Annotated in this window: 106 protein-coding genes, 7 tRNA genes and 2 pseudogenes (2 of these 115 cut by a window edge); 37 read left to right on the top strand and 78 right to left on the bottom strand. The window is 73.4% G+C overall.

The features are described from left to right. The 3 genes from thrS to AQJ66_RS14745 all read right to left on the bottom strand — a co-directional run. Positions 1–1,301 carry the 5' portion of a threonine--tRNA ligase gene (thrS, locus tag AQJ66_RS14735; RefSeq protein ID WP_061921016.1) on the bottom strand. The gene continues 676 nt to the left of window position 1, outside the view, so the window shows 1,301 of its 1,977 coding nt (coding positions 1–1,301); its start codon is at positions 1,299–1,301; the stop codon falls past the left edge of the window. A gap of 98 nt (positions 1,302–1,399) precedes the next feature. Continuing rightward, complete coding sequence (locus tag AQJ66_RS14740) at positions 1,400–2,620, bottom strand: hypothetical protein (protein ID WP_061921018.1); 1,221 nt, start codon at positions 2,618–2,620, stop codon at positions 1,400–1,402. Beyond that, positions 2,617–3,183 carry a DUF4365 domain-containing protein gene (locus AQJ66_RS14745; RefSeq protein WP_061921020.1) on the bottom strand — a complete coding sequence of 189 codons (567 nt, stop codon included), beginning with the start codon at positions 3,181–3,183 and terminating at the stop codon, positions 2,617–2,619. Before AQJ66_RS14745 ends, AQJ66_RS14740 begins: the two co-directional genes overlap by 4 nt. A 167-nt stretch (positions 3,184–3,350) precedes the next feature. Here AQJ66_RS14745 and AQJ66_RS14750 point away from each other — a divergent pair, with 167 nt between their 5' ends. Then, entirely contained in the window at positions 3,351–4,079 is a 729-nt protein-coding gene (locus AQJ66_RS14750) for a 3'-5' exonuclease (protein WP_061921022.1), read from the top strand. A 385-nt stretch (positions 4,080–4,464) separates the two neighbouring features. Here the strand turns inward: AQJ66_RS14750 and AQJ66_RS14755 are convergent. The 9 genes from AQJ66_RS14755 to AQJ66_RS14795 all read right to left on the bottom strand — a co-directional run bounded on the left by AQJ66_RS14755 (position 4,465) and on the right by AQJ66_RS14795 (position 12,739). Then, a tRNA-Val gene (locus AQJ66_RS14755) sits at positions 4,465–4,539 on the bottom strand. A gap of 39 nt (positions 4,540–4,578) precedes the next feature. Next, complete coding sequence (locus tag AQJ66_RS14760) at positions 4,579–5,025, bottom strand: SRPBCC family protein (RefSeq protein WP_061921024.1); 447 nt, start codon at positions 5,023–5,025, stop codon at positions 4,579–4,581. 120 nt (positions 5,026–5,145) lie between these two features. Beyond that, entirely contained in the window at positions 5,146–7,890 is a 2,745-nt protein-coding gene (locus AQJ66_RS14765) for an exo-rhamnogalacturonan lyase family protein (RefSeq protein ID WP_061921026.1), read from the bottom strand. 110 nt (positions 7,891–8,000) lie between these two features. Next, complete coding sequence (locus AQJ66_RS14770; RefSeq protein ID WP_061921028.1) at positions 8,001–8,591, bottom strand: hypothetical protein; 591 nt, start codon at positions 8,589–8,591, stop codon at positions 8,001–8,003. Between the two features lie 9 nt (positions 8,592–8,600). Next, complete coding sequence (locus AQJ66_RS14775) at positions 8,601–9,476, bottom strand: carbohydrate ABC transporter permease (protein ID WP_061921030.1); 876 nt, start codon at positions 9,474–9,476, stop codon at positions 8,601–8,603. Further along, a complete protein-coding gene (locus tag AQJ66_RS14780) occupies positions 9,473–10,432 on the bottom strand; it encodes a carbohydrate ABC transporter permease (RefSeq protein WP_061921032.1) in 960 nt (319 codons plus the stop codon). The genes AQJ66_RS14775 and AQJ66_RS14780 overlap by 4 nt, the downstream gene beginning before the upstream one ends. 12 nt (positions 10,433–10,444) lie before the next feature. Then, positions 10,445–11,731 (bottom strand): ABC transporter substrate-binding protein, encoded by a 1,287-nt coding sequence (locus AQJ66_RS14785; protein ID WP_061921034.1) that lies wholly within the window; start codon positions 11,729–11,731, stop codon positions 10,445–10,447. Positions 11,732–12,118: 387 nt separating this feature from the next. Beyond that, positions 12,119–12,190 (bottom strand) — tRNA-Val (locus AQJ66_RS14790). A gap of 78 nt (positions 12,191–12,268) precedes the next feature. Then, positions 12,269–12,739, bottom strand: coding sequence for a TIGR02611 family protein (locus AQJ66_RS14795; RefSeq protein WP_061921036.1), 471 nt, complete (start codon positions 12,737–12,739; stop codon positions 12,269–12,271). A gap of 191 nt (positions 12,740–12,930) precedes the next feature. On the opposite strand from AQJ66_RS14795, the gene AQJ66_RS14800 reads away from it, so the two are divergent. Further along, the gene (locus AQJ66_RS14800) at positions 12,931–13,344 is read left to right on the top strand and encodes an SsgA family sporulation/cell division regulator (RefSeq protein ID WP_004002642.1); all 414 of its coding nucleotides are present in this window, start codon (positions 12,931–12,933) and stop codon (positions 13,342–13,344) included. Positions 13,345–13,611: 267 nt separating this feature from the next. After that, complete coding sequence (locus AQJ66_RS14805; RefSeq protein WP_061921038.1) at positions 13,612–14,172, top strand: CGNR zinc finger domain-containing protein; 561 nt, start codon at positions 13,612–13,614, stop codon at positions 14,170–14,172. A gap of 64 nt (positions 14,173–14,236) precedes the next feature. Here AQJ66_RS14805 and AQJ66_RS39380 read toward each other — a convergent pair whose 3' ends face one another. Together AQJ66_RS39380 and AQJ66_RS14810 are read right to left on the bottom strand one after the other, a co-directional pair. After that, a complete protein-coding gene (locus AQJ66_RS39380; protein WP_167359162.1) occupies positions 14,237–14,389 on the bottom strand; it encodes a hypothetical protein in 153 nt (50 codons plus the stop codon). Between the two features lie 120 nt (positions 14,390–14,509). After that, positions 14,510–14,950, bottom strand: coding sequence for a hypothetical protein (locus AQJ66_RS14810; RefSeq protein WP_061921040.1), 441 nt, complete (start codon positions 14,948–14,950; stop codon positions 14,510–14,512). Between the two features lie 230 nt (positions 14,951–15,180). On the opposite strand from AQJ66_RS14810, the gene AQJ66_RS14815 reads away from it, so the two are divergent. Then, positions 15,181–15,705: a DsbA family protein gene (locus tag AQJ66_RS14815; protein ID WP_061921042.1), complete on the top strand. Its 525-nt coding sequence runs from the start codon at positions 15,181–15,183 to the stop codon at positions 15,703–15,705. A 267-nt stretch (positions 15,706–15,972) separates the two neighbouring features. Here the strand turns inward: AQJ66_RS14815 and AQJ66_RS14820 are convergent, their stop codons facing one another. The 3 genes from AQJ66_RS14820 to AQJ66_RS14830 all read right to left on the bottom strand — a co-directional run bounded on the left by AQJ66_RS14820 (position 15,973) and on the right by AQJ66_RS14830 (position 18,744). Beyond that, positions 15,973–16,797: a GNAT family N-acetyltransferase gene (locus AQJ66_RS14820; RefSeq protein WP_061921044.1), complete on the bottom strand. Its 825-nt coding sequence runs from the start codon at positions 16,795–16,797 to the stop codon at positions 15,973–15,975. A 73-nt stretch (positions 16,798–16,870) separates the two neighbouring features. Beyond that, positions 16,871–17,692: an aminotransferase class IV gene (locus AQJ66_RS14825; protein ID WP_061921046.1), complete on the bottom strand. Its 822-nt coding sequence runs from the start codon at positions 17,690–17,692 to the stop codon at positions 16,871–16,873. Continuing rightward, a complete protein-coding gene (locus AQJ66_RS14830; RefSeq protein WP_061921048.1) occupies positions 17,689–18,744 on the bottom strand; it encodes a chorismate-binding protein in 1,056 nt (351 codons plus the stop codon). Before AQJ66_RS14830 ends, AQJ66_RS14825 begins: the two co-directional genes overlap by 4 nt. A 176-nt stretch (positions 18,745–18,920) precedes the next feature. On the opposite strand from AQJ66_RS14830, the gene AQJ66_RS14835 reads away from it, so the two are divergent. The 5 genes from AQJ66_RS14835 to AQJ66_RS14855 all read left to right on the top strand — a co-directional run bounded on the left by AQJ66_RS14835 (position 18,921) and on the right by AQJ66_RS14855 (position 19,383). Next, positions 18,921–18,993 (top strand) — tRNA-Gly (locus AQJ66_RS14835). 38 nt (positions 18,994–19,031) lie between these two features. Further along, positions 19,032–19,105 (top strand) — tRNA-Cys (locus AQJ66_RS14840). Position 19,106: 1 nt separating this feature from the next. After that, positions 19,107–19,178 (top strand) — tRNA-Val (locus tag AQJ66_RS14845). Positions 19,179–19,206: 28 nt separating this feature from the next. Beyond that, positions 19,207–19,278: transfer RNA gene (locus AQJ66_RS14850), tRNA-Val, on the top strand. Between the two features lie 33 nt (positions 19,279–19,311). Next, positions 19,312–19,383: transfer RNA gene (locus tag AQJ66_RS14855), tRNA-Val, on the top strand. Positions 19,384–19,457: 74 nt separating this feature from the next. On the opposite strand, the gene AQJ66_RS14860 is transcribed toward AQJ66_RS14855, so the two are convergent. From AQJ66_RS14860 to AQJ66_RS39385, 3 genes are all read right to left on the bottom strand, one after another. After that, positions 19,458–19,757: a TFIIB-type zinc ribbon-containing protein gene (locus AQJ66_RS14860; protein WP_061921050.1), complete on the bottom strand. Its 300-nt coding sequence runs from the start codon at positions 19,755–19,757 to the stop codon at positions 19,458–19,460. A gap of 80 nt (positions 19,758–19,837) precedes the next feature. Beyond that, positions 19,838–20,806 (bottom strand): aminoglycoside phosphotransferase family protein, encoded by a 969-nt coding sequence (locus tag AQJ66_RS14865; protein ID WP_061921693.1) that lies wholly within the window; start codon positions 20,804–20,806, stop codon positions 19,838–19,840. Positions 20,807–21,254: 448 nt separating this feature from the next. Continuing rightward, on the bottom strand, positions 21,255–21,431 hold the full coding sequence (locus tag AQJ66_RS39385; protein WP_167359163.1) for a hypothetical protein: 177 nt from the start codon (positions 21,429–21,431) through the stop codon (positions 21,255–21,257). Between the two features lie 603 nt (positions 21,432–22,034). On the opposite strand from AQJ66_RS39385, the gene AQJ66_RS14870 reads away from it, so the two are divergent. Beyond that, positions 22,035–23,429 (top strand): serine/threonine-protein kinase, encoded by a 1,395-nt coding sequence (locus AQJ66_RS14870; protein ID WP_079060227.1) that lies wholly within the window; start codon positions 22,035–22,037, stop codon positions 23,427–23,429. 59 nt (positions 23,430–23,488) lie between these two features. On the opposite strand, the gene AQJ66_RS14875 is transcribed toward AQJ66_RS14870, so the two are convergent. The 9 genes from AQJ66_RS14875 to AQJ66_RS14915 all read right to left on the bottom strand — a co-directional run bounded on the left by AQJ66_RS14875 (position 23,489) and on the right by AQJ66_RS14915 (position 36,185). Next, positions 23,489–24,307 carry a TrmH family RNA methyltransferase gene (locus AQJ66_RS14875; RefSeq protein ID WP_061921052.1) on the bottom strand — a complete coding sequence of 273 codons (819 nt, stop codon included), beginning with the start codon at positions 24,305–24,307 and terminating at the stop codon, positions 23,489–23,491. Between the two features lie 83 nt (positions 24,308–24,390). Next, the gene (gene cobA / locus AQJ66_RS14880; RefSeq protein ID WP_061921054.1) at positions 24,391–25,623 is read right to left on the bottom strand and encodes a uroporphyrinogen-III C-methyltransferase; all 1,233 of its coding nucleotides are present in this window, start codon (positions 25,621–25,623) and stop codon (positions 24,391–24,393) included. 141 nt (positions 25,624–25,764) lie between these two features. Beyond that, positions 25,765–29,817, bottom strand: coding sequence for a nicotinate-nucleotide--dimethylbenzimidazole phosphoribosyltransferase (gene cobT, locus AQJ66_RS14885; protein WP_061921056.1), 4,053 nt, complete (start codon positions 29,815–29,817; stop codon positions 25,765–25,767). A gap of 347 nt (positions 29,818–30,164) precedes the next feature. Next, positions 30,165–31,445: a precorrin-6y C5,15-methyltransferase (decarboxylating) subunit CbiE gene (cbiE, locus tag AQJ66_RS14890; RefSeq protein ID WP_061921058.1), complete on the bottom strand. Its 1,281-nt coding sequence runs from the start codon at positions 31,443–31,445 to the stop codon at positions 30,165–30,167. A 124-nt stretch (positions 31,446–31,569) separates the two neighbouring features. Beyond that, complete coding sequence (locus AQJ66_RS14895; protein ID WP_061921060.1) at positions 31,570–32,208, bottom strand: GNAT family N-acetyltransferase; 639 nt, start codon at positions 32,206–32,208, stop codon at positions 31,570–31,572. A gap of 198 nt (positions 32,209–32,406) precedes the next feature. Beyond that, positions 32,407–33,237 (bottom strand): MetQ/NlpA family ABC transporter substrate-binding protein, encoded by an 831-nt coding sequence (locus tag AQJ66_RS14900; protein WP_061921062.1) that lies wholly within the window; start codon positions 33,235–33,237, stop codon positions 32,407–32,409. Positions 33,238–33,365: 128 nt separating this feature from the next. Then, the gene (locus AQJ66_RS14905; protein WP_061921063.1) at positions 33,366–34,103 is read right to left on the bottom strand and encodes a methionine ABC transporter permease; all 738 of its coding nucleotides are present in this window, start codon (positions 34,101–34,103) and stop codon (positions 33,366–33,368) included. After that, positions 34,100–35,143, bottom strand: a complete 1,044-nt coding sequence (locus AQJ66_RS14910; RefSeq protein ID WP_061921065.1) for a methionine ABC transporter ATP-binding protein — start codon at positions 35,141–35,143, stop codon at positions 34,100–34,102. Before AQJ66_RS14910 ends, AQJ66_RS14905 begins: the two co-directional genes overlap by 4 nt. Positions 35,144–35,534: 391 nt before the next feature. Next, the gene (locus tag AQJ66_RS14915) at positions 35,535–36,185 is read right to left on the bottom strand and encodes an HAD family hydrolase (protein WP_061921067.1); all 651 of its coding nucleotides are present in this window, start codon (positions 36,183–36,185) and stop codon (positions 35,535–35,537) included. 69 nt (positions 36,186–36,254) lie between these two features. On the opposite strand from AQJ66_RS14915, the gene AQJ66_RS14920 reads away from it, so the two are divergent. Both AQJ66_RS14920 and AQJ66_RS14925 read left to right on the top strand, forming a co-directional pair. Continuing rightward, positions 36,255–36,614, top strand: coding sequence for a hypothetical protein (locus AQJ66_RS14920; protein ID WP_061921069.1), 360 nt, complete (start codon positions 36,255–36,257; stop codon positions 36,612–36,614). A gap of 1 nt (position 36,615) precedes the next feature. Continuing rightward, positions 36,616–37,044, top strand: coding sequence for a hypothetical protein (locus AQJ66_RS14925; RefSeq protein ID WP_061921071.1), 429 nt, complete (start codon positions 36,616–36,618; stop codon positions 37,042–37,044). Between the two features lie 33 nt (positions 37,045–37,077). On the opposite strand, the gene AQJ66_RS14930 is transcribed toward AQJ66_RS14925, so the two are convergent. The 3 genes from AQJ66_RS14930 to AQJ66_RS14940 form a co-directional block, all read right to left on the bottom strand. Next, positions 37,078–37,581 (bottom strand): GNAT family N-acetyltransferase, encoded by a 504-nt coding sequence (locus AQJ66_RS14930; protein ID WP_061921073.1) that lies wholly within the window; start codon positions 37,579–37,581, stop codon positions 37,078–37,080. 45 nt (positions 37,582–37,626) lie between these two features. Further along, positions 37,627–38,133 (bottom strand): sigma-70 family RNA polymerase sigma factor, encoded by a 507-nt coding sequence (locus AQJ66_RS14935; protein WP_061921076.1) that lies wholly within the window; start codon positions 38,131–38,133, stop codon positions 37,627–37,629. Positions 38,134–38,227: 94 nt separating this feature from the next. After that, positions 38,228–39,403: a glycerophosphodiester phosphodiesterase gene (locus AQJ66_RS14940; protein ID WP_061921078.1), complete on the bottom strand. Its 1,176-nt coding sequence runs from the start codon at positions 39,401–39,403 to the stop codon at positions 38,228–38,230. Between the two features lie 379 nt (positions 39,404–39,782). Here AQJ66_RS14940 and AQJ66_RS14945 point away from each other — a divergent pair, with 379 nt between their 5' ends. Further along, entirely contained in the window at positions 39,783–40,412 is a 630-nt protein-coding gene (locus AQJ66_RS14945) for a lysophospholipid acyltransferase family protein (RefSeq protein WP_079060243.1), read from the top strand. A 31-nt stretch (positions 40,413–40,443) separates the two neighbouring features. Here AQJ66_RS14945 and AQJ66_RS14950 read toward each other — a convergent pair whose 3' ends face one another. The 5 genes from AQJ66_RS14950 to AQJ66_RS14970 all read right to left on the bottom strand — a co-directional run bounded on the left by AQJ66_RS14950 (position 40,444) and on the right by AQJ66_RS14970 (position 46,392). Beyond that, positions 40,444–41,967, bottom strand: a complete 1,524-nt coding sequence (locus AQJ66_RS14950; RefSeq protein ID WP_061921082.1) for an MFS transporter — start codon at positions 41,965–41,967, stop codon at positions 40,444–40,446. A 39-nt stretch (positions 41,968–42,006) separates the two neighbouring features. Then, the gene (locus tag AQJ66_RS14955) at positions 42,007–42,555 is read right to left on the bottom strand and encodes a TetR/AcrR family transcriptional regulator (protein ID WP_061921083.1); all 549 of its coding nucleotides are present in this window, start codon (positions 42,553–42,555) and stop codon (positions 42,007–42,009) included. Positions 42,556–42,639: 84 nt separating this feature from the next. Then, entirely contained in the window at positions 42,640–43,611 is a 972-nt protein-coding gene (locus AQJ66_RS14960; RefSeq protein ID WP_061921085.1) for an aldo/keto reductase, read from the bottom strand. Between the two features lie 56 nt (positions 43,612–43,667). Next, positions 43,668–45,098 (bottom strand): argininosuccinate lyase, encoded by a 1,431-nt coding sequence (gene argH / locus AQJ66_RS14965; RefSeq protein WP_061921087.1) that lies wholly within the window; start codon positions 45,096–45,098, stop codon positions 43,668–43,670. A 100-nt stretch (positions 45,099–45,198) separates the two neighbouring features. Continuing rightward, positions 45,199–46,392: an argininosuccinate synthase gene (locus AQJ66_RS14970; RefSeq protein WP_208611364.1), complete on the bottom strand. Its 1,194-nt coding sequence runs from the start codon at positions 46,390–46,392 to the stop codon at positions 45,199–45,201. A gap of 213 nt (positions 46,393–46,605) precedes the next feature. Here AQJ66_RS14970 and AQJ66_RS14975 point away from each other — a divergent pair, with 213 nt between their 5' ends. From AQJ66_RS14975 to AQJ66_RS14985, 3 genes are all read left to right on the top strand, one after another. Continuing rightward, a complete protein-coding gene (locus tag AQJ66_RS14975) occupies positions 46,606–47,481 on the top strand; it encodes a hypothetical protein (RefSeq protein ID WP_061921091.1) in 876 nt (291 codons plus the stop codon). 124 nt (positions 47,482–47,605) lie between these two features. After that, the gene (locus tag AQJ66_RS14980) at positions 47,606–48,193 is read left to right on the top strand and encodes a pyridoxamine 5'-phosphate oxidase family protein (protein ID WP_061921093.1); all 588 of its coding nucleotides are present in this window, start codon (positions 47,606–47,608) and stop codon (positions 48,191–48,193) included. Between the two features lie 3 nt (positions 48,194–48,196). Next, positions 48,197–48,898: a L,D-transpeptidase family protein gene (locus AQJ66_RS14985; protein WP_061921095.1), complete on the top strand. Its 702-nt coding sequence runs from the start codon at positions 48,197–48,199 to the stop codon at positions 48,896–48,898. Here the strand turns inward: AQJ66_RS14985 and AQJ66_RS14990 are convergent. Continuing rightward, positions 48,885–50,363: a sensor histidine kinase gene (locus tag AQJ66_RS14990; protein WP_061921096.1), complete on the bottom strand. Its 1,479-nt coding sequence runs from the start codon at positions 50,361–50,363 to the stop codon at positions 48,885–48,887. The genes AQJ66_RS14985 and AQJ66_RS14990 overlap by 14 nt on opposite strands. After that, the gene (locus AQJ66_RS14995) at positions 50,360–51,100 is read right to left on the bottom strand and encodes a response regulator transcription factor (RefSeq protein ID WP_061921098.1); all 741 of its coding nucleotides are present in this window, start codon (positions 51,098–51,100) and stop codon (positions 50,360–50,362) included. The genes AQJ66_RS14990 and AQJ66_RS14995 overlap by 4 nt, the downstream gene beginning before the upstream one ends. 148 nt (positions 51,101–51,248) lie before the next feature. On the opposite strand from AQJ66_RS14995, the gene AQJ66_RS15000 reads away from it, so the two are divergent. The 8 genes from AQJ66_RS15000 (at position 51,249) to AQJ66_RS15035 (ending at position 59,278) form a co-directional block, all read left to right on the top strand. Further along, the gene (locus AQJ66_RS15000) at positions 51,249–52,601 is read left to right on the top strand and encodes a ferredoxin reductase family protein (RefSeq protein ID WP_061921100.1); all 1,353 of its coding nucleotides are present in this window, start codon (positions 51,249–51,251) and stop codon (positions 52,599–52,601) included. A gap of 18 nt (positions 52,602–52,619) precedes the next feature. Next, complete coding sequence (locus tag AQJ66_RS15005; RefSeq protein WP_061921102.1) at positions 52,620–53,102, top strand: FMN-binding protein; 483 nt, start codon at positions 52,620–52,622, stop codon at positions 53,100–53,102. A 59-nt stretch (positions 53,103–53,161) separates the two neighbouring features. Beyond that, a complete protein-coding gene (locus AQJ66_RS15010) occupies positions 53,162–54,544 on the top strand; it encodes a ferredoxin reductase family protein (protein ID WP_061921104.1) in 1,383 nt (460 codons plus the stop codon). Between the two features lie 16 nt (positions 54,545–54,560). Beyond that, on the top strand, positions 54,561–55,433 hold the full coding sequence (locus AQJ66_RS15015; protein WP_061921106.1) for an FMN-binding protein: 873 nt from the start codon (positions 54,561–54,563) through the stop codon (positions 55,431–55,433). Positions 55,434–55,437: 4 nt separating this feature from the next. Then, the gene (locus tag AQJ66_RS15020) at positions 55,438–56,229 is read left to right on the top strand and encodes an FAD:protein FMN transferase (protein ID WP_061921696.1); all 792 of its coding nucleotides are present in this window, start codon (positions 55,438–55,440) and stop codon (positions 56,227–56,229) included. Positions 56,230–56,316: 87 nt separating this feature from the next. Beyond that, the gene (locus AQJ66_RS15025) at positions 56,317–56,496 is read left to right on the top strand and encodes a hypothetical protein (protein WP_061921108.1); all 180 of its coding nucleotides are present in this window, start codon (positions 56,317–56,319) and stop codon (positions 56,494–56,496) included. Positions 56,497–56,570: 74 nt separating this feature from the next. Beyond that, positions 56,571–58,406: an ABC transporter ATP-binding protein gene (locus AQJ66_RS15030; RefSeq protein ID WP_061921110.1), complete on the top strand. Its 1,836-nt coding sequence runs from the start codon at positions 56,571–56,573 to the stop codon at positions 58,404–58,406. Next, positions 58,403–59,278 (top strand): serine/threonine-protein kinase, encoded by an 876-nt coding sequence (locus tag AQJ66_RS15035; RefSeq protein WP_061921112.1) that lies wholly within the window; start codon positions 58,403–58,405, stop codon positions 59,276–59,278. Before AQJ66_RS15030 ends, AQJ66_RS15035 begins: the two co-directional genes overlap by 4 nt. 6 nt (positions 59,279–59,284) lie before the next feature. Here the strand turns inward: AQJ66_RS15035 and AQJ66_RS15040 are convergent, their stop codons facing one another. The 10 genes and pseudogenes from AQJ66_RS15040 to AQJ66_RS15080 form a co-directional block, all read right to left on the bottom strand. Beyond that, complete coding sequence (locus AQJ66_RS15040) at positions 59,285–60,049, bottom strand: zf-HC2 domain-containing protein (RefSeq protein ID WP_061921114.1); 765 nt, start codon at positions 60,047–60,049, stop codon at positions 59,285–59,287. Further along, positions 60,039–60,626, bottom strand: coding sequence for an RNA polymerase sigma factor (locus AQJ66_RS15045; protein ID WP_061921115.1), 588 nt, complete (start codon positions 60,624–60,626; stop codon positions 60,039–60,041). Before AQJ66_RS15045 ends, AQJ66_RS15040 begins: the two co-directional genes overlap by 11 nt. A 97-nt stretch (positions 60,627–60,723) precedes the next feature. Next, on the bottom strand, positions 60,724–61,269 hold the full coding sequence (locus tag AQJ66_RS15050; protein WP_061921117.1) for an arginine repressor: 546 nt from the start codon (positions 61,267–61,269) through the stop codon (positions 60,724–60,726). Positions 61,270–61,276: 7 nt separating this feature from the next. Continuing rightward, entirely contained in the window at positions 61,277–62,485 is a 1,209-nt protein-coding gene (locus tag AQJ66_RS15055; protein WP_061921118.1) for an acetylornithine transaminase, read from the bottom strand. After that, positions 62,482–63,417 carry an acetylglutamate kinase gene (argB, locus tag AQJ66_RS15060; protein WP_061921120.1) on the bottom strand — a complete coding sequence of 312 codons (936 nt, stop codon included), beginning with the start codon at positions 63,415–63,417 and terminating at the stop codon, positions 62,482–62,484. Before argB ends, AQJ66_RS15055 begins: the two co-directional genes overlap by 4 nt. 161 nt (positions 63,418–63,578) lie before the next feature. Continuing rightward, positions 63,579–64,730 (bottom strand): bifunctional glutamate N-acetyltransferase/amino-acid acetyltransferase ArgJ, encoded by a 1,152-nt coding sequence (gene argJ, locus AQJ66_RS15065; protein ID WP_061921122.1) that lies wholly within the window; start codon positions 64,728–64,730, stop codon positions 63,579–63,581. Beyond that, complete coding sequence (argC, locus tag AQJ66_RS15070) at positions 64,727–65,755, bottom strand: N-acetyl-gamma-glutamyl-phosphate reductase (RefSeq protein ID WP_061921124.1); 1,029 nt, start codon at positions 65,753–65,755, stop codon at positions 64,727–64,729. Before argC ends, argJ begins: the two co-directional genes overlap by 4 nt. A gap of 45 nt (positions 65,756–65,800) precedes the next feature. Next, positions 65,801–66,205, bottom strand: a complete 405-nt coding sequence (locus tag AQJ66_RS15075) for a GtrA family protein (RefSeq protein ID WP_061921126.1) — start codon at positions 66,203–66,205, stop codon at positions 65,801–65,803. Continuing rightward, the gene (locus tag AQJ66_RS37265) at positions 66,205–67,155 is read right to left on the bottom strand and encodes a glycosyltransferase family 2 protein (RefSeq protein ID WP_079060244.1); all 951 of its coding nucleotides are present in this window, start codon (positions 67,153–67,155) and stop codon (positions 66,205–66,207) included. The genes AQJ66_RS15075 and AQJ66_RS37265 overlap by 1 nt, the downstream gene beginning before the upstream one ends. A gap of 18 nt (positions 67,156–67,173) precedes the next feature. Further along, a pseudogene (locus AQJ66_RS15080) lies at positions 67,174–69,762 on the bottom strand (YfhO family protein); the annotation flags it as partial. Positions 69,763–70,038: 276 nt separating this feature from the next. Here AQJ66_RS15080 and AQJ66_RS15085 point away from each other — a divergent pair. Next, complete coding sequence (locus AQJ66_RS15085; RefSeq protein ID WP_061921128.1) at positions 70,039–70,461, top strand: carboxymuconolactone decarboxylase family protein; 423 nt, start codon at positions 70,039–70,041, stop codon at positions 70,459–70,461. A 56-nt stretch (positions 70,462–70,517) separates the two neighbouring features. Then, entirely contained in the window at positions 70,518–70,961 is a 444-nt protein-coding gene (locus AQJ66_RS15090; RefSeq protein ID WP_061921130.1) for a DUF6314 family protein, read from the top strand. Here the strand turns inward: AQJ66_RS15090 and AQJ66_RS15095 are convergent. Both AQJ66_RS15095 and AQJ66_RS15100 read right to left on the bottom strand, forming a co-directional pair. Continuing rightward, positions 70,943–71,536, bottom strand: a complete 594-nt coding sequence (locus tag AQJ66_RS15095; protein WP_061921132.1) for a histidine phosphatase family protein — start codon at positions 71,534–71,536, stop codon at positions 70,943–70,945. The genes AQJ66_RS15090 and AQJ66_RS15095 overlap by 19 nt on opposite strands. A gap of 135 nt (positions 71,537–71,671) precedes the next feature. Continuing rightward, positions 71,672–73,105 (bottom strand): aminotransferase-like domain-containing protein, encoded by a 1,434-nt coding sequence (locus AQJ66_RS15100; RefSeq protein WP_061921134.1) that lies wholly within the window; start codon positions 73,103–73,105, stop codon positions 71,672–71,674. Between AQJ66_RS15100 and AQJ66_RS15105 the strand changes: the two genes are divergently transcribed. Together AQJ66_RS15105 and AQJ66_RS15110 are read left to right on the top strand one after the other, a co-directional pair. Beyond that, on the top strand, positions 73,104–74,018 hold the full coding sequence (locus AQJ66_RS15105; RefSeq protein ID WP_079060229.1) for a DMT family transporter: 915 nt from the start codon (positions 73,104–73,106) through the stop codon (positions 74,016–74,018). The two genes, AQJ66_RS15100 and AQJ66_RS15105, sit on opposite strands and share 2 nt — an antisense overlap. Positions 74,019–74,037: 19 nt before the next feature. Next, positions 74,038–74,238 (top strand): DUF1918 domain-containing protein, encoded by a 201-nt coding sequence (locus AQJ66_RS15110; RefSeq protein WP_061921136.1) that lies wholly within the window; start codon positions 74,038–74,040, stop codon positions 74,236–74,238. Here the strand turns inward: AQJ66_RS15110 and AQJ66_RS15115 are convergent. Continuing rightward, positions 74,235–75,473, bottom strand: coding sequence for a glycoside hydrolase family 10-like protein (locus AQJ66_RS15115; protein WP_208611370.1), 1,239 nt, complete (start codon positions 75,471–75,473; stop codon positions 74,235–74,237). The genes AQJ66_RS15110 and AQJ66_RS15115 overlap by 4 nt on opposite strands. A 190-nt stretch (positions 75,474–75,663) precedes the next feature. On the opposite strand from AQJ66_RS15115, the gene AQJ66_RS15120 reads away from it, so the two are divergent. Continuing rightward, positions 75,664–76,539 carry a 3-hydroxybutyryl-CoA dehydrogenase gene (locus AQJ66_RS15120; RefSeq protein WP_079060230.1) on the top strand — a complete coding sequence of 292 codons (876 nt, stop codon included), beginning with the start codon at positions 75,664–75,666 and terminating at the stop codon, positions 76,537–76,539. 72 nt (positions 76,540–76,611) lie between these two features. Here AQJ66_RS15120 and AQJ66_RS15125 read toward each other — a convergent pair whose 3' ends face one another. The 9 genes from AQJ66_RS15125 to infC form a co-directional block, all read right to left on the bottom strand. Further along, entirely contained in the window at positions 76,612–77,148 is a 537-nt protein-coding gene (locus AQJ66_RS15125; protein ID WP_079060231.1) for an NUDIX hydrolase, read from the bottom strand. Between the two features lie 65 nt (positions 77,149–77,213). Continuing rightward, positions 77,214–78,554, bottom strand: a complete 1,341-nt coding sequence (locus tag AQJ66_RS15130; RefSeq protein WP_061921142.1) for an NsdA family TPR-like regulatory protein — start codon at positions 78,552–78,554, stop codon at positions 77,214–77,216. A 259-nt stretch (positions 78,555–78,813) separates the two neighbouring features. Then, complete coding sequence (pheT, locus tag AQJ66_RS15135; RefSeq protein WP_061921144.1) at positions 78,814–81,327, bottom strand: phenylalanine--tRNA ligase subunit beta; 2,514 nt, start codon at positions 81,325–81,327, stop codon at positions 78,814–78,816. Beyond that, entirely contained in the window at positions 81,327–82,448 is a 1,122-nt protein-coding gene (gene pheS, locus AQJ66_RS15140) for a phenylalanine--tRNA ligase subunit alpha (protein WP_061921146.1), read from the bottom strand. Before pheS ends, pheT begins: the two co-directional genes overlap by 1 nt. Positions 82,449–82,615: 167 nt before the next feature. Beyond that, on the bottom strand, positions 82,616–83,749 hold the full coding sequence (locus AQJ66_RS15145) for a sensor histidine kinase (protein ID WP_061921147.1): 1,134 nt from the start codon (positions 83,747–83,749) through the stop codon (positions 82,616–82,618). Positions 83,750–83,799: 50 nt separating this feature from the next. Continuing rightward, positions 83,800–84,654: a TrmH family RNA methyltransferase gene (locus AQJ66_RS15150; RefSeq protein ID WP_061921149.1), complete on the bottom strand. Its 855-nt coding sequence runs from the start codon at positions 84,652–84,654 to the stop codon at positions 83,800–83,802. A 120-nt stretch (positions 84,655–84,774) separates the two neighbouring features. Further along, positions 84,775–85,158, bottom strand: a complete 384-nt coding sequence (rplT, locus tag AQJ66_RS15155) for a 50S ribosomal protein L20 (RefSeq protein WP_061921151.1) — start codon at positions 85,156–85,158, stop codon at positions 84,775–84,777. 95 nt (positions 85,159–85,253) lie between these two features. Then, complete coding sequence (gene rpmI, locus AQJ66_RS15160; RefSeq protein ID WP_004933563.1) at positions 85,254–85,448, bottom strand: 50S ribosomal protein L35; 195 nt, start codon at positions 85,446–85,448, stop codon at positions 85,254–85,256. Between the two features lie 109 nt (positions 85,449–85,557). Then, positions 85,558–86,220, bottom strand: a complete 663-nt coding sequence (infC, locus tag AQJ66_RS15165) for a translation initiation factor IF-3 (RefSeq protein ID WP_079060232.1) — start codon at positions 86,218–86,220, stop codon at positions 85,558–85,560. 364 nt (positions 86,221–86,584) lie between these two features. On the opposite strand from infC, the gene AQJ66_RS15170 reads away from it, so the two are divergent. Continuing rightward, the gene (locus AQJ66_RS15170; protein ID WP_061921155.1) at positions 86,585–86,941 is read left to right on the top strand and encodes a DUF1844 domain-containing protein; all 357 of its coding nucleotides are present in this window, start codon (positions 86,585–86,587) and stop codon (positions 86,939–86,941) included. An 87-nt stretch (positions 86,942–87,028) separates the two neighbouring features. On the opposite strand, the gene AQJ66_RS15175 is transcribed toward AQJ66_RS15170, so the two are convergent. Beyond that, positions 87,029–87,409, bottom strand: a complete 381-nt coding sequence (locus AQJ66_RS15175; protein ID WP_159052571.1) for a hypothetical protein — start codon at positions 87,407–87,409, stop codon at positions 87,029–87,031. 269 nt (positions 87,410–87,678) lie between these two features. Continuing rightward, positions 87,679–88,410, bottom strand: a complete 732-nt coding sequence (locus AQJ66_RS15180; protein ID WP_061921705.1) for an SseB family protein — start codon at positions 88,408–88,410, stop codon at positions 87,679–87,681. A gap of 165 nt (positions 88,411–88,575) precedes the next feature. Here AQJ66_RS15180 and AQJ66_RS15185 point away from each other — a divergent pair, with 165 nt between their 5' ends. After that, positions 88,576–89,565, top strand: coding sequence for a serine hydrolase (locus AQJ66_RS15185; RefSeq protein ID WP_061921161.1), 990 nt, complete (start codon positions 88,576–88,578; stop codon positions 89,563–89,565). Between the two features lie 30 nt (positions 89,566–89,595). Here the strand turns inward: AQJ66_RS15185 and mycP are convergent, their stop codons facing one another. After that, positions 89,596–90,786 (bottom strand): type VII secretion-associated serine protease mycosin, encoded by a 1,191-nt coding sequence (gene mycP, locus AQJ66_RS15190; RefSeq protein WP_061921165.1) that lies wholly within the window; start codon positions 90,784–90,786, stop codon positions 89,596–89,598. Next, the gene (locus AQJ66_RS15195; RefSeq protein ID WP_244162839.1) at positions 90,783–91,829 is read right to left on the bottom strand and encodes a hypothetical protein; all 1,047 of its coding nucleotides are present in this window, start codon (positions 91,827–91,829) and stop codon (positions 90,783–90,785) included. The genes mycP and AQJ66_RS15195 overlap by 4 nt, the downstream gene beginning before the upstream one ends. A gap of 1,401 nt (positions 91,830–93,230) precedes the next feature. Between AQJ66_RS15195 and AQJ66_RS15200 the strand changes: the two genes are divergently transcribed. Continuing rightward, positions 93,231–94,433: an amino acid deaminase/aldolase gene (locus AQJ66_RS15200; protein ID WP_061921167.1), complete on the top strand. Its 1,203-nt coding sequence runs from the start codon at positions 93,231–93,233 to the stop codon at positions 94,431–94,433. 23 nt (positions 94,434–94,456) lie between these two features. Here AQJ66_RS15200 and AQJ66_RS15205 read toward each other — a convergent pair whose 3' ends face one another. From AQJ66_RS15205 to AQJ66_RS15215, 3 genes are read right to left on the bottom strand one after another with little or no spacing between them, the layout of a single operon-like run. Beyond that, the gene (locus AQJ66_RS15205; RefSeq protein ID WP_061921170.1) at positions 94,457–95,239 is read right to left on the bottom strand and encodes a 3-oxoacyl-ACP reductase; all 783 of its coding nucleotides are present in this window, start codon (positions 95,237–95,239) and stop codon (positions 94,457–94,459) included. Continuing rightward, positions 95,236–96,609 carry an aldehyde dehydrogenase family protein gene (locus AQJ66_RS15210; RefSeq protein ID WP_061921173.1) on the bottom strand — a complete coding sequence of 458 codons (1,374 nt, stop codon included), beginning with the start codon at positions 96,607–96,609 and terminating at the stop codon, positions 95,236–95,238. Before AQJ66_RS15210 ends, AQJ66_RS15205 begins: the two co-directional genes overlap by 4 nt. Before the next feature lie 11 nt (positions 96,610–96,620). Next, on the bottom strand, positions 96,621–97,979 hold the full coding sequence (locus AQJ66_RS15215) for a glutamine synthetase family protein (protein WP_061921176.1): 1,359 nt from the start codon (positions 97,977–97,979) through the stop codon (positions 96,621–96,623). Positions 97,980–98,073: 94 nt separating this feature from the next. Between AQJ66_RS15215 and AQJ66_RS15220 the strand changes: the two genes are divergently transcribed. Together AQJ66_RS15220 and AQJ66_RS15225 are read left to right on the top strand one after the other, a co-directional pair. Then, entirely contained in the window at positions 98,074–98,811 is a 738-nt protein-coding gene (locus AQJ66_RS15220; protein WP_061921179.1) for a FadR/GntR family transcriptional regulator, read from the top strand. Between the two features lie 49 nt (positions 98,812–98,860). After that, the gene (locus AQJ66_RS15225; RefSeq protein ID WP_244162831.1) at positions 98,861–99,550 is read left to right on the top strand and encodes a gamma-glutamyl-gamma-aminobutyrate hydrolase family protein; all 690 of its coding nucleotides are present in this window, start codon (positions 98,861–98,863) and stop codon (positions 99,548–99,550) included. Positions 99,551–99,583: 33 nt separating this feature from the next. On the opposite strand, the gene AQJ66_RS15230 is transcribed toward AQJ66_RS15225, so the two are convergent. The 4 genes and pseudogenes from AQJ66_RS15230 to AQJ66_RS40050 all read right to left on the bottom strand — a co-directional run. After that, a complete protein-coding gene (locus AQJ66_RS15230; RefSeq protein WP_061921183.1) occupies positions 99,584–100,525 on the bottom strand; it encodes a LysR family transcriptional regulator in 942 nt (313 codons plus the stop codon). A gap of 46 nt (positions 100,526–100,571) precedes the next feature. Beyond that, entirely contained in the window at positions 100,572–101,291 is a 720-nt protein-coding gene (locus AQJ66_RS15235; protein ID WP_061921185.1) for a helical backbone metal receptor, read from the bottom strand. Then, positions 101,291–101,863 carry a helix-turn-helix domain-containing protein gene (locus tag AQJ66_RS15240; protein WP_061921188.1) on the bottom strand — a complete coding sequence of 191 codons (573 nt, stop codon included), beginning with the start codon at positions 101,861–101,863 and terminating at the stop codon, positions 101,291–101,293. Before AQJ66_RS15240 ends, AQJ66_RS15235 begins: the two co-directional genes overlap by 1 nt. 355 nt (positions 101,864–102,218) lie before the next feature. Next, positions 102,219–102,386 (bottom strand): annotated as a pseudogene (locus AQJ66_RS40050) (glycine betaine ABC transporter substrate-binding protein); the annotation flags it as partial. Between the two features lie 88 nt (positions 102,387–102,474). Here AQJ66_RS40050 and AQJ66_RS15245 point away from each other — a divergent pair. The 3 genes from AQJ66_RS15245 (at position 102,475) to AQJ66_RS15255 (ending at position 105,341) form a co-directional block, all read left to right on the top strand. Then, positions 102,475–103,395, top strand: a complete 921-nt coding sequence (locus tag AQJ66_RS15245; RefSeq protein ID WP_061921191.1) for a 5'-3' exonuclease — start codon at positions 102,475–102,477, stop codon at positions 103,393–103,395. A 77-nt stretch (positions 103,396–103,472) separates the two neighbouring features. Further along, the gene (locus tag AQJ66_RS15250) at positions 103,473–104,321 is read left to right on the top strand and encodes a siderophore-interacting protein (protein WP_061921711.1); all 849 of its coding nucleotides are present in this window, start codon (positions 103,473–103,475) and stop codon (positions 104,319–104,321) included. A gap of 60 nt (positions 104,322–104,381) precedes the next feature. After that, positions 104,382–105,341 carry an RluA family pseudouridine synthase gene (locus tag AQJ66_RS15255; RefSeq protein ID WP_061921196.1) on the top strand — a complete coding sequence of 320 codons (960 nt, stop codon included), beginning with the start codon at positions 104,382–104,384 and terminating at the stop codon, positions 105,339–105,341. Between the two features lie 26 nt (positions 105,342–105,367). On the opposite strand, the gene AQJ66_RS15260 is transcribed toward AQJ66_RS15255, so the two are convergent. From AQJ66_RS15260 to AQJ66_RS15285, 6 genes are all read right to left on the bottom strand, one after another. Then, a complete protein-coding gene (locus AQJ66_RS15260) occupies positions 105,368–106,897 on the bottom strand; it encodes a cytochrome P450 (protein WP_425264279.1) in 1,530 nt (509 codons plus the stop codon). A gap of 54 nt (positions 106,898–106,951) precedes the next feature. Continuing rightward, complete coding sequence (locus AQJ66_RS15265) at positions 106,952–107,572, bottom strand: GTP-binding protein (RefSeq protein ID WP_061921199.1); 621 nt, start codon at positions 107,570–107,572, stop codon at positions 106,952–106,954. Next, entirely contained in the window at positions 107,553–107,975 is a 423-nt protein-coding gene (locus tag AQJ66_RS15270; protein WP_061921201.1) for a DUF742 domain-containing protein, read from the bottom strand. Before AQJ66_RS15270 ends, AQJ66_RS15265 begins: the two co-directional genes overlap by 20 nt. Further along, positions 107,972–108,376: a roadblock/LC7 domain-containing protein gene (locus AQJ66_RS15275; RefSeq protein WP_061921206.1), complete on the bottom strand. Its 405-nt coding sequence runs from the start codon at positions 108,374–108,376 to the stop codon at positions 107,972–107,974. The genes AQJ66_RS15270 and AQJ66_RS15275 overlap by 4 nt, the downstream gene beginning before the upstream one ends. Next, complete coding sequence (locus AQJ66_RS15280; RefSeq protein WP_208611365.1) at positions 108,373–110,028, bottom strand: ATP-binding protein; 1,656 nt, start codon at positions 110,026–110,028, stop codon at positions 108,373–108,375. The genes AQJ66_RS15275 and AQJ66_RS15280 overlap by 4 nt, the downstream gene beginning before the upstream one ends. A 379-nt stretch (positions 110,029–110,407) precedes the next feature. Further along, on the bottom strand, positions 110,408–111,207 hold the final stretch of the coding sequence (locus AQJ66_RS15285) for a DEAD/DEAH box helicase (protein ID WP_061921213.1). 2,053 nt of this gene lie beyond the right edge of the window; 800 of the gene's 2,853 nt are visible here — the last part of the coding sequence; the start codon falls outside the window, past its right edge; the stop codon is at positions 110,408–110,410.

The following is a 111,207-nucleotide window of genomic DNA, read 5'->3' on the forward strand; positions in this document are numbered from 1 at the left end:
TCGGTCAGACCGTAGTCGCGCAGCAGGTTCAGCACGAAGGTGAGCGTCTTGTCGAGCTCCTCGGCCATCTGCTCGCGGGTGCAGTAGATGTGCGCGTCGTCCTGGGTGAAGCCCCGGGCGCGGGTCAGGCCGTGCACGACGCCCGACTTCTCGTACCGGTACACGGTCCCGAACTCGAACAGGCGCAGCGGCAGTTCGCGGTAGGAGCGGCCGCGCGCGTCGAAGATCAGGTTGTGCATCGGGCAGTTCATGGGCTTGAGGTAGTAGTCCACGCCCTCGTCGAGCTGCATGGGCGGGTACATGCCGTCGGCGTACCAGTCCAGGTGGCCCGAGGTCTCGAAGAGCTTCCCCTTCGTCGCGTGCGGGGTGTAGACGAACTCGTAGCCCTCCTCCTCGTGGCGGCGGCGCGAGTAGTCCTCCATCACCCGGCGGACGATGCCGCCCCGGGGGTGGAAGACGGCCAGGCCGGAGCCGATCTGCTCGGGGATGGAGAACAGGTCCAGCTCGTTGCCCAGCTTGCGGTGGTCGCGCTTCTCCGCCTCGGCGAGGAAGTCCAGGTGCTGCTTCAGCTCGTCCTTGGTCGGCCAGGCGGTGCCGTAGATGCGCTGGAGCATCGGGTTCTTCTCGCTGCCGCGCCAGTAGGCGGCCGCGTTGCGCATCAGCTTGAACGCCGGGATGTTCCGGGTGGAGGGCAGGTGGGGACCGCGGCAGAGGTCCTTCCAGCACAGCTCGCCGGTCTTGGCGTCCAGGTTGTCGTAGATCGTCAGCTCGCCGGCGCCGACCTCGACGTCCGCGCCGTCGTCGCTGGACGCCGCGCCCTTGAGGCCGATCAGCTCCAGCTTGTACGGCTCGTCGGCGAGCTCCTCGCGGGCCTGCTCGTCGGTGACCACGCGGCGGGAGAACTTCTGGCCCCGCTTCTGGATCTCCTGCATCTTCTTCTCGATGGCCTTGAGGTCATCGGGGTGGAAGGGCTTCTCGACGTCGAAGTCGTAGTAGAAGCCGTCCTTGACGGGCGGGCCGATGCCCAGCTTGGCCTCGGGGAACAGCTCCTGCACGGCCTGCGCCATGACGTGCGCGGTGGAGTGGCGCAGGATGTTCAGGCCGTCCTCGGAGGAGATCTCGACGCCCTCGACCTCGTCGCCGTCGGACAGCTCGTACGCGAGGTCCTTCAGCTCGCCGGCCACCCGCGCGGCGATGATCGAGCGCTCGCCCGCGAAGAGGTCGGCGGCCGTAGTGCCCGTCGTCACCACGCGTTCTTCCCGCTCGGAATCGCGTTGGATGATCACACGGACGTCTGACACCGGTCTCTCCTGACTGAAGGTGGGTGCGGCGCCATACCAGGAGCGCGCGCACAACGGATCGTACCGACCCGACCCCGCCGACCGCGAAACGGTTACCGTCAGTCGCCGGTCCCGTACGCCTCCTCGACGTAGTCCGGGTTCTCCTGCAGGGACTTCAGCAGCCGGTCCCGCTCGGCCTCGTCCACCTGCACGGGGACGACCCCGCGGGCGCCGGTCAGCCGCCGGAACCCGCCCCGGCGCTCCAGCCGGCCGTCGACGCGCACCGGGAGGCCGACGAGGTGGGCGTGGCCGGCGACGCGGTAGTCCTCCTCGCCCAGGGTGACGCGGACGTGCGGGACCTCGGCGCCGGTGAGCACCCGCAGCCGTACCGTGCCCTCGCCGCGCGGGCCGGAGCGGCGCATGCGGACGACGGTGCCGGTGACGCGGACCGGGACGGAGGGCTCCTGGCTCAGGTAGCGGGCGCCGGCCGCGTGCAGCGCGGGCAGGTCGCCCGGGGAGAACTCGACGGGCTCGGCCGGGGCCGCGCAGCCGGCCGGCACTCCGGAGGCGGGGGCCCAGGAGACGGCGACGCGGGCGCCCTCGGTGCCGCGCACGAGCGCGGTCAGCGCCTCGGTGAGCTCGCGGCTGACACCGGCCTCGACGGCGCCGTCGAAGGCGTCCGTGGCGCCGGTGGCCCGCTGGTAGTCGATGGCCTCGCGGGCCGCGTAGAGGGCCTGGTGGAGCCGGACGGCGAGCGGGCGGGCGGCGGCCACCGGCACGAAGGCGGTCAGTCTGCGGTCCTCGGCGGCGGGGCCGACGAGGACGTTCTCCAGGAGGGCGGCCGCGGGCCGCCGGTGCCGGGCGCCGAAGTAGCCGGCCCGCGCGTGGGTGGCGAGCGCGGCGGCGAGGAGCATCTGCCGGGCGGCCCCGCGCAGGCGTTCGTCGGCCGTCCAGGGCGCGGCGCCCGCGGGGCCGCCCGGGGTGTCGCGCCACCAGCGGATCTCGTCGCTGGGCACGGCGAGGGCGATCAGCACCTCGCGCGCGGAGGGGGTGTCGCTGCGGGCCAGGGCGTCGAGGGCCTCGCCGAGCAGGTCGTCGCTGTCGGGGAAGGCCCGGCTCTCGGGCACCAGCAGGCTGGTCGCGTCGCCGCCGGGGCCCGGCGGGGTCCAGCGGCCGTAGCGCCCGGGCGCTCCCCCGCGCCGCCGCCAGCCGTGCCGGTGCAGCAGGGCGCCGAGCACGGCGGGGTCGACCTCGGCGGGGTCGGGCGGCCGGTTCCGGACGAGGTCGTCGGGGTGCGGCCGGACCTGGCGCGGCAGTTCCCCGTACGGACGGCTTCTCACGGCCTGCCTCCCGTTCCGACCCGGGTCATGATCTCGCACAGCGCCCGGTCGTCGAAGATGCGCGAGGTCGGGATCCGCACGGTGGTCCGGTGCCGGCCGGTGACCGGGTGGCCGGCGAGGTTGGTCCAGTAGCAGCAGTGCCTCAGGTCGAGCCGGTCGTGGCTGGCGCGCAGCCAGTCGTCCTGGGAGCGCGGGACGAGCATGACGACCAGGATCTTGTGCACCGAGACCGGGGTGCGGGCGAGCTTGCGCAGATGGTCGTTGTCGAGGGTGAAGGAGAAGAAGCGGCCCGGGGGGTTGGGGGCGACCTGGTAGGTGCACTTCAGCTGCACCTTGATGGTGACCTCGTCGTCCACGGTGTGGCCGGGCGCGCTGTGACTGACGTGCCAGTCGATGCCGTTGTCCGGGAACGGCTGGGACAGCGAGCAGCCCGCCGCGGCGGCGACCGCGTGCAGATAACCGACCTGCAGTGTCTCCATGCAGGCGGTGGTGGCGAGCGTGCCGCGAAAGGGGCCCGTGCGTTCGGGCAGCAGCCCGCCCCGCTCGGGCTGCGCCATGGCCATGACCAACAGCCTTCCACCCGTGAGTATCCCCGCTGCGGGTCGCTGAACTGCAAAGACCCGTACTCCTGTTGTCTCCTTCCGGCGTACGGCGCAAACGGCCCGGGTATCACCAAACGGGCAGAAGACGGAACGTCACCTGCCGTGCGTGAGCGAGGAGTTGGATTGGCATGACGACGTGCTGGTACGAGGGGCCGCTGGCCGCCTTCGACACGGAGACGACGGGCGTGGACGTCGAGACCGACCGGATCGTGTCGGCCGCCGTCGTGGTCCAGGACGCGCCGGGGACCCGTCCCCGGATCACCCGCTGGCTGGTGAACCCGGGCGTGCCGGTGCCCGAGGCGGCGACGGCGGTGCACGGTCTGACGGAGGATCACCTGCAGCACAACGGCCGGTGGCCGGCGCCGGTGATGTACGAGATAGCCGAGCAGCTGGCCGAGCACGCGGCGATGGGGCGCCCGCTGGTGGTGATGAACGCCCCGTTCGATCTGACGCTGCTGGACCGCGAGTTGCGCCGGCACCGCGCGTCCGCGCTGGACCGCTGGTTCGACGCGCGCCCGCTGCTGGTGCTGGACCCCCGGGTCCTGGACAAGCACCTGGACCGGTACCGCAAGGGCCGCCGCACGCTGACCGACCTGTGCGCGCACTACGGCGTGCCGCTGGAGGGAGCGCACGACGCGGCGGCGGACGCGGTGGCCGCGCTGGAGGTCGTCCGGGCGGTGGGCCGCCGTTTCGCGACCCGCCTCGAGCGCCTGTCCCCCGGCGAGCTGCACACCCTCCAGGCCGGCTGGCACGCGGCGCAGGCACGCGGGCTGCAGGCGTGGTTCGCGCGCAGCGGCTCGGACGAGATCGTCAGCACGGAGTGGCCCCTGAGGCCGGAGCTGCCGGCGGCGGCGTGACGGAGCGGGGCGCCGCGGCCGGCGCCCCGGGCCTCACCAGGAGCCGCCACCTCCGCCCCCGGCGCCTCCGCCGCCACCGCCACCTACCGGTGCTGGAGAGGACCACGGCGGCGAGCAGGACGTCGGTGAGGTCGAGGGAGAACCGCCGTCCTGTTGGAGACGGCCTGGGCGGCTGCGGCGAGGGTGCCGAACACCGCCAGGACGAGGACGACGAGGACCAGCGACCGCACCCGGCGCCGCCGGATCGACGTCACCCTTCCCCGTCTTCCGCTGCTCCTGGGCTGCTCTGCCGCTCACGAGACCTCCCTCGACGACGCACCGCGGACGCGTGACCTCCCGCCGCATACGACGAGACCGGTCTGCGTGTGCAGACCGGTCTCGTCGGTGGTGGGCGATACTGGGTTCGAACCAGTGACCTCTTCGGTGTGAACGAAGCGCTCTCCCACTGAGCTAATCGCCCGGGAACGCACTGAACAATACAGGTCCCCTCGGGGTTCGTTCAAACCGCTTCGAGCCGGCGCAGCAGTCCGCGCCGGCCCGCTCGCATCATCAGCCGGTGGTTGGCGCGGAAGAGCGGCCGGCCGGGCACGGCGAGCCGCCTGAGCAGGGGCTTGGTGACGTCGACCGCCTGGTCGTAGCGGGCCAGGGTGCCGGCGCCGTCGGCGGTGACCGTCCAGCGGGCCCGGCCCTCGAGGTCACCGGACAGGGCGATCTCCAGCATGCCGGTGGCCGGGTCGTGGCACGTCTCGCGGGCGGTGCAGGTCAGGTCGTACGGCAGGGCGGAGCGCATGGTGAGGACGGCGGTGGCGCCGCCGGTCCGGGTCACCGAGCGCACCTGCGGCCACCAGCGCGGATAGTCCTCGAGCCGCTCCAGCACCGCATATACGGCCCCCGGTGGGAAGGGCAGGGACCACCGGGTACGGAAGTCGTAGTGGGTCCAGTCCATGGGGGGAGTCTGCCCGGGTGGCACGGGTCTGAGTACGCGTACTCATGCGCCGCGCCACGGCGCGCACCACACTGTCCGGACGAGCGCCGCCGCCCGTGCGACGGCGCTCCCCGATCCCCGCTAGCCGGGCATCCTGTCCCCGAGCAGGGCCAGGTTCTCGATGGCCGCGAGGCCGTACAGGGCGGTGTCGTTGGTCGACACCCAGCTCGCCTCGCCGCCCTCGACCAGGGCGGCCGGCCCGGTCAGCTTCTCCGTCCTCCACGGGGAGGACTCGGTGTAGCCGTCGGAGTGGTAGAACTTGGTCCAGGCGCGCCGGGCGAGCGCCGCGTCACCGGTCTGTACGGCGGCGTAGGCGTCGAGGCGCGAGTGGCCCTGGAAGAGCAGCAGCGTGCCGAAGTCGGAGCCGTAGCGGGCCGCCTGCTCGGCCTTGGTGGCGTTGAAGTAGCGGCAGTAGTCCAGGTACGCCTCCTTGAACTTCGGCATGTCGACGAGGTGGATCAGCTCGGCGCACAGCTCGTTGAGGCCGAAGACGGCCGACAGGTGGGAGACCGACACCACCGGCCGACCGGCGACGGCGAACTTCCCGGTGTCGAGGTCGTACAGGCCGCCGCCCTGGACGAATCCGTTGGGCTGGGCGGCGATGCCCTCCATCGTGGACAGCACGCGCGCCCTGGCCTTCTCCCACTTCGGCCCCTTGCGTTCCCACTCCGTGAGCCAGGCCGACACCAGGCCGCTCCAGTCAGTGCCGAAGCCGATGGACAGGGCGTGCCGGTCGGGGGTGTAGGGGTCGGTGCGGACCTTGCGCAGGGGGTCGAGGACGAGGAAGGTCTCGTCGGAGTCGACGTTGGCGTGCATGAGGTCTCCGACGCGTTCGTCGGCGGTGAGGAAGTAGTAGAAACGGCGGTAGGTGGTGTTGGCGATGCGCTGCTGCTTGGCGCTGTCGGCGAAGTGCTGCACGCCGTGCCGGGTGCCGAGCCCCGCCCACTTGCCGAGGTGGTACACGTCGACCTCGCCGGTGTGCCGGGTCATCGCCTCGGCGAAGCGGAAGATGTCCGGGCGGCCGCTGCGCAGGTACGCGTACCAGAGCCACAGGTCGGTGGAGAGCTCGGAGTTGTCCCAGGCGTAGCCGCCGATGTCGTAGCGCCAGACGTGCCGCGCGGAGTCGTAGGTGTGCATGACGTCGCCGTAGTCCCAGAAGCCGTACCAGCGGCGCTGCTCCACCTGGTCCCGGTAGTAGGTGAAGAGGAAGTCGAGGTGGTCCTCGATCTTCGCCTTGGCGGCGGTGGAGCGGTCCGGCTCGGAGAACAGGCCGGGTCCGAACACCTTGGCCTTGACCAGCTGCCGGGGCGGGGCGGCGAGCTGCGGCGGCGTCCGTACGGCCCGGACCTGGTCGGCGAGGGTGCCGGCCGCGGGCGTGGAGTCGTTGGCCCAGAACATCAGCTCGGAGGTGCGGGCGATGCCGTACGGGGTGCCGAAGCCGGGCTCGTAGTCCTCGTAGGTGATGTTGAGGCCTTCGAGCTGTTCGGCGTAGGTGTCCTGGCCCATGCCGTCGTGGTAGAAGCGCAGGTCCATCGGCTGCGCCTCGGGCGACCAGAGCCAGAGGGTGACGGTGGCCTCGCCGGTGTGGGCGTCGCGGATGTCGAGCTGGGCGGGGAACTTCTCCCAGAAGTCGCGCAGCCCGAAGGAGAGTCCGCCGCTCGCGCCGCCCACGTAGCCGAAGCCGGAGGCCCGCCTGCCGCCGCCGGCGCCGATCCAGCCGTAGCCCTGCTTGGTGCGTTTGCGCAGGGTGAAGCCGTCGGCGGAGAGCTGGGAGAGGGTGTAGTCGCCCCAGTGCGGGATGTACTGCAGGCGGGTGGTGACGCGCTGGTCCCAGGTGGACGGGTCGGGCAGCCTCCTGCCCTCGTACTGGGCGGCCTGGACCGCGGCGCCGGGGTCGCGGCGCAGCCCGGTGACGCCCTGGACGGCCTCGCGGAGCAGGCCGGTGCCCTCGCCGCCGATGCGGATGTGCCGGTCGTAGGCCGCGTCCCGCATCGGCACGGAGAAGCGGACGCCCAGTCCGCGGACGAAGTCGCCGCTCGTCTTTCCGGGCTCCGGGGTGCCGTCGTAGGTGATGGTGTGCACCATGCGGAAGGAGTCGGCTCCGGCGTAGAAGTACAGCCGGACGGAGAAGGGCAGCCGGCTGCGGCTTCCCCTGCGGTGCCGGCCGTCCACGCGGACCACCGCGCGGACCGGGCCGTCCTGTTCGACGGTGACCTCGTCGATCGCGCCGTCGAAGCGTTCGGTCTTCACCGTGCCCTGGTCCCCGTCCTCGGCCTCGGCCTCGGGCTGCCGGATGAGGACGAGTCTGCCGTTCCGGGCGATCTCGGTGGTGCCCCGGGTGACGGATCTGATGATCGTCGAGCCGTTCTTGCCGATCTTCGCGGTGATGACGCCGGTCGAGACGTCGACGGTGCCGCCGCCGTGGTCGACGGTGACCTTCCGGGCGGGTGCCGCGGGTGGGCCGGCGGCGAGGGTGAGCCTGCCGGAGCCCGAAGCGACCGCGTGCGCCGTCCACTTGAGGGAGCCGTCGGGCCAGTAGGCGAGCGGCCAGGACTGGACGGGCACGTCCTTGCCGTCGGCGTCCGTGACGGCGAAGCCCTGGCCCTCCTCGTGGGCGCCCATCGGCCAGGGCACGCCGACGGTGGAACCGGGGGCGGCACCGAGGCCGCCGTCCTCCAGCCAGTCCAGGGTCACCGGGTCGGCGCCGCCGGCGGGGGCCGCGGGGGCCGCCTCGGCGCCCTTGGCCCCGAGGGCCCAGCTGAACTGGGCGGCGGCTCCGGCGACCGCGGCCGCCTTGAGAAGGGACCTGCGGGGGATGGGAGACATGGTTCAGCCGTTCCTCTCCGTGCGGGATGTCTGGTCCGTGCATCTGGTCAGGGGCATGACAGATCGAGGCGGCGCCGGGCAGGGGGCCGCGTGCGCCGGAACACCGCCGGTCAGCGGCGCCGGTACCGCTCCTCCACGGCGACGGCCGCCGCGGCGACGGCTCCCAGCACCGGGACCGCGAGCGGGGCGATGAACAGGGCGGAGCAGCAGACGAGGACCGCTCCGCCGACGAGCAGGAAGGACCCGGCCGGGTCGAGGACGGTACGGCGGCCGGCTGTCGCGAGCAGGACGCGCCAGCTCTCCCCCGGCGCCCAGACCGCCGCCGCGCGCAGCCCCGTCACGGCGAGCCCGATCAGCGCGAGCAGCCCCACGGCCCCGGCCGGCGGCCCGCCGGGCAGCCCGGCGCGCACGGCCTGGACGTCCACCCAGGCCAGCGCCGCCACGACCCACCCCACGGCCCCGACGGCCCAGCCGCCGCGCAGGGCGGCCCGGAAGTCGGCGGCGAACTCGCGCCCACCGCCGCCCTCGTGGGCCGTACGACGGCGCAGGTGCCGGGCGCCCGCGGCGAAGGCGGCCGGGTAGGTGACGACGCCGAGCGACGCCACGGCGATCCACACGCCGGTGAGCAGACACTCGGCGAAGAGACCGAACCGGTCGGCGAACCCGGACTCCCTGGGGGGCTTCACCCGCGCGTGCGCCATGGTCCCCCCTCAGCCCTTGAGTCCGGAGGTCGCCATGCCGTCGATGAGGTACCGCTGGAAGGCGAGGAAGAACAGCAGCACCGGCAGCAGCGCGACCAGCGACATCGCGATCATCCCACCGTAGTTGGCGGCCACGCCGTCGGAGTCGCGGAACATCATCAGGCCCAGGGAGACGGTGTACTTGCCGGGCTCGTTGAGGTAGATGAGCGGGCCCATGAAGTCGTTCCAGGCGTTGATGAAGGTGAAGATCGCGCTGGTGATCAGCGCGGGCCGGCACAGCGGCAGCACGATCGACCAGTACGTGCGCAGGTGCCCGCAGCCGTCGAGCCGCGCGGCCTCGTCCAGTTCGCGGGGCAGGTTGCGCATGAACTGCACCATGAGGAAGACGAAGAATGCCTCGGTGGCCAGGTACTTGCCGACCAGCAGCGGCACGTAGGTGTTGACCAGGCCGAGTTTCTGGAACATCACGTACTGCGGGATCAGCAGCACGTGGTACGGCAGCAGCAGCGTGCCGATCATCAGGGAGAACAGCAGGTTGCGGCCGGCGAACAGGATGCGGGCGAAGGCGTAGGCGGTCAGCGAGCAGGAGACCAGGACGCCGACGACGGCACCGCCCGCGTAGAGGAGGGAGTTCTGGAAGAACGTCCACACCCTGATGTCCGCTATGCCGTCGGCGAGGCCCTTGAAGTTGGCCAGGATCGGGTGGGACGGGAACAGCGTGAGGCTGTTGACGATGTCCTTGCTGGGCTTGAACGAGGCGCCGACGACCCAGACGACGGGATAGAGGATGATCGCGAGGACCAGCAGCGCGCCGAGGTGCCAGGCGAGCGAGCCGGTGCGCCGGCGGCCCAGGACGGGGGGCTTGGTGGTGGTGGTCGCACTCATCGGGCGCCCTCCTCGTAGTGCACCCACTTCTTCTGGGACCAGAAGAGGACGGCCGTCACCAGGGCCACGGCGAGCAGCAGCATCCACGCCATGGCGGAGGCGAAGCCCATCTGCGCGTTCCGGAAGCCCTGCTGGTACAGGTAGCAGGTGTAGACGAGCGTGGCGTCGGCCGGTCCGCAGTAGGTGTTGGAGACGACGTAGGCCGAGCCGAAGATCTGGAAGGAGTGGATGGTCTCCAGGAGGACGTTGAAGAACAGCACCGGGGAGATCATCGGCAGGGTGATGTTCCAGAACTTGCGGAAGGGTCCCGCGCCGTCCATCTCGGCCGCCTCGTACAGCTCCCTGGGCACCTGCTTCAGTCCGGCCAGGAAGATGACCATGGGTGCGCCGAACTGCCAGACGGTCAGCGCGACCAGGCAGTACAGCACCCAGTCGGCGTTGCCGACCCAGCCCCCGACGTGCCAGCCGAAGAAGGTCTGGGTGCGGTCCACGATCGCGCCGTCGGAGAAGAGCGATCGCCAGACGAAGCCGACCGAGACACTGGCGCCGATCAGCGAGGGCGCGTAGAAGGCGGCCCGGTAGAAGGCCTGGCCGCGCCGGCTCTGCGCCAGGAGCAGGGCGACCCCAAGCGCCAGCAACAGCTTCAGCGGGGTGCCGATGACCACGTACCTGACGGTCACCTCCACCGACTTCTGCCAGCGCGGGTCGTCGAACATCCTGGTGAAGTTGTCGAGACCGACCCACTTCGGGCTGTTGAAGAGGTTGTAGTCGGTGAAAGCGAAGTACAGCGACGCCACCATCGGGCCCGCGGTCAGCAGCAGGAAGCCCGCGATCCACGGGGACATGAAGAGGTAGCCGGCCAGGTTGTCCCGCCGGCGGCCCGGCCGCCCCGCGGTCGCGGTGGCGGCGGGGCGGGGCCGGCGGGCGGCGGACACGGTGTCCTTGACGAGCGTCACGGGACTCCCCCGTCAGCCCTGGAAGGCGGCCTCGGACTCGGTGAAGAACTGCTTCACCGCGTCCGCGACCTTCGTCTTGCCCTGTCCGAGGTCGCCGCCGATGCGCAGGAAGGCGGCCTCGATGGTGTCCGCACCCGAGGGGTGCGGGGTGATCGTGCCGAGGACGCCGGACTTGGCGGTGTCCTCCTCGTACTGAGCGATCTCCTTGTTCACCGCGTCGGCCGGCCGGTACGCCCCGTACTGCTCGGTGCTCGCGAGGATGCCCCGGTCGTAGCCCATGATCCTGCCGACCTCGGGGTCGTGGACCATGAAGTCGATGAACTGGGCCACTTCCCTGGGGTGCGCGGTGTGCGCGGAGGCGCTGAGCATCAGGGAGGCGAGGTACTGGCCGGTGTGCTTGCCGTCGGTGGTGGGGATCGGGGCGAGGCCGTAGGTGCTGTCACCCTCCGCCGAGTAGCGGACGGTGAAGTTGTCCCAGGTGAACTCCGAGGCACCGTGGCCGGCGGAGAGGGAGGACTTGGGCATGTCCTGCTGGACGACCTTCGGGTCGGTGACGATGCCGGCCTTCACCCGGTTGTAGCCGTCGGTCCACCACTCCGTCAGGTCGGCCTTGTCGAAACCGAGTCCGTCCTCGGTGTAGAACGCCTTGCCGTTCTGCCGGAGGTAGAGGTCGTACAGGTACATGATGGTGAAGTAGCCGGTGTCCCCCGCCACCTTCGTCCGGTCGTGGACGGTCTTCAGGGACTTGAAGTACTCGTCCCAGGTCCAGCCGGGACGAGGCTCGACCCCCGCCTTCCGGAAGACCTTCTTGTCGATGACGAGCGCCATGGTGTTGGAGCCGACGGGAATTCCGAGTTGCCTGCCGTCGACCTGGCCGACCTTGGTGACGCCGGCGCGGAAGTGATCGAGGCTCAGATTGCCCGCCTGGGCCTGTGACTTGAGGTCGAGGAGAATTCCTCGCTTGTCGTACTTCCGGAGAAAGGTGACGGCGTTCTGGAATACGTCCGGGGGATTTCCGCCGGCCGCCTGGGTCTGGAACTTCTCCCAGAACGACTGATACGTCTGGAAGTCGGTCTTGACCTTGATCTTCGGGTGCTTCTTCTCGAAGAGCGCGATCGTCTGGTTGATCTTCTTGGCGCGTTCCTCGGCACCCCACCAGGAGTAACGGATCGTGACCGTCCCGTCCCCGGAACCGCTGCCGCCGCCGCACCCGGCCGTCGTCGCGAGCCCGAGCGCGGCCGCCGACGCCCCGGCCGCCTTCAGGAGCGTACGCCTCTCAAGATTCCTGCTGGTCCCCATAGCCGGGCCCTCCGCAACTTCTGCCGCCACCGTCGTGAATCGTTTCAAGTAAGCGCTTGCTGGCACAAGGTACGGAGGGGCCGAGGGTGCGTCAATGATTCGGACAGGATTTCTTGGCAGTCGCGCCACGCGGGGGTGGGCGCCACCGGCCGTCCGCCGGCGCGATCCCCCAGGTGGGGTGACGTTCTCTCGGCCGCCGAGGCCGGCCGGGTGCCGACGGGCCGCCGCGACGGCCGCGCGGACGGATCCGGCCGGGGCCCGGGCGACCCGCCGGGTGGGCAGGGGCGGCCGTTGTGCGTGAGCGCCGGCGAAGTCGACGTGAAACGTCAGGTCCGGGCGTACGACGACGGCCCGCCTGCTTGTCGCAGGCGGGCCGTCGGTTCCGGGTGGGCGATACTGGGTTCGAACCAGTGACCTCTTCGGTGTGAACGAAGCGCTCTCCCACTGAGCTAATCGCCCGGGCGCAGGAAGAACATTACCCCATGTCAGGGAGTGCATCCGACCAGGGGCGGAAGCGGTGGGCGGACGGGCCCCGGCTCACTGGTTCCGGATCGTCCAGGGCATGACGGCGCCGAACTTCCACACGTAGAACCCGGCCAGCGCCCCCACGATCACCAGGCCGGTCACCGTCAGGGCGAGGTTGCGGCGGCGCACCCTGGGGTCGAGGGCACGCTGGGCCGCCTCGGTGACCTTCCGTTTCGTCCAGCGCAGCACGAGCTGCGCCCAGACGAACTCGGTGGCCCAGATCGCCATGCCGCCGAAGATCACCACCCAGCCGGGCCCGGGCAGCGGCAGCATGACGATGCCGGCCCCGACGACGGCCAGGCCCACCACGAAGACGCCGACCTGCCAGCTCACGTGCAGGGCCCGGCGGGACTTGATGAACCCGGGCGCCCGGGAACCGAGCCCCTGCGCAGCCCCCGAGGCCTGCTCCGGGCCCTGCTCCCGTGCCTTCGCGCTGTCCCCCGTCACGGCGACCTCGTCCAGTTCGTCACTCCCCGTATTCATACATCCAAACCCTACCCGAGTGAATCACGTCACCGGAATGGACGCAGCTCGCGTCCGGGATCTCGGCCGGAAGAGTTACGTAAACACACGCAAAACCCTCAGAGGGGTTTACAACGGCACCGTAGGTGGCATGTCGATTTCGCCGACGTGCGAATCCCCGAGCGCACACTGAGCGAAAGGCCCTGGCGCTTATGAACACCACGGTCAGCTGCGAGCTGCACCTGCGCCTCGTTGTGTCGAGCGAGTCCTCCCTGCCTGTCCCCGCAGGCCTGCGGTACGACACGGCCGACCCCTACGCCGTGCACGCCACCTTCCACACCGGAGCCGAGGAGACCGTCGAGTGGGTGTTCGCCCGCGACCTCCTCGCCGAGGGGCTTCACCGTCCCACCGGGACCGGCGACGTCCGTGTCTGGCCGTCCCGCAGCCATGGTCAGGGCGTCGTGTGCATCGCCCTGAGCTCCCCGGAGGGGGAGGCCCTGCTGGAGGCCCCGGCGCGGGCCCTGGAGTCCTTCCTGAAGCGGACCGACGCCGCCGTGCCGCCCGGCACGGAGCACCGGCACTTCGATCTTGATCAGGAGCTCTCGCACATCCTGGCGGAGAGCTAGGCCGCGGCCCCTCGAAGCCGCCCGGCGCCGTCCACTCGGGGAGACGGCTCGGGCCAGGACAACCGCATACGGCACCGCCCGGCGTCGTCACCGTGAGTGTTCGCGGGACGGCGCCGTGCTGTGCCCGCGCCGGGGAACCGGCGCCGGGGCGGGTGCGTTGTACCGGCAACCGGTGGCTGCGGGACCCGGCACGGCGAGCGCGGTTGTCGCTACCATCGGCCAGCATCGGCGGGCGCCCGCCCGACCCCCCAGGCCAGGGAGCGAAACGTGCTGATCACCCACGACACCCGGTGCGCGCTCGACACCGTGGTGGATCTGGTGAACACCGCGCCGGAGGACGAGACGGCGGCGGACGGACTGCTGGACGTGGCGGCCCTCGCCGATTTCGTGCGGAGCCACGAGATCAGCGATGTCGGGGTGCTGTCGGAGTTCGACCTCTCGGCGGTGCGGAAGGTCCGGAGCCGGTTCGCGGGGATCTTCGCCGCGCCGGACGCCCGTGCGGCGGCCGGGATGATCAACGACCTGGTCGCGGCGGCCGGCACCACTCCGCGCCTGACGGACCACGACGGCTACGACTGGCACGTGCACTACTTCGCCCCCGGTGCCTCCGTGGCCGACCATCTGGCCGCCGACTGCGGCATGGCGCTCGCCTTCTTCGTGGTCGCCGGGGAGCAGGAGCGGCTGCGGCGCTGCGAGGCACCGGACTGCCGGCGCGCCTTCGTGGACCTCTCCCGCAACCGCTCGCGCCGCTACTGCGACAGCCGCACCTGCGGCAACCGGCTGCACGTGGCCGCCTACCGGGCCCGGCGCAAGGAGGCGGCGGGCTGAGTCCCGCCCCGGCGGCGGATCGACGCCGGTCCCGGCGGGTGGCGCCGGGACGGACGTGTACGGCTCACAGCAACAGCAGGTCGTGCAGCGCAGCCATGAGGATGAGACACCCGATCACCGCAAGGAAGATCATCAGCGGTGGCTGGGAAAGGGCGAAGAGGCACCCGCGCGGCTCGTCCTTCGGCGGCGCGGCCTCGCTCTCGGTCGTGTCCAGCATCTCGCGGTGATGATGACCCACGGAGCACGCCGTTGGCGATCACACACCCGCCGAGTGCGGGAGTTCACCGGTTTCCGTACCGACCCGCTCGGCTTGCTTCCGAATGTGAACGGTTTCAGGTCATATGCCGTGCTTCTTGAGGATGTCCTCGATGTCGCTGAAGTCGTCCGCGGAACCGGTGCCGCGCGAGCCGGCGGGCCGTGCGGCGGGAGTGGTCCCGGACCCCAGGGAGGGCGCCGAAGCGCCGGGGGCGACCGCTCCGGTCCCGGCGCCGCGCGCCGCCTTCCGCTCGGCCCGGGTGCCGCCGCGCCGGCGTTCGACGGAGCGGGCGCCGGCGAACAGCAGCCAGGCCGCGCCCAGTACGCCGAAGCCGGCCCAGGCGGTGGGGCTGAAGGCGGTGTCCCCCAGCCAGCCGACGACGCCGGTCATCACCAGGCCGATCGGCACCAGCGAGTAGGCCGCGATGCGGGCGGCCGCGAGGTAACGCCTGCGGTAGGCCGTGACCACGGATATGCCCAGGCCCGCCGCGGACGCGGCGGAGCAGACGGTCTCGGCAATCATCCGGTCCTCCTGGCGGGCTCGCGGTCGGTCGGCAGGTGCCGCGGGGCACGGCGGCGTGCGCTTCGTCCCTTCCATCCTGCACCGCACGGACCTCGCGCGGCCATGCTCCGGCCCGACATCAGGGAGATCTCCGGGTCGCCTCCTCCTGCGGTGCCGGGTGCGCGCGGGGCCCTAGGGGTCCCCGGGATCCCGATTGGGCCGCCCGCGTCCGGCCTGGAAGACTGGTCGCCATGAGCGACTCCTCCCCCGCCCGCACCGAGGCCGTCGTCCTCGAGGTCTGGTGCGAACTCCAGTGTCCCGACTGCCGTACCGCCCTGGACGACGTCCGCGCCCTGCGCGCGCGCTACGGCGACCGGCTGGACGTGCGGCTGCGGCACTTCCCGCTGGAGAAGCACCGGCACGCCTTCGCCGCCGCGCAGGCCGCCGAGGAGGCCCTGGAGCAGGGCAAGGGCTGGCCGTACGTGGAGGCCGTGCTGGGCCGGGTGGCGGAGCTGGACCGTCAGGGAGAACCCTTCCTGGTCGAGGTGGCCCGTGAACTGGGCCTGGACGCCGAGGAGTTCGACACCGCGCTGATCGACGGCCGGCACATCCTGATCGTGGACGCCGACCAGGCCGAGGGCAAGGCGATCGGGGTGACCGGCACGCCGACCTACGTCATCGGCGGCGAGCGCCTCGACGGCGGCAAGAGCCAGGAGGGGCTGCGCGAGCGGATCGAGGAGATCGCGGACCGGCTGCTGGCGGGCCAGCGGGCCTGAGCCGGGCGGACATCCGCGCGCCTGCACGCCTTCTCGACCAGGCGCCACGACGCGTTCGCCCCGGCGGGCCGTGTCCTTCCGTCCCGAACGGATGTCGGCAGGGTCCGAAGAAGTCGGGCCGACCCGGAGCCGGCGGACCTGACAGTGGCCCGTAAGGGCAGGCGGCAGCGGCACACGCGTGCCCCGGGGGGCAGGGCGGGCCGGAGTGAGACGACGGCAACGGCTCGGGGCTCGTGGGCTCGGGGCCCGGCGGCGACGGATCGGCCCCTACAGCAGCGGCTTCGCGTAGGAGTAGTCCGTCGTCTCGTAGCCGAGCGACTCGTACAGGCGCTCGGCCGGGGCGTTGTCCGCGAAGACGTTGAGGCCGAGGACGGGGCGGCCGGCCTCGATGGACTGGCGCTCGGCCAGCAGCATGAGGGTGCGGCCGTGCCCCCGGCCGCGGTGGGCCGCGTCGGTCTCGACGTCGTAGACGTACGCCCTGTCCTCCTGCAGCGACACCCACAGCGTGCCCACCCGGGTGCCCTCGTGCTCCAGGACGCTGAGGAGCGTGCCGTCGGTGCGGAGGCCGGCCGGGAGCAGCGTCTCGTGGTCCCGGCGGGACTTGGCCCGGGCCGCGGCCTCGCTCACGCCCCGGTCCATGAAGTCCCGGGCATAGTGCTCGCACGCGTACACGTACCAGGCCTCGTACTCGGCCGGGGTCATCGGCCGGGCGCGGCTGCCCGGGGGCAGGGCGGGCGGGGTGTCTCCGAGCCGTTTGACCATGCCGCGGTTGCGCAGGGTGTAGCCGAGGGCGCCGGCGAGCCGCAGCGCGGCCTCCGCCCCGGCGGGGACGATGGCCTCGATCCGGGCGCAGCCCCAGCCGCGGGCCACCTCCTCCGCGGCGAGCGCGGCCACGGTGGCGCGTCCGCGCCGCCGGTCGGGTTCGGCGATCTCGAGCGCGAGGACCCGGGCGGTGCCGGCGCCCAGGGACGGCGAGGTGCCGAGACGGATCTCGCCGACGGGGCGGCTGTTCACGCACACCTGGTAGCGGCGGGAACGGGTCCCGTCGGGGTGCTCCTGGAGCGGCTCGACCGGCCGCAGGGTCGTCGTCATCACAGGTGTTCTACCCACGGCGACCCGCGGCGGCGACCCATTTTCGGGCTCTGCGGCAGCCGGTGTCCCGGGCTCAGGGGTCCAGGTCGTCGCCGGACCGCTCCTCGAAGATCCGCATCGCCTTGGCCGTCACCGGGCCGGGCGCGGCGGGCAGTTCCCGGTCGTCGACGCGGTGCACCGCCTGGATGTCCCTGAGGGTGGAGGTCAGGAAGATCTCGTCGGCGCGTCGCAGGACGTCCAGCGGCAGGTCGGTCTCCCTGGCGCCGGTCCACTCGACGGCGAGGGCGCGGGTGATGCCCGCGAGGCAGCCCGAGGAGACGGGCGGGGTGTGGATCTCGCCGTCCAGGACGACGAAGACGTTGGACCCGGTGCCCTCGCACAGCTCGCCGACGGTGTTGCCGAACAGCGCCTCGGAGGCACCCTGTCCGTGGGCGCGGGCGAGGGCGACGACGTTCTCGGCGTACGAGGTGGTCTTCAGGCCCGTGAGGGCGCCGCGTTCGTTGCGCGTCCAGGGGACGGTGATCACCGCGGTGGAGTCGGGGCGGCGCGTGACCTCGCCGAGGGCCACCACGAGGGTCGGGCCGTGGTCGCCGCGGTCCGAACCGAGGGGGCCGTGACCTCCGGTGTACGTGATGCGCAGCCGGCCGAGCGGCATCGGGTTGGCCTCCAGCACGGCCGCGCAGGCCCGGCGGACCTCGTCGTGGCCGGGGTCGGGCAGGCCGAGGCCGCGGGCCGAGCGGGTCAGCCGGTCGAGATGGCGGGTGAGCGCGAACGGCCTGCCGTCCACCGCCTTCACCGTCTCGAAGACGCCGTCGCCGACGGTCAGTCCGTGATCGAAGACCGAGACGTGCGCGGACTCCGCGTCCCGCAGTCCGCCGTCCAGCCAGATCCTCATGTCAGTGCCCCTCCGCTTGCCTCGTACGCCCCCGACGCTACCGCGAGCAGCCGGGACGCCTTCAGTTCGGTCTCCCGCCACTCCCCCTCCGGGTCGGATCCCCAGGTGATGCCGGCGCCGGTGCCGAAGCGCAGAAGGCCCTCGGCGCGGTCGATCCAGAAGGTGCGGATGCCCACGGCCAGCTCACCGGTGCCCCGGTCGGCGTCGACCCAGCCGATGCCGCCGCAGTACGGGCCGCGCGGCGCGGTCTCCAGGGCCTCGATGATCCGCAGGGCGCTGGACTTGGGGGCGCCGGTGACCGAGCCGGGCGGGAAGGCGGCGGCGAGCAGTTCCGGCCAGCCGGCGTCCGGGCGCAGCTCGCCGCGTACGGTGGAGACCAGGTGGACCAGTCCGGGGTGCTTCTCGACCGCGCACAGGTCGGGGACGCTCACGCTGCCGGTGGCGCAGACGCGCCCGATGTCGTTGCGGACTAGGTCCACGATCATCACGTTCTCGGCGTGGTCCTTCTCCAGCAGGTCCGCCTCGGTGCGGCCGGTGCCCTTGATGGGGCCCGACTCGACGACGCGGCCGTCCCGGCGCAGGAACAGCTCCGGCGATGCGGTGGCGATCTCCACGCCGTGCTCCGGCAGGCGGATCGTTCCTGCATACGGCGCCGGGTTGCCGCGGGCCAGCAGGGCGGTCAGGGCGTCCACGTCGGCGCCGGGGGCGACGGGCGCGCTGAGCACCCGGCAGAGGTTGGCCTGGTAGACCTCGCCGGCCGCGATGTGCCCGCGGATCCGCTGCACGGCCGCGGTGTACGCGGCGCGGTCCAGGGAGGAGGTCCAGTCCGCCACCGCCGGGCCCCGCCAGCCGCCGGGCACCGGGGCGGGCACGGGCTCCTCGCGCACGTCGGCGAAGCGGGCGCAGGTCAGACGGCCCTCGAAGTCGGCGCAGACGGCCCAGAAGCCCGACGATTCCAGGGCGGCGGGGTCGCCGGTGACGTCGAGGAGGCCGGTGGCGAGACGGTCGCCGAAGCGGGCGAGCGGGGGGAGCCGGGACGGGAGCTGAAGCACGTGACCGAGTCTAGGGCGGGCGTGTGAAGGGGGGCTGGGCGTGTCCGCCCGGGGCCCCGGGCACGTCCTCCGGGGGACGCAGCGCAGCACGCTGCGTAAACGCGTTTTTGTACTAGCCCGGGAATCCGCTAGAGTTCAACACGTCGCCGGGACGCGCAAGCGCACCGAAACGACAGGCGGACGTAGCTCAGTTGGTAGAGCGCAACCTTGCCAAGGTTGAGGTCGCGAGTTCGAGCCTCGTCGTCCGCTCGAAGGAAGAAGGGGTCGTCCCGATCCCCTACACTCCTGGTGGAGTGGCCGAGAGGCGAGGCAACGGCCTGCAAAGCCGTCTACACGGGTTCAAATCCCGTCTCCACCTCCAAGGACGATTAGCTCAGCGGGAGAGCGCTTCCCTGACACGGAAGAGGTCACTGGTTCAATCCCAGTATCGTCCACTGGATCTTCCACGAAGATCCTTTCCCGGCGCGATTAGCTCAGCGGGAGAGCGCTTCCCTGACACGGAAGAGGTCACTGGTTCAATCCCAGTATCGCGCACGCACAGTCGGTGACCCGTGGGTCACGGTCTGAGGACGATTAGCTCAGCGGGAGAGCGCTTCCCTGACACGGAAGAGGTCACTGGTTCAATCCCAGTATCGTCCACACAGGAAGCCCCCGGCCGTCTCGTACGGCCGGGGGCTTCGTCGTCCGCCGGGGCCCGGCCGGCGGACGGGGGCTCAGCTGGAGAACAGCATGTGGCCGAAGCTCTTGTGCCGGTGGTGGCCGCCGTGACCGCCGTAGTGACCGCCATGGTGGCCGCCGCCGTGCGGGGCGCCCCAGGCCGGGGCGGGCGGGGCCGGGTAGGCCTGCGGGGCGGGCGGCGGGGGCATCGGCTGGGTCCACTGGGACTCCAGGCGGGTCAGGGCCTCGAGCTCGCCGTAGTCGAGGAAGATGCCGCGGCAGCCGCTGCACTGCTCGATCTGGACGCCGTTGCGGTTGTAGGTGTGCATCTCCGCGTGGCACTTCGGACACTTCATGCTCGGCTCAACTCCTCGCCGGTCGGTCCTGCTTGGTGTTTCCCCAGGACAGACTCCGTCCGGCCCTGGCCGGTTGCAGCCTACGTCGGGAATCCGCGCGTCAACTGGTGCGGAATCGGAATCATTCGGGCACAGGCGTCGACGAGGGCCTGCTCCACCTCGTCCAGCGGGCGGCCGGCCGCGAGCGCCTTGGTGAGGGCACGGGCCGCCGTCTGCACGGTGAGGGCACGGGCCGGGACGTCCAGGACGGGCCAGGGATCGCCGCCGGCCGGTACGGCGGGGCCGTCCGCCTCGCGGTATGCGGTCAGGAAGCGGGTCCACTCGCCGGGTGGGAGGAGCCCGCAGGCGTACCAGGCGGCGGGCCGGGCCAGGTCCCAGGCCGGCACGCCGGAGCCCAGGTCGTCCACGTCGATCAGCCGCCAGTCGCCGTCGGCGTCGGCGTCGGCGTCGGGGTGGCGGACGAGCTGGCCGAGATGGAGGTCGCCGTGGCACAGGGCCGGCGGCCCCGGCATGGGGGCCTCGGCGCGGGCCCAGGCGGGCAGGGCGGCCCAGGCCCGGAGCACCGGGGGTCCGGCCGGGTGGGGCGTGCCGCTCAGGGCCGTGCGCAGGCGGCCGACGGCCTGGGCGGCCCGGACCGGCCCGCGCATCGGGGGGAGGGGTCCGGTCATGGCGGTCCGGTGCAACCGGGCGAGGAGCGCGCCGGCCGCCTCCCAGGGAGCGGCGCCGGGGTCGTCCGGATCCACGGGGGCGCCGTACGGCCAGAGGGTCACGAGGCGGTCGCGGACGGTGGCCGCGGTGGTGGTGAGCGGGGGCAGGAGGACGTCCGGGACGCGGGCGGCCGCGCTCAGGCGGAGGGCCAGCTCGTCGGGGTCGGTGCCGGGGGCGTGGGCCTTCGCGACGACTCCGGCATGCCGGACCACGGTGGCGTCGGGCCGGTCGGCGAGCGTCGTGCTGCCACAGGCACAGGGGGCTCCGCCGCCTTCCGGGTGGGCGGCGGCTCCGGCCTGTGCGGCGAGCGCGGGCAGAAGAACGGTGGCATCGGTGGTCACGGAGGCCTCGGAAGGGTGGACTGTGCGGCCGACGGTACTGCACCGCTCCGGCGACGCAGCCAACCGCGCGACCAGCCACCAGCCGAACACCCCACAGCACCCCCACCCCTCAGGGGCGCGAGGAACCGCGCGACCAGCCACCACGCGCCCGCGGACCGCGACGACGCATCAGCCAAGACCCCGAGACCGGCGCCGACCGCCACCCCAGCCGCACACCCCGGCAGCCCCCCGACCCCCTGAAGGGTGCGAGGAACCGCGCGACGAGGCAGCTCCACCACGGCGCACCCCGGACCACCACCACCGCCCCACAGCCCCGTACAACGGCGCAATGCCGGCGCAGCTCCCCAGCTGCGCCGGCATCTGTGCCGTCCGCCGCACCCCCGTCCCCACGGGGTTTCCTGGATGGGATGTCCCCGCCCGGACCGCTCTTCCGGGCCTGGGGCGCCGCTCAGCGCCCCAGCATCGCACCCACGGACGACGCCTGTGCGGCCACTGTCTCCCAGCCGTCGAAGACGAGGAGCAGCAGCGCCGCCAGGGGAAGGGCCATCAGGGTCGCCACCAGGGGGTGGCGGCGGCCCGTCCGGCGGGTGGCGAACGCGGTGCGTCGCGGTGCCGTGTGGGCCATGGTCCCTCTCCTGACCGTCTCTGTTGTCGTCGGCAGCGGCGGGCGCTTGACCTCGGGGGACGAGTGCTGCGCCCGCCGCTTGACCTCAAATCTAGGATCGCGGGGCCCGGCGGACGTCATGCCGTCGTACCGAATCGCGGGCCTCCCGGAGGATGAGCCCCGGCCCGCGGAGTACTCCCCTGGTTGGAGACGCCGTCATGACTCTCGGGGTCTTCCCGGAGGGGGCGCCCGCCGTGTCCCGCCATGTCCGGACCTGGACCCCGGGAGGACCGCGTGACTTCGGTCACTTCGGCGGGGTGCGGAGGGCGGGCGGCGCCGACCGGACGGCACGTCCCGGGCCCGGTCCCCGCGGCCGGCCGCCCGGCTCCCCGGGTCAGCGCGGCGCGGCGGCCCTGGTCATTCCCCCTGTGATCAACGTCCTTACACCGTGCCCCCGTTGATGGACCACTCGACCCAAGAGCAGTGCCCGCACTGGCATCCTGACCGCGTTTCACCTCCCGCACCCCACGCGCACAATCCGTCCGCCCGAGAGGGCGCGGCCTCTGCGCGCGGGCGGCCGTGGAAACGTAAGCTGTGCCACGTCACAGGGACCGGGCAGCGGGGATGAACATGGCGATGATGCGCCTGAGGCGCGAGGACCCGCGTGTCGTCGGCTCGTTCAGGCTTCACCGACGGCTCGGGGCGGGCGGGATGGGTGTGGTCTACCTCGGCTCCGACAAGAAGGGGCAGCGGGTCGCGCTGAAGGTGATCCGGCCGGATCTGGCGGAGGACCAGGAGTTCCGGTCGCGGTTCGCCCGCGAGGTCTCGGCGGCCCGGCGCATCCGGGGCGGGTGCACCGCCCGGCTGGTCGCGGCGGACCTGGAGGCCGAGCGGCCCTGGTTCGCGACCCAGTACGTGCCCGGGCCCTCGCTGCACGACAAGGTCGCCGACGACGGCCCGCTCGTCGCGGCCGAGGCGGCGGCGATCGGCGCGGCCCTGTCCGAGGGGCTGGTCGCCGTGCACGAGGCCGGCGTGGTCCACCGGGACCTGAAGCCGTCCAACATCCTGCTGTCCCCGAAGGGGCCGCGGATCATCGACTTCGGCATCGCCTGGGCCACCGGAGCCTCCACCCTCACCCATGTCGGCACGGCGGTCGGCTCCCCCGGCTTCCTCGCGCCCGAGCAGGTGCGCGGCGCCGCCGTCACCCCGGCGACGGACGTGTTCTCGCTGGGCGCCACGCTGGCCTACGCCTCGACCGGTGACTCCCCCTTCGGACAGGGCAGTTCGGAGGTGATGCTGTACCGCGTGGTGCACGAGGAGCCGCAGCTGCACGGCGTCCCCGACGCGCTCGCCCCGCTCGTCCGGGCCTGCCTCGCCAAGGACCCCGAGGACCGGCCCAGCACGCTCCAACTGTCGCTGCGGCTCAAGGAGATCGCGGCCCGCGAGGCCCAGGGCCTGACCGACGTACGCCCGCCCGCGCCGCGTGCCGCGGAGGCGGACCGGCCCACCGGACGGCTGGTCGACACCTACCCCGAGCCCCAGCGCGGCCGGCGGCGCTCCGCTCCCGGCACCCCGGTGCCGCGCGGCACCACGCCCACCCGGGGCACCACCCCGGCCCGGGGCGCGGGTGCCGTACGCGGTGGGGGCGCCTCGGCGCGCTCCGGCACGGCCCGTCCGACCCCGGTCCCGCGCGTGGCCCGCCCGCGCTCGGGCGGCGGGAGCCGGCCCGGCCCGCACAGCGGCACGAGGCGTCCGGCACCGCGTGGGACGGGTTCCGGGCTGCGCCCGGCCAACCCCCGGCTGCTGCGCCAGCGGCTGTTCGTGTTCGTGGTGGTGACGCTGCTGGTGGCGCTCGGCATCGCGCTGGCGCAGGGCTGCCAGGGCCCGGCGCGCGGACTCGGCGGCGACCTGCGGCCGGAGCGGGTGCAGCCGGCCTCCCCGCGGCCGGCCCTCACCGGCGCGCTGCTGTCACAGCGGTACGAGTCGACCATGGAGGCCGACGGCGACGCGGGGAAGTGACCCCCGGCCCCGCCCCGCCCCTGGCCCCCGGCCCCGGCAGGCTCCGGGGCCGCCCGGTCTCAGGACCGTGGCCGGCCCGAGGCCACCGCGTAGAACGCCACCGCGGCCGCCGCGCCGACGTTCAGCGAGTCGACCCCGTGGGACATCGGGATGCGCACCCACTCGTCGGCGGCGACCAGGGCCTGGGTGGACAGGCCGTCCCCTTCGGCGCCGAGCATCAGGGCCACCCGGTCCATCGTGTGCGGGGCGGCCTCGTCCAGGGCCCTGGCCTTCTCGTCCGGCGTCAGCGCGAGCAGCGTGAAGCCGGCCTCCCGGACCGAGTCCAGCCCCTTGGGCCAGTTCTCCAGGCGGGCGTACGGCACGGCGAACACGGCGCCCATGGAGACCTTGACGCTCCGCCGGTACAGCGGGTCGGCGCAGTCGGGCGACAGCAGCACCGCGTCCATGCCGAGCGCGGCGGCCGAGCGGAAGATCGCGCCGATGTTGGTGTGGTCGTTGACCGACTCCATGACCACCACCCGGCGGGCGGTCCGCATCAGCTCGCCGGCCGTCGGCAGCGGCTTGCGCTGCATGGAGGCGAGGGCACCGCGGTGCACGTGGTAGCCGGTGACCCGCTCGGCGAGTTCCGGGGTCACGGCGTACACCGGGGCCGGGAGCTCGTCGATGACGTCGCGCATGACGTCGATCCACTTGGCCGAGAGCAGCATGGAGCGCATCTCGTACCCGGCTTCCCTGGCCCTTCTGATGACCTTCTCGCCCTCGGCGATGAACAGGCCCTCGGCCGGCTCGCGCTTGCGGCGCAGTTCGACGTCGGTCAGTCCCGTGTAGTCGCGCAGGCGCGGGTCGTCGGGATCCTCAACGGTGATGAGATCGGCCACAGGGTGATACTGCCTTGTCCGGGATGTGCTGCCAACGGCGGGAACGGGCTGGAACGAGTCGGGTTACCGAAGGTTACGCGAGATCAGGCCACCGACTCCGGTCCGGCCTTCACGACCGCGCCGATGACGACGACCGCCGGCGGGCGCACGTCCTCGGCGCGGACCGTCTCGGCGACCGTGGCGAGGGTCGCGTCCACCCGGCGCTGCGCGGCCGTCGTGCCCTCCTGCACGAGGGCGACGGGGGTGTCGGGGGACCTGCCGTGCGCGACGAGCGTCTCGGCGATCTTCCCGATCTTGTCGATGCCCATGAGGACCACCAGGGTGCCGGTCAGCTTCGCCAGCGACGGCCAGTCCACCAGGGAGCGCTCGTCGTCGGGGGCGACATGGCCGCTGACCACGGTGAACTCGTGGGCCACGCCCCGGTGGGTGACCGGGATGCCGGCCGCGGCGGGCACGGAGATGGAACTGGAGATGCCGGGGACGACCGTGCACGGGATGCCCGCCTCGGCGAGCGCCTGGACCTCCTCCATGCCCCGGCCGAAGACGAACGGGTCCCCGCCCTTGAGCCGGACGACCGACTTGCCCTGCTTGGCGTGCTCGATCAGCGCGTTGTTGATGGCCTCCTGGGCCATGTAGCGGCCGTAGGGGATCTTCGCCGCGTCGATGACCTCGACGTGCGGCGGGAGTTCGGCGAGCAGGTCGCGGGGGCCGAGGCGGTCGGCTATGACGACGTCGGCCTCGGCGAGCAGGCGGCGGCCGCGGACGGTGATCAGGTCCGGGTCGCCGGGGCCGCCGCCGACCAGGGCGACGCCGGGCGTGCGGGTGCGGTGGTGCGGGGCGACCAGGGTGCCGTCGCGCAGGCCCGCGACGACCGCGTCGCGGATGGCGGCGGTGTGGCGGGGGTCGCGGCCGCGCGCCTCGGCGGTCAGGACGGCCACCGTCACGCCCTCGCTGGTGCCGGTCGCCGGGGTCCAGGCCGTCGCCGCGTCGGCGTCGTCGGAGCGGACGCACCACACGCGGTGGCGCTCGGCCTCGGCGGAGGCGGCCGCGTTGGCCTCGGGGTCGCTGGTGGCGATGAGGGCGTACCAGGCGCCGGCGAGGTCGCCGTCGGCGTACGGCCGGCGCTGCCAGGTGAGCTCGCCCGCGTCCGCCATCGCCTCCACCGAGGGGGTCGCCTCGGGCGACACCAGGACGATGTCCGCGCCGGCCGCGAGGAGCGCCGGGAGGCGGCGCTGGGCGACCTGGCCGCCGCCGAGGACGACCACGCGGCGGCCGGAGAGGCGGAGGCCTACGGGGTAGGCGGGGTGTTCGGCCATGAGGGGCGGCTCCTCGTGCAGCTCTGCGGTGGGGGCGCGCTGCAGCTCCGGAGCGGCCCTGACGTGCGGATTTTAGCTGTGGGCAGGGCTGGGTGGCAGGGGTGGTCCGGTGGCTGGGCACCGGACCACCCCGCCGGGACGCTACTTCTCGGTGACGCCCGCCGAGTCGAACGTCGCCACCTCGTGCATCGCCCGCGCGGTGCTCTGCACCAGCGGCAGGGCGAGCAGGGCGCCCGTGCCCTCGCCGAGCCGCAGGTCGAGGTCGACCAGCGGGCGCAGGCCGAGCTTGTTGAGCGCGGCGACGTGGCCGGGCTCGGCGCTGCGGTGCCCGGCGATGCAGGCCGCGAGGACCTCGGGGGCGATCGCGCGGGCGACGAGCGCCGCGGCGCCGGCGCTGACGCCGTCCAGGATCACGGGCGTGCGCAGCGAGGCGCCGCCGAGGAGCAGACCGACCATGGCCGCGTGCTCGAAGCCGCCGAGGGCCGCGAGGACCCCGATGGGGTCGGCCGGGTCCGGCTGGTGGAGTTCCAGCGCGCGGCGGACCACCTCGGTCTTGCGGGCCAGCGTCTCGTCGTTGATGCCGGTGCCCCGGCCGGTGACCTCGGCGGGGTCGGCGCCGGTGAAGACCGAGATCAGCGCGGCGGACGCGGTGGTGTTGGCGATGCCCATCTCGCCCGTGAGCAGCGCCTTGTTGCCGGCCGCCACCAGGTCGCGGGCGGTCTCGATGCCCACCTCGATGGCCGCCTTGGCCTCCTCGCGGGTCATCGCGGGGCCGGCGGTCATGTCGGACGTGCCGCCGCGGATCTTGCGGGGCAGCAGACCGGGCGTGGCCGGCAGGTCGGCGGCGACGCCGACGTCCACCACGCACACCTCGGCGCCGACCTGGCTCGCGAAGGCGTTGCACACCGCTCCCCCGCCGAGGAAGTTGGCCACCATCTGGGCGGTGACCTCCTGCGGCCAGGGGGTGACGCCCTGGGCGTGCACGCCGTGGTCGCCGGCGAAGATGGCGACGGCGGCGGGCTCCGGGATCGGCGGCGGGCACTGCCGGGACAGGCCGGACAGCTGCGCGGAGATGATCTCCAGCATGCCGAGCGCGCCGGCGGGCTTGGTCATGCGCTTCTGCCGCTCCCAGGCCTCGCCGAGTGCCTTGGCGTCCAGCGGGCGGATCTGTGCGACGGTCTCGGCAAGCAGGTCGTGGGGTTCCTCTCCGGGCAGGGCGCGGCGGCCGTACGTCTCCTCGTGCACCACCCAGGACAGCGGGCGCCGCTTGGACCAGCCGGCCTGCATCAGCTCGGGCTCGTCCGGGAACTCGTCGACGTACCCGACGCACAGGTAGGCGATGACCTCCAGGTGCTCGGGCAGGCCGAGGGCGCGGACCATCTCACGCTCGTCGAAGAAGCTGACCCAGCCGACGCCGAGTCCCTCGGCGCGGGCGGCGAGCCAGAGGTTCTCCACGGCGAGCGCGGCGGAGTACGGCGCCATCTGCGGCTGGGTGTGCCGGCCGAGGGTGTGGCGGCCGCCGCGGGTGGGGTCGGCGGTGACGACGATGTTCACCGGGGTGTCGAGGATGGCCTCGATCTTCAGTTCCTTGAACTGCTTGGCCCGGCCCTTGGGCAGCGACTTGGCGTACGCCTCGCGCTGCCGCATCGCCAGTTCGTGCATCGCGCGCCGGGTGTCGGCGGAGCGGATGACGACGAAGTCCCAGGGCTGCGAGTGGCCGACGGACGGCGCGGTGTGGGCCGCCTCCAGGACACGGAGCAGCACCTCGTGGGGGATGGGGTCGGCGCGGAAGCCGTTGCGGATGTCCCGGCGCTCGCGCATCACCTTCAGCACGGCCTCGCGCTCGGCGTCGTCGTACGGCGGCGCGGCCGGTCCGGCGGACTGTCGTACCTCTTCCACGGCGGCCGTGCTCTCCTCCTGGTCGGCGGCCCTGGTCTCCAGGTCCTCCGCCTGCTGTACGACGTCGGGCGCGTCCTGGGTGTCCACCAGGGCGGCGGGCTCGGCCTCGCCCCGCGGGGCGGGCACCGTGACCGCCGGCTCCTGCGCGGGCATCACGAGCGGGTGCGCCGGGGTCGGGGCCAGGTGCGGCGTGGTCGGCACCTGCCCGTCGACGGGCACGAACTGCCCGAGCGGCTGCTCGGGGACGACGGGACCCGGCTGCTCGGGGACGGCCTGGACGGCCGGATCGGCGGGAGCGGGCGGCTCCGGCACGGGCTGCTCGGCGGCCGGCGCGGGTGTCCCGGCGTCCGCGGCGGGCGCGGCGGGGAAGGGCTCCGGGACCGGCGCGGCGGCGGGTACGGCCTGGCCGGGAGTGTCCGGTGCCTGGGGCTGCGCGTGCTGCTCCGGGTCGGAGGCCACGCCCTGCGGCGCGGGGACTCCGGCGATCTGCGGGCCCTGGGCCTGCGGGACGGCCGGCTCGGGCGCGGCGATGGCATCGTCCGGGATGTTCCCCGGGGCGTCGACGGCGACCGGAGTCACGTCGGCCGGGGTCATGTGCTCCGCGGCGTCCGGAACGGGGGCGTCGCCCTCTGCCGCCGGGGCTGCGGCCTGCGGGGCCTCCGGAGCGGGGGCCGGGGGGCCGCCCAGGGCCGGGTCCACGGCGCCCGGGGCCTCCGGGACGTCCAGGGCAGAAGCCGCTGGACCGGCCTCGACCGGGGCAGGGGCGTCCGGGACACCCGGGGCGGGCGCCGGGACGGCCTCCATCGGCGCGACCTCGGCAGGCGGTGCGTCGGCATGCGGGGCATCGGTGGCGTCGTTGGCAGCGGCGGCGTCCGAGGCGGGGGCCGGGGAATCGGCCTCGGCCGGGACGACGCCGTCCGCCGCCGCGACGGACGCGGCGGCCAGGGAAGCGCCCTCGACCGGAGCAACGGCGTCCGTAGCCTCCGGAGCGGCGGCCACGGCCAGGGACCCACCCTCGGCCAGGACGGCGTCCTCGACCGGAACCACGGCGTCCGTAGCCTCCGGGGCGGGGACAGGAGCGCCGTCCACGGCCACGGCGTCCGCGCCGGGCGCCTGCTCCAGCATCTCAGCGACGGGAACGCCCGCTCGGGTGTCGTCGGCGGACGTGGGGGCGACGGGCTGGGGGGCCTGCGCGAAGTCGGCGAAGTCAGGGGTCTGCGCCGGGACCGGAGCGGGACCGGCGGCGGGGGTGCCCTGCGGGGCGGCGTCCGCGGGCAGGTCGGCGGTGTCCGGGAGGGAGGCGGCCGTCGCGGGCGCCCCGACCTCGGCCGCCTCGGCTTCGGCTGCCTCGGGCTCGGCTGCCACGGCACCGGCGGCCTCCGCCGGCCCCTGGCCCTCGCCCGCGCCGGACTGCGCGCCGACCGGTTCGGCAGCGGTGCCGGACACCTCGGCCTCCGCGTCCTGAGCCGCCACGGCCCCGGCCGCGGTGTCGTCACCCGTGGGGGCCTGGACCTGGGCGGGCTCGGAGAAGCCGCCGTCAGCGGCCCCCTGGGCCTCGGCGACCTGCTCCGCCGGGGTGCCGTACACCCCGTCGTGCCCGTGCGCCGGCTGGACCCCGTCATGACCGTGCACGACACCCGCCTGGGCGGTCAGCCGGGCCACCGCCGCCTGGGCGGCGCCGGGCGCGCCGGCGGGCGGACCAACCGTTTCCGCAGCCGGGACCTCCGGAGCGGCCTGGGCCACGGCCGCGGGAGCGGCGCCCCAGGGAGCCGCGCTCTGCGGGGCCGCCTCGCGCAGCGCCTGGACGTCGAGGTACTCCGGCGCGGCGGCGGGAGCCGCCGGCTGCCGTACCGGCGCTCCGGCGGGACCGCGGTCGGCGAGGGAGCGGACCGGGCTGGCGGAGGTGTCCGGGATCGGCGGGCCGAGGTGCAGCGGCCGGCGCGGGGGCTGCGGGGCGCCCGCCTGGTCGTGGGGCGCCGAGAGGACGGTCGGCGACGCCGCGGACGCCGGCGCCGGGTTCGGCAGCCGTACGCCGCTGAGGTCGACCGAACCGCTGTCCCGGCCGGCCGTCTCGTGCGGGCCGGGCTCGTGGACGGCCTCGACGACCGGTTCGGGAGCCGGGGGCGGCACTTCGTTGCCCCACGCGCCCTGGGCACCCGGCAGCAGCAGGTCTTCGTCCTCGGCGGGTGCCTCGGAGAGGTAGGTGTACGCGCCGTGCGCGGGAACGCCCGGCTGCTCCACCATGCCTGCGCTCTCCGGCAGCCCCTCGCCCGGGACCTGGCCGGTGTCCGTCATGCGTACCCCTCGCCCATCGGTTAGTGCTTCTCTACGACCAGCTCACCCGGAACGGCGCACCGACCGCCCCGTAGTGAAGAACGAGCGTGCGTGCCCAGCGGCACGAACGACGCGCCCACAAAAGACGACAAAGCCATTCGGTGGCATTGTCCCGGGCGTTCCGCCGTCGCGACAGCGTGATCCGCGACAGCCCGCTGTGGACTGCGCCACGTTGCGCGTCCTCGGGTTCCGCCGTACCACACCCATCCCAAAACGGGCGCGTTTTCCGGACATTGGCGAACGAAGTTCCGGGCCACCGGTGCGGTACAACGATCGGCCAGCCTACCGCGCGCGGTACGACAAGCGGATCACGGGGCGCGGTCCGGCATCACCCCGCTGAGCAGGAACGCCACGTTCCGCTCGGTCTCCGTCCAGGCCCCGGTGTCGAGTTGGACGGACTGCAGCAGGGCGCACTCGACCCGGTATCCGTGTTCGGTCAGGTCGCGGCCGATGAGTTCGGCCTCGTCGCGGGTCGCGGCGTGGGTGACGACGCGCCGCGGACGGCGGTCGGCGACCGCGGAGACCACGGCCGCTCCCCCGCCGCCGACCCGCACGACGTCCGGTTCGGGGAGGTTCTCGAGGATGTGCGGGGCGGTGCCCTGCACCACCTGGAGGTGTACGCCGAAGCGGCGCGCGGCCGATTCGGTGCGGGCGCAGGCGTCGGGCAGCCGGTCGACGGCGATGACGGCGGCCCCGGCGCGCGCGGCCTCGGTGGCGAACGCGCCGCTGCCGCAGCCGATGTCCCAGACGAGGTCGCCGACCCGGGGCCCGAGATGGGCCAGTTGGGCGGCCCGCAGCAACTGGGTCTCCCCTTCGCCGAGCCCGCCGTGCCCGCCCGGTGTGCCGTGTGCACCCGGGGCGCCCGGCGCACCGGGCCGGCCGTGCTCGGCGTGCGCGCCGTACGCGGCGTCCGGCTGCACCCAGCCGCGCGGGCCGGCGCCCGGGTCGCGCCCGGCGATCCAGCCGCCGCCCTCCCCCGCACCGGCCGGACCGCCGATCACGATGACGACGTTCGGGTCGCGCCAGGTGTGGTCGGCGGCCTTGTCGGAGGTGACGACGCTCACCTGCTCGCGTTCGGTGCCCAGTTCCTCGCAGATGACGAAGGTGCGGTGGACTCCTTCGAGCAGCAGCCCGAGTTCGGCGGGGCCGGCGCCCGGCGAGGTGAGGACGGCCACCTTGGTGTGGGCGCGGCAGACGTTCACGGCCCGGCGCAGGGTGCGCGGGTGGGCGACGACCACCTGGGCGTCGTCCCAGGGCATGGCGGCCCGGGCGAAGGCGGCGGCCACCGGGGAGACGGCGGGGACGACCTCGACCTCGAGGCCGAACTCCGGGTCGCGCAGGGTCCGTACGACACCGAAGAAGCCGGGGTCGCCGTCGGCCAGGACGACCGCGGTGCCCCGGTGGGCGGCGATGCGGCGGGCGGCCAGGGCGACGCTGCCGAGGCGGACGCGTTCGGCGGCGGGCGGGATCTCGGGGAGCGCCAGGTGGTGGGCGGCGCCCGCCACCAGCGTGGCGGCGCCGAGGGCGGCGCGTGCCGCGTCGGTCGGCGGCGAGCCGTCCCAGCCGATCACCGTGACCCGGTCGGCCATCGTTCGTCTCTCTCCAGGTCGTCGCGGGTCGTCAGGGGTACGGGCCTGTGGGCAGGCTCCGTGAGAGTACCCGGTGAAGCTGTCGGCCGCGCGCGGGGGCGCGGCCCGCGGGGTCCGGCGGGCGTCAGTTCCAGTCGGAGTAGGAGGTGAACTCGCCGGTCTCGGCGAGCTCTCCGTCGGCCCCCTCCAGGTCCTCCGGGAGCAGGCTCCACACGATGAAGTCGGTGCGCATGTCGGTCCAGGTGCCGTCCTCGGCGCGGACGTGGGCTATGCAGGCGTTGCGCAGGACGCCCTCGCTGATGCCGCCGATCTTCTGCGCGACCTGCTGGGAGGCGGTGTTGTCGGCGGCGGTGCGGATCTCGATGCGCTCGAACTTCTGGTCGCCGAACAGCCACTGGGCGGTGGCGAGCGCGGCCTCGGAGGCGTACCCCTCGCCGCGGGCCCAGGGGGCGATGATGTACGACAGCTCGGTGGAGCGGATGTGCCAGTCGGTCTTGGTCAGCTGGACGACGCCGACCAGGCGCTGGGTGAGGAACTCGGTGACGGCGAGGTCCAGGCCGCGGCCGGCGGTGCGTTCGGCGGGCGTGTACGCGGTGATCCAGTGCCGGGCGCTCTCCTCGGTGAACGGCTGGGGGACGTCGGTCCAGGCGGCGATCTGCTCGTCGTTCATCATCTCGGCCAGTGCGGGCACGTCGTCCTCGTCGAGGGGACGCAGCACCAACCGCTCCGTGCTGATGGAGACGTTGGGGAAGGTGCTAGTCATGCGCCGCTCCGTAACCTTCTGCAGAAGTTCCTCTAAGACACCGTCAGGACCGCCGGGCCCCGCTGAACTGCCCAGCATGCAGCATGAAACCACCGAACAGCACAACGGGGCCCACTCCTCGTGAGGGAGTGGACCCCGTGCGTGGCGATACGCCGTTTACGTGCCGCGGGCCGGGCGGCACGGCCGGCGGGAGGGTGCTCAGAAGGAGGGGACGACCGAGCCCTGGTACTTGTCCTCGATGAACTTCTTCACCTGGGGCGAGGTCAGCAGCTTGGCGAGCTTCTCGACCCGCGGGTCCTTCTCGTTGCCCTTCTTCACGGCGAGGAAGTTGCCGTACGGGTTGTTCTTCGCGGACTCCAGGAGGAGGGCGTCCTTGGCGGGCTTCAGGCCCGCGGGGATGGCGTAGTTGCCGTTGACCACCGCGGCGTCGACGTCGTCCAGGGAGCGCGGGGTCTGGGCCGCCTCGACCTCCTTGAACCTGAGGTTCCTGGGGTTCTTGACGATGTCCTGCGGGGTGGCCTCGACGCCGGCGCCGGACTTGAGGGTGATGAGCCCGTTGTCGGCGAGCAGCTTCAGGGCACGGGCCTCGTTGGAGGCGTCGTTGGGGACCGCGACGGTCGCACCGCTCTTCAGCGCGTCGGCGCTCTTGACCTTGTGGGAGTAGAGGCCGAGCGGCTCCAGGTGCACCGTGACGACGGGCACGATGTGGGTGCCGCGCTTCTTGTTGAAGTCGTCGAGGTACGGCTTGGTCTGGAAGTAGTTGGCGTCCACCGAGCCGTCCTCGGTCGCCGTGTTGGGCGTGATGTAGTCGGTGAACTCCTTGACCTGGAGGTCGAGGCCCGCCTTCTTCGCCAGGTTGTCCTTGACGAAGTTCAGGATCTCGGCGTGTGGGGTCGGGCTCGCGGCGACGACCAGCGGTCCGCTGCGGTCGGCGGAGCCGGAGTCCTTGCCGGAACCGCAGGCGGTCAGCCCGAAGGTGAGGGCTCCGGCGGCGAGGACGGCGGTGGTGAGCTTGGCGGTGTTACGCACGAAAAGTGCCTTTCCTTAAGGGTGGTGCTGGTGGTGCGGCCCCGGATCAGGGGCTGTCGGCGCGAAGCGCCGTCGTTGAGGGGTGGTGGTCGGGTGACGGGTGGGCGGACGGGGAGACTGTGGGGGGGTCAGGCGACCTTTCCGGTGCCGGCCCCGGCCGGTTCGCCGGCCTTCAGCAGGCGCAGCCTGGGCGCCGGTCCGGAGCGGCCGCCGCGGGCGTGCAGGGAGCGGGCGGCGAGGTCGCCGGCGAACTGGATGAGGGAGATGGCGACGGCGAGGATCAGCACGGTGATCCACATCAGCTGGGTCTCGAAGCGCTGGTAGCCGTAGCGGACGGCGAGGTCGCCGAGGCCGCCGCCGCCGACCGTGCCGGCCATGGCGGAGTAGCCGATGAGGGCGATGACCGTGGTGGTCGTGCTGGCGATCAGCGACGGCAGCGCCTCGGGGACGAGGACCTTGCGGACAATGGTCCAGGTGTTGCCGCCCATGGCCTGGACGGCTTCGACGAGCCCGCCGTCCACTTCGCGGACGGCCGTCTCGACGAGGCGGGCGAAGAAGGGGATGCCGCCGATGGCGAGCGGCACGATGGCCGCGGTCGTGCCGATGGTGGTACCGGTGACCCAGCGGGTGAAGCTCATCAGGGCGACCATCAGGATGATGAACGGCATCGAGCGGCCGACGTTCACGATCTGGCCGGTCACCTTGTTGGCGACGAGGTTCTGCAGCAGCCCGCCGCGGTCGGTGAGGACGAGCAGGATGCCGAGCGGGAGCCCGGCGGCGACGGCGATCAGGGTGGACCAGAGCACCATCGAGAACGTCTCGGAACACGCCTGCGACAGCAGGGGCTGCATCTCCGACCAGGTCACTTCGCACCCTCCTCGACCAGCACCGGCTCCTGGTGCCGGGCCCCGACGACGTCGATCCGCAGCCCCTGTTCGCGCAGGAAGCCGACCGGCACCACGTTGTCCTCGTAGCGGCCGGGCAGTTCGATGCGCATGCGGCCGATCTGGAGGCCGCCGACGGTGTCGATGGCGGCGCCGAGGATCGAGATGTCGATGTTGTAGGTGCGCGAGAGCTGGGAGATGACCGGCTGGGTGGCGGCCTCGCCGTGGAAGGTGACGTCGAGGACGGTCCGGTCGGCGCCGGTGGCCTCGCCGCCCACCGGGAAGAGCGCGGTGGCCAGCGCGGAGCCCGGGGTGGCCAGCAGCTCGCTGACCGTGCCGTGCTCGACGATCCTGCCCCTCTCCATCAGGGCGGCGGAGTCGCAGACCGACTTCACGACGTCCATCTCGTGGGTGATGAGCAGCACGGTCAGGCCGAGCTGCCGGTTCAGGTCGCGCAGCAGCTGGAGGATGGAGCGGGTGGTCTCCGGGTCGAGGGCGCTGGTGGCCTCGTCGGAGAGCAGGACCTTGGGGTCGCCGGCCAGGGCGCGGGCGATGCCGACGCGCTGCTTCTGGCCGCCGGACAGCTGGGCGGGGTAGGCCCTGGCCTTGTCGGCGAGGCCGACCAGGTCGAGCAGTTCGAGCGCCTTGCGGGAACGCTCCCTCCCCGACGTGCCGAGGATCTCCAGCGGCAGTTCGACGTTGTCCTGCACGGTCCGCGAGGACAGCAGGTTGAAGTGCTGGAAGACCATGCCGATGCGGCTGCGGGCGCGGCGCAGTTCCCGGCCCGCGCGCGGGCCGCGTCCGGCGAGCGCGGTGAGGTCCTGGCCGGCGACGGTCACGGTGCCGGCGGTGGGGCGCTCCAGCAGGTTGACGCAGCGGATGAGGGAGGACTTCCCGGCGCCGGACTGGCCGATGACGCCGTAGACCTCGCCTTCGCGGACGTGGAGATCGACGCCGTCCAAGGCGGTGACCTCACGGCCGCGGGAGCGGTAGACCTTGGTCAGGCCCGTGGTGGTGATCACGTGGGTTTTCCGTCACTGTCGAGTGCGCGGGCGTGGGTGTGCCCGGGCACGGGTGCATGCGTGGCATTCGGTCAGGGACGCGGCACGGTTCTCGCAGGGGCGAGGGAACCGGGGAGAACGTCGTGTGCGCCGGCGGGCGTCGGTCCGGGACGCCGCTCGGGCGGCGCGGACAGGCCGCGGCTCTCGCTTCGGGGCGCGAGGCTCAGGTGGTGCGGGGGCCCTCTAGAAGGCGCACATTCGACACATACAGCGAGCACCGGGCGTCATGGTCGCCTCGGTCGCAGGAGTGCGGGTGCTCGTCGTGGTCATGCGATCAGTAAACCAGACCCACGGTGCTGACAGGCCGCCGCCGTCCGCATGCTGGACAGCCGTGGACAGCGGCGGGCGGTGCTCAGCCGCGTCGGGAGATCTCCACTCCCTCGTCGGTGACCAGTGCCGACAGGGCCGACAGGTCGTTCACCACCAGGTCGGCGGTCAGCTCCTCGGCCCGGTGGGTTGTGGCCAACGCCACGGTGGTCATGCCGGCCGCGCGGCCCGCCTGGAGTCCGGCGGGGGCGTCCTCGAAGACCACGCAGTGGGCCGGGTCGACGCCGAGCTGCCGTGCGGCGAGCAGGTAGGGCTCGGGGTCGGGCTTGCCTCGGGTGATGTCGTCGGCGGTGATCAGGGTCTTGGGCAGGATGCCGACGGCGTCCAGCCGGGCCTCGGCCAGGCGCCGGGTGGCGGAGGTGACGACGGCCCAGCGGTCGGCGGGCAGGGAGTCCAGGAACTCCCGCGTGCCGGGCAGGAGCCGCACGCCCCCGTTCGGCACGTCCTCCACCTCCAGCTGCTCGACCCGGGCGACCGCCTCGGGCACGAGCCGGGCGGGCAGCAGGTCGGCGACTATGTCCACGGCGGGCCGGCCGTGCAGTTCCACGCGCCGGAACTCCTCGGCGGTGATCCCGTACTCGCCCGCCCACCGGGTCCAGCAGCGCTCGACGGAGTCGAGGGAGGAGACCAGGGTGCCGTCGTTGTCGAACAGGAGGGCGTGTGCGTGGATCGTCATGGCTTCGACCCTACGGCGTACGCCGGGGTCGGCGGCGTGCGCCCGATTCGGCCGTAATAAGGTCACGGCATGCTCAACGCCCTGACGCTGGTGACCGGGGTCGCCGCGCTGCTGCTCGCCGCCTGGTGCGGCTGGGCCGCCTACCGGGACCAGCCGACCAAGGACTGGCACTTCATCGGCATGGCCGTGGTGTCGCTGCTGGCGGTGGTCCAGCTGGTCGTCGGCATCGTGCAGCTGGCGCGGGGCGAGAAGCCGGCCCAGGGCACGACGATCTTCGTGGCCTATCTGCTGGGCGCCTTCGCGTGCGTTCCGGCGGCGGGCCTGATGTCGCTGGCCGAGCGGACGCGCTGGGGCTCGGTGACGGCGGCGGCCGGCGGTGTGGTGCTGGCCGTGCTCGAGGTGCGGCTCTACGACATCTGGGGAGGCTGAGGTGACGGCGGTGGAGGAGAAGCCGGGCCGGCTCATCAGCGGGCCGGGCATGCTGCTCGTGTGGTTCTACGGCGTGATGGTCGTCGGCGCGGTCTCCCGCTCGGCGTACCAGATCGCCACCGACTTCGGCCGGGCGCCGCTCGCCTACTCCCTGTCGGCGGTGGCGGGCCTGGTGTACGGCTTCATCACGTACACGCTGGTGCGGGGCGGCGAGACCGCGCGCCGGGTGGCGCTGGTGTGCTGCGCCGCGGAGCTCGCGGGCGTACTGATCGTGGGCACCTGGACGGTGGTCGAGCCGTCGGCCTTCCCCGATGCGACCGTGTGGTCGGACTACGGCATGGGGTACGTGTTCATCCCGGTGCTGCTGCCGCTGACGGCGCTGTACTGGCTGCGCAGGTCGGCGGTGCGCAGGCCCGGCCCGGAGGCCTGACCCGCGCACGGCCCGGCAGGACCTGGTACGGCGTCAGGCGGTCGCCGCGAACGAGTCGGCGGCGACCTGCTTCTCCAGGACGATCATCTCCACGCCGTCGGCGCCCTGGGAGCGGCCCACCGCCTCGTAGCCGACGCGCCGGTAGAGCCGGAGGTTGCCCTCGCTGCGGTGTCCGGTGTGCAGGCGGAACCGGGTTGCGCCGCGCTGTTCGGCGAGGGCGTTCTCGGCCGCGCGGAGCAGCCGGGCGCCGATGCCGTGGCCCTGCAGGCGGGGGTGGACGCACAGCCTGCCGATGCGGGCGGAGCCGTCCTCGGTGACCCTGCCCCGCACGGAGCCGACCACCTCGTCGCCGAGCCGGGCGACGAAGACGCAGTCGGAGGCCACTTCCCGGCGGAGGGAGTCGAGGCTCTGGACGAGCGGGTCGATGTGGTAGTTGCCGTACAGCGCCGCCTCGCTCTGGAAGCAGAGGTACTGGAGCTTGAGGATCTGCTCCGCGTCGTGCTCGGTCGCCCCCGAGATGGTCACGCTCATGCCCATGTGCGCATGCCTCCCGCTCACCTGATCACCGGTCGTTCCCCACTTCTATCCCCGCGCTTGTCGGGCCACAACCTCCGGCGCCAGCAATCGCCGCAGACATCCCAGACATCGGGAGCGTTCCGGGCCCAGAGCGCCCTGTGAGATACCCAACTCCCCCGCGATCTCACGGTAGGTCGGGTCCTCGGGCGACAGCAGCGCCTCCAGCAGGCGGGGGCAGCGGCCGGGCAGCCGGCGCACCGCCGCGCGCAGGGCGCGGTACCGGGCGGCGGTGAGCGCCGTCTGCTCGGGACCGGGACGGGCCTCGTCGGCCGGCTCGGCGTCGTAGGGCCGTTCGAGGCGGGCGGTACGACGGCTGCGGCGCGCCTCGGCACGGACCGCCCTGCGCAGCCACTCGGGCGGGTCGGACGGTGGCGCGCCGGCCTCCAGGCGCTCCAGCAGCCGCAGCCAGACGGCCTGCTCCAGATCGCCCGGCTCGCTCCCGGAGGCGGGGGCCTCGGCGGAGGCTTCGGCGGTGAGCAGGGGCCGCAGGGCGGCTACCAGGTCGTGGGTCACACGCGTAAACGACGCGTCGCCCCGGCGGCGGGTTGCCGGGGCGACGCGGAGTCGGCCCGAACGGGGTGCGGTGGGCCGGACGGTTGACGGGGGCTCAGCGGGCCAGGAAGTCGGCGCGGGCGAGCAGTCCGGTGTCGGCGTTGTCGGTGAAGACGCCGTCGATGCCGGTCGCGAAGTACGTGCGGTAGGCGCCGAAGACGTCGCCGTAGGCGTCCTTCGCGGTGCCCTTGCGGTACTCGGCCGGCAGGAAGGGGTTCTCGTTGCGCATGGTGTACGGGTGCAGGACCAGCCCCACCTTGTGCGCGTCGGCGACCAGGGTGGTCGGCGTGCCGAGGGTGCCGTCGGCGTTCTTCGGGATGACCAGGTCCAGCGTGGGGCCGATGCCCTGGGCGTAGCCGGCGATCTCCCGCAGGCCCGCGGGCCTGATCAGGTCGGCGACCGTGCGCGGGTCGCCCGTCTCGACGAAGTCGTAGGGGCGGCTGTCGGCCGAGGAGAGCAGCACGACGAGCGGGTTGTCGACGAGCCGGTTCAGCCGCTGGATGCTGGTCGGCTCGAAGGACTGCAGGATGACGGGGGCGTCGCGGCCGTCCTTGCCGTGCCTGCGCAGCAGCTTGGCCACCCGCTCCTCCAGGCCGAGGCCCAGCTTGCGGAAGTAGGTGGGGTGCTTGGTCTCGGGGTAGATCCAGACCTGCCGGCCGCGCCTGCGGGTCTGCTCGTCCTGCCACTTCAGGACCTCTTCGAAGGTGGGGATCTCCCAGCGCCCGTCGTAGAGGGTGTTGTGCGGCCGGTTGGCCGGGATGCGCTCGACGGCGCGCAGGGTCTTCAGCTCGGCGAGGGTGAAGTCCTCGGTGAACCAGCCGGTGGTGGGGACGCCGTCGAGGACCTTGGTGGTCCTGCGGTCCGCGAACTCCGGGTGCGCGGCCACGTCCGTGGTGCCGCCGATCTCCGGTTCGTGGCGGCAGACGAGGTGGCCGTCCTTCGTGGGGACCAGGTCGCCGGCCTCCACGACGTCGGCGCCGAGGTCGAGGGCCAGGTCGTACGAGCCGAAGGTGTGCTCCGGGCGGTAGCCGGCGGTGCCCCGGTGGCCGATGATCGTCGGCACCGGAAGGCTCTTCAGCCCGCGGCCCCCGCGCCCGGACGCCCGGGTCGCGGCGGCCGCGGCGGAGCCGGGCACCCCCAGCACCGCTCCGCCCGCCCCGAGCACCGCGGCGCCGAGGAGCGCCCGCCGTCCGGTTCCCTGCGTCTGCTCGTGTCCCTGGTCGCCGTCCATGGGCGCGCCCTCCTGCCGTCGGCTCTTCGCTGCGGGGCGATCGTAGGGGCGTGCGTGTGACGGAGGGGAGACCTGTGTTCGAACACGCGGGTGACGCCGTCTGACCGGTCGGGGACGGAACATGACGCTCCGTCGGCCGCCGCGGCGGTGCGGCCGGGCGCGATGTCCGTCACACCGCCGTCCGGGTGTCAGAGGCGCCACCGCAGGTAAACCAGCGTCAACAGTGCGTAAGACATCGGTGAACCGGGCGTACCCGATGTGCGCTTCCCCCTGAGCCGCGAGTAATGTCCTCACCTGCACAGACTCATACCGACCCCTCTCGACGCCGGAGGATCCGTTGTCCCGCTTCGCGCTCATCAAGGCAGTGCTCGGACCGATCATGCGCCTGATGTTCCGCCCACAGGTGGAGGGCATGGAGCACATCCCCGGGGACGGGCCGGTCATCCTCGCGGGCAACCACCTCACGTTCATCGACTCGATCGTGCTGCCGGTGGTCACCAAGCGGCAGGTCTGCTTCATCGGCAAGGACGAGTACGTCACCGGCAAGGGGTTCAAGGGCCGGCTCATGGCCTGGTTCTTCACCGGCGTCGGCATGATCCCGGTGGACCGGGACGGCGCGAACGGGGGCGTGGCCGCGCTGATGACCGGGCGGCGGATCCTGGAGGAGGGGAAGGTCTTCGGGATCTACCCCGAGGGGACGCGGTCGCCCGACGGCCGGCTGTACCGGGGGCGCACCGGCATCGCCCGGCTGACGCTGATGACCGGGGCGCCGGTGGTGCCCTTCGCGATGATCGGCACGGACAAGCTGCAGCCGGGCGGGCGGGGCATCCCGCGGCCGGGGCGCGTGACCGTCCGGTTCGGCGCGCCGATGGAGTTCTCCCGGTACGACGGGATGGACCGGGACCGCTACGTGCTGCGCGCGGTGACCGACTCCGTGATGACCGAGGTGATGCGGCTCTCCGGCCAGGAGTACGTCGACATGTACGCCACGAAGGCGAAGGCCGCCTGAGCCTCGCGCCCCGACGGCGGCCCGGCCCGGCTCAGCCGGTGCTGTCGAGCTTCTGCCCCTTCAGCAGGAACCAGGCCGCCAGGGCCGTCGCCAGCAGGACCGCCGCTCCGGCGCCGGAGGCCAGGTGCAATCCCTGGACGAAGGAGTCGCGGGCGGCGTCCAGCATCGGCCCGGCCGCACGCGGCGGCATGCTCCTCGACGCCTCCACCGCCGCCCCCAGTGACTCGTGGGCCTCGGACGGGGTGCCCGCCGGGCCGGTGAAGCCGCGGTAGACGCCCGTCACGATCGAGCCCAGCAGGGCGATGCCGAGGGCGGCGCCGAGTTCGTACGCCGTCTCGGAGACCGCCGAGGCGGCGCCGGCCTGGTCCTTCGGGACGCCGGAGAGGATCACGTCGGCGGTGACCGTGAAGGAGAAGCCCGCGCCGACGCCCACGACGAGGAGGGCGGCGCCGAGCACCGGGTAGCCCGTCGACGCGCCCAGCGAGGTGAGCGCGGCGAGCGCCAGGCCGACCGCCGCGAGGCCGCCGGAGACCACCGCCCGGACCGAGAAGCGGCGCGCCGCGCGGCCCGCGGCCAGACCGGCCGCCACCGCGCCCACGGCCGCGGGGAGTTCGGCCAGGCCCGCCTCGAACGGGCGCCTGCCCTGGACGAGTTGCAGGTACTGGGAGAGGAAGAACACCAGGCCCGACATGCCGAGCACGGTCAGCAGGTCGGCGAGGACCGCCCCGCTGAAGCCGCGGTGCCGGAACAGGCGCATGTCGAGCAGCGGGACCGGCAGGGTGAGCTGGCGGCGGACGAAGCCGTACAGGGCCGCGGCGCCGGGCAGCGCCGTGGCGAGCACCGGCCAGGCCGGGCCGTGGGTGGCGGCCTCCTTGACCGCGTACACGACGGCGATCATGCCGACGAGCGACAGCAGGACGCTGACCAGGTCCCAGGGGCCCGGGTGCGGGTTGCGGGACTCGGGCAGCGTGCGCACGCCGACGAGGACCAGGACCGCCATGACGGGCAGGTTGATCAGGAAGACCGAGCCCCACCAGAAGTGCTCGAGGAGGAACCCTCCGGTGATCGGGCCGACGGCCGTGCCCGCGGAGGCCGTGGCGCCCCAGATGCCGACGGCGAGGCTGCGCTCGCGGGGGTCGGGGAAGAGGTTGCGGATCAGGGCGAGGGTGGCGGGCATCAGGGTCGCGCCCGCGACGCCGAGCAGCGCCCGCGCCAGGATCATCATGCCCGGCGTCGTCGCGTAGGCGTTCAGCACGGACACCGCGCCGAACGCCGTGGCGCCGACGAGCAGGATCCGCTTGCGGCCGATGCGGTCGCCGAGGCTGCCCATGGAGACGAGCAGTCCGGCGATGACGAAGGAGTAGACGTCGCCGATCCACAGCAGCTGGGTGCCGGAGGGGTGCAGGTCCTCGCTGATGAAGGGGGTCGCCAGGCCGAGGACGGTGGCGTCGACGGCCACCAGCAGCACGGCCAGGACGAGGACGCAGAGCGCGAGCCAGCGGCCCGGGCGCTCCTCCCCCTCCGCCACACGGGCCGGCTGCAGGGTGCTGGTCATGATTCCTCTCTTCTCGTCGCTCTTGGCACGCGTCCGTCGTCAGGCGCGGATGCGTCGTACGCCGCCGAGCAGCAGCTCGACGATCATGTAGGTGAAGTCCTTGGCGGCCACCCGTCCCTCGGCCACCGCCCAGGCGCCGGAGGCCAGCAGGCCGTACAGCGCCTCGGTGAGCCAGGCCGGGGTGAGGTCGATGCGGAACTCGCCGCTCTCCTGGCCGCGCCGGAACAGGGCCGTGAGGCGGGCGTCGATGCGGGCCCAGCCCTCGTTCTGCTGCTCGCCCTCGAACAGCTGGTTCTCGGTGTAGAGGAAGGCGAGCAGGCCGGCCGCGGGCTCGATGGCGCGGACCAGCCGGTGGACGGCGTCGCCCGCCGGGCCCTCGGCCAGCCGGGCGGTGTCCAGGGCCGCCTCGCACTCGGCGATGCCGAGCGCCTCCAGGGCCCGGACGAGCGCGTCCCGTCCGGCGAAGTGGCGGTGCAGCGTGGCCCGGCTGATCCCGGCGGCCCTGGCCACCTCGTCCATCGTCGCGGTGGACTTCCGGGTCAGCAGGGCGGCCGCACTGCGCAGCACGTGGTCACGATCCAAGGCCATGAAACGAGCATAGCCCAGATGAGACACTCATGTCTCATGCTGGGCATGCGTGATTCATCGCCGCTGGTCGGCGCGCGTGCCGGATCAGTGCCAGGGCAGCCCGCCGCGCCGCTCCCAGTAGGCGCGCGGGTCCTCCACCAGGGTGGCGAGGCGGGTCAGCTGGTCGTCGTCGAGGTCCACGACGGCCGCGTGCAGGTTGGAGGCGAGCTGGGTGACGGTCGCGGCGCCGGACAGGACCACTCCGGCCCAGGGCCGGCACAGGACGAGGGCGAGGGCGACGGCGTCGCAGCCGAGGGAGGTCTCCTCGGCCACGGCCTTCAGCACGTCCGGGGCGTGCGGCGCGGCGAGCCGGCCGTTGGCCATGCCCTCCTTGACGATCACGGTGAGCCCGGCGTCGTGCGCCTCGGCGAGCGCGGGGCCGGCCGAGGTCTCCAGGGCGTTGTACGTCGACTGGACGGTGCGGAAGAGCGGCTCGCCGTCGACGGTCACCTCCAGCGCGGCGCGGATCGCGTCGGCCTGGGCCGGGCCGCTGGTGGAGAAACCGACGGTCAGGCCGGAGGCGGCGGCCTCGGCGAGGCGACCGTGGAGCTCCTTGTCGGTGAGGGCCGGGCTGTCCGGCGTCACCGAGTGGATCTGGTAGAGGTCGAGGCGGTCGCCGAGGAGCGCGTCGGTCTCGGCGCGCTGGCGCTCGTACGTCGCGAGGCTGTGGTCCTTGACCTCGTGCTGCGCGGCCTCGGTGGACCAGCCGGCGGTGTAGGTGTAGCCCCACTTGCTGCCGACGACCACGTCCGCGATGTCCGGGCGGGCGCTGAGCCAGCCGGCGAGGAACTCCTCGGAGCGCCCGTAGGAGCGGGCGACGTCGAAGTAGCGCACCCCCTGCGCGTAGGCGGCGTCGAGGAGTTCGTGGGTTCGGGCGCGCAGCGCCTCCACGGTCCGGTCGTCCCCGAGGTCGTGCTCCCGGCCGAGGTTGATGTAGCCCGGCCGGCCGACGGCGGCGAGTCCCAGCCCGATGTGGGACGTGGGCGTCGTGACTGAGGCGAGACGGGCGAAGGGCATCGCGGGCTCCGTTCGGTCGGCTGACTGCGACCAACGTAACCCGTGACGCCCACCGGTCACCGCTTCTTGGCGTCCGCCCAGGCGTGCTGGGCCGCCACGTCGGCCTTGACCTCCGCGAGCTGGACCGCGACGGCGCTCGGTGCCGTTCCGCCGCGTCCGTCGCGGGAGGCGAGGGCGCCGGGCACGTTGAGGACCGTGCGCACCTCGGGGGTGAGGTGGGCGGAGATCTTCGCGAACTGCTCGTCCGTGAGCTCGTCCAGCTCCTTGCCCTCGGCCTCGGCGGCCTTCACGCACTCGCCGGCCACCTCGTGCGCCACCCGGAACGGCACGCCCTGCTTGACCAGCCACTCGGCGATGTCCGTGGCGAGCGAGAAGCCGGCCGGGGCCAGCTCCTCCATGCGCTCGCGGTGGACCGTCAGGGTGGCGATCATGCCGGTGAAGGCGGGCAGCAGCACCTCCAGCTGGTCACAGGAGTCGAAGACCGGCTCCTTGTCCTCCTGCAGGTCCCGGTTGTAGGCGAGAGGCAGCGCCTTCAGGGTCGCGAGGAGACCGGTGAGGTTGCCGATCAGCCGGCCGGACTTGCCGCGGGCCAGCTCGGCGATGTCCGGGTTCTTCTTCTGCGGCATGATCGACGAGCCGGTGGAGAACGCGTCGTGCAGGGTCACGAAGGAGAACTCCTTCGTGTTCCACAGGATGATCTCCTCCGCGATCCGGGAGAGGTTGACGCCGATCATCGCCGTGATGAAGGCGAACTCGGCGACGAAGTCCCGGGAGGCGGTGCCGTCGATGGAGTTGCCCACGCTGCCGCGCTCGAAGCCGAGGTCCTGCGCCACCGCCTCCGGGTCCAGGCCCAGGGAGGACCCGGCGAGGGCGCCGGAGCCGTACGGGGAGACCGCCGTGCGCTCGTCCCACTGGCGCAGCCGCTCGGCGTCCCGGGACAGGGACTGGACGTGCGCGAGGACGTGGTGCGCGAAGAGCACCGGCTGGGCGTGCTGCAGGTGGGTGCGGCCGGGCATGGCCACGTCCGGGTGGGCCTCCGCCAGGCCGATCAGGGCGTCCTGGAGCTCGGCGATCAGGCCGCCGACGATCCGGGCGTGGTCGCGCAGGTACATCCGGAAGAGCGTGGCGACCTGGTCGTTGCGGGACCGGCCGGCGCGCAGCTTGCCGCCGAGGTCGGGGCCGAGGCGCTCCAGCAGGCCGCGCTCCAGTGCGGTGTGCACGTCCTCGTCGGCGATCGTGCCGGTGAACGCGCCCGAGGCCACGTCCGCCTCCAGCCGGTCGAGCCCGGCGATCATGCGCCGCAGCTCGTCCTCGGTGAGGAGCCCCGCCTTGTGCAGCACGCGCGCGTGGGCACGCGAGCCGGCGATGTCGTAGGGCGCGAGCCGCCAGTCGAAGTGGACGGACGCGGACAGCTTCGCCAGGGCCTCGGCGGGACCGTCGGCGAACCGGCCGCCCCAGAGCCGTACGTCACCGCTGTTGCTGCTCACTTGGCTTGCTCCTCGAAGCTCTTGATGTGCCACCGCCTCCCCACCCTTCCAGGCGGGGAGGCGGCTGTCAGGCCGATGCGTGTGAGGTGACCCGCGCGTGTTACGCGAGGTCCCGCTTGGCGGCGATCTTCGACGACAGGCTGTAGATGTCGATGAAGCCCTTGGCCGCGGCCTGGTCGAAGGTGTCGCCGGTGTCGTAGGTGGCGAGGTTGAAGTCGTACAGCGACGACTCGGAGCGCCGGCCGGTGACGACGGCGCGGCCGCCGTGCAGGGTCAGCCGGATGTCGCCGGAGACGTGCTGGTTGGCCTCGTCGATGAAGCCGTCCAGGGCGCGCTTGAGCGGGGAGAACCACTGGCCGTCGTAGACCAGTTCGCCCCAGCGCTGCTCGACCTGGCGCTTGTAGCGGGCGAGTTCGCGCTCGACGGTGACGTTCTCCAGCTCCTGGTGGGCGGTGATCAGGGCGATCGCGCCGGGAGCCTCGTAGACCTCGCGGGACTTGATGCCGACGAGGCGGTCCTCGACCATGTCGATCCGGCCGACGCCCTGGGCGCCGGCGCGCTCGTTGAGCTGCTGGATGGCCTGCAGGACGGTGACGGGCCTGCCGTCGAGGGCGACCGGGACGCCCTCCTTGAAGGTGATGACCACCTCGTCGGCCTCGCGCGGGACGGCCGGGTTGGAGGTGTACTCGTAGATGTCCTCGATCGGGGCGTTCCAGATGTCCTCCAGGAAGCCCGTCTCGACGGCGCGCCCGAAGACGTTCTGGTCGATGGAGTACGGGGACTTCTTGGTGGTGGCGATCGGGAGCTGCTTCGCCTCGCAGAAGGCGATCGCCTTGTCCCGGGTCATCGCGTAGTCGCGGACCGGGGCGATGCACTTCAGGTCGGGGGCGAGGGCGACGATGCCGGCCTCGAAGCGGACCTGGTCGTTGCCCTTGCCGGTGCAGCCGTGGGCGACCGTGGTGGCGCCGTGCTTCTTGGCGGCGGCGACCAGGTGCTTGACGATCGTCGGCCGGGAGAGGGCGGAGACCAGCGGGTAGCGGTCCATGTAGAGGGCGTTGGCCTTGATCGCCGGGAGGCAGTACTCGTCGGCGAACTCGTCCTTGGCGTCCGCGACCTCGGCCTCGACGGCGCCGCACGCGAGGGCGCGCTTGCGGATGACGTCCAGGTCCTCGCCGCCCTGGCCGACGTCGACCGCAACGGCGATGACCTCGGCGCCCGTCTCCTCGGCGATCCAGCCGATGGCGACGGAGGTGTCCAGACCGCCTGAGTAGGCGAGTACGACGCGCTCGGTCACGGGTTTCTCCTCACAGTGCATTCGCTGATATGCATGAGTATGCAGAACTCCGCATGATTCGTCAATCGCTGCACCGGCGTGGCGCGGGTCGGCGGGGTTTTCACAGGGAGGTTGAACATCCGAAACCGCTTTCACGTACCTCACTGCGGACGCAAGGCGCCGCGTCGACCCCAGCTCGACCAGACCCACTCCTGACCCAAGTGAGGCATCCGCATGTCCAGGGCTCTTCCGAAGTACAACAAGCGTCGCGTCGCGCTCATCGGTGGCGCGGCCGCCGTGGTGCTGTCCGGCGCGGTCATCGCGGGCTCGGCCCTCGCCGGCACCCCCAAGAGCGACAGCGGCGCCGGCGCACGCACGCTGGCGGCCGGCGGCAACACCGGCGTCGGCACCATCACCTGCCCGGACGTGGCCTCCCGGCTGCCCGCCGTACCGGCCGCCGCGCAGGCCGAGGTCGACCGCAACCTGACGCTGCTCCAGACGCAGATCAACGAGGCCAACACCCGCCTGAAGAACACCGTCGGACAGGGCGGCCCCAACTTCGTCAACAACGCCATCCTCGGCCCCCTCAAGGACAAGCGCGTCTCCACCATCGACCGCATCGCCATCGCCATCGGCCGCAAGGGCACCAAGCCCACCGGCCTGGACGCACTGGCCGCCTGCACGCTGAACGCGAACGGGGCGAACGGCGCGAACGGCACGGGCGGGGCCGGAGGCGACGCGGGCGCCGGGAACGCGGCCGGCGACGCGGGGCAGGGGCAGCAGGCGAACGGCTCGGCGGCCGGCGGCAACACCGGCGCGGGCACGATCAGCTGCCCGGACGTGGCCTCCCGGCTGCCCGCCGTACCGGCCGCCGCGCAGGCCGAGGTCGACCGCAACCTGACGCTGCTCCAGACGCAGATCAACGAGGCCAACACCCGCCTGAAGAACACCGTCGGACAGGGCGGCCCCAACTTCGTCAACAACGCCATCCTCGGCCCCCTCAAGGACAAGCGCGTCTCCACCATCGACCGCATCGCCATCGCCATCGGCCGCAAGGGCACCAAGCCCACCGGCCTGGACGCACTGGCCGCCTGCACGCTCACCAAGTGACGTGACAGGCAGCCGGGGCCGCCCCGTACCAGCGCCGGCCGGGGCGGCCCGCGGCGCGTCCGCATGCCGGACGGACGCGCAATTCGTGAGACAGCCGAACGGCTTCGGCCGATAATCGCCGGCCATGGGAAAGACCTATGAGCGCATAGACGGCAGGCTCCGGACGTTCATCGAGGAGCAGCCCCTCTTCTTCACCGCGACCGCTCCCCTGTCCGGCGACGGCACGGTCAACCTCTCCCCCAAGGGCCTCAGGGGCTCGTTCGCCGTGCTGGACGACCTCACAGTGGCCTATCTGGACTTCGCCGGGTCCAACGCGGAGACGATCGCGCACCTGCGGGAGAACGGGCGGATCACCCTGATGTGGTGCGCCTTCCAGGGTCCGCCGAACATCGTGCGGGTGCACGGCCGGGGCGAGCCGGTCTTCCGCGACGACCCGCGCTTCGGGGAGCTGCTCGCCCGCTTCCCCGGTATCGACGCGAGCGTGCACGGGCTGCGCGCGATCATCGTCGTCCGCGCCGAGCTGGTGCGCGACACCTGCGGCTACGCCGTCCCCCGCATGGCGTACGAGGAGGACCGCGACCTGCACGGCAAGCGGTTCGCGCGGGAGGACGACGCCTCGCTCGGCGCGTACTTCGCCAAGAAGGAGCACGTCGCGACCAGCCTGGACGGCCTACCCGGGCTGCCGCTTCCGCTGCCGCCGTCTAGCGTCTGAGGCATGCGCCCCGGTGTCGTCGCCGCCCTAGTGTCCCCGTCCGCCTGCGTGCTCGCTCTCGCGCCCGCTCCCGGCCCGGCGCCGCTGCCCGCGCGGATGGCGGACACCGGCGGCGGCACCCAGCTGATCACCGCCGAGGCCCCGCGCGCCGACGCCACGTCGGGGACCCTCACCTGGTGGGACAGGCGGGACGGGCAGTGGGTCCGGGCCGGGTCCGCGCCGGCCCGGTTCGGGTCCAAGGGGCTCGTGGAGGGGACCGAGCGCACGCAGGGCACGAACACGACACCGGCCGGGCTGTACGGCCTTCCGTTCGGGTTCGGCGTCAAGACGGCGCCGGCCGGGACCCGCATGGCGTACCGGGTGGTGAAGGACGGTTCCTGGTGGTGCGAGGACGGCGCGTCCTCGTCGTACAACCGCTGGGTGGACCCGCTGCCCGCGGACTGCCGGGCCGCCGAGTCCGAGCACCTGATCACCTACGGGACGCAGTACGCGTACGGGCTCGTCACCGCGTTCAACTACGACCGGCCGGTGCGGGGCCGCGGAGCCGGGATCTTCCTGCACGTGAACGGGCAGGGCGCCACGGCCGGCTGCGTCTCGGTGCCGGAGGACGCCATGCGCGCGCTGCTCACGTGGGCGGACCCGGCCCGCGGGCCGCACATCGCGATCGGCACCACCGACGGCGCGACCGCCCTCACCCGGTACTGACGTCCGCCAGCGGGAGCCGCACGCTGAACGTCGTCGAGCCCGGCCTGCTCTCCAGGGCCACGCTGCCCTCGTGCGCCTCCACCACCGCCGTGACGATCGACAGGCCCAGCCCCGCCCCACCGCCGGAGGCGCCCGGCCGGCGGCGGTGCTCGGCCCGGGTGAACCGCTCGAAGACGTGCGCCTGGATGTCCTCGGGGACGCCGGGGCCGTCGTCGTGGACGGACAGCAGGGCCCTCGTCCCCTCCGTCTCCAGGGTCACCGTCACCTTGGTGCCCAGGGGCGTGTGCAGCCGGGCGTTGGCCAGCAGGTTGGCCAGCGCCTGGTGGAGCCGGTGCGCGTCACCCGTCACCGTGACCGGCTCCTCGGGCAGGTCCATGGTCCAGCGGTGGTCGGGGCCGGCGGCCCGGGCGTCCGTCACCGCGTCCAGCACCAGGTGGGTGAGGTCGACGGGGCGGCGCTCCAGCGGGCGGCCCGCGTCCAGGCGGGCCAGCAGCAGCAGGTCGTCGACCATCTCCCCCATCCGGGAGGACTCGGCGGTGATGCGCTCCAGGGCCCGGGTGACCTCCGGCGGCACCGGACCGGGGTGCAGCAGGGCCAGCTCGGCGTGGCCGCGGACCGAGGCGACCGGGGTGCGCAGCTCGTGGCTGGCGTCGGCGGCGAAGCGGCGCAGCCGCTCCTCGCTGGCGTGGCGTTTGGTCAGGGCGTTCTCGACATGGCCGAGCATGCGGTTGAAGGCCACCGCGACCCGGCCGACCTCGCTGCGGGGATCGGACTCCGGGGCCCGGGGCGGCAGCGCCACCTCGCCGCTGGCGAGCGGCAGCTCGCTGACCCGGGTAGCGGTGGCGGTGACCCGGCTGAGCGGGCGCAGCGACCAGCGCACCCAGAAGGCCCCGGCCACGCCGGTGACGACGAGGGCCAGGCCGAAGACGACGCCGGCCACCAGCACCAGGCGGTGCACGGCCGCCTGGACGGGCTCCAGCGGGAGCCCGACGACCAGCACGTCCCCGTCCCGGCCGGGGGTGGCGACGACGCGGTAGTCGTCGAGGGCGGACAGCTCGACGGTGCGCGGCCTGCCGTCCGCCGGGACCTGGGCCAGGTGCCGGCGGTCCGCGGCCGTGAGGTCGACGTTCACGTCGGACGGGTCGTCGGAGCGGATGAGCCCCTTGTTGACGACCGTGCCGTCCACCAGCCGGGCGCCGAAGGTGCCGGTGGCCTGCCGGCGGGTGTCGCCGTGCTCGTCGCCGTCGTGGTCGTCGGGCAGCCGGACCCCGTGCTCCAGGCTCTCCGGGAAGCGGGTGCCGGCCTGGGCGAGCTGTTCGTCCAGGCGCTGGGTGAGGAAGCCGTTCAGTTCGACGACGGCGGCGAGGCCCACGGCCGCGCAGCTCACCGCGAGCAGCACTACCAGCCCGACGGTGAGCCGGGCGCGCAGAGTACGGGGGCGGGGCAGCCGGCGCAGCCGGGTCATGAGCTCACCGGCTTGATCACGTACCCGGCGCCGCGCACCGTGTGGATCATGGGTTCGCGGCCCGCGTCCACCTTCTTGCGCAGGTAGGAGATGTACAGCTCCACCACGTGGGCCCGGCCGCCGAAGTCGTAGGACCAGACCCGGTCGAGGATCTGGGCCTTGCTGAGCACCCGGCGCGGGTTGCGCATGAGGAAGCGAAGCAGCTCGAACTCGGTCGGGGAGAGCTCGATCAGCTCGCCGGCCCGGGTCACCTCGCGGGCCTCCTCGTCCATGACCAGGTCGCCCACGGTCAGCAGGGGGCCCTCCTCCAGCTGGCGGGCCATGCCCGCGCGGCGCAGCAGTCCGCGCAGCCGGGCGACGACCTCCTCCAGGCTGAAGGGCTTGGTGACGTAGTCGTCGCCGCCGGCCGTGATGCCGGCGATGCGGTCCTCGACCGCGTCCCGGGCGGTGAGGAAGAGCACACACACCTCGGGCTTCACCTCGTGCAGGCGGCGCAGCACCGTGAAGCCGTCGGTGTCGGGGAGCATCACGTCCAGGACGACGGCGTCGGGCAGCAGCTCGCGCGCGGCGGTGACCGCGGAGGCGCCGTCGCCGGCGGCGCGCACCTCCCAGCCCTCGTAGCGCAGGGCGCCGGTGAGGACCTCCGCGAGGTCGGGGTCGTCGTCGACGACGAGGACGCGCAGCGGCGTGCCGTCGGGTCGGGTGAGGGCCGGGCGGCCCGAGCGGGTGGTGTTCATCGCCCCTCAAGCATCGCGCGCCCGTCGGGTTCCGTGCCGCGGGGGTCGCTCTGAGTTCTCTGTGAGTCCGTTCGGAAGTGCCCCTTTCAGAGGTTGCTCAGAGCTTCGCCACGCACAGTGGCAGACCTGACGGAGGAAGGGAACGAACATGACCACCCTGGACGAGCGACGCGTGGCCCCGCCCGTGTCCCCGGCCGCCCGGCGCTCCCCCGGGGGGCTCGTGCTGGCCGTGCTGTGGGCGGGGGCGGCCGCCGTGGTCGCGCTCTGGTGGGCCGGCACCGGATCCGTGGTCGGGTCGGCGGGCTATCTGACCGGGGCCGGGCGGATAGCCGGGCTGCTGTGCGGGTACGCCTGCGCGGTGCTGGTCGGCCTGATGGCGCGGGTGCCGCTGCTGGAGGTGCGGGTCGGCTCCGACCGGGTGGCGCGCTGGCACGCGATGGCCGGCCGCTACACGATCTGCCTGCTGGTGGCGCACGTCGTGCTGATCCTGGCCGGGTACGCGGCCCAGGACCGTGCCTCGCTGTGGCACGAGACGGTCACCGTCGTCACGGACTACCCGGACATGCTCAAGGCCACCGCGGGCACGGTGATCCTGTTCGCGGTCGGCATCACCTCGGCGCGGGCCGCGCGCCGCCGGACCAGCTACGAGTTCTGGTACTACGTGCACCTGCTGACGTACGCGGCCGTGTTCCTCGCCTTCGGGCACCAGCTCGCCCTCGGCAACGAGTTCAACGGCAAGCCGGTGGCGACCGCCGTCTGGTACGCGCTGTACCTCGGGGTGGCGGCCCTGGTGCTCTGGTACCGCGTCCTGGCCCCGGTCCGGCTGAACCTGCGCCACCGGCTGCGGGTCGACTCGGTGCACCAGGAGGCGCCGGGCGTGTACTCGGTCGTGGTGCGCGGGCTCCACCTGGACGAGCTGGGGGCGCGGCCGGGGCAGTTCTTCCGCTGGCGGTTCCTCGGCGAGGGCATGGGCTGGACGTCGACGCCGTACTCCCTGTCGGCGCCGCCGCGCCCGGACCTGCTGCGGATCACGGTCAAGGCGCTCGGCGACCACAGCGCGGCGGTGCCGCTGCTGCGGCCGGGCACCCGGGTCTGGGCGGAGGGCCCGTACGGCTCGCTGACCGCCGACCGGGCCACCAGCCACCACTCGCTGCTGATCGCCGCCGGTGTCGGCATCACCCCGCTGCGCGCCCTGTTCGAGACGCTGCCCGGTGACGTCACCCTGCTCTACCGGGCGCGCGGTCCCGAGGACCTGGCGCTGGGCGCCGAGCTGGAGCAGATCGCCCGCTGGCGCAACGCGCAGCTGCTGTACGCGCTGAACGGGCCGGGCGGGGAGCGCCCCGACATCTCGGCGCAGTCGCTGCGCGCCGCCTTCCCGGGCATCGCCGGCCACGACGTCTACATCTGCGGCCCGCACGGCTTCGCGCAGGACGTGTACGAGGCGCTGCGGGCGGCCGGGGTGCCGGACCGCCGGATCCACCACGAGTCCTTCGAGCTGTGAGAGTGTGAGGCAACCGACGTGCACGCGTTGAAGAAGAACCGTCCCCTGCGCCGCATCGTGCTGGCCAGCGCGGCCACCGTCTCCGGCATGGTGATGCTGCTGACGCTGAAGCCGCACACGAGCCCCGTGCTGGCCACGACGGGCACCAAGTCCCCGACGGTGTCGAGCAGTTCGGCGGCGTCCGGCGGATCGGGCACGGCCGGCGGCGGTTCCAAGAAGTCCGTGACCAAGACCGTCACCGGGGACACCGTCCAGACCCGGTGGGGTCCGGTCCAGGTGCGGGTGACGATCAAGAGCGGCAAGCTCACCGAGGTGGCGGCCGTCAGCTACCCGCAGGACAACCCCCGTGACCAGGAGATCAACAGCTACGCGCTGCCCCAGCTGCGGCGCGAGGCGCTGGCGGCGCAGAGCGCGCAGATCGACACGGTCTCGGGAGCGACCTACACCAGCGACGGCTACCGCCAGTCGCTGCAGTCCGCGCTCGACTCCGCGGGCCTCTGAACACCCGGCGCATGCGGCACGTATCAGTGGGCCAAGGGCCGAGTCCCCACGGAGGAACCGTGACCACCACGCTCGCAGGCGGACGTGCCGCCCGCCGACAGACGATGCGCCGCATCCGTCCGCGCCGCTCCCCGGCAGTCCCGCTGCTGCTCGCCGTCTGGGCGGGCGCGGCGGCCGTGCTGTGGCTCTGGTGGCACGACACGCCGTCCATCGCGGACGACAACGGCAAGATCCTCAACGCGGGCCGGATCACCGGCCTGCTGGCCGGCTACCTGATGGCGCTGGTCGTGCTCCAGATGGCGCGCGTCCCGGCACTGGAGCGGCGGGTCGGCTCGGACCGGGTGGCGCGCTGGCACGCGATGAGCGGCCGGTACACGCTCTGCCTGGTCGCCGCCCACGTCTTCCTCACCATGTGGGGGTACGCGCTCCAGGCGGGCAAGTCGCTCGGCGACATCGTCCAGCAGACCGTCGACTCCGTGAACCAGCTGCCCGACATGGGCAAGGCGGCCGTCGGCACCGGCCTGTTCGTGGTCATCGGGGTGTCGTCGGCCGGCGGGATCCGCCGCCGGCTGCCGTACGACGCCTGGTACCACGTGCACCTGCTGACGTACGCGGCGGTGTTCCTGACCTTCTGGCACCAGATCACCACGGGCAACGACTTCGCGCTGGAGCCCATGGCCAAGACGTTCTGGTACGGGCTGTACGGCGCGGTCACCGCGCTCGTGGTCTGGTACCGCATCCTCACCCCGATCCGGCTGAACATGCGCCACCGGATGCGGGTGGAGGCGGTCATCGAGGAGACGCCGGGCATCGTGTCGGTGCTGATCGGCGGGCGCCGGCTGCACCGGATGGGCGCGGAGGCCGGCCAGTTCTTCCGCTGGCGGTTCCTCGCGCCCGGAATGCGGTTCAGCTCGCACCCGTACTCGCTGTCGGCGGCGCCCCGCCCCGACATGCTGCGGATCACCGTGAAGGCGATCGGCGACCACAGCGCCCGGCTGCGCGAGCTCACGCCCGGCACCCGGGTGTGGGCGGAGGGCCCCTACGGCGCGATGACCGCGCAGCGCCGCAGCCGCGGCAAGGTGCTGCTGGTCGCGGGAGGGGTCGGCATCACCCCGATGCGGGCGCTGTTCGAGACGCTGCCCGGGGCGGCCGGCGACATCACCCTGCTGTACCGGGCCAACACCACCCAGGATCTGGCACTGTGGGACGAGCTGGCCGCGATCGCCGAGGAGCGGGGTGCCCGGCTGATGTACGCGGTCAACAGTCCCGACGGCGAGCGTCCGGACATCTCCCCGGAGAACCTGCAGCGGAAGATCCCGGACATCGAACGCCACGACGTCTTCATGTGCGGTCCGCCCGGGTTCGCGCAGTCGGTGTACGAGGCACTGCGCGGCGCGGGGGTCCCCGCGCGCCGTATCCACCACGAGTCGTTCGAGATGTGAGCGGAGCTGCGAAGCGATGAGGAAGAGCCACCCCGTTCGGCGCGTCGTGCTGGCCACCGCGGCCACCGTGTCCGGAGTCGTGCTGCTGCTGTCGCTGAAGCCCGCCTCCGACCCGGCCGCCGCGTCGGCGGCCGGCGCGGCCCCGCCGGCGACGGCCGGGGCCCAGCAGGCGCCGCAGGGCGGCCAGCAGGGTGGCGCCGCGGCGGGCTCCGGCACGGTGACCGGGAACACGGTGCAGACCCAGTACGGGGCCGTGCAGGTCCGGCTGACCGTCTCCGGTGGCAAGATCACCAAGGCCGAGGCGGTCCAGGCGCCCAAGGGCGGGGTCAGCAGCCAGAAGACGGCGCTGGCCGTGCCGAAGCTGAACCAGGAGGCCGTGGCCGCCGGGAACGCGAACATCGACGCGGTGTCCGGGGCGACGTACACCAGCACCGGCTACAAGCAGTCGCTGCAGTCGGCGCTGGACAAGGCGAAGTCCCTGCCGTCCGGGTCGGCGGGGACCGGTTCGGCGGGGTCCGGGTCGTCCGGCTCCTCGGGGTCCACCTCGTCGGGATCCGGCTCGGCGGGGTCCGGGTCGTCCGGTACGTCCGGCTCCGCGGGCTCTGGTCAGGCGCAGACCCGTACCGTCACCGGGAAGACCGTACAGACGCAGTACGGCCCGGTGCAGGTCCGGATCACCGTCAGCAACGGGAAGATCACCAAGGCGGACGCGGTCCAGGCCCCCGCGGGCGGGCTGAGCAGCCAGAAGACGGCACTCGCCGTGCCGAAGCTGAACCAGGAGGCCGTGGCCGCCGGGAACGCGCACATCGACGCGGTCTCCGGCGCCACCTACACCAGCACCGGCTACAAGCAGTCCCTGCAGTCGGCGCTGGACCAGGCCGGTGGCTGACGCGGTGGCCGAGCCGGCTGAAGCCCCCGCCGCGCTGCGGCACGCGGAAGAGGTCATGGGGACCGTCTTCTCCTTCGACGTGCGCGGTGGGGAACCCGGTGCCGTGCGGCAGGCCCTCGGCACGGCGGTCGCGGGCCTGCACCGGGCCGACGCGCTCTTCTCCACCTACCGCGAGGACAGCGAGGTGTCCCGGCTGGCCCGCGGCGGGCTGACCGTGGCGCAGGTGGCGCCCGAGGTGGCCGAGGTGCTGGACATGGCGGCCGAGGCGGAGCGGGTGAGCGACGGCTGGTTCAGCCCGCGCTACCGGGGGTCGGTCGACCCGACCGGCATCGTCAAGGGCTGGGCCGCCGAGCGGGCCGCGCGGCTGCTGGCCGCGGTGGACGGGGTGTGCGGGGTCAGCGTGAACGGCGGCGGTGACGTCCAGATGCTGGGCGCCCCGGAGCCGCAGCGGCCGTGGCGGGTGGGGATCGCCGATCCGCTGCGTCCGGGCGGCCTGGCGGCGGTGATCTCGGCGGCCGGGGCCGAGGAGTTGTCGGTGGCCACGTCCGGGACGGCCGAGCGCGGCGCGCACATCGTGGACCCGCGCACGGGGAGGCCGGCGGTGACGGACCTGGTGTCGGTGACCGTCGTGGGGCCCCGCCTGACCTGGGTGGACTGCTGGGCGACGGCGGCGTTCGCGATGGGTTCGCGGGCCGGGCTGGCCTGGCTGGAGTCACTGCCGGACATCGAGGCGCTGCTCATCACGGCGGGCGACGAGGTGCGGTGCACCGGGGGGCTGGCGGCCCGGCTGGGCTGAAAAAGTTTCACCTGATTTGCCCGAAATGGCATCCGGATTCCGTCCTGCACCGTATCCCTTGTGGAGCGAAAATCAGGAGGAACGAATATGGCCATCTTCAGCAACCTGATGCCTGCCAATCGCCGTGACCACGGTGGATCGGGACACGGCGACTGGGGCGACAACAACAGTGGCGGCCACAACAACAACAGCGGCGGCCACAACAACAGCGGCGGCCACGGAAACCGTCACGGCAGCGGCGGCCACGGCGGCCACCACGGCTACTGATCGCCACCCGAAGGTGAGCGGACCGGATTCGAGCGGACCCGGTCCGCTTCGCCGCACCCGGAGGATTGCGTGACATGGCGAAGGTCCTGCGTCGTCTGCTGTCACTCGGTGAGCCCTCCGACGCCGTCGTCGAGGCCGCGCCGCCGGTGCCGCCGCGCGAGGTGTTCCGCCGGTTCTGGCCGTACACCCGGGGTGGCCGGCGCTGGCTGATCCCCATCGTCGTCTTCAGCCTGGTCGGCCCCCTCATCGACGCGGCGGAGATCTGGCTCTTCAAGATCGTCGTCGACGACGTGCTCGTGCCCAAGGACCTGGGGCCGTTCCTGTGGATCGCGCCGACCTACCTGGGGCTCATCCTCTTCTCCGGCATCCTCGCGTTCGCCGACGACGTGACCTCGACCTGGGTCGGGGAAGGCTTCCTGCTCTCGCTGCGCTCGGACGTCTTCCGGCACGTCCAGGGGCTGTCGCTCGGCTTCTTCGAACGCCGGCGGCTCGGGGACGTGCTGTCCCGGGTCACCGGTGACGTCGACGCCGTCGAGACGTTCCTGCTCTCTGGGGTGGCGGACGCCCTGTACTACGTGGTCCGCCTCGGTCTCTTCCTCGGCCTGCTGTTCTCCCTGTCCTGGGACCTGACCCTGCTGGCCCTGGTCATCGTGCCGATGTTCTGGGCCGCCGCCCGGCACTTCTCCCGGCTGAGCAAGGAGGCCGCGCGGGAGCGCAGGCGGCGCAGCGGCTCGCTCAGCGCGATCGCCGAGGAGTCCCTGGGCAACGTCGCACTGGTGCAGGCGTACAACCGGCAGGGCTGGGAGGAGAACCGCTTCCACCGGGAGAACCTCGGCAGGTTCCGGGCGGTGATGACCTCGACGCGGATCCGCGCCGTCTACCGCCCCATCGTGGAGCTCATCGAGGTGTCCGGCGCTCTCGCGGTGATGGGGCTCGGCACCTGGAAGCTGGCCCAGGGGCAGCTCACACTGGGCGGGCTGCTGGTCTTCCTCGCGCTGATCAGCAAGCTCTACAGCCCGGTGCGCGGCCTGTCCCGGCTGGGCACCACCTTCTACGCGGCCTCCGCCTCCGCCGAGCGGATCATCGAACTGCTCGACCAGCGACCGCAGGTGGCCGAACTGCCGCAGGCCCGGCCCACCGGGCGGGCCCGCGGGGACGTGCAGTTCGACGACGTCTGGTTCCGCTACCCCGGCGCCTCGTCCTGGGCGCTGTCGGGGGTGTCCTTCCACGCGGCACCCGGGGAGACGCTGGCGCTGGTGGGGGCCAGCGGGGCCGGCAAGTCGACGGTCGCGAAACTGCAGTTGCGGTTCTACGACCCCGAGCGCGGGGCCGTGCTCCTGGACGGCACCGACCTGCGGGAGCTGCGCCTGGCCGACGTGCGCGAGAACGTGTCGGTCGTGCTGCAGGAGACGCTCGTCTTCCACGGCACCGTGCGGGAGAACATCGCCTACGGCCGCCCGGAGGCCCCGGAGGCGGACATCGTCGCCGCGGCGCGCGCCGCGCAGGCGCACGAGTTCATCGAACGGCTTCCGGAGGGCTACGACACGCTGGTCGGCCAGCGCGGCCGGACGCTGTCCGGCGGGCAGTGCCAGCGGCTGGCGATCGCCCGCGCCATGATCAGGGACGCGCCGGTGCTGCTGCTGGACGAGCCGACCACCGGGCTCGACGTCCGCTCGGGGCGGCGGATCATGGACCCGCTGCGCCGGCTGATGGCCGGCCGGACGACCGTCGTCATCTCCCACAACCTGCTGACCGTCCGCGACGCCACCCGCATCGTGGTGCTCGACCACGGCCGGGTCGTGGAGGACGGCTCCCATGACGAGCTGATCAAGCGCGACGGGGCGTACGCCCGGCTGTACCGGCTCAGCGCGGTGGCCGGGCCCCCGACCGAAGGGAAGGTGCTGTCGTGAGCGTCTCCACCACCGAGGCCCCTCCCCTGGCCCCACCCCTCCCCCCGGGCACCGAGCCGGCCCCGGGCTACCAGGTGCTGGGGCATCTGGCGCGCACCGGCTGGCTGGACGTCTACGACGCCTGGAGCGAGGAACGGGCCTGCCGCTGCGTCATCAAGGCACTGCGCCCCGACCACCGGGGCGAGGAGGGGCCGACCGAGCGGCTGCTGCGTGAGGGACGGTGGCTGCGCCGCTTCACCCACCCGCACCTGGTGCGCGGCTACGAGACCCTCGAGGCGCCCGAGCCGCTCGTCGTCCTGGAGACCCTGACCGGCGAGACGCTGTCCCACCTCGTGCACCGGCTGCGGCGCCGGCCGGCCGCCACCGACGTGGCGCTGCTCGGCGTCCAGCTGTGCTCCGCGGTGCACTACCTGCACCGGCAGGGTCTGCTGCACCTGGACGTCAAGTCGTCCAACGTGGTGGTGGAGCGCGGCCACGCGAAGGTGCTGGACCTGAGCCTGGCGCGGCCGCCCGGTCCCGCGCCCGCCGGGATCGGCACCTGCTGCTACCTGTCCCCGGAACAGGCCCGCGGCGAGCCGCTCACGGCCGCCGCCGACGTGTGGGGCATCGGCATCACCCTGTTCGAGGTGGCCTGCGGCGACGTGCCGTTCGCCTGCCCGGGACCGGCGACCGGATCCGGCGGCGGTTCCGCCGGTGCGCGGTACCCCCAGGTGCGGTACCCGGTCCCGCCGATCGCGTCCCGGCGGCGCCTGCCCCCCGCGCTCGCCACCGCCGTCGACCGCTGCCTGAGCCCCGACCCGTCCGCCCGGCCCGCGGTCACCGCACTGGCGGCGGCCCTGGCGGCGACGCTGCCCGGCCCGGGGCGCGGCTGATTCCCGTTACGTCTGGCCGGTTCCCGTCAGCACCTGCCCCGTCTGGAGGTGGGCCGTGGCGAGGACCGTGCCGTCGGGGGAGACCAGGCGGGCGCCGGACACGCCCCGGGAGTCGACCCGGGCCGTGCTGCCCCAGTCGCCCTGGCCCTCGCGCAGGGCGAACTCGCCGAGGCGGACCGTCCCGCCGTCGGAGCGCTCCAGCAGGCAGGTGACCTTGCCGCTGTAGGGTCTGCCGGCACCGTCGAGGGCGACGGACATGAAGATCCAGCCCGGCCTGCCGGGGTGCGCGTAGACCTCGCCGACGGAGCGTCCGGCGTCGGCCGCCGAGGTCATGTCGCCGACCAGCATGGGCTCGCCGCGCGGGGCGGCCGGTGCCGAGGCGGTGACGTCCTCGATGGCCGTGCCGACGGCCCAGCCCGCGAACCCGCAGAGGGCGGCGAGCGTGACGGCGGCCGGCGCGAGCCCGATGCGGGCCAGGACCGGACGGCCGCCCAGGCCGCGTGCGCGCGCGGACCCGTGGCCCTCGTGCGCCGTGGTGTCCGGCGTCAGCCTGCGGACCACCCGGGTCTCGAACCCGAGCGGTGGCTCCTGGTCCGGCAGCAGGCCGATCAGCCGTTCGCCGACCCGGCAGAGCGGCTCGATGAACTGCCGGCAGTCCGCGCACCGGTCCAGGTGGGCGATCGCCTCCGCCCGCTCCCGTCCGGGCAGCACGCCCAGCGCCAGCTCGGCACTGGCCTCTCGCAACTGCTCGCAGCTCATGTCACTCGGCATGGTCGCCTCGCCTCACCGACGCGAGGGTCTTGCGCAGCTTCGCCATCGCCGCCCTGATCCGCGTCTTGGCGGTGCCCAGCGGAATGCCCTCCGCGTCGGCGATCTGCTGGGCCGTCATTCCGTAGATACCTGCCATCACCAGGGCACGGGCCTGTTCCCGCGGCAGTCGCGCCAGGGCGGCCCGGAGCCGGGACGAGGCCTCGTCGGCCAGCGCCCACCGCTCGGGGGTCTCGGTGACGACGCCGAGCAGGGCGTCGAGGTCCTCGGGTGCCACCGGCTCCGTCCGCCGGGCGCGGACGGCATCGATGGCGAGGTTGTGCGCGATGGTCGTCAGCCAGGTCGCGACCGAACCGCGGCGCGAGTCGTAGATCTGCGCGTGACGCCAGGCGCGCTCGAACGTCTGCTGGGCGATGTCCTCGGCGAGCTGAGGATCTCCGGTGACCGCCATGGCGACGCCGAAGACCCGGTGCTGGAACCTCCGTACGAAAGTGACGGCGAGGTCCGGGTCCCCGGTGGCCAGTCCGGACAGCAGTGCTTCGTCCGGGAGCCGGTCCACCGGGGACCGAAAACCCGTCACACCTCTATGTACGGCTGGGCGCCGCCACGGGATTGCCCGCCCGTTGCGGAAGGTCACCCCTCCATCTAACGCCCCCGGCTCGGGCTCCGCACCCGGGTCAGTGCCCGTTCTGCGCGAGGCGCAGCAGATGGTCCGCGAGCGCCTGGCCGCCGGCCGGCTCGCGGCTGATCAGCAGCAGGGTGTCGTCACCGGCGATGGTGCCGAGGATGTCGTGCAGTTCGGCCTGGTCGATCGCCGAGGCCAGGAACTGGGCCGCGCCCGGCGGGGTGCGCAGGACCACGAGGTTGGCGGAGGCCTCCGCGGAGATCAGCAGCTCCTGGGAGAGCCGCCGCATGCGTTCCTCCTTCGCCGACCCCCCGAGCGGTGCGCGGGGGGTACGGAACCCGCCCTCGCTCGGCACCGCGTAGATCAGGTCGCCGTCGGTGTTGCGGATCTTCACCGCGTTCAGCTCGTCGAGGTCCCGGGAGAGCGTGGCCTGGGTGACGTTCAGCCCGTCGTCGGCGAGCAGCTTCGCCAGCTGGCTCTGCGACCGCACCGGCTGCCGGTTGAGGATGTCCACGATCCGGCGGTGGCGGGCGGTGCGGGTCTGCGGCACGGCGGGCCCGGCGCCCGCCGCCTGCTCGTGGTCCTGCGCCTGGCTCATCGTCGTCTCATTCCCCGGTTCGTCCGTCCCCGTCGCTTGCGTCGAGGATGCCGGGCAGCGCCCGGAGCAGCGCGCCCGCCTCGTCGTCGCGGAGGTTCAGCGGCGGCATGAGCCGTACGACGTCGGGGGCGGGCGCGTTCACCAGGAACCCGGCCTCCTGGGCCGCCTGCTGCACCTGTGGCGCGTGCGGCCCGGTGAGCACGATACCCAGCAGCAGGCCCGCGCCCCGGACATAATCGATCAACGGGTGGCCCAGGGCCTCGATTCCCTCGCGCAGTTTCTCGCCCTGCCGCTTGGCGTTCTCCAGCAGCCCCTGGTCCGCGACGGTGTCGAGGACGGCGAGCCCGGCGGCGCAGGCGACCGGGTTGCCGCCGAAGGTGGTGCCGTGCTGGCCCGGCTGCAGCAGGTCCGCGGCGCGGCCGAAGGCGACGGTGGCGCCGAGCGGCAGCCCGCCGCCGAGCTGCTTGGCGAGGGTGACGACGTCGGGCAGGACGCCCTCGTGGGCCTGGTACGCGAACCAGGTGCCGGTGCGGCCGACGCCGGTCTGCACCTCGTCCAGGACCAGCAGGGCACCCGTGGCGGCGGTGATCGCGCGGGCCGCCTTGAGGTAGCCGGGCGGGGGCACGACCACGCCGTTCTCGCCCTGGATCGGCTCGATGACGACGAGGGCCGTCTCCTCGGTGACCGCCGCGGCCAGCGCCTGCGCGTCGCCGTAGGGCACGTGGGTGACGTCGCCGGGCAGCGGCAGGAACGGTTCCCGCTTGGCGGGCTGGCCGGTGAGCGCGAGGGCGCCCATGGTGCGGCCGTGGAAGCCGCCCTGGGTGGCGACCATGTGGGTCCGCCCGGTCAGCCGGCCGATCTTGACGGCTGCCTCGTTGGCCTCGGCGCCGGAGTTGCAGAAGAAGACCCGGCCCTCGCGGCCGAAGAGCTGCAGGAGCCGTTCGGCGAGGGCGACGGTGGGCTCGGCCAGGAAGAGGTTGGAGACGTGGCCGAGGGAGGCGATCTGCCGGCTGACGGCCTCCACGATCGCCGGGTGGGCGTGGCCGAGGGCGTTGGTGGCGATGCCGCCGACGAAGTCGAGGTAGGCGCGGCCCTCGGCGTCCCAGACCTTCAGGCCCTCGCCGCGCACCAGGGGCAGCCTCGGGGTGCCGTAGTTGTTCATCAGCGCGCCCTGCCAGCGCGCGGTCAGTTCCGTGTTGGTCGCGGTGCCCGTCATGACTGCTCCCCCTCGGCTTCGTCGGGTACGACCATGGTGCCGATGCCCTCGTCGGTGAAGATCTCCAGCAGGATGGAGTGCTGGACCCGGCCGTCGATGACGCGGGCGGTGTGCACGCCGTTGCGCACGGCGTGCAGGCAGCCCTCCATCTTCGGCACCATGCCGGCGGCCAGGTCCGGCAGCAGCTTCTCCAGCTGGGACGCGGTGAGGCGGCTGATCACCTCGTCGGAGTGCGGCCAGTCCTCGTAGAGGCCCTCGACGTCGGTGAGGACCATGAGCGTTTCGGCGCCCAGTGCCGCAGCGAGTGCCGCAGCCGCCGTATCAGCATTGACGTTGTAGACATGTCCGTCGTCCTGGGAGCGGGCGATCGAGGAGACGACCGGGATGCGGCCGTCGGCGAGCAGGGCCTCGATGGCTCCGGTGTCGATGTCGGTGATCTCGCCGACCCGGCCGATGTCGACCAGCTCGCCGTCGATCTCGGGCCGGTGCCGGGTGGCGGTGATGGTGTGCGCGTCCTCGCCGGTGAGGCCGACGGCGAGCGGGCCGTGCCGGTTGAGCAGGCCGACCAGCTCGCGCTGCACCTGTCCGGCCAGCACCATGCGGACGACGTCCATGGCGTCCTCGGTGGTGACGCGCAGGCCCGCCTTGAACTCGCTGACGATGCCGTGCCGGTCGAGCGCCCGGCTGATCTGCGGGCCGCCGCCGTGCACGACGACCGGCTTCAGCCCGGCGTGGTGCAGGAACACCACGTCCTGGGCGAAGGCGGCCTTCAGCTCGTCGTCGATCATGGCGTTGCCGCCGAACTTGATGACGACGGTCTTGCCGTTGTGCCGGACCAGCCAGGGCAGGGCCTCGATGAGGATCTGCGCCTTGGGCAGCGCGGTGTGCTTGCGCGTCGTGGACTTTCGCTCTTCTGAGTGATTGACCGTCATAGCCGACTTTCGGAAGTATTCGGGTCAGCCGCCGGGCGGGCGGTGCTGGCCTGCGGAGGCGATGTAAGACTCATCCCGGACTCGTCCGGGGCGAGCGGTCGCCTGTGAGACAGGAACCCTCGCTGGTGACGCCGAGGACCCGCGACAACCAAGCGGGCACGTCAAGAGGAGTACGCGCTGTTCTCGTGGACATAGTCGGCCGTGAGGTCGTTGGTCCAGATCGTCGCAGACTCATCGCCTGCCGCGAGGTCCGCAATGATGTGGACCTCGCGGTAGCGCATGTCGACCTTCTCGCGGTCCTCGCCCACGCCGCCGTTCTTGCACACCCACACGCCGTTGATGGCGACGCTGAGCCGGTCGGGCTCGAAGGCGGCCCGGGTGGTGCCGATCGCGGAGAGCACCCGGCCCCAGTTGGGGTCCTCGCCGTGGACGGCGCACTTGAGGAGGTTGTTGCGGGCGATGGAGCGGCCGACCTCGACGGCGTCCTCCTCGGTCGCGGCGTTGACGACCTCGACCTTGATGTCCTTGGAGGCGCCCTCGGCGTCCCGGATGAGCTGCTGCCCGAGGTCGTCGCAGACCTGCCGCACCGCCTCGGCGAACTCGTCGTAGCCGGGGGTGACGCCGGAGGAGCCGGAGGCCAGCAGGAGCACGGTGTCGTTGGTGGACATGCAGCCGTCGGAGTCGACCCGGTCGAAGGTGACCCGGGTGGCGGCGCGCAGGGCCTCGTCCAGGGTGTCGCCGCCGAGGTCGGCGTCGGTGGTGAGGACGACGAGCATGGTGGCGAGGCCCGGCGCGAGCATGCCGGCGCCCTTGGCCATGCCGCCCACGGTCCAGCCGTCCTTGGTGACGACCGACGTCTTGTGGACGGTGTCGGTGGTCTTGATGGCGATGGCGGCCTTCTCCCCGCCGTGCTCGGAGAGCTGGGCGGCGGCCGTCTCGATGCCCGGGAGCAGCTTGTCCATGGGCAGCAGGACGCCGATCAGGCCGGTGGAGCAGACGGCGACCTCGATGGCGCCCCGGCCCAGCACCTCGGCCGCCTTCTCGGCGGTGGCGTGCGTGTCCTGGAAGCCCTTGGGTCCCGTACAGGCGTTGGCGCCGCCGGAGTTGAGGACGACGGCGGAGACCTGGCCGCTCTTGAGGACCTGCTCGGACCACAGCACCGGCGCGGCCTTCACGCGGTTGGAGGTGAAGACGCCCGCGGCGGCACGGCGCGGCCCGGTGTTGACTACGAGGGCCAGGTCGGGGTTGCCGTTCTCCTTGATCCCGGCGGCGATGCCCGCCGCCGTGAATCCCTTGGCTGCCGTGACGCTCACGGTGCGACTCCGATCGTGGAAAGCCCGGTGGTCTCGTCGAGTCCGAGGGCGAGGTTCATGCTCTGGACGGCACCGCCCGCGGTGCCCTTGGTGAGGTTGTCGATGGCGCTGATGGCGATGACGCGGCCGGCGGACTCGTCCAGGGCGACCTGCACCTGAACGGCGTTGGAACCGTGGACGGACGCGGTGGCGGGCCACTGTCCCTCGGGGAGCAGGTGGACGAAGGGCTCGTCGGCGAAGGCCTTGGCGTAGGCGGCGCGGACCGCCTCGCCGGTCACGCCCGGCCGGGCCTTCGCGCTGCACGTGGCGAGGATCCCGCGGGGCATCGGCGCGAGCGTCGGGGTGAAGGAGACCGAGATCCGCTCCCCCGCCGCCGCGCTGAGGTTCTGGATCATCTCGGGCGTGTGCCGGTGGCCGCCGCCCACGCCGTAGGGCGACATCGACCCCATGACCTCGCTGCCCAGCAGGTGCGGCTTGGGCGCCTTGCCCGCGCCGGAGGTGCCGGAGGCGGCGACGACCACGGCCTCGGGCTCGGCGAGGTGGGCGGCGTACGCGGGGAAGAGGGCGAGGGACACGGCGGTCGGGTAGCAACCGGGCACCGCGATGCGCTTGGACCCCTCCAGCGCGGAGCGGGCACCCGGCAGTTCGGGAAGGCCGTAGGGCCAGGTGCCGGCGTGCGGGGAGCCGTAGAACCGCTCCCAGTCGGCCGGGTCCTTCAGCCGGAAGTCGGCGCCCATGTCGACCACGAGGACGTCCGGGCCGAGCCGCTCGGCGACGGCGGCGGACTGCCCGTGGGGCAGGGCCAGGAAGACGACGTCGTGCCCGTCGAGGGCCTCGGGGGTGGTCTCGGTCAGCACCCGGCCGGCCAGCGGCAGCAGGTGCGGCTGGAGCGCGTCGAGCCGCTGCCCGGCGTTGGAGTTGCCGGTCAGGGCACCGATCTCGACCTCGGGGTGCGCGAGGAGCAGCCGCAGGACCTCTCCGCCCGCGTATCCGCTCGCCCCGGCCACCGCCGCACGTACCGCCATGTCCACCCTCCTCCTGATGGCATGACTATACGTATCGATGCACGTTTATGCAATCGTCTCGGGCTTGGGCAGCATGACCCGGCGGGAGACCAGGAAGGTGACGGGGATGGCCGCCGCCGAGGCGAGCAGCGGGGCGAAGCGGCTACCGGCGTGCAGGACGTCGACGATCACGTACACCCCGGCGGTGGTGATGACGAAATTCGTGACGTTCGTCAGCGGGAACAGCAGGAATTTCCGCCAGGTGGGCCGCGTCCGGTAGGTGAAGCGCGCGTTCAGGAAGAAGGAGCCGACCATGCTGATCAGAAAGGCCAGGACGTGCGCCGCGAGATAGGGCAGGCAGGTCAGGAACAACAGGTACAGGCAGTAATAGGTGGCCGTGTTCACCACGCCGACCACGACGAAGGTGAGGATCTGCCTCGACACGGCGTTCGGCAGCGGGGCGTTCGGCATCAGGGGATGAGGTCTTTCGTCCGTTTCACGTTGGTCGCCTTCACCAGGAAGTGCGGACGCTGCTTCACCTCGTAGTAGATGCGGCCGGTGTACTCCCCGATGACTCCCAGCATGACCATCTGCACGCCGGCGAGGGCCGTGACGGCCGTGATGATGGTCACATAGCCGGGGGTCTGCACGCCGTGGACGAGCGCGGCGCCCACGATCCAGGCGGTGTACAGCCCCGCGCACAGCAGCAGCCCCATACCGAGCCAGAGGGCGGCGCGCAGCGGCCGGTTGTTGAAGGACAGCAGGCCGTCGAGGCCGTAGTTGAGCAGGCCGCGCAGGTTCCAGGAGCTGCGGCCGGCCTCGCGGACGGCGTTCTCGTAGCCGAGGGTGGTGCTCGGAAAGCCCACCCAGGCGAACAGGCCCTTGGAGAAGCGGTTGTACTCGGTCAGGGCCAGCACGGCGTCCACCACCCGGCGCGACAGCAGGCGGAAGTCGCCCACGCCGTCGACCAGTTCGACGTCGACCAGCCGGTTGACGAGCCGGTAGTACAGGCGGGCGGTGAAGGTGCGGGTGACCCGGTCGCCGGTGCGGGTGCGCCGGGCGATGACCTGGTCGTGGCCCTGCTCGCGCAGTTCCACCATCCGCCTGATCAGCCGCGGCGGGTGCTGGAGGTCGGCGTCCATGACGACGACGGAGTCCCCCGAGGCGTGCCGGAGCCCGGCGAGCAGGGCCGCCTCCTTGCCGAAGTTGCGGCTGAAGGAGACGTACCGCACGCGGGGGTCGCGGTCCGCGAGGTGCTCCAGCACGGCGAGCGTGCGGTCGCGGCTGCCGTCGTCGACGTACACGAACTCCATGTCGTGGCCGAGCGGCAGCAGGTCGTCCGCGACCCGCTGGACCTCCTCGTGGAAGCGTTCGAGGACGTCCTCCTCGTTGTAGCAGGGCGCGACGATGGATATCAGCATGGCGGATCCCCTCAGGGGCGCGGTCGGGAGGCGGTGGTCACGCGCTCGGGTGGTCGTGTGCGGTGCCGGGGCGCGCCGCCGGCGGACGGCGCCGAGCGCGGCGAGCAGGGCCAGGGTGAGCAGCGAGGCACCCCCGACGGCCGTGCCCAGCCGCAGGCCCGGCGGACGGAAGGTGCAGGTCAGCGAGGTGGATCTGCCGTCGAGGGGGACGGCGACCAGGCCGTGGTACGACCCGGCGGGGCGGGCCGGTGCGTCGCCGGTGGCGCACCGCCAGCCGGCGATCCGGGGTGCGGCGACGACGGCGAGCCCCCGGCCGCCGGCGGGCAGCCGGGCCCGCAGGGTGCCGTCGGAGACGGTCACCCCGGTGGCGCCGGTGGCGGTCAGCCGGGCGGCCGCGGCCCGCAGCCGCCCGGTGTCCAGGCAGCCGATCGCTCCGCCCGGGACGACGCCGGGCCGGTCGGGGGTCAGCGCGATCCGCACGTCGCCGGACGCCGGGGCCCGGCCGAGCGGCTCCATGGCGGCGCGGGCCCGCGGGTACTCGAACCGGAAGCGCGCGTCGCCGGCGGCGCCGTCGAGCCGCGCCCGGCCCGAGAAGTGCGGGGCCCACAGGTACACCTGGCTGCCGGCCGGGCAGCGGGCGCTGACCCTCGGCCGGGCCACGGCGGGCCCGGAGCCGACGCGGCGGCCCGGGTCCGGCCGCCCGGTGTCGTCGCGCACGGCGATCCGGGGCACGGTGTACACGCGGCTGCCGAGCAGCATCTCCTGGTTGCGGTACGGCGACGCCCCGAAGGGGGCGCGGACGGGTGCGGCCCGCACGGTCACCAGGGGCGGCACGGCCCGGTGGGAGACGGCCGGCGGGCCGGTGTCGGGCGCCCCGTCGCTCCCGTGCGGGTCCTGGTGCGGGTCGGGCGGGGAGTGCACCCGGGCGCCGACGGAGAAGACGACGTCGGTGACGGCGTTGTCCAGGCTCTGCACGCTGCGGCCGCGCGAGGTCCAGCCGCCGCCCAGCGCGGTGAGCGTCCGGCTCAGCACGTCGGAGGTCAGGCTGCTGTAGTACTGCGCCCCCTGGCCGCCGACCAGCATCGGGTCGTTGGCGACGGTCTGCTCGCGGCCGGGGTCGGTGCGCCGGCGGGGCCAGTCGTCGGCCCCGGCGACCGCCGCCGCCTGGCGCTGCTGCCGCTGCCCCCAGGGCGCGTAGTCGTCCAGGTGCGCGAGGCGCTGCCGGGAGGCCATGGCGGAGGTGGCGGCGGCCTCCCCGGTCTGTGCTCCGAGCAGCAGGACGACGGCCAGGGCGGCCGGGGCGCGGCCGCGCCCCCCGGTGTCCGCGCGGCGCAGCAGCGCCAGTCCGCCGAGCGCGCCGGCGGTGGCGAGCAGCAGCACCGGCCAGGTGTAGCCCCGTACCAGCCCGCTGCGGCTCGCCAGGGCCGTGATCAGGGCGAGCAGCCCGGCCGCCGCGGCGAGGGCGCGCCACGGGGGCGGGCCGTGGGACAGCGTGTGCCAGGCGGCGATCACCAGCAGTCCGCACAGGACGAAGGTCTGGCGGTAGGGGCTGCCCTGCGGGGTGGCGAAGGCGTGCCAGACCAGGTGGGTGGGCGTCCACTGCAGCGACAGGGTCACCGCGAGGACGAGCAGCGTCCAGCCGGCGCGCACCCGGGCCGGGACCGCGCGGTGGAACGGCAGGGCGAGGGCCAGGAGCAGGGCCGTCACGCCGACGTACAGGGCGGGCGAGCCCCAGCCGTACGTCGCCGGAAGCAGCCGGGCGAGCAGGTTCTCGCTTCCCACCGGGGCGAACTGCCGCACGCGGCCCGGGTAGGCGTGCCGGGTGCCGAAGTAGACGACCGTCACCAGCGGGGCGGCGAGGCCCGTGCCGAGCACGACGCCGAGGGCCGCGCGGCCCGCGGTGGCCAGGGCCCGGCGCCGGGGCAGTCCGGAGAGCGGCAGGCGGAGCAGGAGGACGAGGCCGGCGCCGAGGGTGGCCATGTAGCCGGTGTAGAAGTTGGCGGTCCAGGCGAGGGCCACGACGAGCACCCCGGCCACCGGGCGCCGCCGGGCCATCGTCCACTCGCCGGCCAGGCAGAGCAGCGGCAGGACGACGAGGCCGTCGAGCCACATCGGGTTGTAGGAGGCGTCGGCCACGCTCCAGCCGCACAGGGCGTAGGCGGCACCGAGCAGGCTCGCCGCCCACCAGCGCCCCGGCCGCAGGGTGAGCAGCAGCCAGGCCATGGCGGCGGCGGCCGAGGCGGTCTTCAGGACGGTGATCACGTACACCGCGAGGTCGATCCCGTCCCGCGGGAAGAGCGCCACGAGCGGGGCGAAGGGGCTGCTGAGGTACGTGCCGAGGTCGGGCAGGAAGCTGGAGCCGTACCCGGACTGCCAGTTGACGAGGAGGCCGCCGTCCGCGCGGCCGTGCAGCAGGTCCCACAGGTGGGCGTGGAAGGGCACGTACTGGTTGCCCAGGTCGTTGACGTCGCGGGTGCGCGGGCCGAAGGGGTGGACGCGGGCGAGGGCGTCGCCCGCGCAGAGCGCCGCCGCCGTGAGGACCGCGGCGAGGAGGGCCGCCGCCGGGACGGGACGGCGCGGACCACCGGGCGAGGTCGGGCGTTCCATTTCTCGGCGTACTCCCAGCGAATTCATTGCTTTTGTTTTCGCCGGGTCAGACGGGGCGGAATGCGTGATGGTTGCACGCACGCCGGAAAGTGGGACAGCTCGTTCCGTAACAGGTGAACGCGTTATTGATTTCTCGAGGAAAGAGGAAACCGTCGATTTACGGAAGGTGTTCTCCAGGTGAATTTCCGGGCCGGCGGGGCGCGCTTGACCTGGAGCGCGCTCCAGCTCTTAGCGTGGACGGCGAACCGGACGGCGACGAGGAACGGACCAGCAGCCATGAACGAGAGCACCACCCGGGAAGAGCGCTTCGACCACGGTCTGGAGGTGCTGCGCAGGGTCGACGGCGAGGCGGGGCAGCGGGTCGTCGACTCGCTCGCCGACATCAGCCCCGAGCTGGGGCACCAGATCGTCGCCTGGGGTTTCGGGGAGATCTACGACCGCCCGCAGCTCGCGCCCCGCGACCGCCAGCTGGTCACCCTCGGCATGCTGACGGCGCTCGGCGGCTGCGAGGCGCAGCTGGAGGTGCACGTCAACGCGGCCCTCAACGTGGGCCTCGGCGCGGAGCAGATCGTGGAGGCGCTGCTGCACTCGGCCGGCTACTGCGGCTTCCCGAGGGCCCTGAACGCCACCTTCGTCGCGAAGAAGGTCTTCGCGGAGCGCGGGCTGCTGCCGGCCGATCAGCGGGAGAGCCGCCCGTAGACTCGGGCCATGGATGCGCTGGTGCCGTACGTGATCGTGCCCTGTGGGGGCCGGCCGTGAGCGGGTTCTGGCCGGTGGCCGACGTGCTGGCCCATCTGGCGGGGCGCTGGCGGGTGGACAGGAGCGTGCGGGACCTGGCCGGCGGGGACGAGGGCCGCTTCGAGGGCGTCACCGTCTTCTCCCCGCTGCCGGAGGGCGGGCTGCTGCACGAGGAGTCGGGCCGGTTCACCTGGCGGGGCGTCGCGCGGCCCGCGACGCGGACGCTGCGCTTCCTGCCGGGCCCGGTGCCGGGCACGGCGGACGTGCGGTTCGCGGACGGGCGGCCCTTCCACCACCTGGACCTCGGCTCGGGGCGGTACGTCGCCGAGCACCCGTGCGCGGCCGATCTCTACCGGGGCGAGTTCACCGTCCGGGACGCCGGGCACTGGCGCTCGGTGTGGCGGGTCGGCGGACCGGCCAAGGACCTGGTGCTCGTCACCGACTACGCGCGCGTGGGCTGAGCGGCGACCCCGTCCAGGCGGAGGTTCCAGCGGCCCGCGCGGCCGCTCACGCTGGTCGTCGACAGCGGGCGTACGTCGATGTTCCAGTACGAGGAGGGCGGGGCCTTCAGGGCGTAGACCAGGGCGGCGCGGATCACGGAGGGCTCGGCGACGGCGACGATCCGGCAGCCGTCGTCCACCGGGCGGGTGTCCAGCCAGTGGCCGACCCGGGAGATGAACCCGAGCAGCGACTCACCGCCGTGCGGGGTGGCGCGCGGGTCGGCGAGCCAGGCGTCCACCGCCTGGGGTTCGCGGGCCATCGCCTCGCCCAGCGTCAGCCCGCGCCAGCGGCCCATGTCGCAGTCGCGCAGGGCGAGCTGGACCAGCGGGGCGTAGCCGAGGGCGTCACCGGTGGCCCGGCTGCGGGGGGTCGGGGAGCAGTAGCGCAGTTCGGCCGCGGCCAGCGGCAGCAGGTCCCCGGCGACGCGCTGCACCTCGTCCCAGCCGGCCTGGTCCAGCGGCCGGTCGTCCTCGAAGCGCTCCGCGAGCAGCCGGGAACTGCGCGCGGCGGCGACGAACGTCACCCTCAGTGGCATGCGGTGATGGTGAGCCGGAAGGCTGCGCCGGTCAAGAGGTGTCACCCGCCGGATACCGGATGTGTGCGCGTCCTTACCCGAGCGTGTACGCCTTCCGCTGCTCGGCGTCCTCCCCGCCGGGCGGCGGCTTGCCGGCTAGAGGACCTCGTCGCAGGCGGCCCGCAGCCGCCGTACCCCGTCGGTGATCTCTCCCGTGCCCGCGACGGCCGCGAAGCTCAGGCGCAGGTGGGGCGCCGGGGGTTCGGCGCTGAAGTAGGGGCGGCCGGGGGTGAGGGCGACGCCGGCGCGGAGGGCGGCGGCGGTCAGGGCCGCTTCGTCGGCGCCGTCCGGGAGCCGGAGCCAGAGGTGGTAGCCGCCCGACGGGATGTGGGGCAGGGACAGTTCGGGCAGGTGCAGGGCCAGCGCACCGGTCATCGTGTCCCGGCGGGTCTTCAACTCGGCCGACAGCGCGCGCAGATGGCGGGGCCAGGCCGGAGAGCCGACGAGTTCCAGCGCGGCCTCCTGGAGCGGCCGGGGGACGAAGAAGCTGTCGACCACCTGGATGGCGCGCAGGCGTTCCAGCACGGGTCCGCGCGCGGCCAGCGCGCTCACCCGGAAGCTGGGCGAGGTGGCCTTGGTGAGCGAGCCGACGTGGACGACGACGCCGTCGGGGTCGTCGGCGGCCAGCGGCCGGGGCAGCGGGCCCGCGTCGGCGTGCACCAGGCGCCGTACGAAGTCGTCCTCGATCACGAAGGCACCCGCGGCCCGGGCGATGCGCAGCACCTCGGCGCGCCGGCCGGGGGCCAGGACGACGCCGGTCGGGTTCTGGAACAGGGGCTGGCAGACGAACACCCGGGCGCCGCTGGCCCGGAAGGCGTCGGCGAGCAGGCCGGGGCGTACGCCGTCGGCGTCGACCGGCACCGGGACCGGGCGCAGTCCGGCCGCGCGGGCCAGGGCCAGCATGCCCGGGTAGGTGGGCGACTCCACGAGGACCGGTGCGCCGGGCGGGGCGAGGGCGCGCAGGGCGGTGGCGAGCGCCGCCTGGCCGCCGGCGGCGATCAGGACCTCGGCCGCGGTGACGGCGCCGCCGATGCCGCGCGCGAACCACTCCCGCAGCTCCGGCAGCCCTTCCAGCGGCGGCCGTCCCCAGGCGCCGGGCCGCCGCCCGGCCCGGGCGAGGGCGGCGGCCATCGCCCGCTCGGGCTGCAGGGAGGGGTGCGGGTAGCCGCCGTTGAACTCCAGCACGCCCGGCGGCGGCGCGGCGAGCGAGACGGTGACCCCGGAGGCGTCCACCGTGCGCGGGACGAGGTCGGCGGCGCCCTCGGCGCTCAGCGCGACCTCCTGCCAGGAGGTGTCCCCGGCCGGGGTCTGCGGGCTGCCGGGCCGGGCCCGGAAGGCGCCGGCGCCGGGCCGGGTGACCACCAGTCCCTCGGCGGCCAGTCGGCCCAGGGCCCGGGAGACGGTCACCGGGCTCACCCGGTACCGCTCGACCAGCGCCCTGCTCGACGGGAGCTTTCCACCCGGCGAGTAGCGGTCAAGCTCTCGTCGCAGCTGTTCCGCCAGTTCACCTACACTGCTACGCTCTTGCATGAGAGTACAGAGTAGCGCTACTACGGGAAGCCCGATAGCGGTCACCGCCGCACCGGCCCGGCACCGGAGCTTCGGGGCCGCGCAGGCCGCCCTCGGCGTCGTCGCCTTCTCGCTCACCTTCCCGGCCACGGCCTGGGGTCTGGAGAGCTTCGGACCCTGGTCGCTGGTGGCGGTGCGCAGCGTCCTCGCCGCCCTGGTGGCGGGCAGCTGCCTGCTGGCGCTCAGGGTGCCGCTGCCGGAGCGCCGGCACCTGCCGGGTCTCGCGGTCGTCGGTGCCGGTGTGGTGCTCGGCTTCCCGCTGCTCACCACACTCGCGCTGCGGACCTCCAGCACCGCGCACGCCGCCGTCGTGGTGGGCCTGCTGCCGCTGACCACCGCCGCGTGCTCCGCCCTGCGCACCGGCCACCGGCCCACGCGCCGGTTCTGGCTCGCGGCACTGGCGGGGGCGGCCGCGGTGCTCGCCTTCACGGTCGGGCAGAGCGGCGGCGCGCTCACCGCGGCCGACGGCTACCTCTTCGCCGCGCTGCTGGTGTGCGCGGCCGGCTACACCGAGGGCGGCCGGCTGGCCCGGGTCATGCCCGGCTGGCACGTCATCGGCTGGGCCCTGGTCCTGTGCCTGCCGCTGGGTACGGCGGCCGCCGCCCTGGCGCTGACGCACGAACCGGTCCACCTGACCGGGCACGGGGTGGCCGGGCTGCTGTGGCTGGCGGTGGGCTCGCAGTTCCTCGGGCTGGTCGTCTGGTACCGCGGGATGGCGGCCGTCGGCATCCCGAAGGCCAGCCAGTTGCAGCTGGCCCAGCCGCTGCTCACACTGGTGTGGTCGGCGCTGCTGCTGGGCGAGCGCCTCACGGTGGCCGCTCCACTGACCGCCGTCGCCGTGCTCGTGTGCATCGCCGTCACCCAGCGGTCGTGAGCGTGAGGAGGGCCTGCCGATGCGTGCATCCGTGGGCGACCATCTTGTCCAGCACGGCAGGGTGGTCGGCCAACACGACCAGGTCTCGGAAGTCGTCGAGGTGATGGGCCGCGAGGGCAACCCGCCCTACCGCGTCCGCTTCCCGGACGGACACGAGGCCGTGATGTCCCCCGGCCCCGACTGCCAGGTCAGGCACCGGGAGAAGGAACAGCGGCTCTAGCGGCCCGGTGGCTTCGCCGGCCGCGTGTAGTGGTCGGCGACCACGCGGGCCATCGCGCCGATCGGGTCGGCCGCCACGTCCCGGGCGGCGAAGAAGACGTGCCCGCGGACCTGCGGGCGGCCGGCGGCCAGGGTGAGGTGCCGGGAGAGTTCGGCCGGGTCCTGCCAGGCCGCGGGCTGTCCCGCGGCTCCGGCCTTGTACAGCGCCTCGCCGACGTAGAGCCGCGTCCGGGTGCCCCGCGCGACGTCCGCCCACCAGTCGACCAGTGTCGCGTAGTCGGCGGCGGGGAAGCCGATGTTCCAGTACAGCTGCGGCACGATGTAGTCGATCCAGCCCTCGCGCACCCAGGTGCGGGTGTCCGCGTACAGGTCGTCGTACGTCTGCACGCCCGCCCGGGTGTCCGAGCCGCGGGGGTCGGTGCCCGCGTTGCGCCACACGCCGAAAGGGCTGATCCCGAACCGGGTGCCGGGCCGGACCCGCCGGATGCCGGCCGCCGTCTCCCGCACCAGCCGGTCGATGTTGTCGCGGCGCCAGGCGGCCCGGTCGGGGAAGTCGCCGCCGTGGCGGTCGTAGGCGTCGTCGTCGTCGAAGGTCTGGCCGGCCACCGGGTACGGGTAGAAGTAGTCGTCGAAGTGGACGGCGTCGACCGGGTAGCGCGCGACCGCGTCGAGCATGGCCCGCTGCACGAAGGCGCGGACCTCGGGCAGGCCAGGGTCGTAGTAGAGCCTGCCGCCGTAGGCGACCACCCAGTCCGGGTGCCTGCGGGCCGGGTGCGAGGGGGCGAGCCGGCCCGGGTCGGCGTGGTTGGCGACACGGAAGGGGTTGAACCAGGCGTGCAGCTCCAGGCCGCGGGCGTGCGCCTCCCGCACGGCGGTGGCCAGCGGGTCCCAGCCGGGGTCCGTGCCCTGGGTGCCGGTGAGGTACTCCGACCACGGCTCGTACGGCGAGGGCCACAGGGCGTCCGCCGTGGGCCGCACCTGGAGCATCACGGTGTTGAGCCGGTCGCGGACCGCCCGGTCCAGGTGGGCGGTCAGCTCCGCCCGCTGCTCGGCGGCCGGCAGCCCGGGCCGGGAGGGCCAGTCGCGGTTGGCCACCGTCGCCACCCACATCCCCCGCATCTCCGCGGCGGCCCGCCCGTGCCCTCCGTGCCCGGGCCGCTCCCGCGGCACCGCAGCGGCACCGTGGGCCGTCGCCAGGGTCGACAGCGCCGCCAGCGTGAACGCGCGCCGTGACATGCGCCCCATCGCCACACCCCCATACGCTTCGGATCCGCACCCTTACGGATCGTTTCCGCGCCCAAGGATGCACCCACCCGGACGATCGATCATCGATACTTGGCGGTAACGTGCACGATCGGAGCAGGCGCCGAACCCGGGGTCCTGCCACAGCCGGACACCACACCGGAGAACCAGCGAAGGGGACGATGTGACGGGCATCCCAGCGGGAGACATTGCGCGCGTCGGAGTCGTGGGCTGCGGCCAGATGGGTGCGGGCATCGCCGAGGTGTGCGCCCGCGCGGGACTGGACGTGAAGGTCGCCGAGACCACCGGCGAGGCCCTGGAGATCGGCCGCACCCGGCTGTTCAACTCCCTGTCCAAGGCCGCCCAGCGCGGCAAGATCACCGAGGAGGAGCGGGACGACACGCAGGCGCGGCTGAGCTTCACCACGGACCTCGGGGAGTTCGCCGACCGCGATCTGGTCATCGAGGCCGTCGTGGAGAACGAGCAGGTCAAGACCGAGATCTTCCAGGTGCTCGACCAGGTGGTGACCCGCCCGGACGCGATCCTGGCCTCCAACACCTCCTCGATCCCGCTGGTGAAGCTGGCGGTCGCCACCTCGCGGCCCGACCACGTCGTCGGCATCCACTTCTTCAACCCGGCCCCGGTGCAGCAGCTCGTCGAGCTGATCCCGGCGCTCACCACCTCCGAGGGCACCCTCGGCCGCGCCCAGCTCTTCGCCGAGAAGGTGCTCGGCAAGCACGCCATCCGCGCCCAGGACCGCTCCGGGTTCGTGGTGAACGCGCTGCTCGTGCCCTACCTGCTGTCCGCGATCCGCATGTTCGAGTCGGGCATCGCCAGCCGCGAGGACATCGACAACGGCATGGAGATGGGCTGCGCCCACCCGATGGGCCCGCTGAAGCTGTCCGACCTGATCGGCCTGGACACCATCGTCTCCATCGCCAACTCCATGTACGCCGAGTACAAGGAGCCGCTGTACGCCGCTCCCCCGCTGCTGCAGCGCATGGTCGAGGCGGGCCGGCTGGGCCGCAAGACCGGCTCGGGCTTCTACACCTACGGCTGACCGCCGCACGCGAGGGGCCCGGCACCTGCCCTGGTGCCGGGCCCCTCGCGTGCGCTCAGCCCCGCCGTGCCGTCAGCGGTCGGCGGGGCGCAGGTGGTGCAGCAGGAGTAACGCGGCCGCCATGTTGGCGGCCGGGACCTCCCCCCGGGCGATCAGGTCGGGCACGACCTTCAGGGGGACCCACTCCCGGCGGTCCGACTCGAAGTCGTCCACCGGGTGCCCGACGTAACGCGCCCTGTCGGACCAGTAGATGTGGTGCCGCGCGTCGCTGAGGCCGTTGGACGGCTCCACCGTCATGAGGTGGTGCAGGGGGCCCGGCCGCCAGCCGGTCTCCTCCTCCAGTTCCCGGGCGGCCGCGCTCGCGATGTCCTCGCCGTCCTCCACGACCCCGGCGGCCAGTTCCCAGCCCCAGCTGTCGGTGATGAACCGGTGGCGCCACAGGAGCAGGACCTCGCCCGCCCCGTTGACCACCGTGGCGACGGCGACCGGCCGCAGCCGGATCAGGAAGTGGTCGAGGTGCCGGCCGTCCGGCAGCTCGACATCTGCGAGATTGACGCGGAACCAGCGGTTTTCATACACAGTTTGTTCGTTCTGCTTCGTCCACTGCACGGTTCTGCCACCTTCCGCCGAGTAAGGGGCAATATCGCAGCAGCGGCTGTGAACCCGCAGGGGGCCTACAGGGGTACGCGCAGTGCGCCGTCGATGAGTTCGGCGGCCTCGGTGGTCCCCGCCGAGCCGCAGCGCACCAGGTGCTCACGCACCGCGCGGAGCCGGTCGCGCAGCCGCTGCGACTCCATCCCGCGGGCCTGTTCCGCCATCTGTACGGCGGTGGCCACCGCCTTGTCCGCATTGCCCTGGCGCAGTTCGATCGTGCTGAGCATGGCGAGCCGGTGCACCCGGCCCCGGTCGTGCGCCGGGTTGCCCACCGCGGCGGTCGCGTGCTCCCCCGCGGCGGCCAGCTCCCCGAGGCTCAGCAGCGCCTCGGCGACCTGGACGTTGACCAGGCCCGGCTGGACGTAGCCGGTCTCGTCGGGCTCGTACCCGCGCCGGATGCGTTCGGCGGCCGACTCGGCCCGGCGGATGCAGGACAGCGCGGCGCTCGCGTCGCCGAGGTGGGCGTACGCCTTGGCCTGCATCGCGTACAGGTCGGAGGCGAGGGCCGGGGTGATGTGCCGGCCGGCCGCGCGCAGCGCGGCCTCGGCGAAGGCGACGGCCTGCCGGTGCTCCCGCATGAACAGCGACTGGTTGACCAGCAGCGCGATGACGTACGCGCCGAGTCCGCGGTCCCCGCTGGCCTTCGCCAGCCGCAGTGCCTGGTGGAAGTAGCGCTGCGCGAGTCCGTGCGCGTCGGAGTCGTACGCGCAGATACCGGCGATCGCCACCAACCCACCCGTGGCGCGGTGCAGTTGACGGCCCGTGGCATCGGTGTAGCTGCCGCGCAGCAGCGGGGCCGCCTCGGCGTTGAGGAAGCCGACGACGCGGGTCCGCGTCGCGACGCCGCCGGCCTTGCGGTACATCTGCTCGTAGTGCGTGCGGGCCGCGCGCAGCATCTCCAGGTCGGCCGCCGTCACCCGGTGCCGGCCGCCGCGCGAGACGTCCACGTCCTCGGGCGGGTTCTCCCACTCCCACACCGGCATGACGGCGGGCGTCCCCGTGACGGCGGGAGCGCCGAGGACGTGCGGGCGCTGCTGCTCGTCGGAGCGCCACAGGGCGGTGGCCCGCTCCACGAACCCGGAGAGGGAACCGGTGTGCGGGGTGCTCGGCTCCCCCGGCACGCCCAGGCCGATGTCGTCCAGCGTGACCGGCCGGTGCAGCCGGGCCGCGAGCACCTCGCAGATCAGGTCGGGCACCTGGCCCCGGGGCCGCTGCCCCTTCAGCCACCGGGCCACGGCCGTGTGCTCGTAGCGCAGTGCGAGGCCGCGTCCGCGGCCCGCCTGGTTGACGTGGGCGGCGAGACCCGCGTGCGAGATCCCCGCCTCGTCCAGGATCGCGTCCAGAAGAGTGTTGGGCTGCATCGATGCCCCCCGAGTGCGCCAGGTGCGCCCAGCGTAGTGGCCCGGCTTTCACACGGGGTGTGAACGGAGTGCGCGCACCCGCACCGTGTGCGCACTGTCGCGGAGAGTGGCGCACCGGTTGACTGGACTGCCCGGTCAAGCCGCCGGCTCCCCCTCATCAAGCGGTGGCTTGGCCGGGCACCTCCCGGACACGACGGCGGCGGACCGGCCCCGAAGGGCCGGTCCGCCGCCGTCGGTGTGTGTCCGCGCCGGTGTGCGGCTAGCCGCGCAGGACCGCTCCCGTCCGCTCGCCCGCGAGGGCGACCGCCGCGTCGCGGGCGGCCGACGCCTCGTCCACGGTCAGCGTCCGGTCCGCCGCGCGGAACCGCAGCGCGTAGGCGAGGGACTTGCTCCCGTCGCCCAGCTGCTCCGCGTTCTCGTACACGTCGAACAGCCGGATGGACTCCAGGAGTTCGCCCGCGCCCTCGCGCAGGGCGGCCTCGACCTCCGCGGCCGGGACCGGCTTGTCGACGACGAGCGCGACGTCCTGCGTGGCGACCGGGAACGTGGAGATGCTCGGGGCCCGCACCGGGCCGTCGGCGGCCGCCTCCAGCGCGTCCAGGTCCAGCTCCATCGCGCAGGCGCGCTCGGGCAGGCCGAGGGCCTTGAGGACCCGCGGGTGCAGTTCGCCCGCGTGGCCGACGACCCGCTCGGTGCCGTCGGTGACGACCACGAGTTCGGCGCAGCGGCCGGGGTGCCAGGGACCGTACTGGCCCTTGCGGACGATCAGGTCGGCACCGGCCTCGCGGGCGACGACGCGCCCGGCCTCGACCGCGTCGGCCCAGCCGGCCGGGCGGCCCCTGCCCCACCAGCCGGCCTGCTCGCGGGCGCCGGCCAGGACGACGGCGACGTGCCGGGGCTGCTCGGGCAGCACGCCGTCCAGCGACGCGATCTCCTCGTCGGTGGGGCGCCGGTCCACGGGCAGGTGGGCGGCGATCCGCTGCTCGCCCCGCGGGTGGAAGACCAGCCCGGTCTCGAACAGGGCCAGGTCGTGCGAGCCGCGGCCGTCGTTGCGCCGCAGGGCGCCGAGCAGGCCCGGCAGCAGCGTCGTGCGCAGCGCGGGCTCCTCGTCGCTGAGCGGGTTGCTCAGCTTGGCGACACGGCGGGCCGGGTCGTCCTTGTCGAGGCCGAGGTGGTCGAAGACCTGCTCGCCGACGAAGGGGTAGTTCGGCGCCTCGACGTAGCCCGCGCCCGCCAGGGCCCGGCCGACACGGCGGTGCAGCCGCTGGCGGTGGGTCAGGCCGCGACCCGAGGGGAGCCGGGGCAGCGTGGAGGGCAGGTTCTCGTAGCCCTCCAGGCGGATGACCTCCTCCGCCAGGTCGTTGGCCTCGGCGAGGTCGGGCCGCCAGGACGGGACGGTGACGACCAGTTCGTCCTGGCCGAGGACGTCGCAGCCGATCTCCTGGAGGCGGCGTACGACGGTCTCGCGGCCGTAGACGACACCCGCGACCCGGTCCGGGTGGTCCGCCGGGACGGTGATGGTGTGCGGGGCCGAGGGCGCGCTGATCTGCGTGACGCCGGCCTCGGCGGTGCCGCCCGCGAGGAGGACCAGCAGGTCCACGGTGCGCTGCGCGGCGGCCGCGGCGGCCTGCGGGTCGACGCCCCGCTCGAAGCGGCGGGAGGCCTCCGAGGACAGCCTGTGGCGGCGGGCCGTACGGGCGATCGAGACGGCGTCGAAGTGGGCGGCCTCGATGACGACGTCGGTCGTGGCGTTCTCGACGTCGTCGTGGTCGGCGATCTCCGTGTTGGCGCCGCCCATGACGCCGGCCAGGCCGATCGGGCCGCGCTCGTCGGTGATGACCAGGTCCTCGGAGTGCAGCGTGCGCTCGGTGCCGTCGAGGGTGACGAGCTTCTCGCCCTCCGCGGCCCGGCGCACGCCGATCGGGCCCTGGACCAGGTTCCGGTCGTAGGCGTGCAGCGGCTGGCCGAGCTCCATCATCACGTAGTTCGTGACGTCGACGGCGAGCGAGATCGGGCGCATGCCGACCTTCTGCAGCCGGCGCTGCAGCCAGATCGGGGAGCGGGCCTCGGGGCTCAGACCGGTGACGGTGCGCGCGGTGAAGCGGTCGCAGCCGTGCGGGTCGGAGACCTGGACCGGGTACCCGAAGGCGTTCGGGGCGGGCACGTCCAGCAGGGCCGGGTCGCTGAGCGGCAGGCCGTAGGCGATGGCGGTCTCGCGGGCGACGCCGCGGATGGACAGGCAGTCGCCGCGGTTGGCGGTGACGGCGATGTCCAGGACCTCGTCGACCAGCTCCAGCAGCTCGACGGCGTCCTTGCCGACCTCGGTCTCCGGCGGCAGCACGATGATGCCGTGGCTGCCGTCGTCGCCCATGCCCAGCTCGTGGCTGGAGCAGATCATGCCGTGGGAGGTCTTCCCGTAGGTCTTGCGGGCGGCGATGGAGAAGCCGCCGGGCAGCGTGGCGCCGGGCAGGACCACGACGACCTTGTCGCCGACGGCGAAGTTGCGGGCGCCGCAGACGATCTCCTGGGGCTCACCGGTGCCGTTGGCCCGGCCGACGTCGACGGTGCAGAACCGGATCGGCTTCTTGAAGCCCTCCAGCTCCTCGATGGTCAGCACCTGGCCGACGACGAGCGGCCCCTTGAGGTCGGCGCCGAGCTGCTCGACGGTCTCCACCTCGAGGCCGGCCGAAATGAGCTTGGCCTGGACGTCGCGCCCGGTCTCCGTCGCCGGCAGGTCGACGTACTCCCGCAGCCAAGAAAGCGGGACCCGCATCAGATCTCCATCCCGAACGGCCGGGTGAACCGGACGTCACCCTCGACCATGTCTCGCATGTCCTCGACGTTGTGGCGGAACATCAGCATCCGCTCGATGCCGAACCCGAAGGCGAAGCCGCTGTACTTCTCCGGGTCGACGCCGCAGGCGGCCAGCACCTTGGGGTTGACCATGCCGCAGCCGCCCAGCTCGATCCAGCCCTCGCTGGAGCAGGTGCGGCAGGGCCGGTCGGGGTTGCCGACGGACTCGCCGCGGCAGACGTAGCACACCATGTCCATCTCGGCGGACGGCTCGGTGAACGGGAAGAAGTTCGGCCGCAGCCGGGTCTTCATGCCCTCGCCGAACAGCGACTGGACCATGTGGTCCAGGGTGCCCTTGAGGTCGGCCATGGTCAGGCCCTCGTCGACGGCGAGCAGCTCGACCTGGTGGAAGACCGGGGTGTGGGTGGCGTCCAGCTCGTCGGTGCGGTACACCCGGCCGGGGCAGATCACGTAGACCGGCAGCTCGCGGCCGAGCAGCGAGCGGATCTGCACGGGCGAGGTGTGGGTGCGCAGGACGACGCCGGACTCGGTGCCGCCGCCCCCGCCCTGCACGAAGAAGGTGTCGGCCTCGCCGCGGGCCGGGTGGTCCGGGCCGATGTTGAGGGCGTCGAAGTTGAACCACTCGGCCTCGACCTCGGGGCCCTCGGCGACCTCGTAGCCCATGGCGACGAAGACGTCCTCGATGCGTTCCGAGAGCGTGGTCAGCGGATGGCGGGCGCCCGCCGGGACGCGGTCGTGCGGCAGCGTGACGTCGACGTCCTCCTCGACGAGCACGCGGGCGTCCCGCTCGGCCTCGAGCTCGGCCTGGCGGCCGGCGAGCGCCTTGTTGACGGCGCCGCGGGCCATGCCGACGCGCTTGCCGGCGTCGGCCTTGGCGTGCGGGGGCAGGGCGCCGATCTCGCGGTTGGCGAGGGCCAGCGGGGAGGCGGGGCCGGTGTGGGCGACCTTGGCCTCGTGGAGCGCGTCGAGGGAGTCCGCGGCGGCGAAGGCGGCGAGCGCCTCGTCCCGCATGCGCTCGATCTCTTCCGGTTTCAACGCCTCGACCTCTACAGGGTCGTACGACTTATTCGGTGCCGACATCTCTTCCCGTGCTTCCGATTGGCTGGCGGACGGTCCCGTCACCGACTCCGGGCCCACTGGCGGGCCCGCTGTGGGCCCCCTGCGGCTTCCTGCGGACCGTGAAGGACACAAAGGTGCCAAAGGCCGAGTCTAACGGGGTGGAGGAACGCGAATGCGCCCGTGGGCCACTACGCGAGATACGCGGGGGCCGCCACGGGCAACGTAAATCGGAACTCGGCGCCGCCGCCGGCGGCGCGGCCGACCGTGATGGTGCCGCCGTGGGCCTCGACGATGCCCTTGACGATGTAGAGCCCGAGGCCGGTGCCGCCGCGCTTGCTGCCCCGCCAGAAGCGGGTGAAGACGCGGTTCATGGACTCCTCCGGGATGCCTGGCCCCTCGTCGCTCACCGTGACCGACGTGCCGGTTTCCTCGCCCTCGCGCGGGGACGCGGTGGGCGTGACGTCAATGGTGACGGTTCCCTCGCCGTGGCGCACGGCATTTTCCAGCAGGTTGCTGAGCACCTGGTCGATCTTGTCGGGGTCGGCCCACAGGGCGGGCAGCGGCTGTTCGAGGCGCAGCAGGAAGCGGTCGGCCCGCTGGCCGGCGGCGACGTAGGCCTGGATGTGGCGGCCGACGGCCGCGCCGATGTCGACGGGCTGCCGGCGCAGCTCCAGGCGGCCGGAGTCGATGCGGGAGATGTCGAGCAGCTCGGCGATGAGCCGGGTGACGCGGTCGGCGTCGGCGTCGACGGTCTCCAGCATCAGCCGCTTCTGGTCGTCGGTGAAGCGTTCCCACTTGGCCAGCAGGGTGGCGGTGAAGCCCTTGACGGAGGTCAGCGGGGACCGCAGCTCGTGGGCGACGGTGGCGATCAGCTCGGCGTGGCTGCGCTCGGTGCGGCGGCGGGCCTCGGTGTCGCGCAGGGCGACGACGAGGCTGCGGACGGGGCCGAGGGGTTCGTCGCGCACGAACCGGGCGGAGACGAGGACCTCCCTGCCGCCGGGCAGCAGCAGGTTGCGCTCGGGCTGCCGGGTGCGGATCGCGAGCCCGCCGTAGGGGTCGGTGAGCTGCCACCAGCGCCGGCCCTCCAGGTCCTCCAGCGGCAGCGCCTTCTCCAGCGGCTGCCCGAGGGCGTCGGCGGCCCGGACGGCGGTGATGCGCTCGGCGGCGGCGTTGAAGCGGACGACACGGCCGCTCTCGTCGGCGACGACCAGTCCGTCGGGCAGCTGGTCGGCGTCGAGGCCCGTGTGGTCCGCGAGCCGGGGCACCGGCGCGCGCTCCGCGTGCCGCCCCTCCGGCGCAGTGCTCCTGCCGGCCACCCTCATCCCCGTACCCCACCTCTCAGACGGCGCAGGGCCCCGAGCTGGTCACCTTACTAGCTCTCGGTGACGGAACGGCACCCTCCGGAGGCGCGCTGTGCGCGGGCCGACGCGTAGAGACATACGGCGGCGGCCGTCGCGAGGTTCAGGCTCTCGGCCTTTCCGTGGAGGGGGACGCGGACGACGGCGTCGGCGAGGGCGCGGGTCTCCTCGGGCAGGCCCCAGGCCTCGTTGCCGAACACCCAGGCGGTGGGGCCGCCCATGCTGCCCTTGTCCAGTTCCTCGTCCAGGTCCCGGTCACCGGCGCCGTCGGCGGCGACGATCCGCACGCCGGCGTCCTTCAGCCCGCGCACGGCGTCCGCCACGGGCACGCCGACGGCCACGGGCAGGTGGAAGAGGGAGCCGACGGAGGCCCGGACCGCCTTGGGGTTGTACAGGTCGACGGAGGCGTCGGTCAGCACGACCGCCTCGGCTCCGGCGGCGTCGGCGCACCGCAGCACGGTCCCGGCGTTGCCGGGGTCCCGCACGTGGGCGAGCACGGCGACCAGCCGGGGCCGGGCGGCGAGGACGTCCGCGAACGGGGTGTCCAGGAACCGGCAGACGCCGACGAGGCCCTGCGGGGTGACGGTGGTGGAGACGTCGGCGATGACGTCCTCGGAGGCGAGGTGCACCCGGGCGCCGGCGTCGCGTGCCGCCCCGACGATGTCGGCGTACCGCTCCGCCGCCTCGACGGTGGCGAACAGTTCGACGAGGGTGGGGGTGCCGTCGACGCGGTGCCCGGCGGCCTCCCTGACGGCCTGCGGCCCCTCCGCGAGGAACAGCCGGTCCTTGCCCCGGAAGTTCCGCTTCGCGAGCCGCCGGGCCGCGCTCACGCGGGCGGACCGGGGGGAGATCAGCTCGGGGGTGGGCATGCTCTGGGTCACCTTCGGGGGGAGTGCGACGTGCGGCGGGTCCTGGTCTGCGGCAACAGCAGGACCCGCAAGCCATGAGCCTGCGGGTCCAGTGAACGTCGGCCTAGGGCCGGCGTCGCGTCACGCGGCCTTCGGCGCGTTGACGTCCGACGGCAGCGCCTTCTGCGCGGCCTCGACGAGCGCGGCGAACGCGGTGGCGTCGTTGACGGCCAGCTCGGCCAGGATCTTGCGGTCGACCTCGATGTTCGCGGCCTTCAGACCCTGGATGAAGCGGTTGTACGTGATGCCGTTGGCGCGGGCAGCGGCGTTGATGCGCTGGATCCACAGCTGACGGAAGTCGCCCTTGCGCTTCTTGCGGTCGTTGTAGTTGTAGACCAGCGAGTGGGTGACCTGCTCCTTGGCCTTGCGGTACAGGCGCGAACGCTGACCGCGGTAGCCGGAGGCCTGCTCGAGGATCGCCCGGCGCTTCTTGTGGGCGTTGACTGCCCGCTTGACGCGTGCCACTTGTTAACTCCTTGTAGCGGGGTCGTGGGGTGCTCACACGACCCGGAAACGATTGGGTCCCGGTCCAGACGTACGGCGCTCGGCGGCGCCGGGCGTCACTTGCCGAGAAGCTTCTTGATCTTCGCGGCGTCGCCCGGGGCCATCTCGGCGTTGCCGGTGAGGCGGCGCGTCACGCGGGACGACTTGTGCTCGAGCAGGTGGCGCTTGCCGGCGCGCTCACGGAGCACCTTGCCGGAGCCGGTGACCTTGAAGCGCTTGCTGGCACCGCTGTGCGACTTGTTCTTCGGCATAGCGCCGTTCTCTCCTCGTCAGTGGCGCTCCGGTGCCCGGTCGCGAAAACCGGGCACGGTGGAGCGTCGCTCTTGTATCGGTTACATCCTGGGGACGGGTCCCCCGGGATCACGCCTCGGCAGGCTCCTCGTACGGCGCCTCAGCCTCGGCAGGGTTCTGCGACTTACCGGGGTTCGCCTTCGCCTCGGCCTTGCGGGCCTCCTGCGCCTGACGGGCCTCGGCCATCGCCTCGGTCTTCTTCTTGTGCGGACCGAGGACCATGATCATGTTGCGGCCGTCCTGCTTCGGGTTCGACTCCACGAAGCCGAGGTCCTGGACGTCCTCCGCGAGCCGCTGCAGCAGCCGGTAGCCCAGCTCGGGCCGGGACTGCTCGCGACCACGGAACATGATCGTGATCTTGACCTTGTCGCCCTGCTTGAGGAACCGGACGACGTGACCCTTCTTGGTGTCATAGTCGTGCGGGTCGATCTTCGGCCGGAGCTTCATCTCCTTGATGACCGTGTGCGCCTGGTTCTTGCGCGCCTCACGGGCCTTCATGGCCGACTCGTACTTGAACTTCCCGTAGTCCATGAGCTTGCACACGGGCGGACGGGCGTTCGCCGCGACCTCGACCAGGTCCAGGTCGTACTCCTGCGCAAGCTCCAGTGCCTTGGCCAGGGGGACGATGCCCACCTGCTCGCCACTGGGACCGACAAGTCGCACCTCGGGAACGCGAATCCGGTCGTTGATGCGGGGCTCGGCGCTGATGGATCCTCCTCGGTAGCACCACACGGCGGTCTGGCGGACGGCCGCGTACGTCTTTTTCGTTAGACCTAACCGCGCCGAAGCAACAAAAATGCCCCGGACGATCACAGGCGGGGCTCCAACGACTACCGGAGCACCGCCGCGATGCCGCGGGGCGCGCTTTCGGGCGACTCCATCGTCCGTACGGAACGATGGCGGCCGCCTGACCGGGTGACCCGCCGTCCCGGGGGACGGTCAGGTGGGAGAATCGGAGCCTCCACTTGTGGGCCGGACACAGCTGGGTCCGACCGGTCATCCACCAGATTAGCAGGATCGCTTGACAACGGCGAATCGGGCCGGGCCCGCAAACGCCCGGTGAAAGGCGCGACCGGCACCGCTTATCGTGTGGGGCATGAGTGAGACCCCTCCTGAGTCCCCCGACTTCGACGCGATGACCCGGGACATCGCCGAGGTCCCCGCCGTCGAGGTGATCGTGACGGTCGCCGTCAACCTGATGAGCGCCGCCGCCGTGAAGCTCGGGCTGAGCGAGGAGGGCGAGAAGTACAAGGACCTGGACGAGGCCCGCAAGCTGATCTCCGCGCTCGCCGGCCTGCTGGACGCGAGCGCGACCGAGGTCAGCTCCTTCCACGCGGCCCCGCTGCGCGACGGCCTGAAGTCGCTGCAGCTGGCCTTCCGCGAGGCCTCGCTCGTGCCGGACGAGCCGGGCCAGGGACCGGGCGAGAAGTACACCGGCCCGATCTACGGCTAGGCGCCGGACGCGCCCGGAGGGCCGGAGACCGCTCCTCGCGGTCTCCGGCCCTCCGGCTTCGTACAGCGTGCCGACCGGTGAGACGGCTCAGCGGCGGTGGTGCCAGCCGCGGTCACGGTCACGGTCCCCGTCCCAGCGCCGGTCCCAGCCACGGTGCCAGCCGCGGTCCCGGTCGCGGTCGTGGTCCCAGCGGTGCCAGCCGCGGTCCCGGTCGCGGTCGTGGTCCCAGCGGTGCCAGCCGCGGTCCCGGTCGTGGTCACGGTGCCAGCCCCGGTCCCGGTCCCGGTCGTGGTCGCCGAAGCGGCCGTCGCGGTCACGGTCGCTCCCGCGGCTGTGCGAGTAGGCCCTCCCGCCGTCGCGGTCGTGGCCGGAGCCCGCGGCGAGCGCGGGCAGGGCGGCCGCGCCGACGAGTGCGCCCGAAGCCACGAATGCGGCGATCAGGCGGACCGTCGTACGAGAAACAGACATCGATCTGTCACCTCACGTTCGTGCACACCGGCCCTGGGCGGGGCCGGGCGTGCCATCCGAGTTTCCCGGCTCGTGTGCCGAGGCCCCACACTGTGGCCCGCCACGGCGGCACGGGACCGCGAACAAGACGTGCGTTACAGGGCGCAGATATATCTGTGACTCTCCCTTGTATGTGCCATTGACGGCTCTTGCGGCTTTCCGGCCGCCTTGTACTCATTCGAGCGGCTCAAGGCCCTCGGTAACAGGCACGGCCGTCTGTTCGACGGGTCTCATCCCCTGACGTACAGGGGCTCTCCCGGAGGGGTGGCCCCGGCCGGCAGCAGTGCCAGGTCGAGGCCGCGTGTCAGGCGCGCCCTCAGCGTTTCGTCGGCCGCGAGGCGCTCGGCGACCGCGCGGGCGGCCTCCGCGGGCGCGGCGGCCGGGTCGAGGACGAGGGCGAGGGTGCCGACGGCCCGGCCGGGCCCGAGGTGGGCGCGCAGCACGGAGGGCTCCGCCGCCACCGCCGTCCGGACGGCGTCGACTACGGCCGGGTCGGCAAGCGGGTCGGTGCTGGTGCGGCCCTCGGCGAGCGCGAGCAGCGCAGGGCCGGTCAGTTCGAAGGGCACCGGTCCGGCCAGGTCCAGCACGACGGTGTCCGCCTTCTCGTGGGCGGCGGCCTGCAGGGCCTGGTGCAGGGGTACGGCGACCGGGCGGGCCTGCGGGTCCCAGCGGGCGAGGGAGCCGGTGGAGGTGAAGGCGGGCAGCGCGGTGCGGCCGCCGGCCTTCAGCGTGGGTACGGCCATGTCGCTGGTCTTCTCGCGGCGCAGGCCGTTCTCGTCCTCCTCGACCTCGCCGAGGACGGCGACGACGGGCACCAGCAGCCGGGCGCCCTTCAGCGCCTCCAGGACGGGTTCCACGGCGCCGCGGTCCTCGGCCCAGGCGGCGAGCGCGGCGCTCAGCCGGGGGTCGGCGGAGCCGTCGTCGTCGGAGAAACCGGGGTCGGGAATGTTCTTCATCGCCACGGTCACCGACCCTATAGCGGGCGATCCGCCGGGCTTCTCCCGGGCCGTCCCCACCCGGTGCGCAGCACGCCCGCCCACCCGGCGCACAGGAATCCCGGCGGACCCTGACCCGGCTCCCAGGTCCGTCCCGGGGAGCGCACAGTCCCCGCCTGAAGCATCGCGGGCATGGAGCCCTCCGGATCCGGCCGCCGCACCGGCCGCCGCCGTGCCCGCCGTCCGCGCCGCCGCCCGCTTCTCGCCGCCGCCCTGGCCGTCGTCGCGGTCGGCGGGGTCACGGCGGGCGGCACGGTCTACGTGCACACGCGGGCACACCACCCCGGGGGCGGCGGGGCCGTATCGTCGGCGGCGGCGCCGTCGGCCTCCTCCCCGGCCGCGGCGGGTGAGGAGGCATCGGTGGAACCCGTGACCCGGTCGTCGCCTCCGGCGGCGCACCGCGACGCGCTGCTGGCCGAGGCGATGGCACGGGTGACCGTGCCCTCGGGGGCCCGGATCTCGGTCGCGGTGCTGGACCTGGACTCCGGCGACCGCGCCGTCCACGGCGACGACGCGTTCGACACGGCGAGCATCGTCAAGGTGGACATCCTCGCCGCGCTGCTGCTCCAGGCGCAGGACGCGGGGCGTCACCTGACGGCGGCGGAGCGGGCGTACGCCACGAAGATGATCGAGAACAGCGACAACGCCTCCGCCACGGCCCTGTGGCACGCCATCGGGCGGGCGGACGGGCTGGACGCCGCGAACCGGCGGTTCGGGCTGACGTCGACCTCGGGCGGCGACGGCGAGCTGTGGGGCCTGACGCAGACCACGGCCGCGGACCAACTGGTCCTGCTGCGGCAGGTGTTCGGGGAGGGCTCGCTGCTGGGCGCGGCCTCGCGGAGTTACGTCCGGGGGCTGATGGAGGGGGTGGAGGCCGACCAGCGGTGGGGGGTGCCGGCGGCGGCCACCGGGTCGACGTGCGCGTGCGCGTTGAAGAACGGGTGGCTGCCCCGGAGCACGACCGGTCTGTGGGACGTCAACAGCATCGGGCGAGTGACGGTGGACGGCACGGACTACCTGGTGGCGGTGCTCTCCGAGGGGACGGCCGATCTGGCGCGGGGCATCGCGCTGGTCGAGGCGGCCGCCCGGGCGGCCGTGGCGGGGTTCGCCTCCGCGTCGTAGCCGTGTCCCGGCGATCTGTTCGTGATCAGGTCACCGTGGCGCCCTGCGGCCCCTCCACAGGACCACCGCCGCGACCAGCAGCACCCCGCCGGCGCCGCCGGCCAGGGGGCCCGCCCAGTCCGTGGCGCTGCCGGTGGCCTCGGCCGGGTCCGGGCCCGAGCCGAAGTACTTACGGCCGTACGACGCCGGGCGCAGGCTCTTCGGCTCCAGGCGGTCGGCCGCCCTGAGCGCGGCGGCCGGGTCGACCATGCCGAAGCCCCGGGAGTCGTCGCGGCCGCCCACCGGGGCGTTCCTGGCGGTGTCCTCCAGGAGCCTCTTGATCTGGGCCGGCGTCAGGGCGGGGTGGGCCGCCTTGACGAGGGCGGCCGCCCCGGAGACGAAGGCGGAGGCGGCCGAGGTGCCCCAGCCCTCGTAGTACCTGTGGTCGGGATCGGCGATGACGACGTCCACGCCGGGGGCGCTGACCGCGGCGTACCAGCGGCGGGTGGAGAAGGAGCCGCGGGTGCCGTACTTGTCGACGGCGGTGGCGGCGATGACGCCCGGGTAGGCGGCCGGATAGGAGACGTGGTCGCCCTTGTCGCCGCCGTTGCCGGCGGAGGCGACGACGACCACGCCCTTCTTCAGCGCGTACTGGACGGCCTCGTCCTCGCCGGCCTCCGGGTGCGCGGAGCTGGAGTCGTCGCCGAGGGAGAGGTTGATGACGTCGGCGCCGTGGTCGGCGGCCCAGCGGATGCCGTCGGCGAGGGCGCCCCCGCGGGTCGTGCGGGCCTTGCCGCGGGCGGGGTCGCCGTCCTCGAGGATCACGCGGACGGGCAGGATCTTCGCCTCGGGCGCGACCCCCATGACGCCGTCGGCGTGGTCCGGGCCGTGGCCGTGCCCGGCGATGATGCCGGCCATGGCGGTGCCGTGCCGGGCCCAGGTGCGGTCGCCCTGCCGGGCGCCGAAGCCGATCATGTCCTTGCCGGCCAGGACGTTCCCGGCCAGGTCCGGGTGGTCGTCCTCGACTCCGGTGTCCAGGACGGCGACGGTGACGCCCCGGCCCTTGGTGGTGCGCCAGGCCTCGTCGAGGTGGAGGGCGGACAGTCCCCACTGCTGGGCGCGTATGCCGTCGGCGTGGGCGGTCGCGGCCGGGCCCAGGACGAGGGATCCGGTCAGCAGCAGGCCCACGGCGGAGCCGCCGACGCCGGCGCGGCGGCGGCCCCACGGCGACGATCGCTTCACGAGGGACTCTCCGTGGCCGAGTGGACGGTCTGGCGCAGCCGCCGTTCGACGCGGTCGGCCAGGCCCTGTGCCTCGTTGCCGAGGCCGGCCTGGGCGGGTGCCGAGGTGGCACCGGAACTGGTGGCGTCCGCGGCGGGCTGGGGCGAGTCGACGACGCGGCCGTCGGCCCAGCCGGAGACGGCGAAGGCGACGACGGGGGCGTCGGTGAGGACGCCGATGGTCCAGGTGGCGCGCTGCTTGTCGCCGAAGCCGGCGGCGGCCGTGCCCTTGGCGGCGTACGGCCGGGGCATCAGGTCGGTGCGGCGCTCCAGGTGCTCGTCGCGGAAGCGGGCGGCGAGGGCGGACATGGCGGCGGCGTCGCCTTTGGTGAACAGCAGGCCGACGGTGGTGACGTAGCTCTGGGTGGCGTCGGTGTAGGTGGCGCGCAGCAGCCGCCGGCAGCCGACGGGGGCGAGGGCCTTGCGCAGCAGCGGGTCGAAGGCGTCGGCGCAGCCGGTGTCGGGGGCGACGGCGATCCTCGTCCAGGTGCGGTCGGCTCCGCCGGGGCCGGCGCCGGTGCCCCGGACGGTGGGCGGGAACAGCTGGTCCACGGGCACGCTGTGCCACAGGGTGCCGGCCGCGCCGAACCCCGTCGCGGTGACGCCGCTCCCGCTGTCGCCGGTGAGCCAACTCCCGGTCGCGGCACCGCCGATGAGCCCGATGCCGAGCACCAGGCAGGCGGCCGCGGCAGCGGTGCGGGGCCCCACGCGCAACCCGGGCCGGCGCCCCGGTCCCGGCTCCCCGAACGCCCCGGCGGGCCGAGCGGACGCGCTCGCGCTCGCGCTCGCGCTCCAGGACAGTGCCGGATCGGGTGCGGCGGGTACGGGACTCACCGGGTGGGCGGGGTCGCTCGGGCTCCACGCGGTGCGCGCCGGGGAGCCGGCGGCAGCCTGCCGCCGGGGGTCGGGCCCGGGTGAGGAGTCCGCGCGGCCGGGCTCCGGGCCCGGCCCCACACCCGAACGGATCGGCCGCAGCCGGGCCGTCGTCTCCGACAGCCCCTCCACCGGGGCTCCGGCTCCGGACGCCGCAGTGGGCGGGCGGAGGCGGGCCGTCGTCTCCGCCGGGGACTGCCCGGGGACGGCCGAAGGCCGGGACGGGGCATCCGGACGCTGCGGCGGACGCGGTGGCGCGACCGCGCCCGGACCGGGACGGCCGGCGGCCGGTGAAGCTGCGGCACCGGACCCTGGAGACGGTGACTGAGAGGCCGGGCGGGGGGCGCCCGTCGGGGACTCCGCCGGTGGGTCCGGACGGTGCGCCGGGCGCGGGGGCACGACCGCGCCCAAACCCGGGCGGTCAACGGCCGGCGAGGCGTCGGCGCCGGACCCCGGAGTCGGTGACTGGGAAACCGGGCGGGGGGCGCCCGTCGGGGACTCCGCCGGTGGGTCCGGACGGTGCGCCGGGCGCGGGGGCACGACCGCGCCCGAACCCGGGCGGTCAACGGCCGGTGACGCGGCGGCGCCGGACCCCGGAGTCGGTGACTGGGAAACCGGGCGGGGGGCGCCCGTCGGGGACTCCGCCGGTGGGTCCGGACGGTGCGCCGGGCGCGGGGGCACGACCGCGCCCGGACCCGGGCGGTCAACGGCCGGTGACGCGGCGGCGCCGGACCCGGGAGACGGCGGCTGGGAGGCCGGGCGGGGGGTGCCCGTCGAGGACTCCGCCGGAGCGGCCGGACGGTGCCCGGGGCGCGGCGGCACCACCGCGGCCGGACCAGTGCGGTCGGCGGCCTGTGAGGCGTTGGTGGGCGAGGACGGACCGGGGCGGCCGGCGGTCGGTGGGGTGTCGGGGAAGCGGGCCGAGGCGGGGGGCGGCGGGGGGCTCATCGGGGCGGCGGACTCGGGTACGGCGGGGGGCCGGTGCCCGGCCCGGGGCCGTGCCGCGCCGGAGGTCGCGTCGCGCGGGGCGCGGGGCGTGAACACCGAGGGCTCGTCGTCGAGATCCACGTCCGCGGGTCGCTCCCGGTCGCGGCGGCCGGCGGAGCCGACCGGCCCGGCCGGGCCGGGCCTCGCGCCGCGAAGCGCCGCGGAGCCCTGCGCGTCCTGGTCCGCCCGTTCGCGCGCCGGTGCGCCGGGGGGCGTGGAGGCCGGGTGTGGAGGGACGGGGGCGCGGCGCGCTTCCGTGCTCATGCACCCCCCGTTTCCTCGTGCCCGGGCCGTTTCCTCGTACGCGGGCCGTCGTGCTCCTCGGCCGCGCCCGGTGCGGAGCTCGTGCGAAGCTCCCTCCGGGCACGCATACCCGTACGGCCGAACAGGCATCCCGGTTCAGGTGCCGCGACCGGTCCGTACAGCCGTGCGTGCGCGTCACTCTACGGCTTGTCCGGGACCGGACGAGAACCAGTCCGGCAGGCCGGGGCATCTGCCCGTATCGTCCCCCTACCCTGCGGTAATCCGGTCTGGCAGGCTTCCGTCATGACTGCGCGCGCCGCCGACCGGGCCCGTTACGACCGGGCCACCGCCCATCTCGACGCCCCTCTCGCGATCGTGGACCTGGATGCCTTCGACGCCAACGCGGACGACCTCGTCCGGCGGGCCGGCGGGAAGCCGGTCCGGGTCGCCAGCAAGTCCGTGCGCTGCCGCGCCCTGCTGGAACGCGTCCTGGCCAGGGACGGTTTCCGGGGCATCATGTCGTTCACCCTCGCCGAGTCGCTGTGGCTCGCGCGCTCGGGATTCGACGACGTCCTGCTGGCCTACCCGTCCGCCGACCGCTCCGGTTTCGCCGAACTGGCCGCCGACCCCAAACTCGCGGGCGCCGTCACCGTCATGATCGACGACGTGGCCCAGCTCGACCTGATCGACGCGGCCCGCGACGGCGGACGTGAAGTGGTGCGTGTCTGCCTGGAGTTGGACACCTCGCTGAAGCTGCTGGGCGGCCGCGTCCGGGTGGGCGCGCGGCGCTCGCCGCTGTACTCCCCCGCCCAACTGGCCGAGCTGGCACGGGCCGTGGCCCGGCGGCCGGGTTTCCGGCTGGTGGGGATCATGGCGTACGAGGGGCACATCGCCGGGGTCGGGGACGCGCTGGCCGGGCGCCCGCTGCGCTCGCGGGCGATCCGGCTGATGCAGGCGGCCGCCCGGCGGGAGCTGGCCGAGCGGCGCGCCGCGGTGGTGCGGGCGGTGCGGGCCGTGGCGCCGGACCTGGAGTTCGTCAACGGCGGCGGCACCGGCAGCGTGCAGCACACCGCCGCCGAGGACGCGGTCACGGAGATCGCGGCCGGCTCGGGGCTGTACGTGCCGCGCCTCTTCGACAACTACACCTCGTTCACGGGCCGTCCGGCCGCCCTGTTCGCCCAGCCCGTCGTCCGGCGGCCCGGCGTGGGCGTGGTCACCGTGCTCGGCGGCGGCTACCCCGCGTCGGGTGCCCCCGGCCCCGACCGGCTGCCGGTGCCGTACCTGCCCGAGGGGCTGGCGTACGACCCGCAGGAGGGGCCGGGCGAGGTGCAGACCCCGCTGCTCGGCTCGCCCGCGGACGACCTGCTCATCGGGGACAAGGTGTGGTTCCGGCACGCCAAGGCGGGCGAGCTGTGCGAGCGGTTCGACACGCTGCACCTGGTCGAGGGGGACGCGGTCACCGCGACCGCGCCCACCTACCGGGGTGAGGGGCGCACGTTCCTGTGACCGGCCCGCGGTGACCGTCCGCCCTACAGCGGCGTGACGTAGGCCCCCGAGATGCCGCCGTCCACCAGGAAGTCGGTGGCGTTGACGAAGGAGGAGTCGTCGCTGGCCAGGAAGGCGACGGCGGCGGCGATCTCCTCGGCCTCGGCGAAACGGCCGACCGGGATGTGGACGAGGCGGCGGGCGGCGCGCTCGGGGTCCTTGGCGAACAGCTCCCGCAGCAGCGGGGTGTTGACCGGCCCCGGGCACAGGGCGTTGACCCGGATGCCCTCCCGGGCGAACTGCACGCCGAGTTCGCGGGACATGGCGAGCACGCCGCCCTTGGAGGCGGTGTACGAGATCTGGGACGTGGCCGCGCCCATCCTCGCCACGAACGACGCGGTGTTGATGATGGAGCCCCGGCCCTGGCGGCGCATGTAGGGCAGGGCGGCCTTGCAGCACAGGTAGACGGAGGTCAGGTTGACCTCCTGGACGCGCTTCCAGGCCTCGAGGCCGGTCTCCAGGATGGAGTCGTCGTCGGGCGGGGAGATGCCGGCGTTGTTGAAGGCGACGTCGACGCTGCCGTAGGTGTCGTACGCCGCCTTGAACAGCGCCTCGACCTGCTCGGGGTCGGTGACGTCGACCTTCACGAAGAGCCCGCCGGTCTCCTCGGCGGCGGCCTTGCCGCGGGTCTCGTCGACGTCGCCGCAGACGACGTGGGCGCCCTCGGAGGCGAGGCGGCGGGCGGCGGCCAGCCCGATGCCGCTGCCGGCTCCGGTGACGACGGCGGTACGGCCGGCCAGTCGGCGGCACACGATCTCTTCGGTCACAGTGCGGGGCCCTCCGTGCTGATGAAGACGTTCTTGGTCTCGGTGAAGGCGGTCAGGGCGTCGGGGCCGAGTTCGCGGCCGAGGCCGGACTGCTTGAAGCCGCCGAACGGGGTCCAGTAGCGGACGCTGGAATGGGAGTTGACGGACAGGTTGCCCGCGCGCACGGCCTGGGAGACGCGCAGGGCGCGGCCCACGTCCCGGGTCCAGACGGAGCCCGAGAGGCCGTAGGGGGTGTCGTTGGCGAGGCGGATCGCGTCCTGTTCGCCGGTGAAGGGCAGGAGGACGGCGACGGGGCCGAAGATCTCCTCGCGGGCCGCCGGGCTGTCCGGGCGCTCCCCCGTCAGCACGGTCGGCGGGAACCAGAATCCGGGGCCCTCGGGTGCGCTGCCGCGCAGGGCCGGGGCGCCCTCGGGGACGTAGGACCGTACGCGGTCCAGTTGCCGGCGGGAGATCAGCGGCCCCATCTGCGTCTTGTCGTCGGCCGGGTCGCCGACCACCACGGCGGCCAGCCCGTCGGCGAGGACGGCGCGGGCCTCCTCCAGCACGGTGTCCTCGACCAGGATCCGGGTGCGGGCGCAGCAGTCCTGGCCGGAGTTGTCCAGGAAGGAGAAGGGGTCGAGGGCTGCCCGCAGGTCGGCGTCGGCGAAGACGACGTTGGGGCTCTTGCCGCCGAGTTCGAGGGTGACCGGCTTGACGAGTCGCGCGCAGCGCTCCATGACCTCGCGGCCGGTGCGGGTGGAGCCGGTGAAGACGATCTTGGCGATGTCGGGGTGGTCGGCGAGGGCCCGGCCGGCGGTGCGGCCGTAGCCGGGGACGACCTGGAACACGTGCTCGGGCAGGCCCGCCTCCAGGGCGAGTTCGGCGAGGCGCAGGGCGGTGAGCGGGGTGGTCTCGGCGGGCTTGAGGACGACCGCGTTGCCGGCCGCGAGGGCCGGGAAGGAGCCCCAGGCGGCGATCGGCATGGGGAAGTTCCAGGGGGCGATCACGCCGACGACGCCGAGCGGTTCGTGGAAGGTGACGTTCCAGCCGCCGGGGGCGGGGATCTGCCGGCCGAGCAGGCGTTCGGCGCCGCCGGCCGCGTAGAGCAGCAGGTCGCGGGCGTTGCCGGCCTCCCATCGGGCGTTGCCGACGGTGTGCCCGGCCTCGCGGACCTCCAGCCGGGCCAGTTCCTCGACGTGGGTGTCGACGGTGTCGGCGAAGCGGCGCAGCAGGCGGGCGCGGTCCGCGGGCGGCAGGAGGGCCCAGGTTCGCTGGGCGCGTACGGCCCGGGCGACGGCGGCGGCGACGTCCTCGGCGGTGGCGGCGGGGACGGTGGCGACGACCTCCTCGGTGGCGGGGTTGAGGACCGTCAGCTCGTGCGGGTCGGACACGTGGTGACCTTTCACAGGCGTTCGAAGGAGCGGCGCAGTTCCCAGTCGGTGACCGCGGCGTCGAAGGCCTCGAGTTCGACGCGCGCCATGTTGCGGTAGTGGGCCACGACCTCGTCCCCGAAGGCGGCCTTGGCCAGGGGGCTGTTCTCCCAGAGCTCGGCGGCCTCCCGCAGGGTGGTGGGGACGCGCGCGAAGTCCGCGGTGTAGGCGTTGCCGGGGCAGGGCTCGGGGAGTTCCAGCCGCTGCTCGATGCCGTGCAGGCCCGCCGCGACGAGTCCGGCGACGGCGAGGTAGGGGTTGACGTCGCCGCCGGGGAGCCGGTTCTCGAAGCGCAGGGAGCGGCCGTGGCCGACGACGCGGAGGGCGCAGGTGCGGTTGTCGTGGCCCCAGGCGACGGCGGTGGGGGCGAAGGAGCCGCGCTGGAAGCGCTTGTAGGAGTTGATGTTGGGGGCGTAGAGGAGGGAGAAGTCGCGCAGGGCGGCGAGCTGCCCGGCGAGGAAGTGCCGCATCACGTCGGACATTCCGTCGGGTCCGGCCATGACGTTCGCGCCGTCGGCGTCGGCGAGCGAGAGGTGGATGTGGCAGGAGTTGCCCTCGCGCTCGTCGTACTTGGCCATGAAGGTGATCGAGACGCCCTCCTGGGCGGCGATCTCCTTGGCACCGGTCTTGTACAGCGCGTGCTGGTCGCAGGTGACGAGGGCCTCGTCGTAGCGGAAGACGATCTCGTGCTGGCCGGGGTTGCACTCGCCCTTGGCGGACTCGACGGTGAGGCCGGCGCCCGCCATGTCGTTGCGCAGGCGGCGCAGCAGGGGCTCGATGCGGCCGGTGCCGAGGACGGAGTAGTCGATGTTGTACTGGTTGGCGGGGGTCAGGCCGCGGTAGTCGGCGTCCCAGGCCTGCTCGTAGCTGTCCTTGAAGACGATGAACTCGAGTTCCGTGCCGACCCGGGCGGTGTACCCGTGGCCGGCGAGGCGGTCGAGCTGGCGGCGCAGGATCTGGCGCGGGGCGGCGGCGACCGGCGAGCCGTCGTTCCAGGCGAGGTCGGCGAGGAGCAGGGCGGTGCCGGGGTGCCAGGGGATGCGGCGCAGGGTGGCGAGGTCGGGGTGCATCGCGAAGTCGCCGTAGCCGCGGTCCCAGGAGGACATGGCGTAGCCGTCGACGGTGTTCATCTCGGTGTCGACGGCGAGGAGGTAGTTGCAGCCCTCGGTGCCGTGCTCCAGGACCTCGTCGAGGAAGAAGCGGGCGGCGAACCGCTTGCCCTGGAGGCGCCCCTGCATGTCGGGAAAGGCCAGGACGACCGTGTCGATCTCGCCGCCGGCGACGAGGGCGTGCAGTTCCTCCGCGCTCAGCGGGGGTGTGCGGTCTGCCACGGGACAGCCTCCTTGGCTTCTGCGCGTTCGGCGGCGGGGCCGGGAGCCATAAGGTATTGCCGAGGACCTTTGATTGGGAAGGGGGCGCGGCCGCATGTCGGGTGGCGGGAGCGCGGAGACGCCGGCGGACCGGCTCGCCCCGGTGCTGCGGCCGGTCCGGGCGGGCAACGGCTTCGAGGAGGCGCTGGAGCAGATCCTCCAGGTCGTCCGCCTGGGCCTGGTGCCGGCCGGCGAACGGCTGCCCGCCGAGCGGGAGCTGGCGGAGCGGCTCGGGATCAGCCGGGTGACGCTGCGCGAGGTGCTGAAGGTGCTGCACGAGCAGGGCCTGGTGGAGTCGCGGCGCGGCCGGTACGGCGGGACGTTCGTACGGCCGCGCGCGGAGGCGGGCGGCGCGGACGAGCTGCGCCGGCGGATCGCCGAGGTGGACCTCGAGGACGTGCTGCGCTTCCGCGAGGTGCTGGAGGTCGGGGCGGCGGGGCTGTGCGCGGCGCACGGGCTGACCGGCGAGCGGGCCGATCGGCTGGGGCGGGCGCTCGAGCGGACCCGTGACGCCCCGCTCGCGGACTACCGGCGGCTGGACACGCTGCTGCACCTGACGCTGGCCGAGCTGTGCGGGTCTCCGTCGCTGACCGCGCAGTACGCGGCGGTCCGGGCGACCGTCAACGACCTGCTGGACCGCATCCCGCTGCTGGTGCGCAATCTGGAGCACTCCCAGCGGCAGCACACCGCGCTGGTGGAGGCGGTGCTGGAGGGGGACGCGGACGGCGCGCGGGAGATGATGCGGGAGCACTGCGCGGGCACGGCGGCGCTGCTGCGGGGATTCCTGGCGTGACGCTCCGCAAAGGTGGGAAAGTGAACCTTTGGTTTACCGGGAGGGCGGGGTGAGTCCTGTGCGGCCGCTGATCGGTGTGAGTACGTACCTGGAGACGCAGGCCCGCTGGGGTGTGTGGACGCTGGAGGCGGCCCTGCTGCCCTCGGCGTACCCGCGGCTCGTGCAGGGGGCCGGCGGACTGGCCGCCATGCTGCCGCCGGACGACCCCGGGCACGCGGCCCGGGTGGTGGGGCGGCTGGACGGCCTGGTGATCGCGGGCGGACCGGACGTCGACCCGGCGCGCTACGGCGCCGAGCGCTCGCCGCGCACCGGGCCGCCGGCACACGAGCGGGACGCCTGGGAGCTGGCCCTGATCGGGGCGGCGCTGTCGGCGGGGGTGCCGCTGCTGGGGATCTGCCGGGGCATGCAGCTGCTGAACGTGGCGCTCGGGGGCACCCTCGTCCAGCATCTGGAGGGGCACGCGGAGGTGGTCGGGGTGTTCGGCGGGCACCCGGTGAAGCCGGTGCCGGGGACGGTGTTCGGCGGGATCGTCCCGGAGGAGGTGCTGGTGCCGACGTACCACCACCAGGCGGTCGAGCGGCTCGGGGCGGGCCTGGTGGCCTCGGCCCACGCGGCGGACGGCACGGTGGAGGCGCTCGAACTCCCACCGGGCGACGGCTGGGCGCTGGGGGTCCAGTGGCACCCGGAGATGGGCGAGGACCTGCGGGTGATGCGGGCGCTGGTGGCGGCGGCCTCCTGAAGGAGGCCGTACCCCCCGGTCCCCGATGCCGTGCTACCCGCGCGTCAGGGACAGCAGTTCCCGGGCCGGTCCCGTGGGGCGGTGGCCCGTGGGCCATACCGCGCGCAGGTCGCGGCGCAGGGACACGCCGTCCACCGGGATGCTCACCAGGCGCCGCATGGCCAGCTCCTCCCCCACCGCCAGCTCGCTCAGGACCGAGGGGCCGGCGCCGCTGACCGCCGACGCCTTCACCGCCGTCGTCGAGGAGAGCTCGATCAGCGGGCGGGCGAGGCCGCCCAACGCGGTGTCGAGCACCTGGCGGGTGCCGGAGCCGCGTTCCCGGAGGATGAGCGGGGTGGCCGCCAGCTCCCGCGGGGTCAGCGGGCGCCGGCGGCGCGCCCAGGGGTGTCCCGGAGCCGTGACGACGATCAGGCGGTCCCGGGCGATCACCGTCGAGTCCAGGCCCGCCGGGACGGTGAGCCCCTCCACGAAGCCCAGGTCCGCCTCACCGTCCAGCAGGAGTTCGGCGACCTTCGCGGAGTTGCCCGCGAGCAGGGACACGGCGGTGTCGGGGCGCTCGGCGTGCAGGGCGAGGAGCCAGCCCGGGAGCAGGTACTCGGCGATGGTCATGCTCGCAGCGACCCGCAGCCGTGAGTCGCGGCGGTCCCGCAGGGCCCGGGCACCGGCGTCGAAGGCGGCCGCCGCCTCCACCACCCGGCGGGCCCAGTCGGTCACCAGGGCGCCCGCGTCGGTGAGCCGGGAGCCGCGCGGCGAGCGGTCGACCAGGGCCACGCCCAGCTGCCGCTCCATCGAGCGGATGCGGCTGCTGGCGGCGGGCTGGGTGATGCCGACCTCGCGTGCCGCCGCGCCGAGGCTGCCCAGCCGGGCCACGGCCAGCAGCAGTTCCAGCGCGCCGAGGTCGGGCACCCGGTGCGCCAGCGAGCCGCCGGGCCGGCCGGCGTCCGTCGCGTACTCCTCGCTCCCACTCCCACTCATAAGACCAGCTTATGTCCCGTTGGGTGCGATGTACCGCGCGGCCGGCTCAGCGGTGGGCTGCGCGCAGGGCCGCGGCCAGTACCCGGGGCGCCTCGGTCAGCGACGGGCCGTACCAGGTCAGGTGCCGTCCGCTGACCAGGGCGCAGGGCAGCCCGGGGAAGGCCTCGGGGCCGTCGTCGGGGGTGAACCGGTAGGGCTCGTCGGGCAGGACCACGAGGTCCGGGCCCGCCGCCCGCAGCTCCTCCAGCGGGACGCGGGGGTAGCGGTCGGGGTGCCCGGCGTACAGGTGGTGCACGCCCAGGCGGGCCAGGACGTCGCCCGCGAAGGTGTCCCGGCCCAGGACCATCCAGGGGCGGCGCCACACCGGCACGACCGCCGTGCGGCGCGCGGCGGGCGGCGGGAGCGCGGCCCAGACGGCCTCCGCCTCGGCCAGCCAGGGGGGCCGGACCGGCGCGCCGCACGCGGTCAGCACCCGGTCCAGCTCCCGGAAGGCCTGCGGGACCGTCCGCACCTCGGTGACCAGCACCGGCAGGCCGGCCGCGCGCAGGGCGTCCAGGTCGGAAGCGCGGTTCTCCTCCTCGTTGGCGATCACCAGGTCGGGGGCGAGCGCGAGGATGCGGTCCCGGTCGGGGTTCTTGGTGCCGCCGATGCGGGTGACGTCCAGGCCGGGCGGCCGGCTGCACCAGTCGGTGGCCCCCACGAGGGCGCCGGGCAGTGTGGCGGCGACGGCCTCCGTCAGGGACGGGACCAGGGAGACGACCCGCACTAACGCGACCGGTCCTGGACCGCCTCGATGTGCTCGGCGACCGCCACGACGACCACCCGGGTGTCCGGGACCGTGGCCCGCCAGCGGTGGCGGACCCCGCCGGTCAGGTACAGGGTGTCGCCGCGGCCGAGGCGGTAGGCGCGGCCCTCGGCCTCGATCTCGACGGCCCCGTCGGCCACGTACATCAGCTCGTCGTTGCGGTGCTGGTACTCCCGGCCCGCGTCGTGGTCGCCGGTGAACTCGGAGGCGTGCAGCTGGTGGTGGCCGCGGACCAGGGAGCGGGTGCGCGGGACGAAGTCGCCCTCGGCGGCGGGCTCGGCGCGCACGACGTCCACGCTGCACGCCGGGTCGGCGGCGGCGAGGAGTTCCACGGCCGTGGTGCGCAGGGCGTCGGCCAGCTTCTCCAGGGAGCCGCTGCTCGGGCGCGCCTTGTCGTTCTCCACCTGGCTGAGGAAGGGCACCGACAGGCCGCTGCGCTCGGCCACCACGGCGAGGGTGAGCTCCAGCGCGCGGCGACGCCGCCGGACGGCCGCGCCCACCCGCACGGGCTGCTGCTCTTTGTGGTCGCCCATCGCTCCGGCTCCCTCCTTCACTCGTCGTGCCACGGACCGGGTGCCCACCGCCGGACACACCTCTGATGAGTTCTCTGCACCCTACGCATGTTCGGCAAACCGTTTCACGCGCCTGTCACATCCCTGACACGCCGGCGGGCCCGCACCCCCACGGTTCGAGCCAGTGCGGCGGCTCGCCGTGCAGGACGGGTCTTACCACGTTCAAGGCGGATACGGCCGTCCGTGTTCCCGCCGGCCCCGCGCCGAGAGCGCTGCGTGGTTGGCCGGATCCTTTCCGTGGGCAAGGGCGTGCGGTGGGCGCGAACGCCGGTCAGGTCACCCGGCCGCCCGGCTTCTGCCGCCCTGGCGGGGAACCGATCTTCCCGCCGAACTCGCAGGGGTGGTCCTTCAGGTCCGCCAGGGAATTCACGTCCTTGGCATAGGAGGGGACGGTCAGCTTCAGCGAGGTGGCTCCGTACCGCTTGCCGAGGCCGTAGAGCCGCTTGCCGTACTTCTTCCCGTACTCGGCGTGGGTGGCGGGCAGTCAGGAGTCGATGCGGGGCGGATGCACAGGACGTGACGCGTCGTGGAGCGCACCGGGCACTGTCGGTGCCGTACGGCATGATGCGAACGTGACCGGACGACTCATGCTGCTCGACACCGCATCCCTGTATTTCCGTGCCTACTTCGGCGTGCCCGACTCCGTGCGGGCGCCGGACGGCACGCCGGTGAACGCCGTGCGCGGGCTGCTGGACTTCATCGACCGGCTGGTGCGGGACCACCGGCCGGAGCGGCTGGTGGCCTGCATGGACGCCGACTGGCGCCCCCAGTGGCGGGTCGACCTGATCCCGACGTACAAGGCGCACCGGGTCGCCGAGGAGCACGAGGGCGCGCCGGACGAGGAGCAGGTGCCCGACACACTCACCCCGCAGGTGCCGGTCATCGAGGCGGTGCTGGACGCGGTCGGCATCGCCCGGGTCGGGGTCGAGGGGTACGAGGCGGACGACGTGATCGGCACGTTCGCCGCGCGCGCGGACGGCCCGGTCGACATCGTCACCGGCGACCGCGACCTGTACCAGCTCGTCGACGACCGGCGCGGCATCCGGGTGCTGTACCCGCTGAAGGGCGTCGGCACGCTGCAGCTGACCGACGAGGCGGTGCTGCGCGAGAAGTATGGGGTCGACGGGCGGGGGTACGCGGATCTGGCGCTGCTGCGCGGCGATCCGAGCGACGGACTGCCGGGCGTGGCCGGGATCGGCGAGAAGACCGCCGCCAGGCTGCTCGCCGACTTCGGCGACCTGGCCGGGATCATGGCGGCGGCCGGCGACCCGGCGTCGAAGCTCACGCCGTCGCAGCGCAAGCGGCTCACCGAGGCCCGGCCGTACGTCGAGGTCGCGCCGAAGGTGGTGCGGGTGGCCGGCGACGTGCCGCTGCCGGAGGTCGACACCGCGCTGCCGCGCACCCCGCGCGATCCGGCGGGGCTTGAGGAGCTGGCGGCACGCTGGGGGCTGGGCGGCTCTCTGCAGCGGCTGCTGACGACGCTCGCGCAGTGATTCCTCTCCTGGGAGAGGTGCGGCCGGTGAGGAGATGCTAACTTAGGCAACCCTAACCAATGCAGCAGGAGGCCGTGATGGCAGAGCGTCCGGAACGAAAGCCGCGCAGGACCCGCACCGCCCGGGTGGTGCGCACCGAGCGGCTGACCCCGCACGTGCAGCGGGTGGTGCTCGGCGGCGCCGGCCTCGCCGACTTCACGGCGGACAGCTGCACCGACCACTATGTGAAGCTGCTGTTCGGCCCCGCGGGCGTGACCTACCCGGCCCCCTTCGACCTGGAGCGGATCCGCGCCGAGTTCCCGCGGGAGCAGTGGCCGGTCACCCGGACGTACACGGTGCGCGCCTGGGATCCCCGGCAGCGGGAGCTGACCCTGGACTTCGTCCTGCACGGCGACGAGGGCCTGGCCGGCCCGTGGGCCACGCGGGTGCGGCCCGGGGAGAGCGTCCACTTCATGGGCCCCGGCGGTGCGTACGCGCCCGATCCTGAGGCCGACTGGCACCTGCTCGCCGGTGACGAGAGCGCGCTGCCCGCGATCGCCCGCGCCCTGGAGGCGCTGCCCGCCGGCGCCCGGGCCCACGCCTTCGTGGAGGTGGCGGGTCCCGAGGAGGAGCAGAAGATCGACTCCGACGTCGAAGTCGTCTGGCTGCACCGCGGGGAGCGGCCGGTGGGCGAGGCCCTGCTGGAGGCCGTGCGCGCGCTCGAGTTCCCGGAGGGCCGGCTGCAGGCGTTCGTGCACGGCGAGGCGTCCTTCGTGAAGGAGCTGCGCCGGCTGCTCCGGGTCGACCTGCGGATCCCGCGCGAGGACCTGTCGATCTCCGGCTACTGGCGCCTCGGGCACAACGAGGACGGCTGGCAGGCCTCCAAGCGGGAGTGGAACGCCCGTATCGAGGCCGAGCAGGAGGGCGGTGGCGCGGCGGCCGCCTGAGCCGGCGGACGGCGTCCCGCGGCCGCCGGGCGGTGGGCGGGCGCCGTACCCTGGTGCGCGATGAGACGCCGTACCCCCGCCCCGCCCGCCCCGCTCCCGCAACGGGACGGAGTCGACGCGGTGCGCGTGCGACTGCCGTCCGGCGGGGAGTGGGCGACCGTGCGGGAGCATCTCGTGGAGCGGCTGTCCGGGGCCCCGCAGGGGGCGGTCGAGGCGATGTTCCGGGCGGGGCTGGTCGTCGGCGCCGACGGGCGGGCGGTGGCGCCGGACGCGCCGTACCGGCCGGGCATGTCCGTGTGGTTCCACCGGGAGCTGCCCGCGGAGGAGCCGGTGCCGTTCCCCGTGGAGGTGGTGTACCGCGACGCGCACATCGTCGTGGCGGACAAGCCGCACTTCCTCGCCACCACCCCGCGCGGCGCGCACGTCGCCGAGACCGCACTGGCCCGGCTGCGGCGCGACCTGGGCATCCCGGCCCTGACCGCCGCGCACCGGCTGGACCGGCTCACCGCGGGTCTGGTGCTGTTCACGGTGCGGCCCGAGGAGCGGGGCGCGTACCAGACGCTGTTCCGGGACCGCCGGGTGCGCAAGGAGTACGAGGCCGTAGCGCCCTACGATCCCTCGCTCGACCTGCCCCGCACCGTGCGCAGCCGCATCGTGAAGGAGCGCGGGGTACTGGCCGCCCGGGAGGTCGAGGGCGAGCCGAACGCGGTGACCCAGGTGGAGCTCGCCGAGCACCGGGAGCGCGACGGCCTCGGGCGCTACCGGCTGCTGCCCGGGACCGGCCAGACGCACCAGCTGCGCGTGCACCTGAACGCCCTCGGCGTGCCCATCCTCGGCGACCCGCTCTACCCCGAGGTCGCCGCCCCCGTACCGGCCGGTGACTTCCGCCGTCCACTGCAACTGCTGGCGCGCAGGCTGGAGTTCACCGACCCGGTCACGGGGGTCGAGCACGCGCTCGTCAGCGGCCGGACCCTGCGGGCCTGGACCGATCCGGCCGGGTGGGCAGGCGGCGCGCCCTAGGGTCTCCCGTCCGGCTCACGCCGGGCTCACTCCCCCAGCCACCAGCGCAGCAGGCGCCGCCACGCGCTCTCGCGGCGCGCGGGCTCCGGGGCCGCCGGCCGCTCCGGTTCGGTGGCGAGGGCGGGGGGCAGCGGCACCTGCCGGGGCTCGGGGACGGGGGCCGGGTCGGTGCGCAGGGCGCCGACCTGCCAGCCGGAGCGCTGGGGCGGGATCGGTGAGGGGCTGGGCGGCCGTCCGGCGTCCTGCTGGGGCTTGGGTTCGAACCGCACCGGCAGCGACACCAGGTGCCGCGAGGCGATCGACGCGCGCCAGGTCAGCTCCTCCTCGGCGCACTCCAGCTGGACGTCCGGCAGCCGGGTCAGCAGCGCGTCCACGCCGACGTCGGCGATGGCGCGGCCGATGTCCTGGCCGGGGCACTCGTGCGGTCCGCCGCCGAAGGCGAGGTGGGAGCGGTTGCCCTGCATGCCGGCGGACAGGTCCGGGCGGATGCGCGGGTCGATGTTGCCCGGGGCGGGCGCGAACAGCAGCCCGTCGCCCTTGCGGATGCGCTGCCCGCCCAGCTCGGTGTCCTGCTTGGCGAAGTAGCCGAAGACGGTGCTGAACGGCGGCTCGTCCCACAGGGACTGCTCGATGGCCTCCGGCACGGTCATCTGCCCGCCGTTGAGCCGGGCCCGGAAGCCCGGCTCGGTGAGGACCATGCGCAGCGCGTTGGCGAGGAGGTTGGCGGTGGCCTCGTAGGCGGCGAAGAGGACGAGGCGCAGGTGTTCGCGGACCTCGTCGTCGGTCAGGCCCGCCGGGTGGCCGATGAGGTGACTGGTGACGTCGTCCTCGGGCCGGTTGCGGCGCCGGGTGGTGAGCCGGCTGAGCGCGTCCATGACGTAGGCGTGGCTCTGGATGGCGGTCTCGGTGCCCTTGAGCGCGTCGCGGGCGGCCTGCACCATCCGGTCGTTGTACTCCTCGGGCATGCCGAGGATCTCGCAGATGACGGCCATCGGCAGGTGCTCGGCGAACTGGGAGACCAGGTCGGCCCGGCCGCGCTCGCAGAAGGCGTTGACCAGTTCCTGGGTGTGGCGGCCGATGTGGCGGCGCATGCTGCGGTGGTTGATGGTCGACATGGCGCCGGTGACCGCCGCGCGCAGCCGCTGGTGCTCGTCGCCCTCGGCGTGGGAGCAGATGGGCTGCCAGGCGATGTGCGGCATGAGGGGATGGTCGGGCTTGACCATGCCCTCCCGCAGCGGGCTCCAGATCCGGCTGTCGCGGGTGTACTGGGAGGGGCTGCGCACCAGGTGGAGGTTCTCGGCGTGGCCGAGGACCACCCACATCGGCACGTCGTCGTGGAGCAGGACAGGCGCCACGGCGCCGTGCTCCTCGCGCAGGCGCTCGTAGAGGTCGCCGAGGTCCTCCGCGTCGGCGCCGTAGAGCCGGCGCAGCCGGCCGGGGCCGAGACCGTGCGCGGGGCAGCCGGGCGGCGGGCCGGGAGCGGGGTCCGCACCGGCCCCGGTGCCGGTCTCGGTACTGGTGTCTGTGCCGGTCAGGGCAGGGAATTCGGACGTCACGGTGTCTCCGGAACGAAAAAGAGCAAGGGGGCAGGGGGCCGGTCGGGGCGCGGGTCAGGTGAGGGCGCCGGACAGGGCGAGGGAGTGCAGGAAGCGCATCAGGGTCATCAGCACGTCCTTGCTGGAGGCCCGGCGGCGTACGTCGCAGTCGACGATCGGGATCTCCGGTGCCAGGTCCAGGGCGGTGCGCAGCTCCTCGAGCGGGTAACGGGGCGCGTCGGGGAAGGAGTTGACGGCGACGACGAAGGGGACGCCGCGCTCCTCGAGCCGCCCCATGACGTCGAAGCTGACTTCCAGGCGCCGGGCGTCGACCAGGACGACCGCGCCGAGCGCGCCCTCGAACAGGCCGTTCCACAGGAACCAGAAACGCTCCTGGCCGGGGGTGCCGAAGAGGTAGAGCACCAGCTTCTCGGTGAGGGAGATGCGGCCGAAGTCCATGGCCACGGTGGTGGCCGTCTTGGAGTCGGAGCCGTAGTTGTCGTCGATGCCGATGCCGGCCTGGGTCATGGTCTCCTCGGTGGTCAGCGGTCTGATCTCGCTGACGGAGCCGACCATGGTGGTCTTGCCGACGCCGAAGCCGCCCACGATGACGATCTTCACCGCGGCCTGGGCCGTGTGCGGCAGGTGGTCCTCGGTGCGTGGTCCGGGGATCGTGTCAGAGCCGTTGAAGTCCATGCATCACCGCTTCGAGGAGTGAACGGTCGGGGAGCGCCTGGCGGACGATCGGGGCGCGCGCCTGCACCAGTTCGGCCGTGATCAGCTCGGTGATCAGGACGGTCATCGCGCTGAACGGCAGGTTGAGATAGGCCGAGAGCTCGGCCACGGACAGGGGGGCGGTGCACAGCCGGAGCACGGCCGCCTCCTCCGGCGAGGCGGACGGCGGCGGCGCGGAGCGCGCCACGATCAGCGTGACCAGGTCGAGTTCGGCCCGGCCGCCGTCCCCCGGCCCGGCGATGGTGTAGAGCCGCTCCAGGTTGCGCAGTTCGCTGTCGCTGCCGCCCTCCGGCCGCGCGGGAGGCGGGGGCGGGGGTGCCGGCAGGTGCTGCGGCCGGCGCCGCCTGCGTCGTGGAGGAGTCATACGGTCTGCCCGTTCCGCCGGGGCGGACTGGTGAGATGGGTGCCGATCCGGACGACGAGGTCGCGCATCATGGCGCCCATCCGGCCCGGTTCGCAGGTGACGTCGGCGAGCACGGCGAGGTAGGCGTTGGCGCCGGCGGACATGAGGTAGAAGTAGCCGCCGTCGATCTCGATGACCACGAGCTTCATGTCACCGGCGCCCGGGATCTCCTGGATGATGGCGCCGGCCAGGCTCTGCACGCCCGCGCAGGCGGCGGCCACCCGGTCGGCGGCGTCGGGGTCGCCGCCGTAGCGCGCGATGCGCAGTCCGTCGGCGGAGAGGACCACGATCATCTGGATGCCCGGCACGCCGTCGTTCAGCTGCTTGAGCATCCAGTCCAGGTTCGCTCGCTGCTGGATCACTTGAGGTTCCCCTCGTCGTCGGCCTCGGTGGGGGCGGCCGAATCATCGATCAGGTGCAGGTACGCGGTCGGGTTCCGCGTGAAGTCGGTCAGTTCGGAGGCGGTGGCACCCTCCGGCATGCCCTGGCGCAGGCCGTCCCAGAAGGCGTCCACCCACAGGCCGGGCGGGCGGTCCATCAGCTTCTTGCGCTCGGGGTCGATCTCGGGCTCGGGTTCGGGCTCCGCCCTGGTCTGCGACCAGATGGTGGGCCGGCCCTCGCGCTCGGCGCGCTCGATGGCGGCCTGTTCGGCGAGCCGCTGGCTGAGGGGGGTCTTCACCCGGCTGCGGCGCTGCGGGAGCCCGCCCGCGGTCCACTCGGTGACCTCGGGGACGTCGTCCTCCATGGAGATCCCGGCGGGGATCCGGGGGCTGGTGGGGCGGCGCTTCTTGGGCGGCCGCTTGGGGCCCTCGACGGCGCCGAGTTCGGGGATGGGCACGGCCGTCGCGCCGATGCCGTGCGCGGCGCCGACCCCGGGCTCGGTGGTGGTCATCACGCGGGGTACGACGAGGATCGCCCGGACGCCGCCGTAGGCGGAGGCGCGCAGCGAGACCTGCATGTCGAAGGCCTTGCAGAGCCGGCCGACGACCGCGAGGCCGAGGCGGGGGCTGTCGCCGAGGTTGTGCGCGTCGTCGCCCACCATGGCGTCCGTGATGGCCTGCTCGATACGGGCGCGGGACTCCTCGCTGAGGCTGACGCCGGCGTCCTCGATCTCGATGACCAGGCCGGTCTGCACCTCGGTGGCGGTGACGTGCACCTTGGTGGTCGGCGGGGAGTAGCGGGTGGCGTTGTCCATCAGCTCGGCGGCCGCGTGCAGGATCGGCTCGACCGAGGTGCCCTTGATGTTGACGTTGACGATCGAGTTCAGCTCGATGCGCCGGTACTCCAGGATCCGGGACATGGCGCCGCGCAGCACGCTGTACAGCGACACGGGCAGGGGCCACTGGCGGCCGGGGCGGCCGCCGCCGAGGACCGAGATGGAGTCGGCGAGGCGGCCGATCAGCGCGGTGCCGTGGTCGACGCGCAGCAGGTCGTCGAAGACCTCGGGGTTGCGCCCGTGGTCCTCCTCCATCTCCCGCAGTTCCTTGGCCTGCTGGTGGACGATGGCCTGGACGCGGCGGGCGATGCTGACGACGGAGCGCTCGGTGGCGTCGCGCATCGAGATCTCGTGGTCGGCGCCGCGCAGTGCCTGGTGGATCAGCTCGCGCTGGGCCTCGGTCAGGCGCATCTCGGGGTTGCTGTCGACGACCTTGCGCATCACCTCCCGGAGCGACTCCCCGGCGCGCAGCCGGTGCAGCGCGGTGGGCATGATCTCGCTGTTGAGGCGGGCGACCTCCGCGTCGTAGGCGGCGAGACGGTGCTCCAGGTACGCGGTGTGACGGGCGTGCTCGGCCCGTGCCTCGCGCAGTCTCCGCCCGCGGCGGTCGACTTCGGCGGCGGCGGCGAGGACCAGCAGCAGGGCCACGGCCCCGCACCCGCCGACGGCGATCCGGGCGGTGGCCGGCACCAGGGCGACGGCGGCCCCGGTGGCCGCGGCCATCACCAGTGCCGGCAGCACCAGCACGCGTGCGTACGGACGTTCACGGCCGCCGGGCGGCTTTCGAACACTCACCATGGATGCCTTCTGGGACGGGTCGGCCGGGTGTCGGGGGAGCTTTCGTGGGGAAGGTTCATGGAACTGACGGGATCTTCCGGATGTTTGGGAACAGAAGCGCGAATTCACCTCAACTCGGTGCGTCGCGGGCGAGCTTAGTTCGACCGGATCATCGCCGTGTCATATTCGGCAAGCACCTGAAATGGCCCCTGGGGCAGGAGTACGCTCAACTCCATTTACACGGTGCGCACTTGTTCGAACACTGAACGTGACGGCGTACGGGTGCGCGAAAGCAGCTCACCGTGATGAGTGAACTCCCCGATGACCGACCGGAGTTCGAGGAGCACATACCGGAAGTCCCCGGCACCCTGCCGGACGCCGGGGACATCACGACGGGCCGTCAGCCCACCGACGAGTAGGCCACCACGCCCCGCAGCAACTGGTCGACCGCCTTGCGGGCGGCCTTCGCCACCGTCGAGCCCTCGGCGGGCGCGGCCGCGGCGATCTGCCCCAGCACGTCGATCACCTGCTTGCACCAGCGCACGAAGTCACCGGCCGGCATCTCCGCCTCGCACAGCACCTCGTCGAGTCCCATGCCGGAGGCCCACATGTACGCGGCCCACGCGAACCCGAGATCCGGCTCGCGCTGACCGACCCCCTCGGTCTGGCTGATCCGGAACTCCTCCTCCAGTGCGTCCAGCCGGCCCCAGATGCGGACCATCTCCCCGAGCGCGGCCTTGCCCTTGCCCGAGGGCAGCTTGGGCACCATGGCGTCGTCCCCGATCCGCGCCTCGTACACCAGCGCCGAGACGCAGGCGGCCAGTTCGGCGGGGGCGAGGTCCTCCCAGACGCGCTCGCGCAGGCATTCGCTGGCCAGCAGGTCCAGTTCGCCGTAGAGCCGGGCGAGCCGCTTGCCGTGCTCGGTGACCTCGTTGCCGCGCAGGTAGTCCAGCTCGGTCAGGAGCGCGACGATGCGGTCGAAGGTGCGGGCGATGGTGTTCGTCCGGCCCTCGATGCGGTGTTCCAGCTGCCGGGTGTCGCGCAGCAGCCGGTGGTAGCGCTCGGCCCAACGGGCGTGGTCCTCGCGGTCGTCGCACCCGTGGCAGGGGTGGGCGCGCAGCGCGGTGCGCAGCCGGGCGATCTCGCGGTCGTCGGCGGCCTCGGAGCGCCGCTTGCGGTGCCGGTCCGGCGGGATGTGCC

Origin of the sequence: Streptomyces bungoensis, from assembly GCF_001514215.1 — a bacterium.
GTDB lineage: Bacteria > Actinomycetota > Actinomycetes > Streptomycetales > Streptomycetaceae > Streptomyces > Streptomyces bungoensis.

Bases quoted from the DNA above. Each gene is read 5' to 3' on its own strand.
- AQJ66_RS15145 (WP_061921147.1), bottom strand. From the start codon at position 83,749: ATGAGGGTGGCCGGCAGGAGCACTGCGCCGGAGGGGCGGCACGCGGAG.
- AQJ66_RS14820 (WP_061921044.1), bottom strand. From the start codon at position 16,797: ATGACGACGACCCTGCGGCCGGTCGAGCCGCTCCAGGAGCACCCCGAC.
- AQJ66_RS14960 (WP_061921085.1), bottom strand. From the start codon at position 43,611: ATGCCCTTCGCCCGTCTCGCCTCAGTCACGACGCCCACGTCCCACATC.
- cobT (WP_061921056.1), bottom strand. From the start codon at position 29,817: ATGACGGACACCGGCCAGGTCCCGGGCGAGGGGCTGCCGGAGAGCGCA.
- AQJ66_RS15175 (WP_159052571.1), bottom strand. From the start codon at position 87,409: ATGTCTGTTTCTCGTACGACGGTCCGCCTGATCGCCGCATTCGTGGCT.
- AQJ66_RS15250 (WP_061921711.1), top strand. From the start codon at position 103,473: ATGGCAGAGCGTCCGGAACGAAAGCCGCGCAGGACCCGCACCGCCCGG.
- rpmI (WP_004933563.1), bottom strand. From the start codon at position 85,448: ATGCCGAAGAACAAGTCGCACAGCGGTGCCAGCAAGCGCTTCAAGGTC.
- AQJ66_RS14870 (WP_079060227.1), top strand. From the start codon at position 22,035: ATGAACATGGCGATGATGCGCCTGAGGCGCGAGGACCCGCGTGTCGTC.
- AQJ66_RS15040 (WP_061921114.1), bottom strand. From the start codon at position 60,049: ATGCCGAGTGACATGAGCTGCGAGCAGTTGCGAGAGGCCAGTGCCGAG.
- AQJ66_RS15170 (WP_061921155.1), top strand. From the start codon at position 86,585: ATGAGTGAGACCCCTCCTGAGTCCCCCGACTTCGACGCGATGACCCGG.
- AQJ66_RS15240 (WP_061921188.1), bottom strand. From the start codon at position 101,863: ATGGGCGACCACAAAGAGCAGCAGCCCGTGCGGGTGGGCGCGGCCGTC.
- AQJ66_RS15265 (WP_061921199.1), bottom strand. From the start codon at position 107,572: ATGGACTTCAACGGCTCTGACACGATCCCCGGACCACGCACCGAGGAC.
- AQJ66_RS14765 (WP_061921026.1), bottom strand. From the start codon at position 7,890: ATGTCTCCCATCCCCCGCAGGTCCCTTCTCAAGGCGGCCGCGGTCGCC.
- AQJ66_RS14985 (WP_061921095.1), top strand. From the start codon at position 48,197: ATGCGCCCCGGTGTCGTCGCCGCCCTAGTGTCCCCGTCCGCCTGCGTG.
- AQJ66_RS14815 (WP_061921042.1), top strand. From the start codon at position 15,181: ATGAGCGACTCCTCCCCCGCCCGCACCGAGGCCGTCGTCCTCGAGGTC.
- AQJ66_RS14950 (WP_061921082.1), bottom strand. From the start codon at position 41,967: ATGACCAGCACCCTGCAGCCGGCCCGTGTGGCGGAGGGGGAGGAGCGC.
- AQJ66_RS14860 (WP_061921050.1), bottom strand. From the start codon at position 19,757: ATGAAGTGTCCGAAGTGCCACGCGGAGATGCACACCTACAACCGCAAC.
- AQJ66_RS14945 (WP_079060243.1), top strand. From the start codon at position 39,783: ATGCGCCTGATGTTCCGCCCACAGGTGGAGGGCATGGAGCACATCCCC.
- AQJ66_RS14930 (WP_061921073.1), bottom strand. From the start codon at position 37,581: ATGGGCATGAGCGTGACCATCTCGGGGGCGACCGAGCACGACGCGGAG.
- AQJ66_RS15115 (WP_208611370.1), bottom strand. From the start codon at position 75,473: ATGTCACGGCGCGCGTTCACGCTGGCGGCGCTGTCGACCCTGGCGACG.
- AQJ66_RS14775 (WP_061921030.1), bottom strand. From the start codon at position 9,476: ATGAGTGCGACCACCACCACCAAGCCCCCCGTCCTGGGCCGCCGGCGC.
- AQJ66_RS15105 (WP_079060229.1), top strand. From the start codon at position 73,104: ATGAGAGTACAGAGTAGCGCTACTACGGGAAGCCCGATAGCGGTCACC.
- AQJ66_RS15085 (WP_061921128.1), top strand. From the start codon at position 70,039: ATGAACGAGAGCACCACCCGGGAAGAGCGCTTCGACCACGGTCTGGAG.
- AQJ66_RS15185 (WP_061921161.1), top strand. From the start codon at position 88,576: ATGGAGCCCTCCGGATCCGGCCGCCGCACCGGCCGCCGCCGTGCCCGC.
- cobA (WP_061921054.1), bottom strand. From the start codon at position 25,623: ATGGCCGAACACCCCGCCTACCCCGTAGGCCTCCGCCTCTCCGGCCGC.
- AQJ66_RS15150 (WP_061921149.1), bottom strand. From the start codon at position 84,654: ATGCCCACCCCCGAGCTGATCTCCCCCCGGTCCGCCCGCGTGAGCGCG.
- AQJ66_RS15015 (WP_061921106.1), top strand. From the start codon at position 54,561: ATGAGGAAGAGCCACCCCGTTCGGCGCGTCGTGCTGGCCACCGCGGCC.
- argB (WP_061921120.1), bottom strand. From the start codon at position 63,417: ATGACGGTCAATCACTCAGAAGAGCGAAAGTCCACGACGCGCAAGCAC.
- AQJ66_RS14915 (WP_061921067.1), bottom strand. From the start codon at position 36,185: ATGACGATCCACGCACACGCCCTCCTGTTCGACAACGACGGCACCCTG.
- AQJ66_RS14795 (WP_061921036.1), bottom strand. From the start codon at position 12,739: ATGAATACGGGGAGTGACGAACTGGACGAGGTCGCCGTGACGGGGGAC.
- AQJ66_RS15100 (WP_061921134.1), bottom strand. From the start codon at position 73,105: ATGCAAGAGCGTAGCAGTGTAGGTGAACTGGCGGAACAGCTGCGACGA.
- AQJ66_RS15110 (WP_061921136.1), top strand. From the start codon at position 74,038: ATGCGTGCATCCGTGGGCGACCATCTTGTCCAGCACGGCAGGGTGGTC.
- AQJ66_RS15050 (WP_061921117.1), bottom strand. From the start codon at position 61,269: ATGAGCCAGGCGCAGGACCACGAGCAGGCGGCGGGCGCCGGGCCCGCC.
- AQJ66_RS14810 (WP_061921040.1), bottom strand. From the start codon at position 14,950: ATGATTGCCGAGACCGTCTGCTCCGCCGCGTCCGCGGCGGGCCTGGGC.
- AQJ66_RS15030 (WP_061921110.1), top strand. From the start codon at position 56,571: ATGGCGAAGGTCCTGCGTCGTCTGCTGTCACTCGGTGAGCCCTCCGAC.
- AQJ66_RS39385 (WP_167359163.1), bottom strand. From the start codon at position 21,431: ATGGCCCACACGGCACCGCGACGCACCGCGTTCGCCACCCGCCGGACG.
- cbiE (WP_061921058.1), bottom strand. From the start codon at position 31,445: ATGGCCGACCGGGTCACGGTGATCGGCTGGGACGGCTCGCCGCCGACC.
- AQJ66_RS14825 (WP_061921046.1), bottom strand. From the start codon at position 17,692: ATGAGGATCTGGCTGGACGGCGGACTGCGGGACGCGGAGTCCGCGCAC.
- AQJ66_RS15255 (WP_061921196.1), top strand. From the start codon at position 104,382: ATGAGACGCCGTACCCCCGCCCCGCCCGCCCCGCTCCCGCAACGGGAC.
- AQJ66_RS14975 (WP_061921091.1), top strand. From the start codon at position 46,606: ATGTCCAGGGCTCTTCCGAAGTACAACAAGCGTCGCGTCGCGCTCATC.
- AQJ66_RS15270 (WP_061921201.1), bottom strand. From the start codon at position 107,975: ATGACTCCTCCACGACGCAGGCGGCGCCGGCCGCAGCACCTGCCGGCA.
- AQJ66_RS39380 (WP_167359162.1), bottom strand. From the start codon at position 14,389: ATGCTGGACACGACCGAGAGCGAGGCCGCGCCGCCGAAGGACGAGCCG.
- argC (WP_061921124.1), bottom strand. From the start codon at position 65,755: ATGGCGGTACGTGCGGCGGTGGCCGGGGCGAGCGGATACGCGGGCGGA.
- AQJ66_RS37265 (WP_079060244.1), bottom strand. From the start codon at position 67,155: ATGCTGATATCCATCGTCGCGCCCTGCTACAACGAGGAGGACGTCCTC.
- AQJ66_RS15055 (WP_061921118.1), bottom strand. From the start codon at position 62,485: ATGACGGGCACCGCGACCAACACGGAACTGACCGCGCGCTGGCAGGGC.
- AQJ66_RS15130 (WP_061921142.1), bottom strand. From the start codon at position 78,554: ATGCAGCCCAACACTCTTCTGGACGCGATCCTGGACGAGGCGGGGATC.
- AQJ66_RS14940 (WP_061921078.1), bottom strand. From the start codon at position 39,403: ATGGACGGCGACCAGGGACACGAGCAGACGCAGGGAACCGGACGGCGG.
- AQJ66_RS14800 (WP_004002642.1), top strand. From the start codon at position 12,931: ATGAACACCACGGTCAGCTGCGAGCTGCACCTGCGCCTCGTTGTGTCG.
- AQJ66_RS14745 (WP_061921020.1), bottom strand. From the start codon at position 3,183: ATGGCCATGGCGCAGCCCGAGCGGGGCGGGCTGCTGCCCGAACGCACG.
- AQJ66_RS15075 (WP_061921126.1), bottom strand. From the start codon at position 66,205: ATGCCGAACGCCCCGCTGCCGAACGCCGTGTCGAGGCAGATCCTCACC.
- AQJ66_RS14980 (WP_061921093.1), top strand. From the start codon at position 47,606: ATGGGAAAGACCTATGAGCGCATAGACGGCAGGCTCCGGACGTTCATC.
- AQJ66_RS14990 (WP_061921096.1), bottom strand. From the start codon at position 50,363: ATGACCCGGCTGCGCCGGCTGCCCCGCCCCCGTACTCTGCGCGCCCGG.
- AQJ66_RS15025 (WP_061921108.1), top strand. From the start codon at position 56,317: ATGGCCATCTTCAGCAACCTGATGCCTGCCAATCGCCGTGACCACGGT.
- AQJ66_RS15280 (WP_208611365.1), bottom strand. From the start codon at position 110,028: ATGGTGAGTGTTCGAAAGCCGCCCGGCGGCCGTGAACGTCCGTACGCA.
- AQJ66_RS14995 (WP_061921098.1), bottom strand. From the start codon at position 51,100: ATGAACACCACCCGCTCGGGCCGCCCGGCCCTCACCCGACCCGACGGC.
- AQJ66_RS14955 (WP_061921083.1), bottom strand. From the start codon at position 42,555: ATGGCCTTGGATCGTGACCACGTGCTGCGCAGTGCGGCCGCCCTGCTG.
- AQJ66_RS15230 (WP_061921183.1), bottom strand. From the start codon at position 100,525: ATGAGTGGGAGTGGGAGCGAGGAGTACGCGACGGACGCCGGCCGGCCC.
- AQJ66_RS15000 (WP_061921100.1), top strand. From the start codon at position 51,249: ATGACCACCCTGGACGAGCGACGCGTGGCCCCGCCCGTGTCCCCGGCC.
- AQJ66_RS15095 (WP_061921132.1), bottom strand. From the start codon at position 71,536: ATGCCACTGAGGGTGACGTTCGTCGCCGCCGCGCGCAGTTCCCGGCTG.
- AQJ66_RS14760 (WP_061921024.1), bottom strand. From the start codon at position 5,025: ATGGACTGGACCCACTACGACTTCCGTACCCGGTGGTCCCTGCCCTTC.
- AQJ66_RS15200 (WP_061921167.1), top strand. From the start codon at position 93,231: ATGACTGCGCGCGCCGCCGACCGGGCCCGTTACGACCGGGCCACCGCC.
- AQJ66_RS14895 (WP_061921060.1), bottom strand. From the start codon at position 32,208: ATGACTAGCACCTTCCCCAACGTCTCCATCAGCACGGAGCGGTTGGTG.
- AQJ66_RS15220 (WP_061921179.1), top strand. From the start codon at position 98,074: ATGTCGGGTGGCGGGAGCGCGGAGACGCCGGCGGACCGGCTCGCCCCG.
- pheT (WP_061921144.1), bottom strand. From the start codon at position 81,327: ATGCGGGTCCCGCTTTCTTGGCTGCGGGAGTACGTCGACCTGCCGGCG.
- pheS (WP_061921146.1), bottom strand. From the start codon at position 82,448: ATGTCGGCACCGAATAAGTCGTACGACCCTGTAGAGGTCGAGGCGTTG.
- AQJ66_RS14770 (WP_061921028.1), bottom strand. From the start codon at position 8,591: ATGGCGCACGCGCGGGTGAAGCCCCCCAGGGAGTCCGGGTTCGCCGAC.
- AQJ66_RS14750 (WP_061921022.1), top strand. From the start codon at position 3,351: ATGACGACGTGCTGGTACGAGGGGCCGCTGGCCGCCTTCGACACGGAG.
- AQJ66_RS14920 (WP_061921069.1), top strand. From the start codon at position 36,255: ATGCTCAACGCCCTGACGCTGGTGACCGGGGTCGCCGCGCTGCTGCTC.
- AQJ66_RS14785 (WP_061921034.1), bottom strand. From the start codon at position 11,731: ATGGGGACCAGCAGGAATCTTGAGAGGCGTACGCTCCTGAAGGCGGCC.